This is a genomic window from Pseudomonas sp. 9.3L, assembly GCF_058536285.1.
Genome location: NZ_JBZUBK010000001.1, coordinates 4,028,276 through 4,142,085, shown reverse-complemented (window position 1 = coordinate 4,142,085; position 113,810 = coordinate 4,028,276). Strand labels below are relative to the sequence as shown.

Genomic DNA, 113,810 nt, shown 5'->3' with positions numbered 1-113,810 from the left:
AAGATTCTGATTGCGTCAGGCCTGCGCTACGACTTGGCGGTAGAGTCGCCGGAGTATGTGCGTGAATTGGTAACTCACCACGTGGGTGGTTACCTGAAGATTGCACCGGAGCACACCGAGGAAGGCCCGCTTAATCAGATGATGAAGCCGGGAATTGGCTCCTATGACCGCTTCAAGCGCATGTTCGAGAAGTACTCGAAAGAAGCCGGCAAAGAGCAGTACCTGATTCCGTACTTTATCGCCGCTCACCCTGGCACCACGGATGAGGACATGATGAACCTTGCGCTGTGGCTCAAGGGCAACGGGTTCCGCGCCGATCAGGTACAAGCCTTCTACCCGTCGCCGATGGCCTCGGCCACGGCCATGTACCACTCGGGTAAGAACCCGCTGCGTAAAGTGACGTATAAAAGCCCGGCAGTGAGTATCGTCAAGAGCGAGGCGCAGCGCCGGCTGCACAAAGCTTTCTTGCGCTACCACGACCCCAAGGGTTGGCCAATGCTGCGTGAAGCACTGGAGCGCATGGGGCGCAGCGATCTGATTGGCGCTGGCAAGCACCAGCTGATTCCAGCGCACCAGCCTGAGGTCGATACCTACACCAGTGCGCGGCGTAAAAACTCCACGCCGGCGGGCAGCCATAAGGTAGGCCGTGAGCAGCGTATTCTCACGCAGCATACGGGCCTGCCGCCGCGTGCCAGCGACGGTAGCAAACCGTGGGATAAACGCGAGGAAGCCAAGGCTGCCGCCCAGGCACGTCGTGATCAGACCACACGTGCCAGTAAAGGCGGCGCCAAGGTTAAGAAGAAGCCTAGCCGGCAGCCTGTGTTACCGCGTTAACTCACGTTCGCAGCTCCCGGCCCGGGCCCAGGCTGCGGGACGGTAGGCGTGGGCCGCGGCCACTCATAAACGTCGAAGCCTGCATCAGGGAATTTCTCGCGAAAGTGCTTAATCAGCGTGGTACAGCTGTCGCAGGTGGGGAAGCGTGTAAACAACACGGCCTTGTCAACTTCCTGCGGGTCTACCCCTGTCTTGGTGATGTAGGCCAAGATGTTGCGCTCGGAGTCTAAGCGGCGGTCGTTAATATTGCCGATGTTCAGGTTGCCGGGTTGGGACAGATCAGGAAGATGAACCAGCGTCTCGGTACTCAGCCTATCGCCTTCGCCGCGACAGTTAATGTAATGGGTACCATCCTCTGCATCCGTAGTGATGCTAGATTTTCTATCTGCCATTGCCTTGCCCAAGTTTACATCGGTTTTGCGTTTAGGCATGCCGGATACACTGAAGTACACTTCCGGAGCCCTTTTGTCTTTATAGTCGAGGACGAGAAAGGCTAGGTTTTTGCCCTTGGGAAGGGCGCTATCGATCGCTACCGAGTCCAGTACCCGCTCGGCATCAAATTTAATTGATGGTTCAGTCAGTCGATTCAAATGCGTAGCAATAGCGCTCCTGACATCAGCAGAAGTTTCACGGTTAATAGCGTAGGTGTAATCGCTGGCCAGCAACTCACGGGTTTGTTTACTGTAGCTGCGGCGAGAATACTTGGCGAACAGGGCTGCCTGAGCGGGAGTGGTGCTAAGTTTGAAGCGCTGAGACATGGTCGATCCAACATCAACGCCTTCGGATAGCGTCTTTTCGATAACTTCTAACTGAGCGTTGACCTTTTGCTCGCCCAGTGTTCGAAGTTGCAGGTTCGCATCCCAGCAACCGGTGTATATGAATTTAAGCTCTTCTTCAATAGTCATACCTTCACCACGAGGCGAGTTACCTTCTGGTATTTTGCGAAGTTTGAAGCTATCTGCGTTTGTTGGAATCTCCGCCTGGTAGAACACGCCTTCGTCCACGCACGTCACGATATGCTGCTTCCCGTTTTCCACGGAGGTCACCTGCACCGCCGAAAGTACCCGGCGGTCGTTAGCCTGCGTCACAACGCCAGTGGTTATTTCAACACGCTGGAATAGCTCATTTCCCGCAATTCGGCGCACACTGATTTCGTCTCGGTAATCTTCCCATTTCAATTCCTGCACAGATTCATCCTTGCCTTGCCTGGTACGCCATAGCTTGCGATTGTCAGCGAAGTGACCAGTGTTGGGATCTGGTATTACTTTACGGTGATCGAACCAGTTCACCGCACCTGTCGGCACCTCGGTATTAGGTGCAAGTTCAGTAAAGAGGCTCGTCATACGGTCCCCCGAAGGGCCACATATCAGAGGCAGCTGTATGGGGGTGCGTCGGACTCGGCAACCCCTCTGTTTGAGAGGGGGTCGTGCAAAGGGTGGGGGTGCTTGCTCAAGTACTTGAGGCCGGTCGAGTGTGTCCTTGCGCACCTTATAGAAGCGCCCAGAACACTCTAGCCAGGTGTCTTCTGCCCAGCGAATCCATGTGATAGACAGGGAGGGTGCAGGGTCCGGCAGGTAGTAGCGGCCTTCGATAGTAGTGACCGGCAAAGTTTTGGGTAACCGACCCAAGTTGCCTATGTCATCCACTATGTCAAGGGCGGGGCCATAAGGGAGATGCGTGTGATGATCTACAAGCCGCGGCCTGCTTAGCCCTGGTAAAGACTTACCGGTATTGATCACCAGCACACTGCTGTTGTCTCCGAATCGCTGAGTGAAGATGGCAGGACGGTGCGAGGGCGCAGCGGGTGGCACGCTCGGCAGACGCTGTTTATCTGCTGATTTATGCAACTGACGCGCTGCACGCGACACAAGCGCACCGTAACTGCGGCGAAGGGACAGGATCATGCCTAGGTCAGGATTACCTGACTGCAGATCAGCGCCTGTGGGAAGAAGCGCGTCAAGTACCTCTAAGACAGATTTACGCAAGCGTGGCCCAAGCGTTTTAATCGCTTGGCGGGCGCCTACTCGCGTGCCCAGAGCAACGAAGCGCAGGCTTAAGGCGCTTAACCTGGCGACGGCGCCGAAGCTCAACAGTTCCAGGCCAAAGCCCAGCAGGCCAAATGCAATCAACCAACCTTTTCCGCCTTCGAAGCCCTCTTTGAGGGTTTCATATGAGGACCAGAAGGGCACTAGGGCCTTAACTGCCTCCGGAAATTCTACGGGGTCTTCACCTTGCACCACGCCCCGAGCCAGCGGGTAAAGGGAGGCGCCGGTACCCTCTATCAGATACCTCAGGTGGTTACTAATTGACTCGCTGGTATTGAATACCTGGGAAGGGGGGGCAAGGGCAGGCTGGATGTAGGCAAATGGCTCTAGCCAACCACTGAACTGGGCATGAGGCACCGGCAAGCCACCATTGGCGAATGCTTCCCAATCGAAGGGCAACAGATGCTGTTCGCGGGGCTGAGAGAGCCTGCGTGGTGGCGTAATCTTGCGCTGTGGGTCAGCCACTACTTGGCACCAAGCTGCTGAAGGTAAGAGCGCGTAGAAGTAGGCGCCATCAGGGGTTTCTACGTAGGCAATCATGCCGTAACTCGACACCAGTATCGTGTCTTCGCCTGGCACCGGCCTTGCTAGCTTGCAGAGAGCGACAGGGTGATTTTCCAGGCGCAGGCGGTCTTCTAGAGGAAGGTCGCTTAATAGCCTTTGTGTCATAACACCAGCAGCGTGGGTAGCCTCTTGTTTCCAACGGGTGAAGGCCTCTTCGAAGCGCTCACTCATGTTTGGGAGGTCTCTGTTCTGGCTCCAAGGCTCATATAACTTGTCACCCACCTGTACCAACGCCTGGACGAACACCGGGTCATCGCCTGAAGCAAGACCGCTGGCCAGGGCCTGCACAGCGTTTATGCCACCGCTTCGCAGGAGGCTCTCCTCCCTACGTCGGGTGGCGTTTACAAAGCGGGCTTCTGGCGAAATACCTCGTGCTTTAAGCTCGTTATCGATCATCTGCAGGCGATCGGGCATAGGCGCATTTAAAGCACTGGCCGCAAGGTCTAAAGCCTCGACCTGCGTAAGGAGCGCTTGCGCCGCATGGGCTGGCGCCAAAGGCGTAGGTAGTCCGGCGATTTTTTGTGTTGCTCTATTCCAGTGGGCTAAGCCTGGGGCCAGGGCAGCGGCCAATGCCTCGGACATGCGTTCGTTATGGTCGCGCTGAGCTAGCCGAGCGGGAAGATCAAGCGCTTCGTTGAAGAAACACTCACCCGCGATGCCGGGCTTGCATACCTCAAGCGTGGTAACGCCATGAGACAGTTGCACCCACGCAAGGCTTGACGCCCAAGCCAGGCTGTCGGGTAGGCCTAATACGGTGAGTTCCGCTGGGCCATGGCCGCTTAGCAGGTAGCGGACCAGGCCAAAAGTGCTTGCAGGGCAGTCATTAAGTTTGGAGGTAACATGTGTTTTTAATTTATCCAGCAGTTCACCCACTGCAATACCAGCCTGTTGTTCATAGAAGTCAAAGCCTAGGAAATCTTCGTCAGGGTCCAGTGCCCACGGCAATACCAGCGTCAGCATCGCCAGGTCATGACCTGATAATGCTTCTCCTCTACTTGTGGGTGTTTGCCAGTCCAGTGCCTGCTCTATCGCATCGAGTAAGGCTTGAGCGGCATCGGTCCCAAGGGCGCGAGCCAGAAGGGTAGCTGGATATTCTTTGAGCGCCGAAGGGTGCTGATTATCGGTGGCCCCACGCAGAAACGCTGATACATGACTACTAGGGCCTGGCTGGAGGATAGGCAGGTTGCGAAGCGCGTTGATTTCCACAGGGTCTAGCAACTGAGTCAGGTCTGATCGTGCAGCGCGCACCATGGCGCGCAAGTACCGCTCCCGTTCAAAGCGTAAGGCGTTTAATAGTGTGCTTGTCTCAACGCTAAGCGCACTCGTCAAGCCGGTGTGCTTGGCCAATATTTCGGCTAACGACGTTTCGTGACGAATCGCTGCAGGGCGGCCCTCATCGTCTACGTAAAAGCGAAGCGTCGCGATTTGATGCGTCTCGATAGCTTCCGTACTGACCCGGGCTTTTCCTTTTAGGTGGGTGATTACCGCTTGTAGATCGTAGAGGCGTTGATCCTGCCAGTGGGCAAACAGATCAAGCAGCCGCATTGAGGATGTATTCATGGTCAGGCTCCAATGGTGGGAGCCCCCAGTTCAACCCGCCTTGCCCCGGTCGAGGTGCTACATAATGTTGGCGTTTTAGTCGGCAGGAGGGTATGACACGCCACTGGCGCCACAGGCATAGGCAACCAGCAGGTTACGAAAGAATGTGTTCAAGTACATGGCGAAGTTCCTCGGGTTAGGTTGAGAAGCATACGCCTGGCAGGCAAGATGGGACCGTTGAAAGTGTTCATGGGCCTGATAGACAATCTCAGGCCCTTATCTGGAGTATTTATGCTGCTCAAAGCCTTGTTTACGAGTGTCTTCGCCCTGATCGCGCTACCCGCATTCGCCGCCTCTTGCGAGGCAACCATCGACTCCACCGATCAGATGACCTTTGATAAAAAGGACATCCAGGTCAGCAAAAGCTGTAAGTCGTTCACGCTCACCCTTACCCACTCAGGCAACTTGCCAGTGCAGGTAATGGGGCATAACTGGGTATTGACCAAGGCAGACGACCTCAAGGGCGTGGCCAGCGATGGCATGTCTGCCGGGGTGGACGCAGGCTACCTCAAAGCTGACGACAAGCGAGTGATCGCGCATACCCGCTTGATCGGCGCCGGGGATAAGGACAGTGTGACGTTCGACGCGTCTGCCCTGGACCCTGCCACCTCGTATTTGTTTTTCTGCTCGTTCCCCGGTCATGTGGCAATGATGCAGGGAAAGGTCACGCTTGTGGACTAAACCGGGGCGCGTAGCGCCCTTGTTATGTGGGTTGGCTTACTTTGAACACATGCCGCAGGTAAGACACAAAGTTCGGGTCGCGGCACTGAGTCTTGGCGGCTTCGTCCGAGATCTTCGCGACCGGTTGCCCGTTGCAGCTGGACATCTTCAATACCATGCTCATGGGCTTCACGCCCTCGATGTCACACGTCAGGTTGGTACCAATCCCGAAACTGACATTGATACGGCCGCGCAATACGCGGTACAGGCTCAAGGCGCGTGGCAGGTCCAGGCTGTCTGAAAATACCAGGGTCTTGGTCATAGGGTCGATACCCAGCTTACGGTAGTGAGCAATGGCCTTTTCCGCCCAGATGACCGGGTCACCGGAGTCGTGCCGTAGACCATCGAACAGCTTGGCAAAGTACAAATCGAAGTCCCGCAGGAAGGCGTCCATGGTGATGGTGTCGGTTAGCGCGATGCCTAACAGGCCGCGGTACTCCCGTACCCATGCATCCAAGGCAGCGATCTGGCTATCGATCAAACGAGGGCCAAGCTGCTGGTGCGCCATTACCCACTCGTGGGCCATGGTGCCCAAGGGTTTTAGGTCATATTTACGGGCAAGGTGGACGTTGCTGGTGCCGACGAAGCGCGCCGGGAACTCAGCCTTGAGCAGGTGCACGATTTCATCTTGAACACCAAACGAAAAGCGCCGCCGGGTACCGAAGTCTGCCACTTGCAGCCCTGCTAGCTCATCCGCAGTGGCGTTGGCCACCAGCCAGTCGAACTTTCGATACAACTGCTCCCGGGCGCGCTGCAAAACCATGTCTGGATTAAGGTTACGGTTGCGTACTTCACTGACCATGGCCAACAGTGGTACTTCAAACAAAATCACATGAAGCCAAGGGCCGCGCAGGCGGATATACAACTCGTCGTTTTCGATGCCCAGTTGCACGTAGCGAAGGTTGAACCGGAACAACCCCAGAAAGCGCAGGAAATCGGGTTTCATGAAGTTGATGTTTTCAAGGAATACCGTTTCCTCACTGCTCAGGCCCAGCTCGCATAGCCGTTCCAGCTCGGTTTCCAACTCGCCAAGCCAGGGCCGCAGGTCTTCTCCGTTCCGGCACCTGAACTCCCACTCCACGTCCGTGTTGGGGTAATTGTGGAGCACCGCCTGCATCATCGACAGTTTGTAGAGGTCGGTGTCCAGCAGTGACTGGATAACGCGGGGGCCAAAGGGTGAGTCGATCATCAAAAGCTCCAGGGTGCCAAGCCCCTTGTGACAACAACGCAAAGAAAAAGTGAGGCCAGGCTTTGGATGATGCTGCCTTTGGCGCACGGCATTATCGCAGATGGTGCGCCACACCGTGAGGGCGCACTCCGATTGTGCAGTTCCGTTACGCAAAATGTTACGGCAAGGTTGCGCTGGCCCCTCACCAAGGGTTGCACTCGCTGCGCTGTACGGTTTCTCTTTTCTCAATCACAGGCGCAACTAATGACGCACTAGAAGGTTGCACGTGCTGTTTAAGCAACGCGGCGTCACACGTACCCTGTGAGTGAGCTACAACTTTAGGCGCAGTGAAAATTTGATGGCACGAGGCTTGCTCGTGCCTTGGGGCTAAGCCAGTACTAGCTGAAAGATCAAAACGCTGAAGTTGTAGTGCCAAACCAAAAAAAGCTCAGGAGCACCACTCATGTCGCAGACGTTTTACAAACACGGCTTTCTGGCCCTTGCGGTAGCTGCCGCGATGGGCGCTGCGTCTTATGCCCAGGCAGACGTCAAGATCGGCGTAGCCGGCCCCATGACCGGCGCCAACGCCTCATTTGGCGAGCAATACATGAAAGGCGCTCAGGCTGCAGCCGACGCTATCAACGCCGCAGGCGGTGTGAATGGGGAAAAAATCACGTTGGTTGCAGGGGATGATGCCTGTGAACCCAAGCAGGCTGTAGCGGTTGCCAACCGTCTTGTAGATCAGGACAAGGTTATCGGTGTAGTGGGCCATTTCTGCTCGTCGAATACTATTCCGGCCTCGGAAGTGTATGGAGACGCTGGCGTTATCGCGATCACTCCCGGCTCCACCAACCCTGCCGTGACCGACCGTGGCCTGCCTGCCATGTTCCGCATGTGCGGGCGGGATGATCAGCAGGGCATCGTCGCGGGCGACTATATCGTAGACATGCTCAAAGCCAAGAAAGTGGCCGTCATCAACGACAAGGACACCTACGGCAAGGGCCTGGCGGATGCCACCGCCGCCCAATTGAGAAAGCGCGGCGTAACGCCGGTGCTTGAGGAAGGCCTGACCCGGGGCGAAAAAGACTTCAGCGCCTTGGTAACCAAAATCCGCGGCGCCGGAGCCGAGGTCGTGTTCTTCGGCGGCCTGCACCCCGAAGCCGGGCCATTGGTACGGCAGATGCGTGAGCAGGGCCTGAAGGATGTGAAGTTCGTATCCGATGACGGCATTGTTACCGATGAATTGGTTACTACCGCCGGTGGCAAGCAATACGTTGATGGCGTGTACATGACCTTCGGTGCCGATCCACGCGTGTTGCCAGACTCCAAAGCGGTAGTGGAGCAATTCCGCAAGAGTGGTTATGAGCCAGAGGGCTATACCCTGTATGCCTATGCTTCCCTGCAAGCATTGGCCGCGGGCTTCAACGGCGCCAAGTCAAACAAGGGCGAAGATGCCGCCAAATGGCTCAAGTCGCACCCTGTGAAAACCGTAATGGGCGAGAAGTCCTGGGACAGCAAGGGCGACCTGAAAGTCTCGGATTATGTGGTGTACCAGTGGGGCTCTGACGGCAAGTACAAGCAGCTCGAACAACAAAAATAAGCGTTGCTTGCGGCTCGCGTGCCTCCATGGCAAGCGAGCCTGCCTAGCCACACCGCCAAGACTGTCGCCTAGCCTTTCGGCGGGGCAGGTGTTGGCGCCCTCACGGTTCACGAGAGCGCATGATGGACGGTATTTTCCTGCAGCAAATGGTCAACGGGCTGACTCTGGGGTCAGTCTATGGACTGATCGCCATTGGCTACACCATGGTCTACGGCATTATAGGCATGATCAACTTCGCCCATGGCGATGTGTATATGGTGTCGTGCTACCTCTCGGCCATAGGGCTCGCCGTACTATCCTATTTCGGCCTTGAGTCGTTCCCTTTCCTTATCCTGGGCACCTTGATCTTCAGCATCGTGGTAACAGGGGTCTACGGGTTTGTGATTGAGCGCGTGGCGTACAAGCCGTTGCGCAATTCAACGCGGCTGGCCCCCTTGATCAGTGCCATCGGGATTTCGCTGATCCTTCAAAACTACGTGCAAATCAGCCAGGGCTCCCGTCAGCAGGGCGTGCCCACCCTGCTTGAGGGAGGGTGGCGCTTTCACGTAGGCAGCGGCTTCGTGCAACTGAGCTATACCAAGGCCTTTATCATCATTGCCGCGTTCGCTGGCATGGCTGTACTGACCTACATCATCAAGTACACCAAGCTGGGGCGCATGTGCAGGGCAACGCAGCAGGACCGCAAGATGGCGTCGATCCTGGGCATCAACACCGACCGCGTCATTTCCTACGTGTTCGTGATCGGCGCTGCCATGGCGGCGTTGGCCGGGGTGCTGGTGACCATGAACTACGGCACCTTCGACTTCTATGCAGGCTTTATCATCGGTATCAAAGCCTTCACCGCAGCAGTGCTCGGGGGTATTGGCTCGCTGCCAGGCGCCATGCTCGGCGGTTTGATCCTGGGGGTGGCCGAGTCGCAGTTTTCGGGCCTGGTGAATTCTGACTATAAAGACGTGTTCAGCTTCGGCCTGCTGGTACTGATCCTGATTTTCCGTCCCCAAGGCCTGCTGGGTCGCCCACTCGTGGCGAAGGTGTGACCATGTCCTCTGCTATCCATACCCCTGTGAACCTAAAGAAAAGCCTGATCGATGCGATCATTGCCGGCCTGCTGGCCCTGATTGTATTCGGGCCGATCGTTGGCATCGTACTCGACGGCTATGGCTTCAACCTGCAACCTGAACGTACTGCCTGGCTGGTCGGCGCGGTCATGGCGGGGCGCTTCCTGCTCAGCCTGTTTTTGCAAACACCCCAGGGCTTACGCATTACGCAGGGCTTTGAAGGCAGTGGCGCGGGCGTTCATGTGCTGGCGCCGGACTACAAGTCGCGGCTGCGCTGGATCATTCCGCTGCTGATCGTGATTGCTGTGGTCTTTCCCGTGTTCGCTAATAAATACATGCTGACTGTGGTGATTCTGGGGCTGATCTACGTGCTCCTTGGCCTGGGCTTGAACATCGTAGTAGGCCTGGCAGGGCTACTTGACCTAGGGTACGTGGCTTTTTATGCCATCGGCGCCTATGGCCTCGCCCTGGGTTACCAGTACCTGGGCCTGGGGTTTTGGTCCGCACTGCCCCTGGCGGCCATTGCGGCGGCCTTGGCGGGGTGCATTTTGGGGTTCCCGGTGCTTCGAATGCACGGGGATTACCTGGCCATCGTAACGCTAGGGTTCGGGGAGATCATTCGGCTGGTGCTGAACAACTGGCTGGACTTCACCGGTGGCCCCAACGGGGTGCCCGTGCCGTCGCCTACCTTCTTTGGGTTGGAGTTTGGGCGCCGAGCAAAGGACGGCGGCGTACCGATCCATGAATACTTCGGTTTCACCTACAACCCGGATCTGAAGTTTTTGTTCATCTACGCGGTACTGTTCATCGTGGTGATGCTGGTGCTGTACATCAAGCACCGCCTTACCCGGATGCCCATAGGCCGCGCGTGGGAAGCGCTGCGAGAGGATGAGATCGCCTGCCGGGCCATGGGCCTCAACCATGTACTGGTCAAGCTGTCAGCGTTCACCCTTGGGGCGTCTACCGCAGGCTTGGCCGGCGTGTTCTTTGCCAGTTACCAGGGGTTCGTCAACCCTACCTCCTTCACCTTCTTCGAGTCCGCGCTGATCCTTGCCATCGTGGTGCTGGGCGGCATGGGCTCTACCGTGGGGGTAGTGATCGCCGCCTTCGTATTAACCGTTGCGCCAGAGCTGTTGCGCAGCTTCTCGGAATACCGTGTGCTGTTGTTTGGCGTGTTGATGGTGCTGATGATGATCTGGCGGCCACGTGGGCTGATCCGTATCAGCCGCACCGGGGTCACGCCACGCAAGGGAGTAGCGCCATGAGCGACGATATCATCCTGTCCGTCGAACACCTGATGATGCAGTTCGGCGGTATCAAGGCGCTGAGCGACGTTAACCTGCAAGTGCGGCGCAACTCGATCTTCGCACTGATTGGGCCCAATGGTGCAGGCAAGACCACAGTCTTCAATTGCCTCACCGGCTTTTACAAGGCCACTGGCGGGCGTATCCAGCTCAATGCCCGCAACGGCAGTGTGGAGGTCATCAGGTTGCTGGGGGAGTCGTTCAAGGCAAGCGACTTTGTAGCACCTGGGCGCTTCTTCAGCCGGCTGTACTACAAGATGTTCGGAGGCACGCACCTGGTCAACCGCGCGGGCCTGGCCCGGACGTTCCAGAACATTCGGCTATTCAAAGAAATGTCCGTGGTAGAAAACCTGCTAGTGGCCCAACACATGTGGGTCAATCGCAATATGCTCGCCGGTATCTTCAATACCCCGGGCTACCGTAAAGCTGAGGAGCAGGCCCTCGCCACTGCGTTCTACTGGCTTGAAGTCGTAGACCTGGTGGACTGCGCCAATCGCCTGGCCGGAGAGTTGTCGTATGGGCAGCAGCGCCGCCTGGAGATCGCACGGGCCATGTGTACACGGCCTCAGGTGATCTGCCTGGATGAGCCGGCTGCCGGGCTCAATCCTCAGGAAACCGAAGCCCTGAGTGGCATGATCCGCCACCTGCGTGACCACCACGATATGACTGTGGTGTTGATTGAACACGACATGGGCATGGTAATGAGTATTTCCGATGACATCGTGGTGCTGGACCACGGCAACGTGATTGCCGTGGGCAAGCCTGAGCAGATCCGTAACGACCCCAAGGTGATCGCTGCCTACTTGGGCGCAGACGAAGAGGAGCTGGTATGAACGGGCCTATTCTCGACCTGCGGGCCATCGACGTGTACTACGGGCCTATCCAGGCACTCAAGCAGGTGTCGCTGCATATAAACCCTGGCGAAACCGTAAGCCTGATTGGCTCCAACGGCGCAGGCAAGTCTACGTTGCTGATGTCCATCTTTGGGCAGCCACGGGTAGCCCGTGGGCAGATCCTTTACGAAGGCACGGACATTACACAGAAGTCTTCCCACTACATTGCATCCAATGGCATCGCGCAGTCCCCCGAGGGGCGGCGCGTATTCCCGGACATGTCCGTGGAAGAGAACCTGATGATGGGTACGATCCCAATTGGCGATAAATACGCCAGTGAGGACATGCAGCGCATGTTCGAGCTGTTCCCGCGGCTCAAGGAGCGCCGTAATCAGCGGGCTATGACCATGTCGGGGGGCGAGCAGCAAATGCTGGCCATTGCCCGTGCCCTGATGAGCCGCCCGAGGTTGCTGTTGCTGGATGAGCCGTCTCTGGGGTTAGCGCCTATCGTGGTGAAGCAGATTTTCACGACCCTGCGAGAGTTGGCTAAAGCCGGCATGACCATCTTCTTGGTAGAGCAGAATGCCAACCATGCCTTGAGGCTGTCCGACCGTGCGTATGTCATGGTCAATGGGCAGATCCGCCTGAGCGGAACCGGGCAAGAGTTGCTGGCAAACGATGAGGTACGCAATGCCTACCTGGGCGGCCACTGAAAACGCAACGTACAGGGCCGATCGAAAATGTGGAAAACATTTTCTGCCAGCCCTTGCAATGCGGTGAAAGGTCACCTAAAGGCGCTGCTTATCCCCAACGGTTATTAGCCCACAAATTAGGTGGGCGAGCCTGTGAATAAGCGGTTGGCAACAGGCTGCAGCCCTTGCGACGTAAGGGTTTTAGCCTGTTGCTCAATTATTGATCTACCCGTATCGATCTCACTCTCTAGCGGATTGTCAAGCCTTGACAGGTTCAGCGCAGGCATATAAGTAGCCTGTGGATAAGTCTGTGTGAAACCTTTGGAAAGGGGGCTCGCAAGGCCGCATTCGTTAGCCCTTTGTTAACAAGGTCTTCAACGCGTTTTTAGTGCCAAAAGGTCAGTCGGCAGTCTCACAGCACCCGCGATTGTGCCGGGTGAGCCCAGCAGGCATGCTGGTGCTCGATTAAACGCTCATACGGCAAGCGCCGCTCACTCAGGAGAAACCAATGCCTTCTACTGTATTTATCACGGGTGCCACGTCAGGCTTTGGCGAGGCCTGTGCCCGACGCTTCGCGGCCGCCGGCTGGTCGGTGATTATCACAGGCCGCCGTGAGGACAGACTCCACGCGCTGGCCAGTGAATTGGGGAAAGACGTTGACGTGCTACCGCTGGCAGTAGACGTACGTGACCGTCGCGCCATGGAAGCGGCCATCGAAGGTCTTCCAGAGCGGTTCGCAACCATCACCGCACTGGTGAACAACGCCGGTCTGGCCCTGGGCGCAGACCCTGCCCCCACATGCAGCCTGGATGATTGGGAAACCATGGTGGATACCAATATCAAAGGGCTGCTGTTCACCACGCGCTTGTTGTTGCCGCGATTGATCGCCCATGGCAAAGGCGCGGGCATTGTTAACCTGGGGTCGGTGGCGGGTAGTTATCCTTACCCGGGCAGCCACGTGTACGGCGGCACCAAAGCATTCGTCAAACAGTTTTCCCTGAGCCTGCGCTGTGACTTGCAAGGCACAGGCGTGCGGGTAACTGACCTGGAGCCGGGCATGTGCGAAAGTGAGTTTTCACTCGTTCGCTTTGGTGGGGACAGGGCACGCTATGACGCAACCTATGCCGGTGCCTACCCCATTCAGCCCCAAGACATCGCCGACACCATCTACTGGATATTGACCCAACCGGCCCACATCAACATCAACCGCCTTGAGCTGATGCCGATCACTCAATCCTGGGCAGGGTTTGCAGTGGAGCGCACACCAAAGGGCTAGCTGCCAAGGCTGCAAGGCAGGTGTAGAGGTGATAGGGCGTAGTGGAGGGCATGTCGTGCCGGTTCACTACGCCTGTCGCGTCACGGCACTCATACCAGCCCGCCGGGCGCAGAAATTGCACTTGGAACGTTTCCAGGGCATTGGCGAGGCTGGCTTCCCGCGCAGGCAACAGGCTCAATGCCCGCAGGTATTCGGCCTGGGCCCAGATACGTCGGGTGCCGTCAAGCAAGGTGCCTTGCGCAGTCAAGCCGGCACACACCGCGCCGTCTACCATTCCCTGCGCTTCGGAGCGTTCTAAGGCCTGCGCCATATCAGTGGCCAGGGGGTGGTTGGCCAGCCGTGGCGACGAGGCCAGTAGATAGAACCACTCGAACTGATGGCCTGGCTCATACCAGTTATCTGGGTGGCCGAGCGGCTTTTCCAGCAACACACGGTGAGCCGGATCAAAGAAGCGCGTATGCATACCGTCGCACAAGGCATGCAGAGCGGCCTCGGTGGGGGCGTTGGAGTAGGTGTCCAACGTGGCCAGGAAGGCTTCGGCCAAATGCATCAGGGGGTTTTGCAAGGCACCTTCATCGCCGCGCGCCCAGTCATTGTTCAGGCAGGCGGTGTAGAGCCCATCATCGATTGCAAAACGCTGGATGGCCGCCAGCGCCTGCGTGACACAACCTTGCGCTTCAGGCGCCAGGCGCAGGTAATGAGCACAGGCAAACAGCACGAAGGCATGGGTGTAGAGGTCTTTGCGGGTATCGAGCGGCGCGCCTTGGGCGTCGATGCTATAGAACCAGCCCCCTTGCACAGGGTCAGCAAAATGCTGATTAAGCGACTGGAACAGCGCGGCAGCGCGTGCTTTGGCGCCAGGGTGCTCACCCAATGAAGCGAATACGAATAACTGCCTGGCGCAGGCCATGGCCCGATAGCGTTGCGCGGGCAATGGTTGATGGGCGGCGTCTAGCGCTTCGTAAGGCAAGCCAAGGCTGGCGTTCCAGCCTGGGCCCTCCCAAAGCGGCACGATGCCGTCGATAAAATGCTGCCACACCGTGGAGAAGGTGTTGGCGACCTGAGGAGGGACAGAGGTAGGCATGGGCGGCTTTCAACGGGCTGCAAATGGGCGCCACTGTAGCAGCAAGCCCCGACAACGACCAAGGTTGGCGTAGGCAACCCAACAGGGCTTGTGGTTGACATAGTGCGCGCGGGTTGCCCACGTCAGCGGTATGCTTCGGGCGGCAAGGCGATGGCCTTTCATGGCAGGCCTTGACCTGGCATCGCCTCGATGGCCGAACCTGTGCCGTCTCGCTGTAGTCACACCCATGACCGCCCACCATGCGCCGCTGCCCTCGGATGGTCGCTGTAAGGAGAAACATCCATGTCACGCCCGCTTCGCATCCTTGCCTGGATCGCCGCCGTCATTGCGGTACTGGTCATTGCCCTCGTGGTGTTCATCGCCACGTTCAACTGGAATCGAGTAAAGCCCACCCTTAACGAAAAGGTGTCCGCTGCCTTGCACCGGCCCTTCGCTATCAATGGCGACCTGGCGATCCAGTGGGGGAGGGATGCAGACGAAGGTGGCTGGCGAGCGTGGGTGCCTTGGCCCCGGTTCATCGCCCAAGACATCAGCCTGGGTAACCCTGAATGGTCCAGTACGCCGCAAATGGCGGGGCTCAAGCGGATCGAGTTTCGCCTGTCACCGTTGCCGTTATTGGCCCAGCGAATCGTAATTCCTCGCATTGACCTCACCGAGCCAAGCGCGGATTTGCAGCGCCTCAAAGATGGCCGTGCCAACTGGGACTTTGACCTGGGGCCTAAGGATGACCAGGCAGAACCTTCCAATTGGGTCGTAGACATCGGTGCGGTCGGCTTTGATAAAGGCGAGGTCAAATTCGACGACGCTACCCTCAATACCCAGGTGCAGGTGATGATTGACCCTCTGGGTAAACCTATTCCGTTCAAAGCCCTGGCGGGTGACAGCGAGGCGGCTAAAAGCCTGGATAAAGAAGGCGGTAGTGCGCAGGACTACGCGTTCGGGTTCAAGGCCAAAGGGCGCTACAAAGGCCTACCGGTACAGGGCGAAGGCAAACTCGGCGGGTTGCTGGCGCTTAAAGATGCCAAGCAACCGTTCCCTGTGCAGGTAGAGGCCACGGCGGGTGATACACATGCAGCCGTGGTGGGTACCCTGACCGACCCGCGCAATCTGGGTGCCTTGGACCTTCACCTGAAACTCTCAGGCACCAGCCTGGGCAATCTCTATCCCATCACCGGAGTGACCCTGCCGGACTCACCGCCTTACAGCACGGACGGTCACCTGATTGCGCACCTGCATGATCCTGCAGGGGCTACCTTCCGCTACCAAGGCTTCAATGGACGTATTGGCGGCAGTGATATCCATGGTGACCTGGCGTTCGCCGCCAGCCAGCCACGCCCTAAGCTGACGGGCAAGCTTGTCTCCAATCAATTGCTGTTTGCTGACCTGGCACCATTGATCGGTGCGGACTCCAACACCGAACAAAAAGCCCGCGGCGCCGCTACCCAGCAACCTGCGGGCAAGGTACTGCCGGTGGAGCCCTTCCGCACCGACCGCTGGCGCGCCATGGATGCTGACGTGGAATTCGCGGGTAAACGTATTGTGAAAAGCGAGAGCCTGCCTATTACCGACCTCAACACGCACGTGGTGCTCGATGACGGCCGCCTGAGCCTGGAGCCGCTGCGTTTTGGTGTGGCAGGTGGGCAACTCAATGCTCAGATCCGCCTTAATGGTCAGAGTACGCCCCTGCAGGGGCAAGCTCGCCTGAGTGCACGAGGCTTCAGGCTCAAGCAGTTGTTCCCAACCTTCGAGCCCATGCGCACCAGTTTTGGCCAGCTTAACGGCGATGCGGAGTTTTCAGGCACCGGCAACTCGGTTGCAGCGTTGCTGGGCTCTGCAAATGGCGGGTTGAAAATGCTGGTCAATGACGGCGCTGTGAGTCGTGACCTTATGGAGATTGCCGGGCTTAACGTGGGCAACTACGTGATGGGCAAGATATTTGGCGACAAGGAAGTGAAGATCAATTGTGCAGCGGCAGACATTGGTATCAAGGATGGCCTGGCCAGTACCAACCTCTTTGTATTCGATGCCGAAAATGCCGTGATCTACATTGATGGCAACACCAACCTGAAGACCGAGCAAATGGACTTCAAGATCACACCTGAATCCAAAGGCTTCCGTTTGTTCTCGTTGCGCTCGCCCCTCTACGTGCGCGGCACCTTCGCCAATCCTAGCGCGGGCGTACAAAGCGTGCCGTTACTGTTGCGTGGTGCGGGGATGGTTGCATTAGGCGCCGTGGTTGCACCTGCGGCAGGTTTGCTGGCGTTGGTCGTGCCCAGCGGCGGTGATGAGTCGAATCAGTGCCGACCGTTGCTGGAGCAGATGCAACAGGGCAAGGTGCCGCGTACGGTGAAGTAAGTGTGCAAGTGCGACTGGCAGAGACGGGAGTTGAGGCGGGTCGCCAGCAAGCTGGGCTGCTACGGAGGATGTCTGGTAGCAGCGGCCGCTGGCTCCGCTGCTACGAGAGGGTGTTACAGGTCGGCGAGGATGTCGGCCATGTCGTCAGCGTGTTCTTCTTCCTGGGCCAGAATGTCTTCCAGGATGCGACGGGTCGTTGGGTCCTTGTCGCCGATGTATTGCACAACCTCACGGTACGAGTCGATAGCGATACGCTCGGCCACCAAGTCTTCGTAGACCATCTCTTTCAAGGTGTTGCCCGCTTTGTACTCGGCGTGCGACATCTTGGACAGCAGGTCGGGGTTAAATTCAGGCTCGCCACCCAACTGCACAATGCGCTCGGCCAAGCGGTCAGCGTGCTCGGCTTCTTGCTGAGCGTGCTCTAGGAATTCGTCAGCGGCGACACTGGCCTTTATGCCATTGGCCATGAAGTAATGGCGCTTGTAACGCAGAGTACACACCAACTCAGTGGCAAGGGCTTCGTTCAGCAGGCGAACGATTTCTTCACGATCGGCAGTATAGCCTTCGGTGACGGCACCGTTGTCTACGTTTTGACGCGCGCGTTCACGCAGCGTTGCTGTGTCGGTCAGTTGCAGGTTCAGCATGGTCTTCTCCAGGCGTATTCGCGGTATCTCGGCCTGCTCTGTTGAGCGCTTTGGCGCGTGGCAGGCTCGGGTGTAACTGTGAGTGGCGGTCTCGCCGAAGGTTTCACCCTTGGCGAAACGCACCACACCTGATCAATGCAGCCTGAGGTCGCCGCTTACTTGGCCATCTCGTTCTGTTTGCGTTGCTCGCAGCTCATAAAGCCTTTGGTGTCTACCAGGCCGGCACTGCTGAAGCTGACGTAATAGGCTTGCTGATGACCTTCGCGGTTAAGCACGTAGTTGTTGCACGTACCGTTAACGGTACCGGCAGTGCCTTCAACAACCGTGGAGGGCGGGCCAGCGATGGTGCGCACTTGCTCCATGGTCATGCCTTTTTCTACTTGCTTGACCAGTGGCTCGTTACGGTAGGTCACGAAGTCTACTGGGTTCTCTGGCGTGGTCTGGCAACCTGCGAGCACAGCGAGGGTGCACGCAGCGGTTAGCATCTGCTTGTACATGGGTATCACTCCTTGAAAGCCGGATTGGCTATGGTTTTTGGAGCTTCGTTTGTACGCAAGAGTTCGAACTTTCGAGCGTTTGCAGAGAGGTGGCACGCTTAGGCTAATCACAAGCCACGTCAGGCTCTGGTTAAGCGACAGGTTCGCTGGCAGACTGCCCATCCTCCCGGGTCGCTTGTTCGAGGCCGTATGCTCACGTTTTCACCGCGTCATATTTTGCTGGTCAGCTGGGCGCTGGCGGTCGCCGGGTTGCTGCTGGTCTTGCCGCTGCGCTTGCTACCCAGCTTATTGGCAGGGCTATTGGTGTTCGAACTCGTCAATATGCTCACGCCCCAGTTGCAGCGCCTTATTGCCGGCCCACGCGCGCGCTGGCTCGCAGTGGCGTTGCTGGGCACGCTGGTGGTCAGTGCCCTGGCGTTGATTTTCTTTGGCGCGTTCAGCCTGGTGCTTCACGAGGTGGAGAACCCTGGGGCGTCCCTGGACAAGTTCATGGTGGTGGTGGATCGAGCCCGCGGTCAGCTACCTCCGGCGCTCGATGCCTACCTTCCCGCCAGCGCAGCAGAATTTCGCGTGGCCATCGGTGCGTGGATGGGCAAGCATGTCAGCGATTTGCAACTGGTGGGCAAGGATGCGGTGCATACCTTCGTGACCTTGCTGATTGGCATGGTGCTGGGCGCGATCATCGCACTGCAGCGGGCGCCCGAGGATGCCCAGCGTCGCCCTCTGGCCGCTGCGCTGTATCAACGGCTACGGCTGTTAGTGCAGGCCTTCCGCAACATTGTGTTCGCCCAGATCAAAATCTCGTTACTCAACACCGCCTTTACCGGCATTTTCTTGATGGTGGTGCTTCCGCTGTTAGGCATCAAGCTACCGCTGACCAAGACGTTGGTAGTGATGACCTTCTTGTTAGGGTTGTTACCGGTGATTGGCAACCTGATGTCCAACACCTTGATCACGATCGTAGGGCTGTCGCTGTCCATCTGGGTGGCCATGGCGGCGCTGGGGTATCTGATCCTCATCCACAAAGTGGAGTACTTTCTCAACGCGCGCATTGTAGGGGGGCAGATCCAGGCCAAGTCGTGGGAGCTGCTATTGGCCATGCTGGTATTCGAGGCGGCCTTCGGATTGCCCGGCGTGGTCGCCGGGCCCATTTACTATGCCTACCTGAAAAGCGAGTTGCGTGAGGCCGGGCTGGTATAGGCCATCGCCCGACCTTTATCCGTAGCGCCGCCAGGCTTCGATGGCGAGGCCGCTGCCGATGCTACCAAAGCGATTGCCCTCCACATGGCGGGCCTCTGGCAGCATGGCTGCCACACTGTCACGCAGGGCAGGTATGCCGCTGGAACCGCCGGTGAAAAATACCGTATCTACCTGGTGCTCGCTGATGCCTGCTTGGGCCAGGGTATCGCGAACGCTGCCTCGCACTCGGGTTAGCAAGTTTTCGATAGCCGCTTCGAACAGCGTGCGGGTAAGGGTCGCGCTCAAGCCGGGTTCGACCCGGTCAAGCATAAGTAGCCGGCTGGGGGCCTCGGTCAGTTGGATCTTGCTTTCTTCTACTTCCATTGCCAGCCAGTGGCCGGCGCGCTGCTCGATCAGCTTGAACAGCCGGTCAATCCCTTGGGCGTCCTCGATGTCGTAACGCATATTGTTCAGCGCAATCTGGGACTTCTGCGAGTACACCGCGTTTATGGTGTGCCAGGTGGCCAAATTGAGGTGAAAGCTGGTCGGCATCAAGGCTTGGCTTTTCATTCGGCTGCCATACCCGAACAGCGGCATGACCCCTTGCAGGCTGAGCTGCTTGTCGAAGTCAGTACCACCAACGTGAACGCCACCCGTGGCCAGTATGTCCTGCTGGCGGTCACTGAGGGCTCGTCGCTCCGGAGCCAGGCGCACCAGGGAGAAGTCTGAGGTACCGCCGCCGATGTCCACGATCAACACCAGCTCCTCACGCTCGATGCCCGACTCGTAGTCGAAGGCGGCCGCGATAGGCTCGTACTGGAACGATACGTCTTTGAAGCCTATCTTGTGGGCAACGGCAGCCAAGGTGTCTTCAGCTTCCTGGTCGGCAACAGGGTCGTCATCCACGAAGTGCACCGGGCGGCCTAGCACCACTTGGTCGAATGCGCGGCCGCTGGCCTGCTCCGCTCGCTGCTTGAGCTGGGTGATGAACAGGCCCAGCAGGTCCTTGAAGGGCAAGGCGCTGCCTAGCACACTGGTGTCGTGCTTGATCAGGCGTGAGCCCAGCAGGCTCTTGAGCGAGCGCATCAAGCGACCCTCGTACCCTTCCAGGTATTCCTTGAGCGCAAGGCGGCCATACACAGGGCGGCGCTCTTCGGCATTGAAAAACACCACCGACGGCAGCGTGATTTTGCCGTCTTCCAGTGGCAGCAGGGTTTCCTGGCCGGGGCGGTACACGCCCACGGTGGAGTTGGACGTACCGAAATCGATGCCGCAGGCGCGAGCGAAGGGAGCGGTGGTCATAGAGCGGCCCTGGTGGAAAAACGGCCGCGCAGTGTATGCCAGCCTTGGCCGGAACCGAAGGGCAGCGGTCGTTATTTTTAGTGGCTGCGCGCCTTGAAAGGCGCTTGACGGCCCCAATCTAGAGGGCATTACCTTGCGCGAACATTTGCCTCAGGCAGCGTCTGATTCAGAGGCCCTTCGCGCTTTCCCCATTTCAGGTGGTTTCTACAGATGGATTTCAAAGACTACTACAAGATACTGGGCGTGGAGCCCACTGCGGATGAGAAGACCATCAAGGCCGCTTACCGCAAGCTGGCGCGTAAGTATCACCCTGACGTGAGCAAGGAGCCCAACGCCGAAGCGCAGTTCAAGGAGGCCTCCGAGGCCTACGATGCGCTGAGCAACGCCGAAAAACGCGCTGAATACGACGAGCTTCGCAAATACGGCGTGCACGGCCGGCCCTTCCAGGCGCCACCAGGGTATGGAGGTGGGCCTTTCGGGCAAAGTGACAACCCTGAATTCTCGGACTTCTTCAGCTCTATATTCGGTAACCAGAGCCGCGCGGGCAGTCCCTTCGGCAATGCAAGGGGTGGCTCGCGTAGCCCTCGTCGTCGCGGCAACGATGTAGACCTGGAGCTGCCCTTGTTTCTGGAAGAAACCCTCGCGGGCGAGTCCAAACAGGTCAGCTTCCGAGTGCCGCAGTACAACCCGGCAGGCCACCCCGCGGGCAGTGTCACTAAAACCTTGAACGTAAAAATTCCAGCCGGGGTCACCGACGGTGAGCGTATGCGCCTCAAAGGGCAGGGTGGCCCGGGCTATGCGGGCGGGGAGGCCGGGGATCTATACCTGACCATCCGTTACGCGCCTCACCCAGCGTTCACGGTAGAGGGTGCGGACTTGATCGCCGAGGTGCCGGTTGCCCCGTGGGAGCTTGCACTGGGCGCTAAGGTGCAAGTGAGCACCCTTACCGGGCGGGTGAACGTGACGGTGCGGCCAGACAGCCAAAATGGCCAGCGGCTGCGTGTAAAAGAGAACGGCCTGCCTGTGAAAGGAGGAGGCCGTGGCGACCTGCTAGTGCAACTGAAGGTGGTCATGCCGCCCCGCAACGATGCCACGCGGGAGCTATGGGACAAGCTGGCGCATAAGGCAGGCTTCGACCCACGGGCGTGAAGGCGCTCAGCCCCGAGGCGCTTGCAAAACCTTGTAGTAGAGGGAGGTTGGCCGGTAAACGCCGCTAGGCGAGCAGGCGTAATCGGGAATCTGGCCGGATAGCTGATAACCGAGGCTGCGGTAGAAGGGCTCTGCGCTCGACCCGGTCTCGGTGTCCAGGAACAGCAAGCCTCGCCCTTGAGCGCGTGCTTCGCTTTCGAGTGCCGTCATCAAGTGGGCGCCTAGCCCGTGGCGTTGGCTGTCGCTGCGCACAAGCAGTTTTTGTACTTCGCCGCGGTTGAGCCCATTGGCCTTTTGGCACAAGGACAGTTGCACAGTAGCCAGTACATGTTCATCCCTGACCACCACCCACAACACGCAGCGCTCTGCCGCCACCTCCTGGTGGACGCCATCAAAATAGGCAGCTACCTCTGCATCGCTCGGTGCCTCCAAGAAACCGATGGAGGCGCCACTGTTTACCGCATCGACCAGTAACGCGTGCAGGCCTGCACGGTAGTGCGCGAAGCTTTCGACGTTCACTCGGCGCAGTTGTGCAGAGTTCATGATGTTACTCCTGTGGCGCGGGCGCGCCTGGTGCAAGGGTGAGCTGCATGAAGGTAAGGTCTAGCCAGCGGCCGAATTTAACGCCCACTTGAGGCATGTTGCCCGTGGTGATGAAGCCCTGGCGCTCGTGAAGGCGGATCGACGCAGTATTGCTGCTCTCGATGGCCGCCACTACGACGTGTTTGCCACAAGCCCTCGCCCGGTCGAGCAGCGGCATCAGTAGCTTTGCACCGATCCCCAGCCCACGTTGGCCATCGCGCACGTACACGGAGTTTTCTACGGTATGGCGAAACCCTTCGAACGGGCGCCAGTCGCCGAACGAGGCATAACCTAGTATGTAGTCGCTGCCATCGGTTGCCACCAGGATGGGGTAGCCCTGTTGCTGGCGCAGCGCGTACCAGGCTTCACGGTTGGCCAAGTCTACCGGGTTGTCGTTCCATATGGCGGTGGTGTTGGTCACTGCATCGTTGTAAATGCTCAGCAAGCCAGGCAGGTCAGCTAGCGTTGCATCCCGAACATGAACAGTCATCAAGGCCCCTCGGTCAATGGCAAATTTGCAGGTACCCGGTACCCGGTAGCAGCGGTGAGTATACGTAGTCAATGCCCCACGGGAAGCCCTGTTCAGCCCTAATCTCAGGTAGCGGAACAGTCGTCAGGCAGCGTAGGCCTAGCGATTGTAGGGTTAGGCCAGGCTTACCAACTGCCATAGGGGATACCATAGCGCTTGATGTAGGCTTTCGAGGCCTCGCCCAGTGGGTAATAGTGCCCTCCGGACAACCCTCGGTAAGGGCCGCGCCTTACTACGGTGGCTTGTAGGCGAGCGACGGGTATGTCATCCAGGCATTGCCCTGAAATTGATACCTTGACAACGCCGCCAGGTGCCAGGCCGATGCCTATACCGTCCCGGTAGTCGGTGATCCATGTGGCATCGGCCTCACAGAAGGTTTTTTCCGGCCTGGCCATGGCCTTGCGCGTAGCCTCGTCTATGGGAATCCATATTTCGTAAGTCTGTGGCTCTACTAAAGACTGCCAGCGCACGTAGATCATGCGCGGCAAGGCAGCGCCTCGAATGTGCTTACCTGCACCCCAGCCTGCGAGATCATTCCAGCCTTTAGGGTTGGCTTTTAAGCTAGGGGAAGTGTTGATGGACGGCAAGCCACCCCCTGCGTTGACGAAAACGCGGCCTTGGCTATCAATGACCTGCGCAGTTTCTATCCATACTTCCATATAGGCAGGTGCCAGAAATCCCAAGTACCAAGCAGGATACGGCATCCCACCCGGCCCTTTGGCACAAGCGGTCAGGGATAAGGCTGCGCAGAGCAGTAGCGCCAACGCCCACTTACGCATTGGGATGCTCGACACGCCGCCCCCTGGGCCCTGGACGGTTGATATAGAACACCGCGACACCAGAGCGGTCATGGCCTGGCAGAGGGTTCCAGTGCGTGGACAGATGAATGTAGCAGCGTTTTAAAAGCTTCAGTTCACTGTCGTCCAAGGGGCTTCGAATGTAGCCCAAGGCATAGGCTTGTAGCTTCTCAGTGATAGGCACTAACTCTAACGGCAGCGCCAGATCCGGATCCAGGTCGTCGATCACCTTGAAAGGCACACCCGCTCGCACGCCCAGCTCGCGCATCACCCGCAGGTACACCAGCGATAATTCTCCGCGCACCTGCCGCTCACTGTAGGTGGCGGCATAGACGCGTTTGCGCTGGGGCGCGCCGCGCTCCGTTGGCAGGCGTTCGTGCCAGGTGTGCATGCGCAGCTGGCCTTCGAACGCGGCGTCGTAATAGGGGGTGCCTTGTTGGGCTTTCAGGCGTACCCGGCGATAGACGTCACTGTCTTCGTCGCGCAGGTGCAGCGGCGCTTCGCTGGTATCCGGTTGGGTAATGATGACCTTTTCCCGTAGGAGGGGCGCGTACCCGCCGCCGACATCGGAGTGGGCACCCGGCACGCGGATGTCGTTGCCGCTGAGCATCAGCGAGAAGTTATGGCGGTACTCGTGCTGGGCCACCAGTTGCACCACTTCGCGTGCGCAGCCTGGGGCGAGGCGCAGGTTGAGGCCGGGGTTATTCGCGTTGTGAGTGCTGAAATCCCCCAGCAGGGGATTGGCGATGCCGGGTACGGTGTCGAACAGGCCGATGAAATTGAGGATGAAGTCCGTGCCATGGCGCCAGCGGAAATTAGCACTGAGCAACGGCGAGCCAGCGGGTAATGCTTTCGCTAAGCCGCTTGTAGCGCCTTTAAGCAACTCATTGGCACAATGCCGAGCCGCAGCTGCCCCACGGCTAAACCCAATCAGATCGAATTCAATGCGATCAATAACTAGGCCAGGATTGTGGCTACGCAACTGCCGCAACCTACCCATGACAAGCCCCGGAGCCTGCTCAACCCGCGCAGCCACACCGGTATCGCCCACACCAAAGGCTTGCGCTAACAGTGAGTCGTCCTGGCCGCTGCGAGTGCCGATGCCTTCAAGGTAAACCCTGACCGACGCCTCGCGCCGACCCGATTCAAGCCTTGTATTAGAGTCGTCCTGATACAACTGATGCAGCCGTGCGACATTACTCACCGCATTGCCATAACTGTTCGCCGGCACACCCTCCGCGCCATCGAACCCATATTCGCGACAATGGGCGACCAGCTCCTGGCTCATCTGGTGGTCGAAGTCATACAGGCGCGTATGGCACTCGGCAGTGGCATCGGCATTGGCAAGGTTGTTACCGGTGCCGTCGAAGAACAGCCCAATGTGCAGAGTGATGCCTTCGCTGGGTACCTCTTCTTCCTCCTCTTCCTCTTCAAGTGCGGCTTTGGTAGGCGGTTGTTGCGGCCTACTGGTCGAATCACCCAACCCAGCGCCATACCCACCTACACCCGCGCCAAAATAGGCCGTTGGCACCGGTACCGAGGGCGCCTCGAACTCCTGAAACATCAGCGACTGGTTGGCGATCAGCGTGGGCGAAGGCGAGCAGGCGCACTGGCACAGGTCGCCTTCCAGCGCGCACTCACTGCCCGAGGCCAGGGCAGAGAGGCGCGGGCCGTGGCACACGATCACGCCTTGGGTGCCGCAGGCTGGGCAGTCCACTAGATCGCCTTCGCGGGCCAGTGGCTCGCCCATGAGTTCTACCGTGGCGCTGCCGGTGAGCACCGTGCCACCGGCGGTGGTCTTGGCGCCTCGGGTCAGGTTGTAGCGCCTCATGCCCACCCCCTTTCAGGCAGAAAGGAAGGCGGACAGTGGAGAGTGGGCGAGGGCATAAGGCAGCTTCAGAGGCATGTAAACACGTGGGAGCGGCGAGACTAGGGCAGGAGGGCAGGGCAATGATGCCGGGCAATTCTGAAAGAGTTGTGGGAAAAATCTGCAGAAATCCGGCGCTTTTAGCTAGCACCACGCGCGAATGGGTAAAAGGCCTTACACGCCTGTCATACGGGTGCTTGCACGTTACTCCGCGTCGGCCGGCGGATTGGCCAGTACCTGAACCTGTACTTCAAGGTCGCCCGCCTGCTGGAAGTGCAGGGTAAGCGGAAAGCGTTCGCCCTCCATCAAGTGACTGCGGTCGCTCAGGCCCATGAGCATCACATGATCGCCAAACGGCGCGAAGCGCACCTGCCCTGCGGCCGGAATGATCACGCCTTCTACAGGTTGCATTTTCATCATGCCGTCGTTGCTTTGGTGCTCATGCAGCTGTGCGTGGGCTGCCACTGGGGTATCGACGCCCAGTAAGCGGTCGTTGACGATGCCGGTATTGCGCACGGTAAAGTAGGCAGCGGCGGTAGGCGCCGAGGGTGGCAGTGCCTGCGACCAAGGCGCCAGCACCTGAAGCGAGCCCACGGTGTAATTCTCGGCGTGGGCTAAGCCAGCCACTGACGTCAGGCCAGCGATGCACAACCAATACAAGGGGCGCCGACGGGTCATGAGCGAGTCCGGGGTAGGGAGGGGTGCGGCGTATTTAGCCAGAACCGCCAAGGGAAGTAAAAAACACCTGGGGCGTTAAAGCGCCTTTAATACCTCGGCCAACGTGGTTGCGTCAGTGAACGCCCTGTCTACCGGCGGCAACAGTGGGCGCGCCAGCATCAGCACAGGTAGCCTCAGGGCTCGCGCCACCTGTAATTTAGGTTCGGTGGCCCCGCCTCCGCTGTTCTTGCTGACCAGCACGTCAAAGCGGCCACGGGTGAACACGTCACGCTCTGCTTCAAGCGTGAAGGGGCCGCGTGCGCCGATCACGGTGCAGCGTGCGTTGCCGGGGTAAGGGTCGAGACAGCGCAGCGTCCAGTAGTGGTTAGCTGGAATGCTGTCCAAGTGCGCCAAGGGTTCACGGCCTACTGTAAAAAACGGTCGCCTGAAGTCGCGTAGCGCACTCATCAGGCTGGCCCAGTCAGTGAAAGGGCGCCAGTCATCACCCGCTTGAGCCGCCCAGCCTGGGCGACGCAGCGCCCAGCACGGGATGCCAGCCTCAGCCGCCGCCATTACTGCGTTATGGCTCATGCGCGCCGCGTAAGGGTGTGTGGCGTCAACCAGCAGACCAATACCTTCAGCCCTGATGAACGCGGCCAGGCCCTCGGCCCCGCCATAGCCACCGACCTTCAACCCGCAGCACAGGTCGCCGGGTACGCGACCTATTCCGGCCAGGCTATAAAGGTGCTGCGGGCCAAGCTGCCTGGCAATGCGCAGGCTTTCGGTAACGCCTCCTAATAGCAGTATGCGGGTCACTGCGGGCACCTTGCGTGTTCATCGTAACCCTTGACCACATCAAGTAGCGTGATCGGCAGGGCCTGGCGCCAGGTTTGGAAATTACCCAGGGGTGCGGCGTGGGCCACGTGCAGCCGCACCAGTTCGCCACCGTGCCGGGATTGCCAACTGAACAGGGCCACTTCGCTTTCCAGGGTGACCGCATTGGCCACCAGCCGGCCGCCCGGTTTGAGCGCGGCCCAGCACTGTTCCAGCACGCCAGGAACGGTAACGCCCCCGCCTATGAATATGGCGTCAGGTGCAGGCAAGCCTTGCAGCGCAGCGGGGGCGCTGCCAGGTACTAGCTGCAGCCCAGGCACGCCGAGGGTGTCGCGGTTGTGCTCGATCAGCGCCTGCCGACCGTTGTGGGCTTCGATGGCAATGGCCTGGCAAAGCGGGTGCGCACGCATCCACTCGATGCCAATGGAGCCACACCCGGCGCCTACGTCCCACAATAACTGACCAGGGCGTGGCATCAGGCGCCCTAGGGTGAGGGCGCGTACGTCACGTTTTGTCAGTTGCCCATCGTGTCTGAACGCGCTATCCGGCAGGCCTGGTGCACCGCTCAACGCCTGCGCGTCAGCTCCAGCACTCATCTGTAGCGCTATCAGGTTAAGGGCCGCTACGGTTTGGCCTTGCCACTGCGCGGCAGTGCTGGCATGGCAACGCTCTCTAGGCCCACCCAAGTGCTCGAACACCTGCAGCCGGCTGGCATCGAACCCGCTTGCGCACAGCAGCGCCGCCACGGCCGCTGGGGTATGGCCATCATTGCTCAGAATCAGAATCCGCTGACCGTCGCTCATGTAACGGTTAATCAGTGCCGGTGAGCGAGCCACCAGCGAAACTACGGGCGTGTCCGCCAGCGCCCAACCCATTCGCGCCGCAGCCAGCGAGGCGGAGGAGGGCGCAGGCAGTACCCGGTATTCGTCAGAGGTAACCTGCCGTGCCAGGCTTACACCCACGCCGTGGAACATCGGGTCGCCACTGGCCAGCACGCACAGTGGCTGGCCGCGCCGCTCAAGCACAGGCGCCAACGAAAACGGGGTAGGCCACGCCAACCGTTGCGCCTTGAGGCACGGCGGCAGCAGGGCCAGTTGACGGGGTGCGCCAATAATCAAAGGGGCATCGAGCAAGGCTCGCCGAGCCTGCTTGCCGAGGCCCGGATAGCCCTCTTCGCCAATACCGACGATGGTCAGCCAGGGCAACATGAAGGATCCTCAGGTAATCCGACCGGCAGGATTTTCATGCCGTCGGTCAAAGCAGGCATAATACCGCGCACTTCTGCTCAGAAGTGCCTTTGTCACCTCATCCGGATGATCTTTTGAACCAGCCACTGCCGGCCTCGTCGCCCGTTACACCGCCTGCCAGCGCCTGCCCCGGCTTGCTGCGCATCGTGCCGGCCCGAGATGGGGGGCTGTGCCGGGTAAAGCTGCCCGGCGGTTCGCTGACACTGGCTGGGGCACGTGCCCTGGCCGAGGCGGCACGCCGTTACAGCGATGGCGCGGTATACCTGACCAATCGCGCCAACCTGCAGTTGCGGGGGATTGCCCCTGAGCACCAGCACGCCCTGATCGACCATGTCCTGGCTGCAGGGCTAGGGCCTGCGTCAGCGGGTGCCGATGACATCCGCAATGTCATGCTCAGCCCCATGGCCGGCCTGGACCCTGGCGCGGCATTGGATGTTCGGCCACTGGCTGTCGAATTGGTCGCGGCCCTGGAGCATGAGCCGCGCTTCCATCGTCTGTCGCCCAAGTTCTGCATCCAGATCGATGGCGGCGAAGCCCTGGCGGAGTTGTACCACCACCACGACCTTTGGCTGACACCACTCTGGCAGGAGGGGGCGTGGCAGCTGGGGCTTGGTTTGGCCAGCGGCATTGCCCAGGCCTCGCCCGTGGCCATGGTGCCGGTCGAGCACGGAGTGGCGTTGATACTGGCAGTGCTGGAGCGTTTTCTGGCCCTGGCCGGGCCCGAACCTGCTCGTCTACGCGACCTGCTGTCGGTGCACCCGGTCTCGGCCCTGCTCGACCACCTGCCCGTGACACTGCAACGCTCGGCGTTACCGCAGCGCCCGCCGCGTTCCCGACCCCCCGCACTTGGGCGACGGGCCCAAGCCCAGCGAGGCATGATGGCGATCGGGCTGGCGCCAGAGCTGGGGCGGTTGTCTGCCGATGACCTCGACCGCTTGGTAAGCCTGGTAGAAGCACACGGCGCCGGGCCGCTGATGCTCACGCCTTGGCAGGGCATACTGGTGCCCCATGTGCCCGAGGCTCATGCAGCGCAGGTGCAAGCCAGTGCGCGCGCATTGGGCTTATTGGTCGATGACAGCGCCCCGCTGGCTGCCACGGTGGCCTGTACCGGGGCGGCAGGATGTGCCCGGGGCCTGGCCGACACCAAGGCCGACGCCCGGTTGCTCGCTGGCCTGCTGGGGCATGCTGCCCCTGTTCACTTCACCGGATGCGCACGGTCCTGCGCTCGGCCCACGGTCGCGCCGGCTACCTTGCTGGCCGTCTCTCCCGGTCATTACGACCTCTTCTATCGTGACCCTTCCTTGCCAGGCTTTGGCCGGCAAGCGGGGCGCAACCTTAGTGTGCAAGACGCGGCGGCGCACCTCGCCGTCTGCTCTCGGAGCCTGTTTGATGATTGACTATATTCGCGATGGCCAGGCGATCTATCGCAATTCCTTCGCCACCATCCGCGCAGAAGCGGACCTCAGCCAGATTCCGCCCGACCTTGAGAAACTCGCCGTGCGGGTGATCCATGCGTGCGGGATGGTCGATGTGGTGCAAGACCTGCGCTTTTCCCCGGGGGCGGGCCTTGCCGGGCGCCGTGCATTGGCGGCGGGCGCGCCTATCTTGTGCGATGCGCACATGGTTGCCGAAGGCGTCACCCGGCCCCGCTTGCCCGCTAACAACCTTGTGATCTGTACTTTGAAAGACGAGCGCGTGCCTGAAATGGCCAAAGCGGCAGGCAATACCCGGTCTGCCATGGCGCTGGAGCTGTGGCGCCCGTTGCTGGAAGGCAGCGTGGTGGTGATCGGTAATGCACCTACGGCGCTCTTTTACCTGCTCGAAATGCTAGATGCGGGCGCACCCCGGCCGGCATTGATCCTGGGGTTCCCCGTAGGCTTTATCGGCGCCGCTGAATCCAAAGCCATGCTGGCCGCCGATAGCCGTGGCGTGCCTTACGTGGTGGTCAGTGGCAGACGCGGCGGCAGCGCCATGGCGGCAGCGGCGGTCAATGCCCTTGCCACGGAGGTGGAGTGATGCCCCAAGGTCGCCTGTTCGGCCTGGGCGTAGGGCCTGGCGACCCGGAGTTGATTACCGTCAAAGCGTTGCGCCTGCTGCGGGAGGCGCCTGTGGTGGCGTATTTCGTGGCCAAGGGTAAAAAAGGCAATGCATTCGGCATCATCGAAGCGCACTTGCAGCCGGCTCAGGTGCTACTGCCTTTGGTGTACCCGGTCACGACCGAAGCCCTGCCTGCGCCGTTGTGCTACGAGGACGTGATCGCGGCCTTCTACGACCAGGCGGGCACCGATGTGGCGGCGCACCTGGATGCAGGCCGTGATGTTGCCGTGATCTGCGAAGGCGATCCGATGTTCTATGGCTCTTACATGTACCTGCATGATCGCCTGGCCGAGCGCTACCCCACCCAGGTGATTCCTGGAGTGTGTTCGATGCTTGGGGGCACGGCGGTGCTGGGCGCGCCACTGGTGTATCGCAACCAGAGCCTGTCTGTGCTGTCCGGTGTACTGCCTGAGCCCGAACTCAAGCGGCGCCTGGCTGACGCCGAAGCGGCTGTCATCATGAAGCTGGGGCGCAACCTGCCTAAGGTACGTCAGGTATTGGCTGAGCTGGGCTTGGCCGACAGGGCGCTCTATGTAGAGCGCGCGACCATGTCGAATCAGAAAATCGTGCCCCTGGCGGAGGTAGACCCTTCCTCATCGCCCTACTTTTCGCTGGTGATCGTTCCCGGCGAACGGTGGCAAGGATGAAGGTGCCCGCCACTGCGGCCATCGTGGTATTGGGTGCCACGGCACTGCCTGTCGCGCGGCGTATTCAGGCGTGTTTCCCCGGCGCACAGGTGTTGGGGTTGGCCGGTCGCGCAGATGCGGCCGATGTCACGTATAGCCAGTTTGGAGAAACCCTGCGCGGCCTGTACCGCGCTAATACGGGAATCATCGCCCTGTGTGCAGCCGGTATCGTGATACGCGCCTTGGCCAGCGTACTGGATGAAAAGGGCAGTGAGCCGCCCGTGCTTGCGGTGGCCGAGGATGGCAGCGCAGTGGTGCCATTGCTAGGGGGGTTGGGCGGCGTCAACGAGATGGCCCGGCAACTGGCCTCTGCCCTGGAAGTAGCGCCAGCCATCACGACCAGCGGTGAGTTGCGCTTTGGAACCTGCCTGCTCAACCCGCCTGCCGGGTATGTATTGGCCGACCTTGAACAAGGTAAACACTTCGTGTCTGACCTGCTCGCCGGGCAGCGGGTACGCATAGAAGGCCACGCGCCCTGGCTTGAGGCTGCCAATGTACCTGTGGCGGCAGACGCGACCCTGGCCATCCGCGTAAGCGCAGAGCAGGGGCAGGGCGCTGACGAGTTACTGATCCACCCCCGCAGCGTTGCAGTGGGCGTAGAGGCGGATTCAGGTGACCTCGCCGCTGAGGTAGTCGCCGCCTTGAATGCCGCAGGCCTGGCGCCAGTGGCCCTGGCCTGCATCGTGGCGCCCAAGGTGTTGATGGGCTCGGCAGCGCTGGCCCAGGCAGCCTATGCCTTGAGCGCCGAGCTGCGCTTTGCCCCGGCGGGTACTGCAAGCCATTCGCTGCAAACGAGTTTGCCGCTGGCTCGGCAAGGGCAATGGGGTAGCGTATGGGTGGCAGTCAACCCTGAGCCGCTCGCTCCTGACGCGCTCGGCCAACGCCGTGGCCGTTTGGCCGTTGTGGGCTTGGGCCCAGGCGACCGTGCCTTTATGGTTCCGGCGGTGCACGCTGAGCTGGCCCGCGCCAACGATGTGCTGGGCTACGAAACCTATGTGAACATGGCCGGCCCCTTCCGCCCCGACCAAGTGCTTCACTGCACTGACAATCGCGAAGAGTTGCAACGCGCCCGCCATGCCCTGGCGCTGGCAGCCAGTGGCCGTGATGTGGTGGTGGTGTCCTCGGGAGACCCTGGAGTGTTTGCCATGGCTTCAGCCGTACTCGAAGCACTGGAAGCGGCAACAGATCCAGCCTGGCATGCGGTAACGCTGGAAATACTGCCTGGGGTATCGGCGTCCCTGGCCACCGCTGCCCTTGCAGGCGCACCACTGGGGCATGACTTCTGCGTCATTTCACTCTCGGACAACCTCAAGCCGTGGTCCGTTATCGAGCAGCGGCTCGACCTCGCAGGCAAGGCCGACATGGCCATGGCGTTCTATAACCCTATTTCAAAGGCACGGCCTTGGCAGCTGGGCCAGGCGCTGGACGTCGTGCGGCGCCACCGCAGCCCTGAAACCCCGGTCGTATTGGGCCGGGATGTGGCAAGGCCGGCCCAGCACCTCAGGGTTGTAAGGCTTGGGGCATTAACGCCCGATATGGTCGACATGCGCACCATGGTGCTCGTGGGGTCTTCCACCACGCGGGTCATATCCCGAGGTGACGACGCGCCGTGGGTCTATACACCCCGCTGGTACCCTGGGCCACCCGGGTAAAAAACCGCCATGCCGCCCGGAAGAGAGGCTGTTACGTAGGCTCGACTTCGTTCGGGCGGTCATCACGTTGGGCCACCCAGTGGTCGATCAACTCTCGCAGTTGAGACATCTCCACAGGCTTGGCCATGTGCCCATCCATGCCTGCAAGGCGTGCGCGTTCCTTGTGTTCGCTCAGGATGTGCGCGGTCAGCGCAACCACAGGCGTACGTAGGCGGCGCGTGCCCAACTCCCAGGCGCGCAGCTGTTGAGTGGCTGAGAACCCATCGAGTATGGGCATTTCACAGTCCATCAGTACCAGGTCATAGCGCTGGGCCTTCATGGCCCGCAGGGCCTCCTCGCCATTGCTGGCGGTGTCTGGCTGGAGATTGAGCTTTCCCAGCATGCCTCGGATCACCTTGGTCGAAATGCTGTTGTCCTCGGCTACCAGGATTTTAAAGTCCGGCGGTACCACAGGGCCTTCCTGGGCCCAGGCACCTGCCGCCGAGGGGTGGGCGGCTTCAGCCTTGGTGCGGTGGGACAGTTCATCGGCCAGGGTGGTGCGCAGGGTATAGCCTGCTACAGGCTTGGCCAGTATTCGTTTCACGCCAGCATTGCGAGCGATGACCTTGCTGGGCGCGTTGCTGATGCCTGTGAGCATCACAATGAGGATATCGTGGTTAAGGCTGGGGTCTTCCTTGATCTTGGTCGCCAGTTGCATCCCCGTCATGCCTGGCATGTTCTGGTCCAGCAGCACGACGTCAAAGTAGTCACGCAGGTGGGCCTTGGTACGAAGCAGCGCCAGCGCCTCCTTGCCCGAGCTGACGGCGCTGACGTTCAGGCCCCAGGCGGTGCATTGCTGCACCAGGACCTTGCGGCACGTGTCGTTGTCATCCACCACCAGTACACGTGCATCTTTGAGGCTGGCGTCCAGGTCTGGGAGCGAGTGCTCAAGGCGTTGGGGGTCCAATGGCAAGGTCAGCCAGAAGGTGCTGCCTTGGTGGGCACCGCTCTTGATGCCGAATTCCCCTCGCATCAAGCCAATGAGTTGGCGAGCGATCAATAGGCCCAGGTGGTGACTGCCCGGCTTGTGAGTGGCCAGTAAGTCCTGGCTGCGCAGCTCCGAGTGCAGAAGGGCGTCCCGCTCTTCTGGAGGCAAGGGCTCGCCGCTGTCCTGTACGGCAATGCGCAGGCGCGGTGGCCCGCTACGCTGGTCCAGGGCGGCCGCCAACAACACTTCCCCCCCGGTGGTTTTTTTCAAGGCGTTGTCCAGCATCGCCAGCAGCGCCTGGCGCAGCCGCATGGGGTCGCCTGTGATTACGCGCGGCACCTGAGGTTGAGTGAAGCTGATCAACTCTACGTTCTGTTGTTCTGCCCTGGCTCGATAGATGTTCAGGCACTCGTCGATCAAGGCGTTAAGGTCGAATTGCACATCATCGAGCTCAATCTGCCCGGATTCGATTTTTGAGATGTCCAGAATTTCATTGATCAGCGTTAGCAGCTCATTACCTGCGCTGTGAATGGTTTGCACGTAATCACGCTGCTTCACGGACAACGGCGTACCCAGTAACAGCTCTGTCATGCCCAGCACGCCGTTCATGGGCGTACGGATTTCATGGCTGAGCTTGGCGAGAAACTCGGCCTTGGCGTTTGTTTCTGCGGTAGTGGCTGCCAAATCGCGGCTGGCGCTGAAACGGTCCTCGCTGATGCGCAGCAGCCGCGTGGTTACGGCCAGGTTGAGCATGGCTCCACTGCAGACCGCGCAGGCGAGCATGCCGTAAATCATCCACTGCACCGGCGTGCGGGTGAGTATCAGCAGCGCGGGCAGTACCACCACAAATCCAAGGGTGCACAGCGCCATGGCCAGGGTGAAAAGCCGTGCAGGCAGGTAGCCCCGGTACCAGTGCCAGCCCGACACCACCAGCATGCACAGGCACGTAAGGGCAACGGCAGCGTAGGCCAGGACATTCAGGGGCAGGGTGTCCAGGAACAATAACAACAGGCCACACGCACCAATCAGTGCGATGAGCCCTAACACTAGCCGCTGCAAGCGGGGCGCTGGGCGAGCCGCGAAAAACCTTAGCGTGTAGATCAGGGCGCATTCGGCCGCTACTAGCATCAGGAAATAGGCCACAGGCGTACGTGCCGGCCCCCAACTGCTCATCCAGGGCGTGCCCAGGTTGACCAGGATCATTGCGCTTGCCAGCAACAGGGCTTGGCAGGCACCTAGCCAGAAGCTGCTCGCGGAGCGGCTGAGGGCATAGCGGGCCAGGTTGTGCAGAATGAGCATGGCCATGCAGCCGAGCAGCAGGCCAAACAACAAGGTATGGCCTTGGTGGGTAGCCACTTGCAGGGCCGGCTCAAGGCTGATTCGAGGACGAACCTGATGTTCGCTTACCAAGCGTAGATACAGGTCTACAGGCGCTTGGCTAATGGGGAGGGGCACCAATAAGTCGCCGCTGCGTGGGGGTGGCGCTGACCCCGTACTGCCAAGGCCCCTGCCGGTGTGCTGGAGCTGCTGGTCACCACCAAAGGCGTACACGTCCAGTTGGGCGAGGTCTGGCGCGAACAGGCGAATGACCTGCTCATGAGAAGAGGGCATAAGGCGATAACGCAACCAAAGCGCGCTGTGGGCCGGGGCTGCATCAAGCTGTGGCAATTCGATAGGTGCGAACTGGCTCTGGTAACGTTCGGAACGGACGTCACTTAGCTGAAGGCCTGCCTGATCGTCGACCAGCATGGACCAGCCGCTGCCTTGATCAGCCTGCGCCGGCAGCAGGCAGGGCAGTACGAGCGCGACCATTAAACACAAGGCAATCCTGAGCCAACGCACGGGGAAATCCCTATCCTGGATAAGCATGGGCTGGAGTATAACCGTGCCCAGGCCAGGGCGGTTGGCGCGGTGTCGGAATGCACCAAAACAAATGCCCCCGGCCAGGCCGAGGGCATTAGCGCGCGATGCGATGTGGCTTAACCCTCGCCACGCTCCCGAGCGATGGCGCGGTAGCCGATGTCGTGGCGGTAGAAGCTACCGTTCCAACGCACCTTGGCGGCCAGCGCATAGGCCTGCTGCTGGGCCGCCTGCACGGTATCGCCCAGGGCAGTGGCGCACAGCACGCGGCCGCCTGCAGTAGTAACGGCTCCGTCAGACAGGGCGGTGCCAGCGTGGAACACTTTGCCAGGCAAGGCCGCCGCAGCCTCCAGGCCTTCGATGACATCCCCCTTGGCGTAGTCCCCTGGATAGCCGCCTGCGGCTAGCACTACGCCCAGGCTCGGGCGAGGGTCCCATTGAGCTTCGATCTTGTTCAGGGCTTTGGCCAGTGCAGCCTCTACCAACAGGATAAGGCTGGACTGCAACCGCAGCATCACCGGTTGGGTTTCCGGATCACCGAACCGGCAATTGAACTCGATCACCTTGGGGTTGCCCTGGGCATCGATCATCAGCCCAGCGTATAGAAAGCCGGTATAGGTATTGCCTTCCTCAGCCATGCCCCGAACCGTGGGCCAAATGACCTGGTCCATTACGCGCTGGTGCACGTCGTCGGTCACCACAGGGGCCGGCGAGTACGCGCCCATGCCGCCGGTATTAGGGCCCGTATCGGCGTCACCCACGCGCTTATGGTCCTGGCTGGTCGCCATAGGCAGTACGTTGGTACCGTCGACCATGACGATAAAGCTGGCCTCCTCGCCGCCGAGAAACTCTTCGATGACCACCCGTGAGCCGGCATCGCCAAAGGCATTACCGGCCAGCATGTCACGCACGGCGGCTTCAGCCTCCTCCAGCGTAGTGGCAACGATCACGCCCTTGCCTGCGGCCAGGCCATCGGCCTTGATCACGATAGGCGCACCCTGCTCACGCAGGTAAGCCAATGCCGGCTCAACCTCAGTGAAGTTCTGGTATGCCGCAGTAGGAATCTGGTGGCGTGCCAGGAAATCTTTAGTGAAGGCTTTAGAGCCTTCGAGCTGAGCGGCGCCGGCGGTTGGGCCGAAACATTCCAGGCCACGCTGACGGAACAGGTCAACCACCCCGGCCACCAAGGGCGCCTCGGGGCCAACGATAGTCAGCTGCACGTTCTGCTCGGCGAAGTCCGCCAACTGCTCCAGCGCTAATACGTCGATAGGCACGTTCTCGCATTTGGCTTCAGTGGCCGTGCCAGCATTGCCGGGTGCTACGAACACGGTCTCGACGCGTGGGTCCTGTGCAACTTTCCAGGCCAGCGCGTGCTCACGCCCACCGCTGCCGATAATCAACACTTTCATTTTCAATTCCTGTTCGGCGCCGACGCCGCAGATGCCCGGGTCAGCGCGGCGGTTTTAATGTCTGAAATGGCGCATACCGGTGAACACCATCGCGATGTCTGCTTCATCGGCGGCGGCGATCACTTCTGCGTCGCGCATCGAGCCGCCTGGCTGGATCACCGCTCGGATACCTACCTTGGCAGCATTGTCGATGCCATCCCGGAAAGGGAAGAACGCATCAGAGGCCATGACCGCGCCCTCTACCGGCAGCCCGGCATGTTCAGCCTTGATGGCGGCGATACGGGCGGAATTGACACGGCTCATCTGGCCTGCGCCCACGCCGAGGGTCTGCCGATTGCGGGCATAGACGATGGCGTTGGATTTAACGAACTTGGCCACTTTCCAGGCGAAGATCAGGTCATGCACTTCCTGCTCTGTAGGCGCGCGGCGAGTGACCACTTTCAGGTCATCCGCGCCCACCATGCCGATGTCGCGGCTCTGCACCAGCAGGCCACCGCTGACGCGCTTGAAATCCCAGCCCGCTGCGCGGTCGGCAGGCCATTCACCACACGCCAGCAAGCGCACGTTGGCTTTGGCCGCGACCACGGCGCGTGCCTGCTCGCTGATGCTAGGGGCGATGATGACCTCGACGAACTGACGTTCGACGATGGCCTGCGCGGTGGCAGCGTCCAGCTCGCGGTTGAACGCAATGATGCCGCCGAAGGCGGATTCGCTATCAGTGGCGTAGGCCAATTCATACGCCTGGCGAATACCCCCTTCAGCCTCGGGGCACACCGCCACGCCACACGGGTTGGCGTGTTTGACGATGACGCATGCCGGCTTGGTGAAGCTCTTCACGCATTCGAGAGCGGCATCAGTATCGGCAACGTTGTTATAGGACAGTGCTTTGCCTTGGAGCTGGACCGCAGTGGCAATGCCTGCTTCAGCGGGCTTGGCCTCTACGTAAAACGCCGCGCTCTGGTGCGGGTTTTCGCCATAGCGCATGCCTTGGGCTTTGAAGAACTGGGTGTTGAAGGTGCGAGGAAACTCATCGCGGCCTTCAGTCGCCAGCGTGTCGGCTTGCTGGTCGATGGTGCCCAGGTAGTTGGCAATCATCCCATCGTAGGCGGCGGTATGCTCGAACGCTTTGAGCATCAGGTCAAAGCGCTGAGCGTAGGTCAGGCCACCGGCCTTGAGGCTGTCGATCACAAAGGTGTAGTCACCGGCATTGACCACAATGGCCACATGCTTATGGTTTTTAGCCGCAGACCGGACCATGGTCGGCCCGCCGATGTCGATGTTCTCGATAGCGGTAGGCAGGTCACAGCCTGGCTTGGCCACGGTCGCTTCGAACGGATAGAGATTCACTGCTACCAGGTCGATAGGGCGAATGGCGTGCTCAGCCATGACCGCATCGTCCACGCCGCGCCGCCCCAGGATCCCGCCATGGATTTTGGGGTGCAGGGTTTTTACCCGCCCGTCCATCATTTCCGGGAAGCCGGTGTAGTCCGCTACTTCGGTAGCGGCCACGCCGTTGTCACGCAGTAACTTGAAGGTGCCGCCGGTGGAGAGGATTTCTATCCCCAGGGCTTCCAGTTCGCGGGCAAACTCCAGAATGCCGGTTTTATCGGACACGCTGATCAGCGCGCGACGGATCGGCAGGCGGGTGGTCTGGTCGGTCATTTCGGTTTCCATTCAGAGCGGTTAGCAAAAAAGGCGAGCTGCATGCAGTCGCCTTTTCGGAGTGGTGAGCGCTTCAGAGCAAGTCGTACTGCTTGAGCTTCTTGCGCAAGGTACCTCGATTGAGGCCCAGCATTTCGCTGGCCTTGGTCTGGTTACCCTTCACGTAATTCATCACGGTTTCGAGCAGGGGGGCCTCGACCTCGGACAATACGAGGTTGTACACGTCAGTGACCGACGCGCCTTCAAGGTGGGCAAAATAGTTGCGCAGCGCCTTCTCGACACTCCCGCGTAGTGTCTGGCCCTCCTCGGAGGGTGTGTTCAGGTGCTGCTTGAGGTTGACGTTGTCGCTCACGGGCGTTGTTCCACTCACTAAAGTCTCAGTCATCATCGTCATGCGGCCACCCCTTCTCCGTCCTCTGTAACGAGGCTCTCGTATCGTTCGCGGAAGAAGCCGCGGACGCTGGCACATTGCGCTTCGGTTTCGTCCAAGCCATTGAAGCCGGCACGAAAGGCTTTTGCCCCCGGCAGTGTTGCCAAATACCAACCCACGTGTTTACGAGCAATGCGAACACCCATGACCTCCCCATAGAAGGCATGCAGGGCTGCCAGGTGCTCCAGCAGGATTCGTTCCACTTCTTCCAGTGTCGGCGCCGGTAAATAGTCGCCGGTGCGCAGGTAATGCTCGATCTCGCGAAAAATCCACGGGCGGCCTTGAGCGGCCCTGCCGATCAGCAGGCCGTCGGCACCGGTATGGTGCAACACCTGCCGCGCCTTGTCGGGCGAGGTTATGTCGCCATTGGCGAACACCGGTATGGCCACCGCCTGCTTGATCGAAGCGATGGTGTCGTACTCGGCGTCGCCGGTGTACAGGTCGGCACGCGTGCGCCCATGCACGGCAAGTGCGCTGATGCCAGCCTGCTCGGCAATCTTTGCCACGGTCAGCCCGTTGCGGTTGTCGCGGTCCCAGCCCGTACGGATCTTCAACGTAACAGGGACGCTCACGGCCGCTACCACGGCGTGGAGGATGTCTGCCACCAAGGCTTCATCCTTGAGCAGGGCAGACCCTGCTGCCTTGTTGCAGACCTTTTTCGCCGGGCAGCCCATGTTGATGTCAATGATCTGTGCCCCAGCCTCGACATTGGCCCGCGCGGCCGCCGCCAGCATCTGCGCATCCCCCCCGGCGATTTGCACCGAACGTGGCTCTTGATCGCCCGCATGTACCCTGCGCAGCCGAGATTTGCGGCTGTTCCAGAGGGACATGTCGGCCGTGACCATTTCAGAAACGACGAGCCCTGCGCCCAGGCGTCGGCACAACTGACGAAAAGGCTGATCCGTTACTCCTGCCATAGGCGCAAGGATAAGACCGTTGCCGAGTGTGTAGGGGCCGATACGTACCGCAGACATAGGTGTGTTACCTGTGATGACAGGCCGTTAAAAACAGCCTGCATTGCCGAGGCGCCGTTAAAAGCCACGGCCCTTGGGCGCCGAGTACTCATTCACGACCTGTAAACCCACGCGCGAGCCTGATGCGATCAATGGGCGCGGCCCGCTCCCCTCCTGGCCGGGTGTTAACCCACGCACACCCCGGCGGGCCGGCTTATCACTAAGCCTGGAGTTCGAAAAAGGGATCGCATGATACCCGCTCTCGATGACTGGATAAAGGTCAAGTTGGATAAAATCTGAGCAGTGGGCGTCTCTGCCAAAACGCCGCCGATATCCTGCTTCACTCTGGGGAGTGGAACGACAAACTGTAGTTTACGGCCCGCTTGCCGGGATCGAGGATGTCCAGGGCGATATGAATGGGCACCTGTGGTGGCATTTCGGTTTGGCCCGACAGGTCGCCGCTCAGGTATTCAGACGGTTTGAAACGACGGCTGGCAATCAGCTTGTTGTTTAGGTCGGCAAAGCGCAGCTCTAGGAGGGGGAACGGCTGGCTGAAGGGCGCGCGGTTGTAAATGATCGCATCCACGACCAAGGCCCCTGCAAAAGAGGGGTGGCTGCGCACAACCAGATTACTGCTGCGAATAAGCTGAATGTCTACCCTGGAAGGCACGCTGCACCCCACTGCGGGGCAGAGTGTGATGAACCAGGACCGATACGCTTCCTGGCGAGCCAGCTCGTCAAAGTGGAACACTACGTATTGCGCGAGCAGGGCAAGCGCGGCAACGACCGTCAACCCCGTCCATAGCAGCTGTTTGCCAGGGGAGCTGTGAGGCTTTTCCCACTGTAACTGCAGTGGGTCGTCCTGAAGCGTGAGCAGGTGCTCTTCACGTAACTCAGGCTCACTGCGTGCTTGGCGGGTGGTGGGCGCGGCCTCCACATATGCTTGAAGGCGTGCTGCGTCCTGGGGCTCCAGGCCGTATGTAGGCGGGGAAGGCAGTGAGCCGTCGCCAGTGCCCAGTCGAGGCTCCTGCCTGCCCTCTGCCGACATGTTCATCTCGGCCAGCGGCTCGGCGTCATCCTGGTGATTGCCAAACAGGTCATCGGGCCAATCTTCGGCCTGGTCCCGCTGGGCACTCAACTCGGAAGGAGGCTTACCGGTAGTGGTGGGGTGTGCAGGACGTCGTTCGAGGCGGGCCAGCTCATCGTCAAGGTCAAGGTGGTCAAGGTCTGGCTCTGCGCTTTGCCATGTGGGCTGGCCCGCCTGCAGATGAGCAGGGGCGGGCATCGGCGTCATAGGGGGCTCATTGGGTGCCTGACGCAGGTCGGCGCCGGTAGCCGCTGTGCTTTGCTCAAGCAACTGACGAGCAGCATTGAAGACCTGTTTGCACGCGCCGCAGCGCACGGCACCACGCGCCACGCTCAACTGATTGTGGTTTACCTTGAAACGGGTCTGGCAATGCGGGCATTGGGTAACGAAGCTGTCGGTCATGCGGGTGTCCGGTCTGAGCAGGCTTGCGTGTACGGCGTGGTGGCGGCGCAGCTCAGGGGCGGCGGCGCCCGCTGATTCTTACCCAGCCATCGCGCTCGGCGATAGGGTCCAGCTCGAAGGCATCGGCGTAGGCTGCCGCGACTTCTTCGCCTTGCTCGGCGAGAATCCCGGACAAGGCCAGCAAGCCACCTGGGCGCACGTGGCTGGCCAGTTGCGAGGCCAGGCTAACCAGCGGGCCTGCCAGAATGTTTGCCACCAGCACGTCGGCTTTCAAGGGAGGCAATGCTTCAGGCAAGTAAAGCTTCAAGCGATCTTCGGCGATGCCGTTGCGCCCGGCGTTATCGCGCGAAGCCTCCAGCGCTTGAACGTCGATGTCAGTGCCAACGGCCTGCTGCGCGCCCAGCAAGAGGGCAGCAATGGCCAGGATGCCCGAGCCACAGCCGAAGTCCAGCACGTGGGTGCCTCCCAGCGCCTGACCGTCTAGCCATTCCAGGCAGAGTGCCGTGGTAGGGTGCGTGCCGGTCCCGAAGGCCAGCCCAGGGTCGAGCAACAGATTTACCGCATCGGGTTCAGGTGCCTGGTGCCAGCTGGGAACGATCCACAACCGTTGCCCGAAGCGCATCGGCTGAAAATTGTCCATCCAACTGCGCTCCCAGTCCTGGTCCTCGATCACTTCGGCGTAGTGATCGGGCAGATCCCCTGTTAGCAGTCGCAGATGAGCGAAGACCGCCGTGGGGTCGGTGTCGGACTCAAATAATGCCAGCAGGTGAGTGTGGGCCCATAAGGGTGTGGTGTTGAGCTCCGGCTCAAAGATCGGCTGGTCTTCGGCATCCATGAAAGTCACCGAAACCGCGCCGATGTCGAGCAGCGCATCCTCGTAGGTTTCAGCGTGTTCTGGGCCTATGGCCAGGCGGACTTGAAGCCAGGGCATGTCGTGTTCCTTTGCGTGATAGAGCGCGTGACGCGCGGTGAATCAGGCGGGCAAGTGTACTTCACCCGGCTTGGCTTCGGTATCGCTTGCGTACCAGGTTATCTATCTACTGCGTGGGCGTGGCTTCGATGCGTGAGTATCGAGGCTTTCTATCAGGAGGTACACGGATGCAACCTTTGAAAGCGGCAATGCGCGATGCTCAAACAATGGAAATGGGCGTGATAGAGGGTATGTCGATCGCCCTGGAGCGGTATCGTCAGTGGGCTGAGATACTTAACGAGCGTGTTGCCACGGTCCCGACCTTTCAACGCGTAACCCGTACCCGGTTGATAGCGGCCTTACGCACTCATTACCCTGAAGGTACCCTGCGAGAAAACCTGTTGGACGCCTTGCTTCTGGCAGTAGTGCGTCAAGCGCTGAATATGGGGCCACACACCTTTCTGCTTGATGAAGGACCTAGCGGGTTGGAAGAAGCACCTCTACCTGAGGTCAACGACGAGCGTGACCGAGTCTTGAGGGAGGTCATCCAGCAAGTGGGGAGTACCTTGGGGCCGGCCTATACGACGGCAGTGCGAGATCACCTCCTCTCACCCATGGAGCAGGTGACCGATGGGGCGGCGTTGCTATCACGCATAGAGCCGGTGGTTGAGCGTTGGGCCTCCGAGTTGGATCAAGTGCTTTCACCTGTTGTGTCTTCGGCCCCGGTAGACGTATTGACAGCGGTCTCTGAGGCCCGCGAGCAACTGCTGGAGTCGCTGACGCTCAACGAACTGCTTTCGGAGGAGGAGGGAAAACGGCTTGGCGAAGTCCTGCGAAACAACATCCCTTACTGGCTGCGTCTTGCTTCCCAGGAGGATAAAACACAGTTGGAGCAACTGGCGCAGCGGGTTCAAGAGCTTGACGAAGCCTTGGTTCGCGCCAAAGAAGGCCTGGATAGCCTTGAGCGTTTCGTTGCGCTGGAAGTCGCCGAGCATATCGAGCATCACCATGGCGTGTTCGTGGACCCTGCCCAAGTGCAGGTGACCACGGCCCATAGCGATACTAGAAGCGAGGGGGCGATTACCGAGCCTCTGCATGACGTGCTGATCAAAGGGCCCTATCCAGCGGCCGGCACTGTATGGCGTTGGGTCAGCGAGATGCCTGAGGACATAAATGTCGACACCGTGGATTGGCACTACCTGTTTGAGCACTTCGATGTGCGGGCCCGCTATCTCAGTGCTTTGAAGCAGTTCTACCAAGCAGCTGATACCCGTACCTTATTGTTCGACGCCATGGATGCCGCCCTGCTTCATAGTGCGTTCGCCGCTAAAATGCACGGCCACCTTAGTCAGGTTAACCATGACTTGATAATAAGAACACAGGCCCTAGTGGCGTCGACGTCGGTAACACTTCTAGCCTTGCCGCAGGTCGGGCCATTGTCGCTGCTGTTGTTCCAGCACCCAGACGAGCATGCGGTGTGCCCTTTTGTCTTGTACGCCCCTGAAAAGTATGACGGGCAGGAGTGGGTGGAGCTGCCCAGTTTGCGGGCTGTCATGCAGGAAATCGGCGGCTGGGTGCAGGACGAGCGCGGGCGCCTATATTTGCTAGAGCAATTACCTCGCCAATATCGCGCTAAGGCTGAGCGTTACCTGGAAGAAGTGTTTCTTAAACCTGTGCATTGGCAAACCAACCTGGATCTGCGCATTGCGCCAGAGGACTACCGAGCGGCGCTTAACAGAATGGTGGCTCAGTACGAAGCCAACGAACTGGAGACGATGGAATGGGCCTGTGCGCCCAGATGGTACATACAACAGCCATTGGAAATTCGTCATCAGGTGAATGCACTAAATGAGCAATTGAACCTGCAACAGCGCCACCTTGAGCAATCGGGCTTGAATCCAGAGCCTTTCGTGGTCTTCGCTAAACGTACGGTGGCTGAAGCCATCGCCCCCTACTTGAGCGAATGCGGCGTCACTGAGCCTGTTGACCCCGATACGATTCTGTTTGAATTCCAGAAGGGGGCGGTAATAGAGATTCCATTTTTAGACAATCCAAACGAACAAACAGCCACCTTGATGGACCTGGCCGTCACTGGCTATGACGACAATGCAGGCCTTGATAATCCGAACATGCCTGTGCGTTCTTCCATTGGCCAGGACCTGAGTAAAGTACGGGCCTCAGAACTGGCTATTTATATCCGCAGCGCTTACTTGGGAGACAAATACACCCGCGCAGTTAACGCCGAATACTTGGGTGACAAGGCCTCATGGCGGCGCGAAGTGTTTGGGCGCTTCACTGCCTTGAAGCTACGCCGCGATGCGTTGGTCAGCCATCTTAAAGGCCAACTAAGCGATAGGCAGTATGCAGCGATACAAGAGGCCATTGACGACGCTAGCGTTCCAGGCGCGTCTACCGCTACTTGGTTGTTCAAAACCACAGTACATGATCAGATCATTTCGCAGGTTTATCTGGTGCGTTTGCCAGGTGAGCCTTCCGAACAAGCGCTGCTTTATACCCCTGAGGCTCCTGACGGTCTGGCTTTCCGCCCCTATGCCAGCGCCATGAACGAAGGCTTGTCGGTGGAGATGCAATTGTACGTTCAAGAGCGTGCCCAGATGGCCGCGCAGGAGAGTGTCAGAAAGCGGTTAGCAGACATCAGCTTAGGCAAAGCTTCAGCGGACGCGCCTGACTCGGGCGCCGCTGTGACGAGCCTTGGCGACGAATACACCGCCTTGGTGGAGCATATGCTCGCCGATGTGGACTGGATCACAACAAGCCGTCGAGAGTTCATCACCGAACAGGTACTTAAGGGGGTCGGATTCGCGGCCGTTCCACTAGGGGTGATCTTTCCTCCATTGGGGTTTGCACTGGACCTGGCATTCCTCGCAGTGGATGTAGGCCGAGGCTACCAGGCGTACCGGCAAGGAGACACCGCCGCAGCGGTGGTGTTCTTCACAACCGCTTATGTCTCGGGCTTATTCCTTCTACTGCCAGTGGGGTATCACTATTTCGAGGCGGCACGTTCGTCCCGTGCTCTAGCACGGCGCTCATCAGGGGTGTACCACGGTGCCCGCGGCCCACGTCCTCTCAACTCCAGGCATGGGTTACGTGAGGCAGCCGATGTCCTGGACATACGTCAAGCGCTGCCCGCCGCCCCTCAGGGCTTGGAGCAGGTCGCCGGCGAGGGGTTGACGGCAGGCCTTTATCGGTTACCTGACGATGGGCTAACACTACAGAGCCGGTATTGTATCCGGCAGAGCGGGCGCTACTTTGAAGTGAGCCTGGATGACCAGGCGGGTACTTTGCGTTTGGTTGACGCACGTAACCCCCGGGCACACTACAAGATGCCTATACACCGCACGGCCGAGGGCCATTGGGCGTTCAATCCATCTGTTGGCGTACGAGGAGGCAGGGCCCCCCTCTACGTGGGCGCACTGGATGACCTGAACGAGGTGTTGCCTCCAACTACGCAGTTTAAACCTGAGCGCGCCGCCCTGGCCGGGGAGGGCGTGATAGGCAGTTACAATCCTGCTCACGCAGAGAATTATCTGCTAGGCGTTGAAGTTCAGGGTTCGGTGGTAACCACATTGTTCAACCCAGGCACCGGCAAGGGCGCTGTGCTCAACATAGACCATGGTATCGCCACGCCGATTAAAGAGAGCCTTGACCGAGCCGTCAAGGCCCTAGGGCCGATCGACCCTATGAAACCTATTCAGGCAGCGACCGTGGGGGGCGACTGGCTAACCCTGCCAGGTGACGTTCTGCAGCAGGTAAACCACGCGCTTGGGCTGCAAAGTGTACTGACTCGGCCGGAACACTGGCTTCCAGGCAATGGGCTGGGCGGCGTTAAAGGCGTATTGTTGGACCTCAAGACAGGTGGGTCATTGGTGTGGCGATTCACCAGCCAGGGTCGGCGAGCCTTCTATGACCCCCTACGTCAGTACCCCGTGATTTGGGATGCAGACCTGCGCTCCAGGGCTCAGCGTTTTTGGCAGCGGCTTAAAGACGGGCGTTGGCAGGAAGCCGGCCCAGGGAAGTACGGCAATAGGGTAAGGGAAGTAGACGCAGAAGCGGGAAGGGAGAGTGCAGCCATTGTGCTACATGAGCTAGCAGAGTAAGCCGTTATCGCCGCATGCCGGGAATGCCTGGCATGCGACGATCGATATTACCGAGCTTTTTCTTCTGCCAGCTTGTGTTCCAGGTAGTGAATGTTGACACCCCCTTCACAGAAGCCCTCATCGCGGACCAGATCCCGGTGCAAGGGGATGTTGGTCTTGATGCCGTCTACGACGATTTCATCCAGCGCATTGCGCATGCGCGCCATGGCTTCGTCGCGGTCCTTGCCGTAGGTAATGAGCTTGCCGATCAGCGAGTCGTAGTTCGGTGGCACTGCATAACCGCTGTACAGGTGCGAATCTACCCGTACGCCATTGCCGCCAGGTGCATGGAAGTGCTTGACCGTACCTGGGCTCGGAATGAAGGTGCGCGGGTCTTCAGCATTGATCCGGCATTCCAGGGAGTGACCACGAATGACCACGTCTTCCTGGGTGAACGACAGCTTGTTGCCTGCCGCAATGCTAAGCATTTCCTTCACGATGTCGATACCGGTGACCATCTCGGATACCGGGTGTTCGACCTGTACGCGGGTGTTCATTTCAATGAAGTAGAAACGCCCATCCTCATAAAGGAATTCGAACGTTCCGGCGCCACGGTAGCCGATCTCGATGCACGCTTTTACGCAGCGGGCCAATACTTCTTCACGGGCCGCTTCGTCGATCCCAGGCGCAGGCGCTTCTTCCAGCACCTTCTGATGGCGGCGTTGCAGAGAACAGTCACGGTCACCCAGGTGAATGGCGCTGCCCTGACCATCGGAAAGCACCTGCACTTCCACGTGACGTGGGTTGGTGAGGAACTTTTCGAGATACACCATAGGGTTGCCGAACGCGGTACCCGCTTCGTTGCGGGTCAGCTTGGCCGACGCGATGAGGTCTTCTTCCTTGTGAACCACGCGCATACCACGGCCACCACCGCCACCAGCGGCCTTGATGATGACGGGATAACCCACTTCCCGGCCGATGCGTAGTGCTTCGGCTTCGTCTTCAGGCAGTGGGCCATCGGAGCCCGGCACGGTAGGCACGCCTGTACGCTTCATGGCGTCCTTGGCGGAGACCTTGTCACCCATCAGGCGTATGGTGTCGGCCTTGGGGCCGATGAAGGCAAAGCCGGATTTCTCGACCTGCTCAGCGAAGTCTGCGTTCTCGGCAAGGAAGCCATAGCCAGGGTGAATGGCAGTGGCGCCGGTCACTTCGGCTGCGGCGATAATGGCCGGGATATGCAGGTACGATTTCGCGGCAGGGCCAGGGCCTATGCAAACAGATTCATCGGCCAGGCCCAGGTGCATCAGCTCACGGTCGGCGGTGGAATACACCGCGACGGTCTTGATGCCCAGTTCCTTGCACGCGCGAAGGATACGAAGGGCGATCTCGCCGCGGTTGGCGATCAGAACTTTTTCCAACATCGCAGGCTCTCCGCGGGTCAAACGATGGTGAACAGCGGCTGGTCGAACTCAACCGGCTGCCCGTCTTCCACCAGGATGGACTCGATGACACCACTGACTTCGGCTTCGATGTGGTTCATCATTTTCATGGCTTCGACGATGCACAGGGTGTCGCCTTTTTTCACCGTTTGCCCCACTTCGGCAAAGTTAGGCGACGCAGGCGATGGCTTGCGGTAGAAGGTGCCCACCATCGGGGAGCGTGCCACGCTGCCATTGAGCTTTGGAGCAGCAGGAGCGGCATCGGCAGCCACTGGGGCAACCGGCGCGGCGGCAGGAGCCGGCGCAGGTGCAACCGGAGGCGCGGCATAGAATTGCTGCGCAGGCGCCTTGCTATGGCGGCTGATCCGTACGGATTCTTCGCCTTCTTTGATTTCCAGCTCATCGATGCCGGATTCTTCCAGCAGCTCGATCAGTTTCTTTACTTTACGAATATCCATGAACTTCAACTCCCGCATGGGTCAGGGGTTTAAAGGCAAAAGGGTTCAGGGTGTCCTGAATGGCCTGGCAGCCCGGTCGGTTGACATCGGCACTGTTGGCCGCAAGCCTCGGCATGCTTGACGCCGCCGGGGCTGATACGTATGTCCTTGAGCGCACATGGGTAAACAGCGCGTCAGGGTGTGGGATGCTCACCGCAGGCACCGCGTCACTTCACAACGCCCCGGCAGCACTACCTTTGGGTAAGCCATTGCAGAAGATGCAGGCAAAACCACCATCGTCGGACCCTTTCTAAGGTTCTTGTAATCAAATGCGGGGCCGACTATGCCCAAATAACAGCGAACTGTCCAGTTTGGCGAAGCTGCCCGCACAATTGGCGAGAATACCGACATTTATTTGACTGATACGAAGCGGATGGCGGTGGGTTGGGCTTGCTACCCAAAGGGAAGCGCTCGTGGTACCGCGCTACTCCTAAGGAAGTTTGGCAAGAAAGCCTGCAAGGTCGATTTCCCCTACGATACGCGAACTCTGGATTTCACCGCCGTTGGCAGCAAAGAACTGGATGATGGGCGGGCCGAACAGGCCGTAACGGTCAAGGAGTGCGCGCTGTGCCGCGGTGCTTGAGGTGATATCGAAGCGCAGCGTGCGGTACCCCTCAAGTTTGGCCACGGCCGCAGGTTGATTAAGCACCTCGCGCTCAATCACTTTGCAGCTGATGCACCAATCGGCATACCAATCCAGTATCACCGGAGTGCCTTGCGCAGACGCTTGCGCCAAGGCCTGCTCAAGCGCCGTGACGTCGGTGAGGGTTTGCCAGGCCTGCGCCTGAGCAGGGCCCGATTGCCCCGTCACCTGCGTGCGCTCCAAGGGCTGCACAGGATTACCGCCGCCGCTGAACGCACCTACCCAGCAGGCCAGGCCATAGGTTACGCAGAGCAACCCAGCCACTTGTCGAAGGCGCGCGGCAGCAGGCTTGCCGGGCGCAATGTCCAATGCACCGAGGAACACACCGATGCCTGTGGCCAGCAGGCCGACCAGTACCAGCACCGCAGGGCCAGGCAACACCCGGCTGAGCAGTGCAATAGCCAGGCCCAGCAGCAGTACGCCAATGGCATGCTTGACCGACTCCAGCCAGGGGCCGCTGCGGGGTAGCCACGCGGCGCCGCCGGTACCGATCAGCACCAGCGGCGCGCCCATGCCAAGGCCAAGTGCCAGGAGCTTGAGCCCGCCGCCCACCGCATCTCCGCTTGCGCTGATGTACAGCAACGCGCCAGCCAGCGGGGCCGATACGCAGGGGGACACCAGCAGGCTGGACAACACGCCTAGCGCGGCAGCGCCTAACAGTGAGCCCCCTTGCGTGCGCCCGGCCAGGCTATCGAGCCAGTCGTTCAGCCGGCGTGGAAGGCGAAGTTCGAAGGTGCCGAACATTGCAAGGGCGAACAGGCCGAAGAACAAGGCAAACGGAACCAGGACCCACATCGATTGCAGGCGCGATTGAAGGTTGAGGCTTGCCCCGAATAGCCCCATCAGGGCGCCCAATAGGGCGAAGCATGCGGCCATCGGCAGCACATAGGCCAACGAGAGGCTCAACCCTCGCAGGCCGCCGACCTGGCCTCGCAATACCACGCCCGACAGGATAGGCAGCATTGGCAATACGCACGGGGTGAAAGTAAGGCCCAGCCCCGCCAGGAAGAACAGCGCGAGGTCTTGCCAGCCCCAGCCGGAGGGTACCGAGAGCGTTGACGATGGCGTAGCGGGGGAGGAACCCTCGGCACTAGCGAGGGCCGGAACGGCCAGTCGCTCGGTTTCCGGTGGGTAACACAAGCCTTTATCCGCGCAGCCTTGATACGTCACGACTAGGGTGAAGGCCTGGCTCGCTTGCGAAGGGCGGGGGATCTGGACATCTACTACGTTGTGGTACACCTCCACATCACCAAAGTATTCGTCATGTTTTTTGTCACCGGCAGGCAGGCTGGGTGGGCCAAGATCTATGCCGGCAGGCTCGGTGGTGAATTGCAGGCGATGGCGGTACAGATAGTAGCCTTCGGCAGCCACAAAGCGCAGACCGATGGTGCCTTGCGAGTCGGCGACCTGGCTGAGCTGGAATGCTTCGCGAACGGGAAGAAAGCGCTCGCCGCCTACCGATGACGACCCAATTGCCGCGCTCGGACGGCTCCCCAGTAAATCAGCGGTAGCAGGAAGAGACATCAATAGCAGCAAGGCGAGTAACAAACGGTGCATAGGAGCCTCATCGGGATAGTCGGGGTGCATCATAACCAAGGCGAGAGGGTGGGCCGTACCGCGTATGTGACTAAAATCAACGCGGTGTGGCCATCCAGCGCCTGGACCACTCTGCAGCGTACCGATTAGCTCAGCATTAGAGGCGAGCTGGCCTCTGGCACGGCGTACCACCTGCTCCAAGCGTGCCAAGGGTATGGGTAGGCGGCCTGCCCAGCCTACTTTATAGTGCGGGCTACCATGAACAGTGGGGCCCGCCGCTATTCAGGCGGCACCCGTGGCACGTTGCACCATAGCGAACCGGCGCTGTCGAACCGAACACCCGCAAGCATGAAAGGACAATCCAATGCTCGACTGGAAGAAACGTACAGACACCCCTGATTCGCCTGGGGCGTCCCCGGCGAGCGGCAAGGCAACAACCTCTGCGAAAGGGCACTGGCGCAGCCTATTGCTCAGCCGTGCGTTGCTGACGGTAGTAGGGCTGTACCTGCTGGTCGTGATCGTGCTGGGGATCTACTGGAGCCGTGAGCCCGATCTGTTCTCGGTGCAGCAGAACGCTCAAGGGGCGATACAGCGCGAAGGCCGGCAGATGGTCGTAGGGTTCACGACCGCCGAAACCCTCAAGCAAGTGGCCAGCACCCTGTTGGATAAGCCCGGTGGCTACCTGTCCAACGATCGTCTGCCCCCCGGCGTGTGGCTGGATAACATGCCAAGCTGGGAGTATGGCGTGCTGGTCCAGGTGCGTGACCTGAGTCGTGCCTTGCGTAAGGACTTTGCCCGCTCCCAGTCCCAATCCACCGAGGATGGGGATTTGGCTCGCGCCGAGCCACGCTTCAACTTCGACAACAAGAGCTGGATGCTGCCCTCTAGCGAGTCTGAGTTCCGAGAAGGCCTGAAGTCGCTGAGCAACTACCAGCGTCGTCTTACCGACCCCAACCCTAACGCGTTCTTCTATGCCCGTGCCGACAACCTCAATAACTGGCTCGGGGACGTCTCTACGCGCCTAGGCTCGTTGTCGCAGCGATTGTCCGCCAGTGTTGGCCGGGTAAAGCTGGACACCACGGTGAAGGTAGAAAACTTCGCCCCAGGCAGCGCGCCGCAACTGGAAGAGCAATTCGTAGAAACGCCTTGGATGCAGATCGACAACGTGTTCTATGAAGCGCGGGGCGAGGCGTGGGCTCTGTCGCATCTGCTGCGTGCCATCGAGGTGGACTTCGCTGACGTATTGGCCAAGAAGAACGCGACCGTCAGCGTGCGGCAGATCATCCGCGAGCTTGAAGCCTCTCAGGCGCCGCTATGGAGCCCGGTGATACTCAACGGTAGCGGGTTTGGTGTGTTCGCTAACCATTCGCTGGTCATGGCCAACTATATTTCTCGCGCCAACGCGGCAGTGCTGGATTTGCGTCAGTTGCTGTCTCAGGGATGATGGAAAGCCCCCTGATTGGGGCTGCCGAGGCAGCCCATCGCGCGGCGTCCGACCGTGAGCTCATCGCGTGGGTGGACGATCAGGATCGGTTGCTGGGGGAAATGCCCAGGGCACAATTGCGTGCCCAAGGGTTGATCGGCCGGGGTACGTTCATCGTGCTGTTCGACGAACGAGGCAGGCTCTGCGCCCAACAGCGCACCCTGAGCAAGGCTGTGTATCCAGGTTATTGGGATGCGGCCGCAGGCGGCATGGTGCAGGCAGGCGAAACCTATGAGGCATCGGCGGCCCGTGAGTTGGCTGAGGAGTTGGGCGTGACAGGCATACCCCTGCGCGAGCACGGGCGGTTTCTGTTCGAAGCGCCCGGTAACCGGCTGTGGTGCGGTGTGTTTTCTACCGTGTGGGGTGGCCCTTTGCAGGTGCAGGCTGAAGAAATAAGCCAGGTGTGTTTTCTTGAGCCGCACGCATTGGCGACGCATGTGGCGCACGAACCCTGGTGCCCTGACTCGCTTGAAGCGTTGCGGCGCTACTTTCCTCACCTGCTTGGTTAATTGCCTGGGCGGCCAAACTGAATCAGGCGGCCCCACTTTCTCTAAATTGCAGTGGCGTGGGCCTTAGCACGGGCCCTTTTTGCCGTTAAACTGCGCGCCCCTTTCAATCCTACAGAGGATTGCCAATGGCTAAAAAAGCCTCTTCCTTTGCCTCGCTGGGTGGTCTGGTGTACTCCACCGATAGCGGCCGGCATTGCCCTGAGTGTGGCAAGCCCGTGGCCGATTGCCTGTGCGCTCAGGCAAAAGTGCCTGAAGGCGACGGCATTGCCCGCGTGCGCCGAGAGAGCAAGGGGCGCGGTGGCAAGACGGTAACGACTGTTACCGGGGTCCCGCTGGCACTTGAAGCGCTTAAAACCCTGGCCGCCGACCTCAAACGCCGGTGTGGTTCCGGGGGCGCGCTCAAGGACGGCGTCATTGAAATACAGGGCGACCACGTTGACCTGTTGCTGGCCGAACTGGCCCGACAGGGGTACAAGGCGAAGAAGTCCGGTGGTTGAACGCTTCTAAACTCGGCGCTGCGAGTGGGGTCTATCCGCCAAGCGCCTTTACCACTTTTTCCATTCGCCGACAGGCCAGCGTCTTGTTGGCTGGGCCTATTTACAGGGGACTTCGATGTCCGTACGACGCACGCGCAAAGACGATGGCAGCCAATGGACCGTTGCGGACAGCCGTAGCGTTTATGGAATCAGGCATTGGGGCGCAGGTTACTTCGCGATCAATGAGGCGGGGCGCGTGGAAGTCAGGCCCAATGGGCCCGACAGCGCGCCTATCGACCTGTTCGAGCAAGTGCAGCAGCTACGCAAGAGCGGCTTGTCGCTGCCGTTGCTGGTGCGTTTTCCGGATATTCTTCAACACCGCGTGCGGCAGCTGACCGGTGCGTTCGATGCCAATATCGAGCGGCTTGAATACCAGAACCGGTACACCGCCTTGTACCCGATCAAGGTCAACCAGCAGGAAGCGGTGGTGGAAAACATCATCGCCACCCAGGATGTGTCCATCGGCCTGGAAGCAGGTTCCAAGCCCGAACTCATGGCAGTGCTGGCCCTCGCGCCCAAGGGCGGTACCATCGTCTGCAACGGCTACAAGGACCGCGAGTTCATTCGCCTGGCGCTCATTGGGCAGAAGCTCGGTCACAACGTGTTCATCGTGATCGAGAAGGAGTCCGAAGTGCAGTTGGTGATCGAAGAAGCCGCTGAGCTGAAGGTCAAGCCTCAAGTGGGTTTGCGCGTTCGTTTGTCGTCCCTGGCGTCGAGCAAGTGGGCGGACACCGGCGGCGAAAAATCCAAGTTCGGGTTGTCTGCGGCGCAATTGATCTCCGTAGTGGCGCGCTTTACCGAAGCAGGGCTGGAGCAGGGCATCCGTTTGCTTCACTTCCATATGGGGTCGCAGATCGCCAACCTTGCCGATTACCAGCACGGCTTCAAGGAAGCGATCCGTTACTACGGGGAACTGCGCAACCTTGGGCTGCCGGTTGACCACATTGACGTGGGCGGCGGCCTGGGCGTGGACTACGACGGCACCCATTCGCGCAATGCAAGCTCCATCAACTACGACATGGACGACTACGCCGGCGTGGTGGTTGGCATGCTCAAAGAGTTCTGCAACGAGCAGGAGCTGCCCCACCCGCACATCTTCTCTGAAAGTGGCCGCTCCCTGACGGCTCACCACGCCGTGCTGGTGATGCAAGTCACGGACGTGGAGCGCCACAACGACGAAACCCCAGAGTTGCCAGCCCCCGAAACGCTGCCGGAAACGCTTCAATGGCTGGCAGACCTGTTGGGCCCTACCGACCCGGAGATGGTGACCGAGATCTACTGGCGCGCCACCCACTACATTGGCGACATTGCAGCGCAGTACGCCGATGGCAAGGTCACCTTGGCGCAAAAGGCCTTGGCCGAACAATGCTATTACGCGGTGTGCCGCAAGTTGCATAACCTGCTCAAGGCCCGCCAGCGCAGCCACCGCGCGATCCTGGACGAGCTCAACGACAAGCTCGCTGACAAGTACATCTGCAATTTCTCGGTATTCCAGAGCCTGCCCGACACCTGGGCCATTGGGCAGGTGCTGCCCATATTGCCCCTGCATCGCCTGGATGAAGAGCCCGTTCGCCGCGCTGTGCTGCAAGACTTGACGTGCGATTCGGACGGCAAGATCAAGCAGTACGTGGATGAGCAGAGCATTGAAACCAGCCTGCCCGTGCACCCTGTCAATAAAGACGAGGATTACATGCTGGGCGTGTTTCTGGTGGGTGCGTACCAGGAAATTCTGGGTGACATGCACAACCTGTTCGGTGACACCGATTCGGTGAATATCTACCAGAACGCTAACGGTAGCGTGTACCACGCCGGTATCGAGACCCACGACACCATTGAGGACATGCTGCGCTATGTACACCTGTCGCCTGAAGAGCTGATGACCCATTACCGTGACAAGGTCGCCAGCGCCAAGATCAGCGCGCGTGAGCGCACCACCTTCCTGGATGCCCTTCGTCTGGGCCTCACCCGTTCGTCCTACCTGTCGTCGTGAGCTAACCACTGACGCGTGCGTGCAAGTTTCAGGGCGATGGCACCCAATGTCATTGCCCTGGCAGCCATAAAGCCCAGGAAGCTCAGCCATACGCCGTGGTTTCCCCAGCCGCGCGTTGCCCAGGCCAAGGGAAGTGCCAGCAGCAGGCTCACAAGCATGCCGTTGCGCATTTCCCTGGCGCGAGTGGCACCAATGAACAACCCATCCAGCAAGTAACTCCATACCGCTATCAAGGGCAGCACTGCCAGGTACGGGAGTGCGCGCCCGGCTGTTTCCCGTACCTCGGGTATGTTGGTTTGGAGCTCGATAAACCAGTGCCCGAACGCGCTGAACAAGCCCACGAAGCCCAGACTGGCCAGCAACGACCAGCCTGCAGCGACGACCAGGGAACGACGCAGGGCCGAGCGGTCACCTGCACCTATCGCGTGGCCGCACAGGGCTTCCACGGCGTGGGCCAGGCCGTCCAGGGCGTGAGCGGTTAGCAGCAGACCGTTGAGTAGCAGCGCATTGGCGGCCACGGTAGCGTCACCCAGGCGAGCACCTTGTAAGGTAATCAGTAAGAACACGGCCTGCAGCGCCAGGCTGCGGATGAAGATATCGCGGTTTACACGCAACAACGGCGACCAACTGGGCCATTGTTTTAGCCGTTGCCAAGGGACACGGCCACCGTAAGCGTTGAGGGCCGGCCTTGCCAAGGCTAACCCCAGCCCCAGGCCAAACCATTCTGCGATGACCGAGGCCCAGGCCGAACCGGCCACTCCCCAACCCAGGCCAATCACGAAGCTCAGGTTAAGTACAACGTTCAGGCCATTGGTGGCCAGCAGCATGGCCAAGGGGGCCCGTGCGTTCTGGGTGCCGAGGAACCACCCTACCAGGGCAAAGCTGCCCAACGTGGCGGGTAATGCGAGCAAGCGCACATGGAAGAACGCCAATGTACTACTGACCAGTGCGGGTGAGGGGTGCATCCACGCCAGTGCGAGCTGGCTAAAGGGAATGGAAAGTACGCCCAGCAGTGCGGCGAACCCTAGCGCCAGCAACAGGCCCTGCGCCAATACCTGACGCAGGCTGTCACCGTCGCCACGCCCGGCGGCCTGAGCGGCGAAGCCGGTAGCGCCCATGCGCAAAAATCCGAAGGCCCACGCCAATAGGCTAAACAGGCTTGCGCCGATAGCCACTGCCCCTAACTGGTGGGCATGGGGCAGATGGCCAATCACGGAGCTGTCTACCAAGGCAACGAGCGGTACCGAGATATTGGACAACATCATCGGCGCTGCCAAAGCCCAGACCCTACGGTGAGTAGGGCGGTGGCGCCAGTCCTGCGCAAATAGGGTCATGCTCACACCCACGGAGGGCTCCTCGGGCAACGGGGCGCATTACCATAGCGCAAACCGCCGTGAGGTTAATGCATGATCCAGCTCAACAGCCAAAGCCCGAGCAGGGCCCAGATGATCCCCATCACGATGCTGGCTCGCATAAAGGCGCGCACCGCCGAGAACAGCAGAATCAGCCCCACGACCAGGGCGAGAATGCTGATGAGCGAGGTGTCCATGCCCAGCGTGCGTGACAGCCCTTCGACAAAATTGCCGCCAGCATGGGCGAGGCCGCCAAATATCCATTCCAGACCATCCACGATAAAGCGGATAACCGCGCCGAGCGCCTGGCCCAGCCATTCGAAAAAGCCTTCTACCTGCATGCTGTCGTTCCAGTTGCCGGCGGGCGCCGGGTGCGTGGCTTTGGTCACCCGACGCCGTGAGTGGTTCCCGAGCCGCTTGGTTTTCCTCTCGTCTTCGGCGCTTGGCGAGCCGAGGTGATTAACCGCCCGAACACCTATCAACACACATAGCCCGAAGCCCCTCTGAGCGAGACTTAGCGTGGAGGGTACTGCTGCAGCAGGGCGTTGACCGTCTGGCGCAACGTGGCCTCGCGCTCGGCAGGGCTGGCACGGTCGTCGGTTACGATCTGCGCCTGGCTGGCGCGCCATACCAGCTTGCCGTCTTGGCCGTCGAATACGTCCAGCTGCAGGGTAGCCACCTGGTAGTCAAGGCTGCGGGTTTCATTCCAGCCTTGGTTCATCCAGCCGCCGCCCCAACCTGGGCCCCAAGGGCCGCCGTACCGGGTAGTGACCTGTTGCTGGCGGTTATCTATGATCAGCCAGGCTTGCACCCTGATGTCAGGTGCGGCCTTGTCTGCCTGTCGCAGGCCACGCTGCTCCAGTTGATCGGCAACAGCCTGCCGCAACCGCTGCTCGGTCAGGTCGCTGTGGATGCGAGGGTCATCCGGTCGATATTGCAGCGCAGGCGCTTGCCATGACCATGTCCGGTAGCGAGCGAAATCCCGTGAGGTGTCATAGTCCCGGCTTACCGGGTCAACCTGGCAACCACTCAGGTTCAAGGCCAGGAGGCAGCACAGCCACAGCAGTCTACGCATTGGGAACCTCACGAACGTCAGTTGGGGGGATAACTGCCCAGGGCACGGTTGATCGCTGTACGCAATGCGTCCACCCGCTGGCCTTGGCTGCCCTGGGCAGCGGTATCGGCAGCCGCGCTCCAGATTTCTTGGCCGTTGGCGGCGTCGAACAGGTGAATGCCTACAACGGTTACGTACACTTCATACGTGCGTACGACGGACGGAGCACCATAACTGCCATATCCGCCGTAGGGGCGATAGCCTGGGCCGTAATAGCCGCCGTAGTCTTCTTGCACCTGCTGGAGCCGGCGTTCCTGTCGAAGTTCGACGGCCACTCTGATATCTGCCGCCTCGGCCCGAGCAGGGCGAAGGCCTCGTTGGTCCAGGCCTGCACTTACTGCTTCAGCGATTTGCTCCGGGGTGGCCCAGGTGCTGCCCGCAGGGACGCGGTCGTTTACCCATGCCCAGCGTTGGTAGCGCCCATAATCACGAGGCGCTGCGGGATAGGCGCTTGCATCGAAGGTATGAGCGGCCATGGCCGGGGCCGGCGGCAATGGCAACGAACTGGCGACGTAGGGATTGGGTGACTGACACGCTGCCAGGGCCAGGCAACTCAGTAGGGCGCAGAGGTGACGGCGCATGAGGCCTCCTCAGAGGTGTGCAATCGGGCGGCATAGCCAATGCAGGTAACGCCCCAAGCCCGCGAACGCGGGGTGACGGCGGTACTCAAGCTCCATGGCAATCAGGTCGGGTACGTTGGCCTTGGCCTGGAAATCCATAGGCATGTAGTCATGGAACACGCGAACCCCACTACGGTGTTCGACCCGCCAGGCGCCATTGAGTTGCGCTTCCAGCTGGCGCGGGTCCAGTGGCGTTTGAGGGGTAAGGCTCTGCTTCTCACCCGCCAGGCTTTCGCCCTTTAGCTTACGAAAGTGGCCCTTTAGCAGGTTCCGGTATACCAGGGCGTCACGGTTATAGAAGGCCAATGACAGCCACCCTTCGGGCGCTACCCAACGCGCCAGTGCGGGGAAGATGGCAGCTGGCTCCGCCAACCACTCCACGACCGCATGGCAAATCACCAGATCGTAGGCCTGCTCGTTTATATGGTCGCCCAAGCATTGCCACGGAGCGTGAATGAAGGTGGCTTCCAGGTTGGCATCGGCAAAGCGTTGCCGTGCAGCCTCAAGCATCGGCTCGGCAGGCTCGACCAAAGTCACCTGGTGGCCCTGGGCTGCAAGCCAGGCGCCCATGTGGCCTAGCCCGGCGCCTACATCCAATACACGCATCGGCCTGGAGGGGAGGACCTCGTTCAAGTCGGCCTGCAGCACGGCCAAGCGGATTTCTCCTTTGGCGCCACCGTAGATCTTGTTGGCAAAGCGTGTGGCCAGGGCATCGAAGTGGCGGTCTTTCATCGGGCGAACCGCCGCTCGTTGTCCGCCAGCTTGGCGCTCACCACGTCATTCATGTCCAGGCCCAGCTCGCTGCACAGCAACAACAGGTACAGCACCACGTCACCAATTTCCTGGCCCGCATGGGCAAGCTGATCTGGAGGGAGCGATTTGGATTGTGCTTCGGTAAGCCATTGGAAGATTTCGACCAGCTCGGCCATCTCCACACTGGCGGCCATGGCCAGATTTTTGGGGCTGTGGTAGCGCCGCCACTCGTTGGCATCGCGGATACGGTGCATGCGTGTGGTCAGTTCTTGCAGATTCATGGGCGTCTCCTAAAGGCGCTAGCTTCAGCGCCCACGCCTTGGGAATCAAGCCTGTAACAGCGCGGCTACGGATGAAATGACCAGAAGCACCGCCAGGCAGCGGTTCAGCATCTGTAGCTGGCCTGGGCGCTTGAGCCACCGCGTTGCACCCTGACCCAGCAACGCCCAAGCGCCCAGGCACGGCAGCGATACCACAAAGAACACCAGACACAGTGTGCTTAGTGATTGACCTTGAGCCGTGAACACGCCTATGACGGCCACGGCCATCAGCCACGACTTGGGATTGACCCACTGCAACAACGCGGCGCCGACCCACCCTATCGCTTTGGGCTGCGGCTGTGCCTGTGGGCTGATTGAAGGTGCAGGGGCGGTAAAGATTTGCCAGGCCAGCCATAGCATCCAGCCAAGGCCTATGGCATTGAGCCATGGATGAACGCCTGGCAGTAGCAATAGCCCACTGGCGCCAGTACCCGCGACCCAGACGAGCACTGCGGCGCCTGCGCCGGCACCGAGAATGACCGGCAGGCACGGCCTAAGCCCCCAGCGTGCGCTGGTGCTAAATAAAATAAGGTTAGTAGGGCCAGGGGTAATGGAAGCCACAAAGGCGAAGAGGATAAACGCAAGCATGTCACAGGCCTCAGAAGAGTGAAGGCCTACTCTGAAGGCTTCCGGATTGCAGGTCTTGAAGCTTTGTTCAGCGCTTGGTCTCGCGCTGGTAGGCCCCTGGAGTAATGCCATAGACGCGCATGAACCAGCGGCCCAAATGGCTCTGGTCGGCAAACCCGAGCCGGCTGGCCACCTCGGCGGGCTGCGCGCCTGCCGCCAGTAACTGCCGGCTTCGGCTCAGACGCAGTTGAATCAACCAGGCATGGGGTGCCAGCCCATAGGCGGCCTTGAACGCACGGGTCAGCCTGAAGCGATCGATACCGCAGGCCGCTGCCAAGCTGTGCAGGCTCACGTCCTGCTCATGGTGCGCAATCAGATAGTCACGGGCTCTGCGCGCTATGGCGGGTGCCCGCACTGCCTCGCCAAGCCCGGCCGGGCGGCGCACGTGGTTGGCCAGGCGCTCAAGCAAGCCGTCTAACGCGGCTTCTTTAACCAGGCGCACGTCTTTCTGGTGAAGGGTATTGAACGCGAACAAGGTAGCCTGGGCCAAGGCGGGGTCATTGTTAAGCACGCTGCCAATGCTGGGCAGCCCCGCCCGGATGTTATCCATGAATAACCCGCTCAGCGCCTGCTCTAGCCAGGCGGGCTGTAAGTACAGCATGCGGTAGGTGAAGCCCTCGGGGCTGGGAGCATCACCGTCGTGGATGTCCCCCGGCTCCAGCATGAATACCTGCCCGGGCAGGCTGTCATGGCGCGCCCTGCGGCTGTTGAATCGTTGCACCCCTTGCTCGGTGACACCAATGAGGTACGTGTCGTGCCAGTGCGGGTCATAGGCATGGGCATGCCCTGCAAAGTGGGCATGCAGGGTTTCTATGCCCGTTTCCTGGTCCCGGGCGAGGTTGATCCAATTGCTCATATAGACACCGTGGCGGCCTGTGGGCAGTTATCCATGGTGAGGCCCTGATGGCTAGAAGATTTGTGCGCCTCAGCCTATCGGGGCTGCCTCGCGGGTGCTCATCTGGGCCGCAGCCAGGGCCCGCTGATTATAGGTCTCTGCCATGATGGAACAGACGATCAACTGCAAGGGGTGGTAGATCATGATAGGCAGCAGAATCAGCCCGAGCGCGGGGTGCTGCCCGAAGATGAGGGCCGCCATGGGCGCGCCTGCGGCCAACGATTTCTTGCTGGCGCAAAATACCCCGGCTACGCGGTCACCGTGGCTGAAGCCCAGCCAGCCAGTCACGCGCGTGGTCATCAGAAGGATCACGGCCAGCAGCAACGCGCTGCCTACGAAAGCGCTCACGATAACGCCACTGCTTTGGTCTTCCCACAGGCCAGACAGCATGGAGTTGCAGAACGCTGAGTACACCAGCAGCAGAATCACGCACTTGTCCACGATGCTGGTATAGCGCTTGTAGCGCGCAAAAAAGGCGCCTAGCCAAGGGCGGGCGATTTGGCCCAAGAGGAATGGGGCCAGCAGCATCAGGCTGAGGTTGAGCAGGGTAGGCCCAAGGTCGATCCCCCCCTGGCCACTGCCTACGAACAGGCTCACCAGCCAGGGCGTGATGAAGATCCCGAGCACACTGGACAAGCTCGCATTGAGGATGGCGCCCGGCACGTTCCCTTTGGCGCTACCGGTGAGCGCAACGGATGAGGAAATCGTAGAGGGCAGGGCGCAAAGGTACAGGAAGCCCAGCATTAACATAGGGGGCAATGCCTTGCCGCCCAATTGGTTGGCTGCCAGCCACAGGAGGGGGAAGACGATAAACGTGAAGCCCTGCACCATGACATGCAGGCGCCAGTTGCGCAGGCCTCGGCCGATCTGCTCGCTGGAGAGGTTGACGCCATGCAGGAAGAACACCAGGAACACGCCCACGTTAATGACGCTGTCCAGGTGCAGCACGCCGCCTGTGCCGCCCACATGTGGGAACAACCAGGCCAGCACGGTGGCCAGGACCATGCCGCAGAGGAACCAATCGGTGACCAGTTTTTTGAGGTGCTTGAGAACAGGCATGGGATCATTACCAGTGACTTGATTACAGGGGCACGTTACCCTGTAAGGCCTTAGCCGTCTTGCGATAAAAAGCCAGTCTATGACGCCAAACGGACAGCCCACGACCGCTCGTAACATTCCTGCGCTCAATGCGTTGCCGCGGCCACTGTATGCCCGTGCAGAAAGCCTGGGGGCTGGCTCCTGGACGCCACAGCATCATCACCCCTGGGTGCAGTTTTCCTATGCGATCAGCGGCGTACTTGCGGTGCATACCCATCACGGCAGCTACTTTGCACCGCCCCAGTGGGGCGTGTGGATACCTGCCGGTGTAGCGCATTGGGTCAATACGTCTGGCCAGGCCGAAATGCGCAGCCTGTATGTTGACGGCACCGTTGCCGGCCCTCCTTCAGAGCGTTGCCGGGTATTGGAAGTGACGCCGTTAACCCGGGAGCTGATCAGGGCCTTTTCAACGCTGACGGCAGATTATCCGCTAGGCGATACGCCGCAGGCGCGCCTGGCAGCCGTATTGATCGACCAGTTGCAAGGGCTGAGCGAGGTAGCGTTTTCCGTGCCGCTGCCCCGGCATCCAGGCCTGCTTGGCCTCTGCGAGGCCTTGATTGCACGCCCCGACGCTGTGACCTCGCTGACCGCATGGGCGGCCCGCCTGAACGTGTCGGAAAAAACACTGGTACGGCTATTTCAGCGTGAAACGGGCCTGACGTTCAGAAGCTGGCGGCAACGCGTACGTCTGTTAGCCTCTTTGAGTGCGCTTCAAGCCGGCAGCAGCGTAACTCACGCCGCACTGGCGTCGGGATACGAATCCACCTCCGCGTTTATTGCAGCGTTCAAAGCCTTGTTTGGCTCGACCCCGGGTGAAGTGTTCCGAGGAATCAGCCTGTGAGATGCAGGTCTTTGGTGTCACGGCTTGCGTAAACGTGGCGAGGGGTTTGCATTCGTGTCGCTGCTGGGAGAGCATCCGCCACGGGGATGCACTTTCGCCCACCACCCTTTGTTGTACGGTTAAAAAGGACCCTTGAGCAACCGATGAAGACGCCAAAACGCCTTGAACCCTTGATCGAAGACGGCCTCATCGATGAGGTGGTGCGCCCGCTGATGAGTGGTAAGGAGGCAGCGGTGTACGTGGTGCGCTGCGGAACCTCGCTGCGTTGCGCCAAGGTATACAAAGAGGCCAATAAGCGCAGTTTCCGGCAGGCCGCCGAGTATCAAGAGGGCCGTAAAACCCGCAATAGCCGGCAAACGCGGGCGATGGCCAAGGGCACTCGCTATGGCCGCAAAGAGGCTGAAGAAGCATGGCAGAACGCAGAAGTCAGCGCGCTGTTCCGCTTGGCGGGCGCAGGCGTTCGGGTACCCAAGCCTTATGACTTTCTCGACGGCGTGCTGCTAATGGAAATGGTGACCGACGGTGCTGGCGATGCCGCCCCTCGGTTGAACGACGTAGACCTGACAGCTGAGCAGGCTCGCGAATACCACGCGTTCGTTATAGAGCAGATCGTGTTGATGCTGTGCGCCGGTTTGGTGCATGGCGATTTGTCAGAGTTCAACGTTCTGCTGGACCCTACTGGCCCTGTAATCATCGACCTTCCTCAGGCAGTGGACGCCGCAGCCAACAACCATGCCTTTACGATGTTGGAGCGGGACGTGGGGAACATGGCCCAGTATTTCGGCCGTTTTGCGCCAGAGCTGAAAACCACCCGTTACGCCAAGGAAATGTGGGCACTGTACAAAGCCGGCACGCTGGAGCCGGGCACTGCCCTTACCGGGACCTTCGCCGAGGCTGAAGTAAGCGCTGACGTGAACTCAGTAATGCGCGAAATCGAAACGGCCAAGCGTGATGAGGCTCGCCGCCAGGCGGCCCGTGCAGAACAGGACGCGCCGGCCGGAGGCGTAGCAGAAGAGCCTACGCCGCCGTGGATGCACTAAGGCTCCGAGGCCGCTGCCTCTCCGGTAGAAAGGCGGTCGAGGATTGCGCACTCAGGCGACGCGTTGCCCTGGCATTGCTTGGCCAGGCGGCTCAGGCTGCCTCTTAACACCGTCAGGCTCTCGATGCGCTGGTCCAGTACCGCGATATGGTGCTGGACCAGCGCCTGCACATCAGCGCTGGCACGACCAGGGTCGTGGCGCAATTGCAGCAACTGGTTCACGTCTTCCAGGCTGAAGCCCAGCGCCCTGGCGCCTTTGATGAATACCAGGGTATCAACGGCTTCAGGCCCATAAAGGCGATAGCCGCTGGCGCTTCGCACCGGTGAGGGCAGCAGGCCTGCCGCTTCGTAGTTACGGATCATTTTTGCACTGAGCCCGCTACGTGCTGCTGCCTGGCCAATGTTCAAGAGGCGAGAGGGCATGTCAATCTCCAGAGTCGAGGGTGGGAGTCCAAAGGTTGAGCAGCAAGGCATTGGTAACCACGCTGACGCTAGACAACGCCATGGCTGCACCCGCAAACACTGGGCTTAGCACGCCGCCCGCTGCCAATGGGATACCAATCAGGTTATAGGCAAAGGCCCAGAACAGGTTCTGATGAATCTTGCGCTTGATCTTCGCTGCGATGTCCAGGCTGGCAGGAACCAAGGCAAGGTTGGCCTGGGTCAGTACCACGCCGCCTGCCTGCGCGGCCACATCCGTACCACCGCCCATGGCGATACCGATAGCAGCCGCTGCCAGCGCAGGGCCGTCGTTGATGCCGTCACCCACCATGACCACCGGGCCCTCGGCAGAGAGCTCTGCCACACGTTCTGCTTTCTGAGCAGGCAATTGGCTGGCCCTCACCTGCGTGATACCTACTGCCTCTGCGACCCGGCTAGCGCTCCCCGGGTTGTCTCCAGTCAGCAGATGGCAAGTGATCCCTTGGCGCGTAAGCGCGGTAACCGTAGCGGCCGCCTGCTCGCGAGGCTGGTCGACGAACGCCATCAGCCCCACAACCTGTGCTGACGGCGCCTGTTGGAGTAGCCAGGACACGCTCATGCCCTGCGCTTCCCAAGCGGCGGCCTGTGCAGTTAGCGCGGGTGCGACGGCATAATGCCGGGCCTGCAGCAAACGCTCGCTGCCAAGGTACAGTTCACGCCCTGCTACCCACCCTGCAATGCCTTGGCCGGGAAAGGCCCGAGCGCCCTCCACAGTGCCAACTTGCAGGCCGCGTGCGTGGCACGCCTGTTGGACCGCCCGTGCCAGCGGGTGCTCGCTGCCCCATGCCAGGGCGCCGGCCAACGACAGCACCGACGCCTCGCCGGCCCCTTCATGGGCAACCCCAGCGAGCGTCGGAGCGCCCCACGTTAGGGTGCCGGTCTTATCGAATACTAGGTTGCGCACACGGCCAGCCACTTCGATCACTGCGATGTCTTTGATAAGAATGCCGTGGCGCGCGGCTACCCCAGTACCTGCCAGAATCGCGGCCGGTGTCGCCAGGCCCAGCGCACAGGGGCACGCGATGACCAATACGCTCACGGCAGTGACCAGTGCATGCTCGAATGAGCCTTGGGCCAGGTACCATCCGCTGAAGGTAACAACCGCTATTACCAAGATGACCGGTACGAATACCTGGCTGATGCGGTCAACCGTGCGCTGCACCGGTGCCTTGGCCGCTTGTGCAGTCTCTACCAAGGCAATGATCCCTTCGAGCAAGGTATCGCCACCTGCCGCAGTAACGTCCACGACCAGCAGGCCTTCCCCGTTCAAGGTGCCGCCGCTGACCTTGTCACCTATGGATTTGCCGACAGGCATGGCTTCGCCGGTAAGCAGCGCCTCGTCTACCTGACTTTGCCCTTCTACGACCAAACCGTCTGCCGCGAAGCGCTCGCCAGGGCGCACCCGTAACCGATCCCCCTGGCGAATGTTGGCAACCGGGAGGGTCTGCGCTACGCCTTGCACCAGGCGGGTAGCCGTAGCAGGCCTCAAGGCTTGCAAGGCACGGATGGCGCTCGTGGCGCGGCGTCTGGCTCGAGCTTCCAGCGCTTTGCCCAGTAGCACCAGTGCAATCACCATGGCCGCCGTTTCGAAATATAAATGAGGCGGGTGGCCCGGCTCGGCCCGTGCCCACAGAAACAGGCTCAGGCCATAGGCCGCTGTAGTGCCCAAGACAACCAGCACATCCATGTTGGCGCTTTTTGCACGCAGGGCGCCCCATGCCGACTGGTAGAAACGGGCCCCCGCTATCAGTTGAACGGGCGTTGCAAGGGCCCATTGCAGCCAGGCTGGCAGCATCAAGGCCAGGCCCAGCGGGGAGAGCACCATGGGCAGGATCAAGGGCAACGCCAAGGTGAAGGCCAGTATCAGACGCCAGCGCTCACGCCGTGCCCTGGCGTGGTGGGCGTGAGCGTCGCTGGGCCCATCCTGTGTAATTCGAGCGTGGTAGCCCGCGCGCGTTATCACCTCGATCAGCGTATGAGCGGGCACTGGCGTTTTCAGGTCGACCCGGGCGCGTTCGCTGGCGAGGTTGACGGTAGCACTGTGTACACCTTCGACTTTGCCTAAGGCGCGCTCGATACGCCCGGCGCAATTGGCGCACGTCATGCCTTCGATAGACAGCTCGAGCGTATCTGTGGCGCGGGTTGGGGCGCCTGTCAGGGCTTTTTTAGGTGCCATGCTTGATGCCTCCTAGAGGAAGCATCAAGCTTCAACCTTACCCCCTGGGTAAGGTCAAGGTGCGTAGTCGAGCGGGATAGCTTTTAGGTAAAAGCCCGTTGCGCTTGAAGCAATGCGGTATTTGAGGATCTCGCCCGCTTTTAACGTCAGCGTCATGGAGCGCCGCTCGCTTTCGATCCCAGGACGGCAGCCTGGCGCATTGCCAGGCAGTATTTGCAGGCGTATCACCGTCGGGCCAGGGGGCAGGTTGTAGGACAGCGTTTGTTCAGGGAACAGCCTTCCAACGAGCTGGTCTTCCATGTACAAGCCGATTTCGCAGGAGGTCCCTGTTTCGAGTCGCTCCCTGGAAATAATCAGCACGGCGTAGCCCTGAGCGTCTTGTGCAAGCGCAGGCGCGAGAGGTAATACCCCGAAAAAGGCGAGGGTGAGCAGAATAAGCCGGCGCATCGTGGAGGCTCCAAGGCAAAAACGACCCCTCAAGCTTGGCCGAGCCAGTGAGGGATTACTAGCCCGGCAGCGGGTAGAAAAACTTGACCTTGCCCCGACGGGAAGCTAAAGGCTGGTCGCACCATTAGAGGAGACCTTTTATGCAATATTTCACTGTTCAAGGCATGACCTGTCAGCACTGCGTAGCGGCGGTAAGCGAAGCAATCCAGGAGCAGGACAAAGACGCCACCGTCGAAGTGGACCTTGCGACTGCGCGTGTTGGCGTTCAGAGCGACTTACCCGTGGAGCGGCTGCTGCGCGCGATACAGGACAGCGGGTATCAGGCTCAGCCAGCAGGTGAGGTCGGTAACCGCTAGCTGGGTTTTCAGCCCCTCTGAGAAAGGGGGCACGCTACACTGACCGGCCACGCTTACTGTCGATGTTTCCATGAACCTTCGAATTATCTTGATTCTAGGCGCGCTCAGCGCCTGCGGTCCGCTGGCCACCGATTTCTACCTTCCTGGTTTCGCCGCCATGGCCATTGCATTTGGCACTGACGAGACCCGGATTCAGAGCACCCTGGCCGCTTACTTCCTCGGGTTATCACTGGGTCAGCTGATTTATGGCCCGGTGGCTGACCGGTTTGGCCGGCGTGTGCCGCTGCTGGTGGGCGTGGTGGTCTTTACCCTGGCCTCCCTAGGATGTGCGGTTGCGCCAACGCTGGATACGCTGGTGCTACTGCGGTTTCTCCAGGCACTGGGCGGGTGTGCAGGGATGGTGTTGGCCCGCGCCATCGTTACGGATAAGTGCGACACCTTGGGGTCAGCGAAGGTGTTTTCGCAATTGATGCTGGTCATGGGGGTGGCACCGATCCTGGCGCCGATTCTGGGCGGTTTTCTGGTCAACACTGCGGGGTGGCAGTCGATCTTCCTGGTACTCACGGTATTCAGCGGCTGCTGCGCGCTGGCAGTGTATCTGGGGCTTGCTGAAAGCATGCCTTTAGACCGCCTGCGCTTGCCCTTGCGCGGGGCACCGCGGCAGTACCTACGGCTGCTAGCCGACGCACCCTTCCTGGGGCATGCCCTGACAGGGGGCATTGCCATGGCGGGCATGTTTGCCTACATCGCTGGCGCTCCGTTCGTAATCATTACCTTATACGGGGTGCCCGCCGAGCATTTTGGCTGGGTCTTCGGTGTGAATGCCGCAGGCTTCATTTTAGTGGCTCAAATCAATGCGCGGTTGTTGACCCGCTTTGGCCCGCACTGGCTACTACGCAGGATGGTGTGGGTGTACTTGAGTGCAGCGTTTGCCCTGCTGGCGGTCACCATGGCTCGCCCTTCAGCGTTGTGGCCCCTGCTGTTGCCCTTGTTTTGTTGCATAGCAAGCATGGGGGCGATCATCCCTAATGCATCAGCGTGCGCGATGTCAGGGCAAGGTTCCAGGGCTGGTAGCGCGTCGGCATTGCTGGGCTTCCTACAGTTCGGCATCGCTGCCCTGTCTTCGAGTGCAGTGGGCTGGCTGGCAAATGGCACGGCAGTTCCGATGGCAATGGTGATCACCACCTGTGCCAGCCTGGCGGTTATCGTTTCGCTCCTGACCACCCGGAGTGTGCAGGCGCGGGCGCATCCATGAGCGGCTCTGCCTGTAGGCTTTGGTTACTAACCACGAAACGACCTACCGCGTAGGGAATTTTACTAACCGGTGTCAGCTCATTCTTACCTTGTATCGAGTAGTACAAGGTTGAACCCCCGGTATCGTTCGGCCGCTCCGCTGTCCACCTTACTTCACCCTATAGCGTGCAGTTGCAAGGTCTATCCAAGCGCTGCGTCTCTAGCCCATTTGCCTTCCCAAGGCTAATTTTCCCTTGGAAGTGCGCGCTTATAATGGGCTGGATCCGCCGGTAGCCGTGCAGTTGCCGGCCCTCATCCAGGGAGTGAAAGAACATGGAATACGTACCTCGCATTAGCCGAATCGCCACCTTGCTGGCCGACCCGAAGCGAAGCGCGATGCTATGGGCTTTGATCGACGGAGCTACCCGTGGCGCGGACGAACTGGCAAGCCTGGCTGGCCTTACTCCGTCCTCGGCCAGCGCTCATCTGTCCAAGTTGTCCGCTGCAGGGCTGCTCAAGCGCGAGGCCCGCGGGCGAAAGCGGTTCTTTCGCCTGGCGGCGCCGGAGGTCGGGATGGCAGTAGAAGCCTTGGCCTGCGTCCCTTCTTTGGAGCGGGTAGGCGAGCCGGCAAAGGCAGCGTCAAAGCCTGCGTTTGTTGGCAAATCCTGCAAGGCACGCGTCTGCAAGGATCACATGGGAGGCCAGTTGGCCTATGACCTGTACCAGCGGCTTCTGGATGCAGCCTGGCTCGATGCGAGCGAGGGAAGCATTACCTTGACGCCGCGGGGAGTACTGGGTTTGGCTGCCAGCGGTATCTATGTTCAAGCCTTTGCACAGCGCCGGTGCTTGAGCGTAACCACCTGCTGCGACTGGTGCGATGGTCAGCCGCATCTGGGTGGTGCGCTGGGGGCCAGCCTATTGCAACTGTTCCTGCAAAAAGGCTGGGTTCGCCGTCAGGATGACCTTCGAGAGTTACAGGTAACGCGGGCCGGCCACCGGGGGCTTTCACAGTTGGGTCAACCCGTGTTGCTGCCTGCTTAGGCACGCACCGCAGGGTTATACCAGGCGCGCATCCAGGCTGTTCTGGGCCAGGCGGCGAGCTTGGTCTTCAGTCATGCCCAAGTGGGTATGCAACGCATAGAAGTTTTCAGTGACGTAGCCGCCAAAATAAGCCGGGTCGTCGGAGTTCACCGTTACTTTCACGCCGCGCTCAAGCATGTCGAGAATGTTGTGCTGCGCCATGTCATCGAACACTCGCAACTTGGTGTTGGATAAAGGGCATACCGTCAAAGGGATCTGCTCGTCGATGATACGTTGCATCAGGCGCTCGTCTTCAATGGCGCGCACACCATGGTCGATACGCTTGATATGCAGCAGGTCCAAGGCTTCCCAAATATACTCGGGCGGCCCTTCTTCGCCCGCATGAGCCACAGCCTGGAAACCCTCTGCTCGTGCGCGATCGAACACGCGGCGGAATTTACTAGGCGGGTGACCTTTCTCGGAGCTGTCCAGCCCAACGGCCACAAAGGCTTCGCGGAAGGGCAGTGCCTGGTCGAGGGTGCGCTCGGCCTCTTCTTCGCTCAGGTGCCGCAGGAAGCTTAAGATCAGCCCGCTGGTAACGCCCAGGGTGCGCTCGCCTTCCTTGAGCGCAGCGGTAATGCCATTGAGCACTGCCTCAAAAGGGACGCCTCGATCGGTATGGGTTTGCGGGTCGAAGAAAGGCTCGGTATGCACCACATTCTGTGCCTTGCAACGTTCCAGATACGCCCACGTCAGGTCATAGAAGTCCTGTTCGGTGCGCAATACATCCGCGCCGCGGTAATAGAGGTCGAGAAACTCCTGCAAGTTATTAAACGCATACGCCGAGCGCACGGCGTCTACGTCGCTCCAAGGCAGCGCAATACCGTTTCGCTTGGCGAGTTTAAACATCAGCTCAGGCTCCAGCGAGCCCTCCAGGTGCAGGTGCAGTTCGGCCTTGGGAAGGGTATTGAGCCAGTCGTACATGGGGAATTCTCTGAAAAGTCATCAGTTGCCATGGTACGCCCGTCATTTGGGTAACGCACGGGGGCCATTGTCACGGGGAAACCATGGAGCACGACAGGAGTCACAGTAATCCTCAGACCGTCAGCGAAAGGATTGCCATGTTCAAGTACATCATTGAGGAGAAGTTTTTATTGCTAGCGCTGGTCGCGGCAGTGATTGCTTATCCACTTGAACCGGCCATGGTTCATAACGGCCATAGTGCCGCATTAATAAGTGCGGGTTTGTTGGTAGTGGCGATCATTTTTGCCTCGCTGCGTGTAGCTCACCACGCCGAGTTGCTGGCCGAGAAGGTGGGCGACCCGTACGGGACGATGATCCTGACGCTGGCTGCTGTGTTGGTGGAAGTCGTGATCCTCGCCATCATGATGAGCAACTCACCTTCGCCTACCCTGGTACGCGATACCATCTACTCGGCAGTCATGCTCGACATCAACGGTATTCTAGGTTTAGCTGCGTTGATGGGTGGGCTGAAGCACGGTGAACAAAGCTACAACGACGACTCGGCACGCACCTATAGCGTGATGATACTGACTGCCATGGGCGTATCGATGGTGGTGCCCGAGTTTATTCCTGAAGGACGCTGGGCGTTGTACTCAGGCTTTACCATCGGGGCCATGTTGGTGCTCTATAGCCTGTTCCTGCGCATGCAAGTAGGGCCGCACAGTTACTTCTTCAGTTATAACTACCCAGAAAAGAAACGCAAAAACCCATCCGGCGAGGCCCATGGCGCGCCTGTCAGCACTGGGTTGTCCGTTGCCATATTGATTTTTGGCGTGGTAGTGATCGGCGCTTTGGCTGAAGTGATGTCCAAGGCCATGGACGTGGGCCTGGAAGGCAGCGGTGCGCCACCGGTGCTGTCTGCGATCCTGGTAGCTGCCATTTCGGCGGCGCCGGAAATCCTCACGGCGCTTAGGGCCGCATTGGCCAACCGCATGCAGTCGGTGGTGAATATCGCACTGGGCGCCTCGCTGTCGACGGTGATCCTGACCGTGCCCGTGATGGAAGCCATGGCGCTTTACACCGGTCAACCTTTCCAAATGGCAATGACGCCTGTGCAAACGGTGATGTCTGTAATCACGTTACTGGTCTGCGCCATCAACCTCAATGATGGCGAGACCAATGCCATCGAAGGCATGACCCATTTCGTGCTGTTCGGCACCTTCGTCATGCTCTCGTTACTCGGCCTGTAACGTAGCGCAACAGGGAAGGGCTACCAAGGTAGGGTGCTGCCTTTGTAGTCCACGAAGTGCAGGCCCGCCTGGCCAGAGAGTACCTCGAGCTGACGAACCATTCCCGAGGTGCTGGTCGTTACATCGATATCGGCCTGAGGGCCACCCATGTCGGTCTGCACCCAACCAGGGTGCATGCACACCACTGTTGGCCGTGGCTCGGGCAGTTGGGTCAGGAAGGTATTAACCATCGAGTTGAGCGCTGCCTTGCTGGCTTTGTACAAGGCAGCATCGGGGGCGTCGGGAGAGGTCACGGTGCCCAACCCCGAGCTCATGAATGCCAACACGCCGGTGCCGGCCCGAAGGTTCCCCGCAAGTCTTGATGCCAGCCGGATAGGCGATAGCACGTTAGTGGTGAACAGCGTGGCCATTTCATCAAGTGCTACGTTATCCAAGGGTCCCGTAGGGCCCATTATCCCAGCATTCACGAAGATGACGTCGAAGGTCTGACCTGCTAGCCGCTGTGCCAAGGCGTTCTGACTGGCCGGGTCGTTCATCTCTAACGTTTCGACCGTTGCGCCAGTGGCAGACAATGTCGCCGGAGATTGGCCACGCACCGTTGCAGTCACCTCCCAACCTTGCTCGTTGAAGCGTTGCACCAAGCCTAAGCCTAGCCCCCTCGACGCGCCTATGATGAGCGCACGTTTCATGTCGGCCATGTGGAGTCTCCTGTAATGAGGTACCCAGCATACGCCATGGGCTGGATGAGACTAGAGGAACGGGTGGTCAAAAAACGCACACCTGGCTGGAGCGCTTACCGCCACTGGGCTGGACGCAATCACTAACGGGTTATCCACAGGCAGGCGCACAGCGATTGTGTACAAGCTAGGCAGGTCGTAGCTGTATTTGCCCTCGGCTAAGTTGAGAGAGTTGCAGGCCTAGCGCCGAAGCAGCGATGGGTGGAGCTTTGAGCAAGATGTCTACACCGCAAGCGTTGAAGATTTCTTCAAGCACTTCGCCCCCCGCGTCGGCGATCCGCAGCCGTACCAAGGTTAGCTCACTGAACGTACAGGCGCAGTTGAACACTGTCATAGGAATGACCGGTAACTTAGGCGCCTGCTGCAGGCATTTATTCGCACCGCCGCCATAGGCACGGGCAAGGCCCCCGGTGCCTAGCTGTATCCCGCCATACCAGCGTATGACCACTACCATCACCCGATCAAAGCCTTGCGCTTCGATCGCGGCAAGAATAGGGCGCCCGGCTGTGCCTCCTGGCTCGCCGTCATCACTGCTTCGGTACTGCGCTCCGTGCTTCCATGCCCAACAGTTGTGAGTGGCCTAAGCATCGGCGTGTGCGGCTAGAAATTCAGGTGCGTCTTCGGGGCGATCAAGGGGGCCGGCGACAGTGACAAAGCGACTCTTGCGAATCTCCTCTCGGTAAGTGGCCAGGCTCGCGAGGGTAAAGGTCATCACGCCGTAGTATTTCCTTGTGGTTGCGGCTGCTCAGTTTACCGGAGTGCAGTCAGGGCGTTTTGGCCAAGTGCGCAAGGAAGCTTTCTAGCACCAGATGGGGCCGCCGCCCTTTCCGAGTAACCCATGACAGGTTCAAGTCGTAACACCGCTGGCTGGCTTTTAACGCGCGTAAGCGGCCTTGCTGTACCCAGGCGTGTGCATAGTGATCCGGCAAATACCCAATGTAGCGGCCGGTGAGTATCAGGAAAGCCATTCCTTCACGGTCCGAAGCGCTAGCGGTACAGGTGAGCGCCTGATAATGCGCCTGTATGTCTCCGGGTAGACGGAAAGTCGGCGCGATAGCGTCCTGGCTGTTCAGCCGCTGATCATCAAGCAGGGTGTCGTCTACATAGAAAAGCGGGTGGCCCACCGCGCAGTACAATGATGAACGCTCGCTGTAGAGCGACTGGTATTCCAGGCCTGCAAGCGCACTGGCTTGCGGCACGACGCCTACATGCAGGCTTCCGTCCAGTACGCCTTGCTCCACCTGGCTGGGCGCGCTCATACGGATATTGATGCGCACATCCGGCCCTCGCTCTTTGAGTTGGGCCAAGGCATGGGTAACCCGCATGTGCGGGACGGTAACCAGGTTGTCGGTCAGCCCAATGTTCAGCTCCCCGCGCAGGTGTTGGTGCAAGCCGTTCACTTCCGTGCGAAAGTTTTCCAAGGCGCCCAGCAGTTGCAAGCACGACTGGTACACCTGGCGGCCTTCCTCGGTGAGGGAGAACCCTGCTCGGCCCCGCTGGCATAGCTTTAGCCCAAGGCGTTTCTCCAGGTCGCCCATTTGCTGGCTGATGGCGGAACGGCCAATGCCCAAGACATTTTCTGCCGCTGAAAAACCACCGCATTCGACGACGCTGCGAAAGATACGCAGCAACCTTATGTCGAAATCACTCACCTGGGCGAGGGGGTCACGTCTACTCATTGTTTAGTCAGGCCTGACCTGAAGGTATGAAGAATAAGGTTTTACCGACTGTATCCCCATGCGAACGTACGGGCAATTAGCATCACGCCGCTGTGCACAGGAGGGAGTCGGAATGAACATGCAGGAGAGCGCGCCAATAGGCTTGGCCAATCAGCTCAAGTTAGATGCGCACTGGATGCCTTATACGGCCAATCGCAGCTTTCAACGTGATCCAAGGCTAATTGTCGCGGCGCAGGGGCGGTACTTGACCGACGACCATGGCCGGCAAATCTATGACAGCCTTTCTGGGTTATGGACCTGTGGTGCCGGCCACTGCCGCAAAGAGATCCAGGAGGCGGTTACTCAACAATTAGGTGTGCTTGATTACTCACCGGCTTTTCAACATGGCCATCCACTGTCCTTCCAGTTGGCCGAGAAGATCGCAGACTTGGCCCCTGGGCATTTGAATCACGTGTTCTTCACCAATTCAGGGTCTGAGTGCGCAGACACGGCAGTAAAAATGGTGCGCGCCTATTGGCGGCTGAAAGGGCAGGGCACTAAAGCCAAGTTGATTGGCCGAGCCCGTGGCTACCATGGTGTGAATATCGCCGGCACCAGCCTGGGTGGCGTGAATGGCAACCGCAAGATGTTCGGCCAGCTATTGGATGTAGCGCACTTGCCTCATACCCTGCTGCCCAGCAATGTGTATTCCCGCGGCATGCCGGATGAGGGCGGAGTAGCCCTGGCGGATGATTTGCTGCGATTGATAGAACTGCATGATGCGTCGAACATCGGTGCCGTTATCGTGGAGCCCATGGCCGGCTCAGCGGGTGTATTGCCTCCGCCAAAGGGCTACTTGCCCCGGCTGCGAGAAATCTGCGACCAGCACAATATCCTGTTGATCTTCGACGAAGTCATCACTGGCTTCGGCCGCACGGGCACCTTGTTTGGGGCAACCACGTTTGGCGTAACGCCCGACCTGATGTGTATCGCCAAGCAGCTCACCAACGGCGCTATGCCTATGGGCGCAGTGATCGCCAGTAGCGAGATCTATCAGACCTTCATGGCACAGCCCACGCCGGACTATGCAGTTGAATTTCCTCACGGATATACCTATTCCGCGCACCCTGTGGCCTGCGCTGCGGGGATGGCTGCGCTGGATTTATTACTTAAAGAAAGCCTGGTTGAGCAAGCTGCTCATTTGGCGCCCTCGTTCGAAGGGTCACTGCACGGCCTCAAAGGCACTAAACACATTGTCGACCTGCGCAACTTCGGGTTGGCAGGTGCTATTCAGCTGGCGCCACGTAACGATGACGCCATCGTGCGGCCGTACGAGGCCGCCATGAAGCTGTGGCAAAAGGGCTTTTATGTCCGCTATGGCGGCGACACTCTGCAGTTTGGGCCTTGCTTCAATGCCACTGCGCAGGAAATGGACCGCGTGTTCGATGCTGTGGGCGAAGCCCTGAACCAGATTGACTGATAGCAGGAGCCCCAATGAATAGCATTCACCACTTGATTAATGGCGACTTGGTCTCTACAGGCGACCGTTTTGCCGAGGTCTTTAACCCGGCGACTGGCGCGGTAACTGGCCGTGTGCCTTTGGCTAATCAGGCAACCGTACAGTTGGCCATCGATGCAGCAGTGGCCGCGTTTCCTGCATGGCGGCGAACGCCGGCAGCGAAACGGGCGCAAGTCATGTTCCGCTTCAAGCAACTGCTGGAAGTCAACGAGACGACAATCGCAAGGCTTATCAGCGAAGAGCATGGCAAAACGCTGGAGGATGCCGCCGGTGAGTTGAAGCGCGGGATCGAGAACGTCGAGTTTGCGTGTGCGGCACCAGAGGTTTTGAAAGGCGAGTACAGCAGGAACGTAGGGCCTGACATCGACGCGTGGTCGGACTTCCAGCCCCTAGGCGTGGTTGCGGGCATTACTCCGTTCAACTTTCCAGCCATGGTGCCCTTGTGGATGTACCCCTTGGCCATTGCTTGCGGCAATTGCTTCATCCTTAAGCCTTCAGAGCGAGACCCTGGCGCTACCCTTTATATCGCGCAGTTGCTACAGAAAGCGGGCTTGCCAGCCGGTGTGATGAATGTGGTGCAGGGTGACAAGGTTGCCGTGGACGCGTTGCTCCACGCACCTGAAATCAAAGCCGTGAGCTTTGTGGGCTCTACACCCATCGCGGAGTACATCTATAAAGAAGGGGCTGCGCACGGTAAGCGTGTCCAAGCCTTGGGCGGTGCGAAGAACCATGCGGTATTGATGCCTGACGCGGATCTGGATAACGCGGTGAGCGCACTGATGGGCGCGGCCTATGGCTCCTGCGGTGAGCGCTGCATGGCGATCTCGGTCGCGGTGTGCGTAGGTGACCAGATAGCCGACGCGCTGATTGCCAAGCTAAGGCCACAGATCAAGGCGCTGAAAGTCGGGGCGGGCACAGAGTGCGGCTTGGACATGGGGCCGCTGGTCACTGCCCAGCACCGTGACAAGGTACGTGGTTATGTCGATGATGGCGTGCAAGCGGGCGCGGAACTTGTGGTCGATGGTCGCTCACTGCGCGTAGCAGGGCATGAAGACGGGTTTTTCCTGGGTGGTTGCCTGTTCGACCGAGTAACGCCTGACATGCGCATCTATAAAGAGGAGATCTTCGGTCCTGTGCTATGCATTGTACGGGTCGCCAGCCTCGAGGCCGCCATGGCATTGATCAACGCTCATGAGTACGGCAATGGCACCTGTATCTTCACCCGGGACGGGGAGGCGGCGTGGCTGTTCTGCGATGAGATCGAAGTAGGGATGGTAGGTGTGAATGTGCCTTTGCCCGTGCCAGTGGCCTACCATAGCTTTGGTGGATGGAAACGGTCCTTATTCGGCGACCTTCATGCTTACGGGCCTGACGGAGTACGCTTCTATACCCGGCGCAAGGCAATCACTCAACGGTGGCCCCAGCGAGCAAGCCATGAAGCGTCTCAATTCGCGTTTCCTAGCCTATAGTTAGGTTTCAAAGCAGCATTTAACCTAAATGAAACAAAAGGAGTTGACGCCCTTCCTAAACCCCTTATAATGCGCCCCAATTCCAGCGACAACGGAACGGCAAACTTCTTGGATATCAATGAGTTAGCGGTTTGGTAAGGCGGGAAGTGGCTTCGGTCTCCGGATCGAACGCGGTGAAAAAGGTGGTTGACAGCAGGTTGTAGTGCTGTAGAATTCGCCTCCCGCTTCGAGAGGTCCTGAAGCGGTCAAGTGGTTGAAGTTGAACGAGAAATTCTGAAACTTCAGAAATAAACGCTTGACAGGATGCAAGGTTAGCGTAGAATGCGCGCCTCGGTTGAAGCGAACAGCTCAACCACCGCTCTTTAACAAATGAATCAAGCAATTCGTGTGGGTGCTTGTGAGTTGGACTGATTGTCACAATGATTATCAGCATCACAAGTACTCAGACGAAGAAATTCGAATGAGTGGCTTCCTTCGGGAAGTCTTGCGATTGCTGAGCCAAGTTTAGGGTTTTCTCAAAACCCATGCAGTATTGAACTGAAGAGTTTGATCATGGCTCAGATTGAACGCTGGCGGCAGGCCTAACACATGCAAGTCGAGCGGCAGCACGGGAGCTTGCTCCTGGTGGCGAGCGGCGGACGGGTGAGTAATGCCTAGGAATCTGCCTGATAGTGGGGGATAACAACCGGAAACGGTTGCTAATACCGCATACGTCCTACGGGAGAAAGTGGGGGATCTTCGGACCTCACGCTATCAGATGAGCCTAGGTCGGATTAGCTAGTTGGTGGGGTAAAGGCCCACCAAGGCGACGATCCGTAACTGGTCTGAGAGGATGATCAGTCACACTGGAACTGAGACACGGTCCAGACTCCTACGGGAGGCAGCAGTGGGGAATATTGGACAATGGGCGAAAGCCTGATCCAGCCATGCCGCGTGTGTGAAGAAGGTCTTCGGATTGTAAAGCACTTTAAGTTGGGAGGAAGGGTCGTTACCTAATACGTAACGGTTTTGACGTTACCGACAGAATAAGCACCGGCTAACTCTGTGCCAGCAGCCGCGGTAATACAGAGGGTGCAAGCGTTAATCGGAATTACTGGGCGTAAAGCGCGCGTAGGTGGTTTGTCAAGTTGAATGTGAAATCCCCGGGCTCAACCTGGGAACTGCATCCAAAACTGGCAAGCTAGAGTATGGTAGAGGGTGGTGGAATTTCCTGTGTAGCGGTGAAATGCGTAGATATAGGAAGGAACATCAGTGGCGAAGGCGACCACCTGGACTGATACTGACACTGAGGTGCGAAAGCGTGGGGAGCAAACAGGATTAGATACCCTGGTAGTCCACGCCGTAAACGATGTCAACTAGCCGTTGGGCGCCTTGAGCGCTTAGTGGCGCAGCTAACGCATTAAGTTGACCGCCTGGGGAGTACGGCCGCAAGGTTAAAACTCAAATGAATTGACGGGGGCCCGCACAAGCGGTGGAGCATGTGGTTTAATTCGAAGCAACGCGAAGAACCTTACCAGGCCTTGACATCCAATGAACGCTTCAGAGATGAGGTGGTGCCTTCGGGAACATTGAGACAGGTGCTGCATGGCTGTCGTCAGCTCGTGTCGTGAGATGTTGGGTTAAGTCCCGTAACGAGCGCAACCCTTGTCCTTAGTTACCAGCACGTTAAGGTGGGCACTCTAAGGAGACTGCCGGTGACAAACCGGAGGAAGGTGGGGATGACGTCAAGTCATCATGGCCCTTACGGCCTGGGCTACACACGTGCTACAATGGTCGGTACAGAGGGTCGCCAAGTCGCGAGACGGAGCTAATCTCACAAAACCGATCGTAGTCCGGATCGCAGTCTGCAACTCGACTGCGTGAAGTCGGAATCGCTAGTAATCGCGAATCAGAACGTCGCGGTGAATACGTTCCCGGGCCTTGTACACACCGCCCGTCACACCATGGGAGTGGGTTGCACCAGAAGTAGCTAGTCTAACCTTCGGGAGGACGGTTACCACGGTGTGATTCATGACTGGGGTGAAGTCGTAACAAGGTAGCCGTAGGGGAACCTGCGGCTGGATCACCTCCTTAATCGACGACACAGCCGCCCATAAGCACCCACACGAATTGCTTGATTCACTGTAAAGACGATTAAGTGATGCATGCCCTGATATTGGGTCTGTAGCTCAGTTGGTTAGAGCGCACCCCTGATAAGGGTGAGGTCGGCAGTTCGAATCTGCCCAGACCCACCAGTTTTGGCTGGTCAGATGCAGAGCGCGCCCCATGCTCCTGGATAAAGAGCGGTGAGGTGGCTTTTCTGCAGTTCGAATCTGCCCAGACCCACCAGTTTTTTTGGTTGGCATTATTGCGGGGCCATAGCTCAGCTGGGAGAGCGCCTGCCTTGCACGCAGGAGGTCAGCGGTTCGATCCCGCTTGGCTCCACCACCTTCACTGTTTGAAAGCTTAGAAATGAGCATTCCCTCACGCACCTCAGGTGCCGGGGCCTGAATGTTGATTTCTGGTCTTTTCCAGAATCGTTCTTTAAAAATTTGGGTATGTGATAGAAAGATAGACTGTTCAGACCAGTTTCACTGCTGGTGTGATCAGGCTAAGGTAAAGCGAATGTTGTTCTTCACACCTGTACTCCCCAGATTGCTTGGGGTTATATGGTCAAGTGAATAAGCGCATACGGTGGATGCCTTGGCAGTCAGAGGCGATGAAAGACGTGGTAGCCTGCGATAAGCTTCGGGGAGTCGGCAAACAGACTTTGATCCGGAGATCTCTGAATGGGGGAACCCACCCAGCACAAGCTGGGTATCTTGTACTCAATACATAGGTGCAAGAGGCGAACCAGGGGAACTGAAACATCTAAGTACCCTGAGGAAAAGAAATCAACCGAGATTCCCTTAGTAGTGGCGAGCGAACGGGGACCAGCCCTTAAGTTGATTTGAGATTAGCGGAACGCTCTGGAAAGTGCGGCCATAGTGGGTGATAGCCCTGTACGCGAAAATCTCTTGTCAATGAAATCGAGTAGGACGGAGCACGAGAAACTTTGTCTGAATATGGGGGGACCATCCTCCAAGGCTAAATACTACTGACTGACCGATAGTGAACCAGTACCGTGAGGGAAAGGCGAAAAGAACCCCGGAGAGGGGAGTGAAATAGAACCTGAAACCGTATGCGTACAAGCAGTGGGAGCAGACTTGTTCTGTGACTGCGTACCTTTTGTATAATGGGTCAGCGACTTATTTTCAGTGGCAAGCTTAACCGAATAGGGGAGGCGTAGCGAAAGCGAGTCTTAATAGGGCGTCTAGTCGCTGGGAATAGACCCGAAACCGGGCGATCTATCCATGGGCAGGTTGAAGGTTGGGTAACACTAACTGGAGGACCGAACCGACTACCGTTGAAAAGTTAGCGGATGACCTGTGGATCGGAGTGAAAGGCTAATCAAGCTCGGAGATAGCTGGTTCTCCTCGAAAGCTATTTAGGTAGCGCCTCATGTATCACTGTAGGGGGTAGAGCACTGTTTCGGCTAGGGGGTCATCCCGACTTACCAAACCGATGCAAACTCCGAATACCTACAAGTGCCGAGCATGGGAGACACACGGCGGGTGCTAACGTCCGTCGTGAAAAGGGAAACAACCCAGACCGTCAGCTAAGGTCCCAAAATCTTGGTTAAGTGGGAAACGATGTGGGAAGGCTTAGACAGCTAGGAGGTTGGCTTAGAAGCAGCCACCCTTTAAAGAAAGCGTAATAGCTCACTAGTCGAGTCGGCCTGCGCGGAAGATGTAACGGGGCTCAAACCAGGTACCGAAGCTACGGGTGTCACGCAAGTGACGCGGTAGAGGAGCGTTCTGTAAGCCTGTGAAGGTCAGTTGAGAAGCTGGCTGGAGGTATCAGAAGTGCGAATGCTGACATGAGTAACGACAATGCGAGTGAAAAACTCGCACGCCGAAAAACCAAGGTTTCCTGCGCAACGTTAATCGACGCAGGGTTAGTCGGTCCCTAAGGCGAGGCTGAAAAGCGTAGTCGATGGAAAACAGGTTAATATTCCTGTACTTCTGGTTATTGCGATGGAGGGACGGAGAAGGCTAGGCCAGCTTGGCGTTGGTTGTCCAAGTTTAAGGTGGTAGGCTGAGATCTTAGGTAAATCCGGGATCTTAAGGCCGAGAGCTGATGACGAGTGTCTCAGGACACGAAGTGGTCGATGCCATGCTTCCAGGAAAAGCTTCTAAGCTTCAGGTAACCAGGAACCGTACCCCAAACCGACACAGGTGGTTGGGTAGAGAATACCAAGGCGCTTGAGAGAACTCGGGTGAAGGAACTAGGCAAAATGGCACCGTAACTTCGGGAGAAGGTGCGCCGGCGAAGGTGAAGGGTTTACCCCGTAAGCCTATGCCGGTCGAAGATACCAGGCCGCTGCGACTGTTTATTAAAAACACAGCACTCTGCAAACACGAAAGTGGACGTATAGGGTGTGACGCCTGCCCGGTGCCGGAAGGTTAATTGATGGGGTTAGCGCAAGCGAAGCTCTTGATCGAAGCCCCGGTAAACGGCGGCCGTAACTATAACGGTCCTAAGGTAGCGAAATTCCTTGTCGGGTAAGTTCCGACCTGCACGAATGGCGTAACGATGGCGGCGCTGTCTCCACCCGAGACTCAGTGAAATTGAAATCGCTGTGAAGATGCAGTGTATCCGCGGCTAGACGGAAAGACCCCGTGAACCTTTACTATAGCTTTGCACTGGACTTTGAGCTTGCTTGTGTAGGATAGGTGGGAGGCTTTGAAGCGTGGACGCCAGTCTGCGTGGAGCCAACCTTGAAATACCACCCTGGCAACCTTGAGGTTCTAACTCAGGTCCGTTATCCGGATCGAGGACAGTGTATGGTGGGTAGTTTGACTGGGGCGGTCTCCTCCCAAAGAGTAACGGAGGAGTACGAAGGTGCGCTCAGACCGGTCGGAAATCGGTCGTAGAGTATAAAGGCAAAAGCGCGCTTGACTGCGAGACAGACACGTCGAGCAGGTACGAAAGTAGGTCTTAGTGATCCGGTGGTTCTGTATGGAAGGGCCATCGCTCAACGGATAAAAGGTACTCCGGGGATAACAGGCTGATACCGCCCAAGAGTTCATATCGACGGCGGTGTTTGGCACCTCGATGTCGGCTCATCACATCCTGGGGCTGAAGCCGGTCCCAAGGGTATGGCTGTTCGCCATTTAAAGTGGTACGCGAGCTGGGTTTAGAACGTCGTGAGACAGTTCGGTCCCTATCTGCCGTGGACGTTTGAGATTTGAGAGGGGCTGCTCCTAGTACGAGAGGACCGGAGTGGACGAACCTCTGGTGTTCCGGTTGTCACGCCAGTGGCATTGCCGGGTAGCTATGTTCGGAAGAGATAACCGCTGAAAGCATCTAAGCGGGAAACTTGCCTCAAGATGAGATCTCACTGGAGCCTTGAGCTCCCTGAAGGGCCGTCGAAGACTACGACGTTGATAGGTGGGGTGTGTAAGCGCTGTGAGGCGTTGAGCTAACCCATACTAATTGCCCGTGAGGCTTGACCATATAACACCCAAGCAATCTGCCAATGGCAGCGCGCAGGGGTGAAGACACACCAGACGCTTGCACACTCACATACCCAGATTCGCCACGACGTGTACGCGCCGCGGCTACCGAATTTCTTGACGACCATAGAGCATTGGAACCACCTGATCCCTTCCCGAACTCAGCAGTGAAACGATGCATCGCCGATGGTAGTGTGGGGTTTCCCCATGTGAGAGTAGGTCATCGTCAAGATTCACACCCAAAACCCCTGATCGCACTGCGGTCAGGGGTTTTGTTTTTTACGGCTGAATAGATTGCTTGGCTTCCCCTGTATATCTGTCTCAAGTCAGATCCACGTTCTATGCAACCCCTAGTGCCGTCGTTATCATGCGGGCCTCATGTTAGGCGAGTAACCCAATGTCCAGGCTGTTAACCCTATTGCAAGATGGTCAGTTTCATTCCGGTGAAGATCTAGGGCGGGCGCTGGGAATAAGCCGTAGCGCAGTCTGGAAGCAACTCCAGCTGCTGGAAGACGATTTAGGCCTAGAGGTGCATAAAGTTCGCGGACGCGGTTACTGTTTAGCGGCCCCACTGTCCCTATTAGACCTTGAACAGCTGAACCCTCGCCTTGCAGCCTTAGGGTGGGCGGTCGAGCTGCACCACATATTGGACTCTACCAATGCGCAAGCATTGCGGGCAGTCTCGCAAGGCATAGCCCAGCCGTCGCTGATCCTGGCGGAGCGTCAGGATGCAGGCCGGGGTCGGCGAGGTAGAGCGTGGTTCAGCCCTTATGCCGCCAACCTTTATTACAGCTTGATCATCCCTGTACAGGGGGGGATTAGGCGGCTGGATGGATTAAGTCTCGTGGCCGGTATGGCTGTGGTCACATGCCTACGGTTGCATGGCGTACCCGATGCAATGCTGAAATGGCCAAACGATGTGGTGGTACGAGGTCAGAAGATTGCCGGCATTCTTTTAGAGCTGGTAGGCGATCCTGTCGAGCAATGCCATGTGGTACTTGGGATAGGTATCAATGCCAATATGCGTACAGCGGAAGGTATAGACCAGCCTTGGACATCGCTCTATCTGTTGACACACAAATTGGCAGACCGCACCGCATTAGCCATATCCCTCAGCCAGGCACTCGCTGAGTACTTGGCGCGGCTTGAAACACTAGGGTTTCCAGGGCTGCGTGATGAATGGGAGGCGTTACATGCATGGCAGGGGCAAGCCGTAGACTTGATATCAGGCACACAGGTGACGCAAGGAATCGTGTTAGGCGTCACGGAACAAGGTGCATTAAGGCTTGAAGTTGAAGGCGCTGAGCGACACTACAGTGGCGGAGAGCTGAGCCTGAGGTTGCATAATGATTCTTGAGCTCGATTGCGGTAACAGCTTCATAAAGTGGCGTATGGTTAGCGCCGAAGGCAGGGAAGTACGCGCTGGCGGTGTAGTGGGCTCGGACGAGGAACTGCTCGCTCAGTTAGCCGCATCGTCGGTGACAGGCTTGAAGCACTGCCGCCTGGTCAGTGTGCGATCCGAGGAAGAGACTCAACAGCTAACTCAGGCCCTAAAGCAAGCATTGGGATTAATGTGTCACCGCGCTCAACCAGCGAAGGCACAGGCAGGAGTTACCAACGGCTATGAAGACTTCGACCGATTGGGCCTCGATCGCTGGGTCGCGGTGCTGGGCGCATTCGAGTTAGCTAAACGCGCCTGCGTTGTGGTCGACCTTGGTACAGCCATAACCTCTGACTTCGTTAGTGCACAAGGGGAGCATTTGGGAGGGTTTATCTGCCCAGGGCTCGGCTTGATGCGCAATCAGCTGCGTACTCACACTCGCCGTATTCGGTACGATGATTATTCCGCCGGGCAGGCCATCGCTACATTACGCCCGGGCCGCTCTACCGTCGAGGCTGTGGAGCGAGGCTGTCTATTGATGTTGCGTGGTTTCGTTGCCACACAGCTTGAGCAGGCCTCGCTCTACTGGGGAGACGACTACGCCGCCTTCCTGACAGGTGGGGATGCATCACTTATAAGCGCTGCCTTCCCAGGCGTGAAGGTTGTGCCCGACCTGGTATTCAAGGGCTTGGCAATTGCCTGCCCACTGACGTGAGGTCTGATCCATGCGCTGGTTGTTTCTGCTCCTTCTGGTACTCAATGGCTGCTATCTCATATGGAACCTGCAAGATTCACCGGTAAGGGCAAAGGACATCACAGCCGCTGCCGCTGGGGCAAAGGGGAGTCATGACATCCAGCTGCTAAATGAGGCAGGTAACCCGCCAAATACCAGGGACGCGGCGCCATAGCCTAGCTGTAATGTCTATGGGTGAGTAAGGCATTCCTCGATATCCAGTGTTTAAAGATCTAACTAACAGTATCAATGACTTGAAGCTAAAATTAATCCGTACTCAGGCATTGCAACGGTTCAGCGCTTTGAATAGAATGGCGCCCGCTCAGCAAGGTTGGTGACTTAAAGAGCCCTGTCGGAACAGCTAACCTCAAGATTTTAATGAGAAAAGCTTGACAGGAAGGACGGCAGAGTAGAAAATGCCGCCCACGTTCAGGAGGGGTTCCCGAGCGGCCAAAGGGATCAGACTGTAAATCTGACGTCTACGACTTCGAAGGTTCGAATCCTTCCCCCTCCACCAGTTTTAGCGAGAGCTGCAAGCTCCGCGGGTATAGTTTAGTGGTAGAACCTCAGCCTTCCAAGCTGATGATGCGGGTTCGATTCCCGCTACCCGCTCCACGTTTGCTGCTATTGCACGGTTGTATGCTCTTGTAGCTCAGTTGGTAGAGCACACCCTTGGTAAGGGTGAGGTCAGCGGTTCAAATCCGCTCAAGAGCTCCATTTTAGAGGCAGATATGAAAATATCTGCCTTTGTTTTATAGATTGTTTGTCTAGCTAAATTCTTCTGCGGGGGGTGGTCAGATGGCGAAGGAAAAATTCGAACGTAACAAGCCGCACGTCAACGTTGGCACCATCGGTCACGTTGACCACGGTAAAACCACTCTGACTGCTGCTCTGACCCGTGTCTGCTCCGAAGTCTTCGGTTCGGCCAAGGTTGACTTCGACAAGATTGACAGCGCCCCGGAAGAGAAGGCTCGTGGTATCACCATCAACACCGCACACGTCGAGTACGACTCGGCTGTTCGTCACTACGCTCACGTTGACTGCCCAGGTCACGCTGACTATGTGAAGAACATGATCACCGGTGCTGCGCAGATGGATGGGGCGATCCTGGTATGCTCGGCCGCTGATGGTCCGATGCCTCAGACTCGTGAACACATCCTGTTGTCCCGTCAGGTAGGCGTTCCCTACATCGTCGTGTTCCTGAACAAGGCTGACATGGTAGATGACGCTGAGCTGCTGGAACTGGTTGAGATGGAAGTGCGTGACCTGCTCAGCACCTACGATTTTCCAGGCGATGACACCCCGATCATCATCGGTTCGGCGTTGATGGCCCTGAATGGCCAAGATGATAACGAGATGGGCACTACGGCTGTGAAGAAGCTGGTGGAGACCCTCGACAGCTACATTCCTGAGCCTGAGCGTGCTATCGACAAGCCGTTCCTGATGCCAATCGAAGACGTGTTCTCGATCTCTGGTCGCGGTACTGTTGTGACCGGCCGTGTTGAGCGTGGCATCGTCAAGATCCAGGAAGAAGTTGAGATTGTGGGCCTGCGTCCAACTCAGAAAACAACCTGCACTGGCGTTGAAATGTTCCGCAAGCTGCTGGATGAAGGTCGTGCAGGCGAGAACTGCGGCGTGCTGCTGCGCGGAACCAAGCGTGACGACGTTGAGCGTGGCCAAGTTCTGGTCAAGCCAGGCACCGTCAAGCCGCACACCAAGTTCACTGCTGAAGTGTACGTACTGTCCAAGGAAGAAGGGGGTCGTCACACGCCATTCTTCAAAGGCTACCGTCCACAGTTCTACTTCCGGACCACCGACGTGACCGGTAACTGCGAACTGCCGGAAGGCGTTGAAATGGTAATGCCAGGCGATAACATTCAGATGACTGTTACCCTGATCAAAACCATCGCAATGGAAGACGGTCTGCGCTTCGCAATTCGTGAAGGCGGTCGTACCGTTGGCGCTGGCGTTGTTGCCAAAGTCATCGAGTAAGTAGTTGTAATCTCTCCATCAGGCCGGCATAATGGTCGGCCTGATTCAGTTTTAGGTCAGTAGCTCAATTGGCAGAGCGACGGTCTCCAAAACCGTAGGTTGGGGGTTCGATTCCCTCCTGACCTGCCAGATTCACTTCGGTGTCTGGCTTTCTTTTAACAGGATTTCTCCAAAATGATGCCGAAGGCCGAAGCCTCTGACGCCCGTTTCGATCTCCTTAAGTGGTTGGTCGTTGTTGCATTGGTCGTAGTGGGGGTTGTCGGTAATCAGTATTACTCGGCGACTCCAGTCCTGTACCGTGTGCTTGCGCTGATCGTGTTGGCGGCCGTTGCCGCTTACGTCGCGCTTCAGACGGTCAAGGGCAAATCTTTTTTTGTCCTGGCAAAAGAAGCTCGCACCGAAATCCGTAAAGTCGTTTGGCCAACGCGCCAAGAGACTGCGCAGACAACCATGATTGTAGTGGCTGTCGTTCTGGTAATGGCCTTGCTGCTGTGGGGGCTTGATTCCCTCCTTGGCTGGCTTGTTTCCCTGATTGTAGGCTAAAGGTGTCTCGTGGCTAAGCGTTGGTACGTTGTGCATGCTTACTCGGGTTACGAGAAGCACGTCATGCGCTCTTTGACAGAGCGTGTCAAAAACGCCGAAATGGAAGAACAGTTTGGCGAGATTCTTGTTCCTACCGAAGAAGTGGTAGAAATGCGGAACGGCCAGAAGCGCAAAAGTGAGCGCAAGTTTTTCCCCGGTTATGTACTGGTCCAGATGGACATGAACGAAGGCACTTGGCATCTTGTCAAGGACACTCCTCGCGTTCTGGGCTTCATTGGTGGCACAGCAGACAAGCCTGCACCTATCACTGACAAAGAAGCTGAAGCTATCCTGCGTCGCGTCGCTGATGGCAGTGATAAGCCCAAACCTAAGACTCTGTTCGAGCCAGGTGAGGTCGTTCGCGTAACCGACGGTCCATTCGCTGATTTCAATGGCGCTGTCGAAGAAGTTAACTACGAGAAAAGCCGACTGCAGGTTGCGGTCCTTATTTTCGGCCGCTCTACCCCGGTGGAGCTGGAGTTCAGTCAGGTCGAAAAGGTCTGATTGAAGACGCGTCCCATACCCCGCAGGCGTAAGCTGCGGGGTTTTGTCGTCATCGGGATAAAACGTAAGCAGATGGGGAGCCGTAAGGCGCTTGTACCCAAATTGGAGTAGCTCATGGCTAAAAAAATCACGGCTTATATCAAGCTGCAAGTAAAGGCCGCACAGGCCAATCCAAGCCCGCCCGTTGGTCCAGCACTGGGTCAGCACGGCGTGAACATCATGGAATTCTGCAAAGCGTTCAACGCCCGTACTCAGGGCATGGAACCAGGTTTGCCGACGCCTGTGATCATCACGGTCTACAGTGACCGTAGCTTCACGTTCGAAACCAAAAGTACGCCAGCATCAGTGTTGCTGAAGAAAGCAGCAGGCCTTACCAGTGGTTCGGCACGTCCGAACACTGTCAAGGTAGGCACAGTGACTCGGGCACAGCTCGAAGACATCGCTAAAGCCAAGAATGCTGATCTGACCGCTGCCAGCCTCGATGCCGCCGTGCGTACCATCGCTGGCTCCGCTCGCAGCATGGGTCTGAATGTGGAGGGTGTGTAATGGCTAAGCAAACCAAGCGTCAAAAAGCAATGGCTTCGAAGATTGAAGCAGGCAAGGCGTATAGCTTTGAAGACGCAGCTAATCTGTTGGCTGAGCTGTCCACCGTGAAATTCAGCGAGTCAGTAGACGTCGCGGTTAACCTGGGCGTTGACCCACGTAAATCCGACCAGGTCGTGCGTAGCGCAACCGTCCTGCCTCACGGCACCGGTAAAACTGTGCGCGTTGCCGTATTTACTCAGGGTCCTGCCGCTGAGGCCGCATTGGCTGCCGGCGCAGACCGTGTAGGTATGGATGACCTGGCTGCCGAAATGAAAGGCGGCGACCTGAACTATGACGTAGTGATTGCATCCCCGGATGCCATGCGCGTAGTGGGTCAGTTGGGTCAGGTTCTTGGTCCGCGCGGCCTGATGCCTAACCCGAAAGTGGGTACCGTAACGCCAGACGTAGCTACTGCCGTGAAAAACGCCAAAGCTGGTCAGGTTCGTTATCGCACCGATAAAAACGGTATTATTCATACCTCCGTTGGCAAGGTTGGCTTTGAAGCCGTCAAGCTGAAGGAAAACGTCGAAGCCCTGATCGCTGACCTCAAGCGTATCAAGCCTGCTTCCTCAAAAGGTATCTACGTCAAGCGCGTTACCTTGAGCACCACCATGGGCCCAGGCCTGGTGATCGATCAGGGTTCGCTGGACGCGTAACACCACAGCGGGCATGCCTTGGCGTGCCTGTATGTAGAAAATTGGGGTCCCTGCCTGACGGGGGCTATCCAAGACCGTAGGCGGCATTTGTCTTAAACCACAAGCCTACGCAGATGGTGCTCCCGATTCCTTACCGAATCAGACACCAAAACGACATCTGATCTTGATCGGATGAAACGGTAAAAACCAGGAGTAAACCCGTGGCAATTAAACTCGAAGACAAGAAGGCCATCGTCGCTGAAGTCAACGAGGCTGCCAAAGCTGCTCTGTCCGCTGTCGTGGCTGATGCCCGTGGTGTGACTGTAAGCGCTATGACCGGACTCCGTAAAGAGGCCCGCGAAGCTGGCGTTTACGTGCGTGTCGTACGTAACACCCTGCTGCGCCGTGCTGTTGAAGGTACTGACTACAGTATTCTCAACGACGCGTTCAAAGGCCCGACCCTGATTGCATTCTCCACTGAGCACCCGGGCGCTGCTGCTCGTCTGTTCAAAGAGTTTTCCAAGGGTCAGGACAAGTTCGAAATCAAGGCAGCTGCGTTCGAGGGCAAGTACCTCGCAGCAAACCAGATCGACGTGTTGGCTTCGCTGCCAACCCGCGACGAGGCGATCTCTCAGCTGATGAGCGTGATTCAAGGCGCTACCAGCAAGTTGGCTCGTACTCTGGCGGCTATTCGCGACCAGAAAGAAGCAACCGCAGCCTAACCCTGCGCAAGCCCTTTCAAAATCATATGTTTAATTTGATGGCTGCGTAGGCTGTCACCCCAATACAGGAATTCATAGTCATGTCTCTGACTAACGAGCAAATCATCGAAGCAATCGGCCAGAAAACCGTTCTGGAAGTTGTTGAGCTGATCAAAGCAATGGAAGAAACCTTCGGTGTTACCGCTGCTGCCGCCTCTGCTGGCCCAGCTGCTGCCGCCGCTGTTGAAGAAGAGCAAACCGAATTCACCGTTAAACTGGTCGAAGCCGGCGAGAAGAAAGTAAACGTCATCAAGGCTGTACGTGAAGCCACCGGTCTGGGTCTGAAAGAAGCCAAGGCTGTCGTTGATGACCTGGGCGTTGTAAAAGAAAACGCTTCGAAAGAAGAAGCTGCTGCTCTGAAGAAGTCTCTGGAAGACGCTGGCGCCAAAGTCGAAGTCAAGTAACTTCGATTTTGCCTCCGCAGCCCGAGCGTCAAGCAGAAGGCTGATGGCTGGTGGCTTATGCCACCGGCCTTTTTCCGTTACTGGCTGTTGCTACAACGTCTGTAACACGCGGTACTCCACCCCGCCGGGGGTGTAGCAGACCAAGGGGTCTGCAAGATTTTCTGGCTACTCCCGCCGGGAGAGGCCAAACAAGCAGGTGACCAAGCTGGGGAACGCTGATGGCTTACTCATACACTGAGAAAAAACGTATCCGCAAGGACTTTAGCAAGTTGCCGGACGTCATGGATGTGCCTTACCTCCTGGCCATCCAGCTGGATTCCTATCGGGAATTCTTGCAGGCGGGAGTGACCAAGGATCAGTTCCGCGACGTCGGTCTGCATGCGGCCTTCAAATCGGTTTTCCCGATCATCAGCTACTCCGGCAACGCTGCCCTGGAGTACGTTGGTTATCGCCTGGGCGAGCCCGCGTTCGACGTGAAGGAGTGCGTGCTTCGTGGCGTGACCTTCGCAGTTCCATTGCGGGTCAAGGTGCGCCTGATCATCTTCGACAAAGAGTCCTCGAACAAAGCGATCAAAGACATCAAGGAACAAGAAGTCTACATGGGTGAAATCCCCCTGATGACTGAAAACGGTACCTTCGTCATCAACGGTACTGAGCGAGTAATCGTTTCCCAACTGCACCGTTCGCCTGGCGTCTTCTTTGACCACGACCGTGGCAAGACCCACAGCTCGGGCAAGCTGCTGTATTCGGCTCGCATCATTCCGTACCGCGGTTCCTGGTTGGACTTCGAGTTCGATCCGAAGGACTGCGTATTCGTCCGTATCGACCGCCGTCGCAAACTGCCGGCTTCAGTACTGCTACGCGCGCTTGGCTACACCACTGAAGAAGTGTTGAATGCGTTCTACACCACCAACATCTTCCATGTGAAGGGTGAGAACCTTAGCCTTGAGTTGGTGCCACAGCGCCTGCGCGGTGAAATTGCCTCCATGGATATCACCGACCAGGATGGCAAGGTGATTGTCGAGCAGGGTCGCCGTATCACCGCTCGCCATATCAATCAGATTGAAAAGGCAGGCATCAAGGATCTTGAAGTTCCTCTGGACTACATGATTGGCCGTACCACTGCCAAGGCAATTGTGCACCCGGCTACTGGTGAAATCATCGCTGAGTGCAATACCGAGCTAACCACGGAAATGCTTGTAAAGATTGCCAAGGCTCAGGTCGTTCGCATCGAAACGCTGTACACCAACGATATCGACTGCGGCCCGTTCATTTCCGATACCTTGAAGATCGACTCCACCAGCAATCAGCTGGAAGCCTTGGTAGAAATTTATCGGATGATGCGCCCAGGCGAGCCGCCTACCAAGGACGCTGCCGAAACATTGTTCAACAACCTGTTCTTCAGTGCTGAGCGTTACGACCTGTCTGCAGTCGGCCGCATGAAGTTCAACCGTCGTATCGGTCGTACCGAGATCGAAGGTTCAGGCGTGCTGAGCAAGGATGACATCGTTGCGGTCCTCAAGACCCTGGTCGACATCCGTAACGGTAAAGGGATCGTCGATGACATCGACCACCTGGGCAACCGTCGCGTACGTTGCGTAGGCGAAATGGCTGAAAACCAGTTCCGCGTGGGCTTGGTGCGGGTGGAGCGTGCCGTCAAGGAACGCCTGTCCATGGCTGAAAGCGAAGGCTTGATGCCTCAGGACCTTATCAACGCCAAGCCAGTGGCTGCGGCGGTGAAGGAGTTCTTCGGTTCCAGCCAGTTGTCTCAGTTCATGGACCAGAACAACCCGCTGTCGGAGATTACCCACAAGCGCCGTGTTTCCGCACTGGGCCCAGGCGGTCTTACGCGTGAGCGCGCAGGTTTCGAGGTACGTGACGTACACCCGACCCATTACGGCCGTGTATGCCCGATCGAAACGCCTGAAGGTCCGAACATCGGCTTGATCAACTCCTTGGCAGCGTACGCCCGTACCAACCAGTACGGCTTCCTTGAGAGCCCGTACCGTGTGGTTAAAGAGGGTGTGGTCACCGATGAGATCGTGTTCCTCTCCGCTATCGAAGAAGCCGACCATGTGATTGCGCAGGCTTCGGCAGCCATGAACGAGCAGAAGCAGTTGGTGGACGAGTTGGTGGCGGTCCGTCACTTGAACGAATTCACCGTGAAGGCGCCCGAAGACGTCACCCTGATGGACGTGTCGCCCAAGCAGGTTGTGTCGGTGGCCGCATCGCTGATTCCGTTCTTGGAACACGACGACGCCAACCGCGCGCTGATGGGTTCCAACATGCAGCGTCAGGCAGTACCAACGCTGCGTTCCGACAAGCCTCTGGTAGGCACCGGTATGGAACGTAACGTGGCGCGCGATTCCGGCGTTTGCGTTGTCGCACGCCGTGGCGGCGTGATCGATTCGGTAGATGCAAGCCGTATCGTGGTACGTGTTGCCAACGATGAGGTTGAAACCGGCGAAGCTGGTGTGGATATCTACAACCTGACCAAGTACACCCGCTCCAACCAAAACACTTGCATCAACCAGCGCCCGTTGGTTAATCGCGGTGACAAGGTTGAGCGCGGCGATATCATGGCGGATGGCCCGTCCACCGACATGGGTGAACTGGCGCTGGGTCAGAACATGCGCATCGCTTTCATGGCGTGGAACGGCTTCAACTTCGAAGATTCGATCTGCCTGTCTGAACGCGTGGTGCAGGAAGACCGTTTCACCACGATCCACATCCAGGAACTCACCTGTGTGGCACGTGACACCAAGCTTGGCCCAGAGGAAATCACCGCTGACATCCCGAACGTGGGAGAAGCAGCGCTGAACAAGCTGGACGAAGCCGGTATCGTGTACGTAGGTGCTGAAGTGGGCGCTGGCGACATCTTGGTCGGCAAGGTCACGCCAAAAGGCGAAACCCAGCTAACGCCGGAAGAAAAGCTGCTGCGTGCAATCTTCGGTGAGAAGGCTAGCGACGTTAAAGATACCTCCCTGCGCGTACCTACTGGTACCAAGGGTACTGTCATTGACGTTCAGGTCTTCACCCGTGATGGCGTTGAGCGTGATGCTCGTGCACTGTCCATCGAGAAGAGCCAGCTCGACCAGATCCGCAAGGATTTGAACGAAGAGTTTCGGATCGTCGAAGGTGCTACGTTCGAGCGTCTGCGTCATGCGCTGGTAGGGCAGGTGGTTGACGGCGGTGCTGGCCTGAAGAAAGGCGCTGAGTTGACTGACGAGGTACTGGACGGATTGGAGCATGGGCAGTGGTTCAAACTGCGCATGAACGAAGACGCGCTCAATGAACAGCTGGAGAAAGCCCAGCAGTACATCGTAGACCGTCGCCGTCTTCTGGATGACAAGTTCGAAGACAAGAAGCGCAAACTGCAGCAGGGCGATGACCTGGCGCCAGGCGTTCTGAAGATCGTGAAGGTGTACTTGGCAATCCGTCGTCGCATCCAGCCGGGCGACAAGATGGCCGGTCGTCACGGTAACAAGGGTGTTGTCTCGGTGATCATGCCGGTCGAAGACATGCCGCACGACGCCCACGGTACGCCAGTGGACGTGGTACTGAACCCGTTGGGTGTACCGTCGCGTATGAACGTCGGCCAGATCCTTGAAACCCACTTGGGCCTTGCAGCCAAAGGCTTGGGCGAGAAGATCAACCGCATGCTCGAAGAGCAGCGTAAGGTTGCAGACCTCCGCGGTTTTCTGAACGAGATCTATAATGAGATCGGCGGGCGCCACGAGAGCATCGACGAACTCTCGGATGAAGAAGTACTGGCTCTGGCCAAGAACCTGAAAGCCGGTGTTCCTATGGCTACTCCAGTATTCGATGGGGCCAAGGAAAGCGAAATCAAATCGATGCTCAAGCTTGCTGACATGCCCGAAAGCGGCCAGATGCAGCTGTTCGATGGTCGTACCGGTAACAAGTTCGAGCGCCCTGTGACGGTCGGTTACATGTACATGCTGAAGTTGAACCACTTGGTGGACGACAAGATGCATGCACGTTCCACCGGTTCTTACAGTCTGGTCACTCAGCAACCGTTGGGCGGTAAGGCTCAGTTCGGTGGCCAGCGTTTCGGGGAGATGGAGGTGTGGGCGCTGGAAGCGTATGGCGCGGCCTACACGCTGCAGGAAATGCTCACCGTGAAGTCGGACGACGTGAATGGCCGTACCAAGATGTACAAGAACATCGTGGACGGCGATCACCGTATGGAGCCGGGCATGCCCGAATCCTTCAACGTGTTGATCAAAGAAATTCGTTCGCTCGGTATCGATATCGATCTGGAAACCGAATAACACGCGACGTGAATGGGAGTGGGGGCTAACCCCCACTTCCTGCTCCGCCAGGAGGAAAGGCTTTGAAAGACCTGTTGAATCTGCTGAAAAACCAGGGTCAAGTCGAAGAATTCGACGCCATCCGTATCGGCCTTGCTTCGCCCGAAATGATCCGTTCATGGTCATTCGGTGAAGTCAAGAAGCCCGAAACCATCAACTACCGTACGTTCAAGCCTGAACGCGACGGTCTTTTCTGCGCCAAGATCTTTGGCCCGGTAAAGGACTACGAGTGCCTGTGCGGTAAGTACAAGCGCCTCAAGCACCGTGGCGTCATCTGCGAAAAGTGCGGCGTTGAGGTTGCACTGGCCAAGGTTCGTCGCGAGCGCATGGCGCACATCGAACTGGCCTCGCCTGTTGCTCACATCTGGTTCCTGAAGTCGCTGCCATCGCGTATCGGCTTGCTGATGGACATGACCCTGCGGGACATCGAACGCGTACTCTATTTCGAGAGCTACGTAGTGATCGATCCGGGCATGACCACGCTCGAAAAAGGCCAATTGCTGAACGACGAGCAGTACTTCGAAGCCCTCGAAGAGTTCGGTGACGATTTTGACGCCCGTATGGGTGCTGAAGCCGTCCGTGAGCTGCTGCACGCCATCGACCTGGAACACGAAATTGGCCGCCTGCGCGAAGAGATTCCGCAGACCAATTCCGAGACCAAGATCAAGAAGCTGTCGAAGCGCTTGAAGTTGATGGAAGCCTTCCAGGGCTCCGGCAACCTGCCTGAGTGGATGGTCCTGACCGTTCTGCCGGTGCTGCCGCCTGACTTGCGTCCGCTCGTTCCATTGGATGGTGGCCGCTTCGCCACATCCGACTTGAACGACCTGTACCGCCGGGTCATCAACCGTAACAACCGCCTTAAGCGTCTGCTGGATCTGTCTGCGCCCGATATCATCGTGCGCAACGAGAAGCGCATGCTTCAGGAAGCGGTTGACGCCCTGCTGGACAACGGCCGTCGTGGTCGTGCCATTACCGGTTCCAACAAGCGGCCTTTGAAGTCCTTGGCTGACATGATCAAGGGCAAGCAGGGTCGTTTCCGTCAGAACCTGCTCGGCAAGCGTGTGGACTACTCAGGTCGTTCGGTAATTACCGTAGGCCCAACCCTGCGCCTGCATCAGTGTGGTCTTCCCAAGAAGATGGCATTGGAGCTGTTCAAGCCGTTCATCTTCGGCAAACTTGAAGTGCGTGGCCTGGCCACTACCATCAAGGCAGCGAAGAAGATGGTCGAACGCGAGCTGCCCGAGGTTTGGGACGTTCTCGCTGAAGTCATCCGCGAACACCCCGTACTGCTCAACCGCGCGCCTACCCTGCACCGTCTGGGTATCCAAGCGTTCGAGCCGGTGTTGATCGAAGGCAAGGCCATCCAGCTGCACCCACTGGTCTGCGCGGCGTACAACGCCGACTTCGACGGTGACCAGATGGCCGTTCACGTTCCGCTGACGCTTGAAGCTCAGTTGGAAGCGCGCGCGCTGATGATGTCCACCAACAACATCCTCTCGCCCGCTAACGGCGAGCCGATCATCGTACCTTCGCAGGACGTGGTTCTGGGTCTGTACTACATGACCCGTGAAGCCATCAATGCCAAGGGCGAGGGGCGTATTTTTGCCGACTTGCAGGAAGTTGACCGTGTCTTCCGTGCTGGCGAAGCCGCCCTACATGCCAAGATCAAGGTGCGTATCACCGAAACGGTGAACGACCGTGACGGCGGCAGCGTGACCAGCACCCGTATCGTTGACACTACCGTTGGCCGCGCGTTGTTGTTCCAGGTGGTGCCTGCCGGTCTGCCTTACGAAGTCGTCAACCAGCCCATGAAGAAGAAGGCTATTTCCAAGCTGATCAACCATTGCTACCGCGTGGTGGGTTTGAAGGAAACTGTCATCTTCGCTGACCAGTTGATGTACACCGGTTTTGCATACTCGACCATTTCCGGCGTTTCGATCGGCGTTAACGATTTCGTTATCCCCGACGAAAAAGCACGCATCATCGGTACCGCTACCGAAGAAGTGAAGGAAATCGAAAGCCAGTACGCTTCTGGCCTGGTTACTCAGGGCGAGAAGTACAACAAGGTGATCGACCTCTGGTCGAAGGCGAACGACGAAGTGTCCAAAGCGATGATGGCCAACCTTTCGAAAGAAAAGGTCATCGATCGTGAAGGCAAGGAAGTCGATCAGGAGTCCTTCAACTCCATGTACATGATGGCGGACTCCGGTGCACGTGGTTCGGCTGCTCAGATCCGTCAATTGGCGGGTATGCGTGGCTTGATGGCCAAGCCGGACGGGTCGATCATCGAGACGCCGATCACTGCGAACTTCCGTGAAGGCTTGAGCGTACTCCAGTACTTCATTTCAACGCACGGTGCGCGGAAAGGCTTGGCGGATACCGCACTTAAGACTGCAAACTCCGGTTACCTAACCCGTCGTTTGGTAGACGTTGCCCAGGATCTGGTAGTAACCGAGATCGACTGTGGTACCGAGCACGGCCTGTTCATGACCCCGCACATCGAAGGCGGCGACGTGGTAGAGCCGTTGGGTGAACGCGTACTGGGTCGTGTCATTGCCCGTGACGTGTTTAAGCCTGGCACCGAGGACGTTATCGTTCCTGCCGGTACTCTGGTGGACGAAAAGTGGGTTGAGTTCATCGAGCTAAACAGCATCGACGAAGTGATCGTTCGCTCGCCGATCAGCTGCGAAACCCGCTTCGGCATCTGCTCCAAGTGCTACGGTCGTGACCTGGCTCGTGGTCACCTGGTTAACATCGGTGAAGCGGTCGGCGTTATCGCTGCCCAGTCCATCGGTGAGCCGGGTACCCAGCTGACTATGCGTACCTTCCACATCGGTGGTGCCGCAAGCCGGACCTCTGCTGCAGACAGCGTACAGGTGAAGAACGGCGGCATGGTGCGTCTGCACAACCTCAAGCACGTCGAGCGTGCGGACGGCAATCTGGTGGCGGTCTCTCGCTCCGGTGAGCTGGCCATCGCCGATGAGTTCGGTCGTGAGCGTGAGCGTTACAAGCTGCCGTATGGTGCGGTGATCTCAGTCAAGGAAGGCGACAAGGTAGACGCCGGGTCCATCGTGGCCAAGTGGGATCCGCACACCCACCCCATTGTGACCGAAATGAAGGGTACCGTGACCTACGTGGGCATGGAGGAAGGCATCACGATCAAGCGTCAGACCGATGAACTGACCGGCCTGACCAACATTGAAGTACTTGACGCCAAGGATCGTCCTGCCGCAGGCAAGGAAATCCGCCCAGCCGTGAAGATGGTAGGTGCTGATGGCAAGGATCTGCTGTTGCCAGGTACCGACGTACCGGCTCAGTACTTCCTGCCAGCTAACGCGCTGGTGGGCGTGGCGGACGGTGTTCAAGTGGGCGTGGGTGATGTAATCGCCCGTATCCCGCAAGAAACGTCGAAGACCCGTGACATTACCGGTGGTCTGCCACGCGTAGCCGACCTGTTCGAAGCGCGTCGTCCGAAAGAAGCTTCGATCCTGGCGGAAGTCAGCGGCACCATTGCGTTCGGTAAGGAAACCAAAGGCAAGCGTCGCTTGGTTATTACCCCGAACGACGGCAGCGATCCGTACGAGGAGCTGATTCCAAAGTGGCGTCACCTGAACGTGTTCGAAGGCGAACAGGTTAACCGCGGCGAAGTGATCTCCGACGGCCCAAGCGATCCGCACGATATCTTGCGCCTGTTAGGTGTGAGCGCCTTGGCCAAGTACATCGTCAACGAGATCCAGGACGTTTACCGGCTTCAGGGCGTGAAGATCAACGACAAGCACATCGAAACCATTTTGCGCCAGATGCTGCGCAAGGTAGAGATTGCCGAGTCGGGTGATTCCAGCTTCATCAAGGGCGACCAGATGGAACTCACGCAGGTGTTGGGCGAGAACGAACGCCTTGCAGCTGATGACAAGTTCATGTCCAAGTTCACCCGTGTGCTGCTGGGTATCACCAAGGCATCGCTGTCCACGGAATCCTTCATTTCCGCGGCCTCCTTCCAGGAAACCACTCGGGTACTCACCGAGGCAGCGGTTACCGGCAAGCGAGATTATCTGCGCGGTTTGAAAGAAAACGTGGTGGTGGGCCGTCTGATCCCTGCCGGTACGGGCCTGGCCTATCACAGCGAGCGTAAGCGTCGCCGTGAAGCCGACAAGCCGATGCGTGTAAGCGCGAGTGAAGTGGAAGCCGCATTGACGGAAGCCCTGAACTCGAGCGGCAACTGACAGGGCGGTGCGCCTACCTGCTAGCGTGCCTAGTGGGTAGACGTGCTTTGCCTTGACTGAGGGGCGAGGGATCTTTAGACTCTCGTACCCCTAAATTTGGCGGGGCTTTTGCCCTGCCATTTGTTTTTCCAAGTAGGGCAACAAAGCGTCGAAAGACATCAGTGGAGCTTAAAGATGGCAACGATTAACCAGCTGGTACGTCAGCCGCGCAAGCGTATCGTCGAGAAATCCGACGTACCTGCGCTGCAGAACTGCCCGCAGCGTCGTGGCGTGTGCACCCGCGTGTACACCACTACGCCGAAAAAACCTAACTCGGCACTTCGTAAAGTATGCCGTGTGCGCCTGACCAACGGTTTCGAGGTTTCCTCGTACATCGGCGGTGAAGGTCACAACCTGCAAGAGCACAGCGTCGTGCTGATCCGTGGCGGTCGTGTAAAAGACTTGCCAGGTGTGCGTTACCACACCGTACGCGGTTCCTTGGACACCTCAGGTGTCAAGGGTCGTAACCAGGGTCGTTCGAAATACGGTACCAAGCGTCCTAAGTAAGGATTGCTTGCTGTACCCAGCAGTCAACATTTTTATTGAGTCGATAAGAGTAAGGTCGGGCACAGTCCCGGGCTAACCTGAAGACCGTTTGAGGGCTTATCAATGCCAAGACGTCGTGTAGCAGCCAAGCGTGAAATTCTGGACGATCCGAAATACGGTAGCCAGATCCTCGCCAAATTCATGAACCACGTGATGGAAAGCGGCAAAAAAGCCGTTGCCGAGCGCATCGTTTACGGCGCTCTGGAAACGGTCAAGGCCCGCAAGAACAGCGATCCCCTGGAAATCTTCGAGAAAGCTCTCGACGCCATCGCTCCGCTGGTCGAAGTAAAGTCCCGTCGTGTAGGCGGTGCAACTTACCAGGTGCCGGTTGAAGTTCGTCCATCCCGTCGTAATGCTCTCGCCATGCGTTGGCTCGTAGACTACGCCCGCAAGCGCGGCGAGAAGTCCATGGCACTGCGTTTGGCTGGTGAGCTGCTTGATGCTGCTGAAGGTAAAGGCGCCGCGGTCAAGAAGCGTGAAGACGTGCACCGTATGGCCGAAGCCAACAAGGCCTTCTCGCACTACCGCTTCTAATATCAGCGTCACTCACTTTGCGAGGGCTTTATGGCTCGTACAACTCCGATTAACCGCTACCGTAACATCGGTATCGTTGCCCACGTGGATGCTGGTAAAACCACCACCACCGAGCGCGTGCTGTTTTACACCGGCGTGAACCACAAAATGGGCGAGGTGCATGATGGCGCCGCGACCATGGACTGGATGGTGCAGGAGCAGGAGCGTGGTATTACCATTACCTCCGCTGCGACTACCGCCTTCTGGGCAGGTTCGAACAAGCAGTTCGACAAGCACCGCTTCAACATCATCGACACCCCCGGTCACGTTGACTTCACCATCGAAGTAGAGCGCTCCTTGCGCGTACTCGACGGCGCTGTCGTTGTGTTCTGCGGCACGTCGGGTGTAGAGCCACAGTCCGAAACCGTATGGCGTCAAGCCAACAAGTACGGTGTTCCACGTCTTGTGTACGTGAACAAGATGGACCGTGCTGGCGCAAACTTCCTGCGCGTTATCGACCAGATCAAAAAGCGTCTGGGTCATACCCCTGTTCCTATTCAGCTGGCTATCGGCGCGGAAGACAACTTCCAAGGCCAGATCGACCTGCTGACTATGGAAGCGGTGTACTGGAACGACGACGACAAGGGCATGGCTGCACGCCGTGAGCCGATTCCTGCAGAACTGCAGGAACTGGCTGAAGAATGGCGTGCAAACATGATTGAAGCCGCCGCAGAAGCTAACGAAGAGTTCATGAACAAGTACCTAGAAGGTGAAGAACTCACCCTCGAGGAAATCAAAGCGGGTCTGCGCCAGCGGACTATCGCAGGTGAAATCGTTCTGGCTGTTTGTGGCTCTTCCTTCAAGAACAAGGGCGTTCCCCTGGTACTTGATGCGGTCATCGACTTCCTGCCTGCGCCTGTGGACATTCCAGCTATCAAGGGTTCCGACCCTGATGACGAGACTGTCGAAATGGAGCGTCATGCAGACGATAACGAGCCTTTCTCGGCCTTGGCATTCAAGATCGCGACTGACCCATTCGTGGGTACCTTGACCTTCGCTCGTGTTTATTCGGGTGTTCTGAACTCCGGCGACGGCGTGATCAACTCGGTTAAAGGCAAGAAAGAGCGCGTGGGTCGTATGGTGCAGATGCATGCCAACACCCGTGAAGAGATCAAGGAAGTACGCGCTGGCGACATCGCGGCCTTGATCGGCATGAAGGACGTCACCACCGGTGACACCCTTTGCGCAGCTGACAAGCCAATCATCCTTGTGCGCATGGACTTCCCGGAGCCGGTTATTTCGGTTGCCGTAGAGCCAAAGACCAAGGACGACCAGGAAAAGATGGGCATCGCACTGGGTAAGCTTGCCCAGGAAGACCCGTCTTTCCGCGTCAAGACCGACGAAGAAACCGGCCAAACCATTATTTCTGGTATGGGTGAGCTTCACTTGGACATCCTTGTCGACCGTATGCGTCGTGAGTTCAATGTCGAAGCTAACATCGGTAAGCCACAAGTGTCCTACCGTGAGCAGATCACCAAGGACAACGTTGAGATCGAAGGCAAGTTCGTCCGTCAGTCTGGTGGTCGTGGTCAATTCGGTCATTGCTGGGTTCGCTTCTCGAAGCCCGACATGGACGAAAACGGCAACATCACTGAAGGCCTGGTGTTCACCAACGAAGTGGTAGGTGGTGTTATTCCTAAGGAATACATTCCAGCCATTCAGAAGGGCATCGAAGAGCAGATGAAAAACGGCGTTGTTGCCGGTTATCCTCTGATCGGCTTGAAGGCAACGGTTTTCGACGGTTCGTACCACGACGTCGACTCCAACGAAATGGCGTTCAAAGTGGCCGCCTCGATGGCAACTAAGCAGCTAGCCCAGAAGGGCGGTGGCGAAGTGCTCGAGCCGATCATGAAAGTCGAAGTAGTAACCCCTGAAGACTACATGGGTGACGTGATGGGTGACCTGAACCGTCGTCGTGGTCTGATCCAGGGTATGGAAGACACCGTTTCGGGCAAGGTCATCCGTGCCGAAGTGCCGCTGGGCGAAATGTTCGGTTACGCAACCGACGTGCGCTCTATGTCCCAGGGCCGTGCCAGCTACTCCATGGAATTCTCCAAATACTCGCCAGCGCCTTCGAACATTGTCGAAACGCTGGTTAAAAAACAAGGTTAACTCCCTTTAGGCAAGAGGTTCACTGTCGTGGCTAAAGAAAAATTTGATCGTTCCCTACCGCACGTTAACGTTGGCACCATTGGCCACGTTGACCATGGTAAAACTACGCTAACTGCTGCTCTGACCCGCGTCTGCTCCGAAGTTTTCGGCTCGGCTCGTGTTGATTTCGACAAGATCGACAGCGCCCCGGAAGAAAAGGCTCGTGGTATCACAATCAACACCGCTCACGTTGAATACAACTCGAGCATTCGTCACTACGCTCACGTTGACTGCCCAGGTCACGCTGACTATGTGAAGAACATGATCACTGGTGCTGCGCAGATGGACGGCGCAATCCTGGTGTGCTCGGCCGCTGATGGTCCGATGCCTCAGACTCGTGAGCACATCCTGCTGTCCCGTCAGGTAGGCGTTCCCTACATCGTCGTGTTCCTGAACAAGGCCGACATGGTAGATGATGCTGAGCTGCTGGAACTGGTTGAAATGGAAGTGCGTGACCTGCTCAGCACCTACGATTTCCCAGGCGACGACACCCCGATCATCATCGGTTCAGCGTTGATGGCCCTGAACGGCCAGGACGACAACGAGATGGGCACTACGGCTGTGAAGAAGCTGGTCGAGACCCTCGATAGCTACATTCCTGAGCCTGTTCGTGTTATTGACAAGCCGTTCCTGATGCCAATCGAAGACGTGTTCTCGATCTCCGGTCGCGGTACTGTGGTAACTGGCCGTATCGAGCGCGGTATCGTCAAGGTCCAGGATCCTCTGGAAATCGTTGGTCTGCGTGATACCACTGTCACCACCTGCACCGGCGTTGAAATGTTCCGCAAGCTGCTGGACGAAGGTCGTGCCGGCGAAAACTGTGGCGTGCTGCTGCGCGGCACCAAGCGTGACGACGTTGAGCGTGGCCAGGTTCTGGTCAAGCCAGGCACTGTCAAGCCGCACACTACCTTCGAAGCCGAAGTGTACGTGTTGAGCAAGGAAGAAGGCGGTCGTCACACGCCGTTCTTCAAAGGCTACCGTCCACAGTTCTACTTCCGGACCACTGACGTGACCGGTAACTGCGAACTGCCGGAAGGCGTTGAAATGGTAATGCCAGGTGACAACGTTAAACTCGTTGTTACTCTGATCAAAACCATTGCAATGGAAGATGGCCTGCGCTTCGCAATTCGCGAAGGCGGTCGTACCGTTGGTGCTGGCGTTGTAGCCAAAATCATCGCGTAAGCTTCCTGCCTCGAAAGAAGCCTCCGCCTAGCGGGGGCTTTTTTATTGGGTTGACACCTGTTAGGGGCGTCTATAGAATCACGCCTCCTTTTAACGGGCGTGGTCCGTCTGTGGGGAATGAGTCTGGAGTCTGAAATCCAATGCAAAATCAGAAAATTCGAATCAGGTTGAAGGCATTCGACCATCGCCTGATCGACCAATCCACCCAGGAAATCGTGGAAACCGCGAAACGTACTGGGGCACAGGTGCGTGGTCCAATCCCACTGCCTACCCGTAAGGAGCGGTTCACTGTCCTGGTCTCTCCGCACGTCAACAAAGACGCGCGCGATCAGTACGAAATCCGTACTCATAAGCGTGTTTTGGACATCGTTCAACCAACGGACAAAACCGTTGATGCGCTGATGAAGCTCGACCTCGCGGCAGGCGTGGAAGTACAGATCAGCCTCGGCTAAGACCCGTGTCTTGGTCGTGTAACGCTCTGAAATGGGCGGCCATAGCGGGTGAAAGCCCCGTACACTCATGAGGTTACAACATGACTATTGGTGTAGTCGGTCGTAAGTGCGGTATGACCCGCATCTTCACCGAAGATGGTGTCTCTATTCCGGTTACGGTCATTGAGATCGAGCCGAATCGCGTCACTCAGTTTAAAACCGAAGAATCCGATGGCTATCGCGCAGTGCAAATCACTGTGGGCGAGCGCCGTGCTTCGCGCGTCACTGCTGCTCAAGCAGGTCACTTCGCCAAGGCGAACGTAGCTGCTGGCCGTGGCGTCTGGGAATTCCGTCTTGAAGAAGGCGATTACCAGGCAGGCGATCTGATCAACTCGGAACTGTTCGCAGCAGGCCAACTGGTAGACGTTACCGGTCAGTCCAAAGGTAAAGGCTTTGCCGGTACCATCAAGCGCTGGAACTTCCGTGGTCAGGACAATACCCACGGTAACTCCGTTTCCCACCGCGTTCCGGGCTCCATCGGCCAGTGCCAGACTCCTGGTCGTGTCTTCAAGGGCAAAAAGATGTCCGGTCACATGGGCGCCGAGCGCGTGACCGTCCAGTCCCTGGAAGTGGTCCGCGTAGACGCTGAACGTAACCTGCTGCTCGTCAAAGGCGCCGTTCCTGGTGCTACTGGCGGTGACGTAGTTGTACGTCCAGCTGTTAAGGCTCGCGGTTAAGGGGAAGCTGACATGCAATTAAATGTAAATGACGCGCAAGCGATCGAAGTTTCCGAACTGACCTTTGGTGCCGAATTCAACGAGACCCTGGTTCACCAGGCCGTTGTAGCCTATATGGCTGGTGGTCGTCAGGGCAGCAAGCAGCAAAAGACCCGTTCGGACGTATCCGGCGGCGGCAAGCGCCCATGGCGCCAGAAGGGCACAGGCCGTGCTCGTGCCGGTACTATCCGTAGCCCACTGTGGCGTGGTGGTGGTACTACTTTCGCAGCTCGCCCTCAGGACCACTCTCAGAAACTCAACAAGAAGATGTATCGCGCAGCATTGCGCTCCATCCTTGGTGAGCTGGTTCGTACCGAGCGCCTTGTAGTGGTTCAGGACTTCGCTGTCGAAGCACCGAAAACCAAAGAGCTGCTGGGCAAGCTGAATGGCTTGGGCCTGACCGACGTGCTGATCGTTTCCGAAGCTGTTGATCAGAACCTGTACCTGGCTGCTCGCAACCTGCCGCACGTCGACGTACGTGACGTTCAAGGTTCCGACCCGGTAAGTCTGATCGCTTACGACAAAGTGTTGATCACTGTGTCGGCCGTGAAGAAATTCGAGGAGCTGCTGGGATGAACCAGGAACGCGTATTTAAAGTTCTGCTTGGTCCGCACGTATCCGAGAAGGCCACCGGCCTGGCTGAAAAGAAAGGCCAGTTCGTCTTCAAGGTTGCGACTGACGCTACTAAGTTGGAAATCAAGAAAGCCGTTGAAACTCTGTTCGACGTTAAAGTGGAGCGCGTGACTACCCTGAACGTATTGGGTAAGACCAAGCGTACCGCTCGGGGTCTGGGCAAGCGTAATGACTGGAAGAAGGCGGTTGTCGCTCTTCAGCCAGGCCAAGATCTCGATTTCAGCAGCAGTGCTGAGTAAGGAAGGGGTGCATCATGGCAATCGTTAAATGCAAACCGACTTCCCCTGGCCGCCGTTTCGTGGTCAAGGTGGTCAACCAGGAGCTGCATAAAGGCGCTCCTTACGCTCCGCTGCTCGAGAAGAAATCGAAGTCTGGCGGTCGTAACAACAATGGCCGTATCACCACTCGCCACATTGGCGGTGGTCATAAGCAGCACTACCGTATGGTCGACTTCCGTCGCAATGACAAGGACGGCATCGCCGCTGTTGTCGAGCGTATCGAATACGATCCAAACCGTACTGCTCACCTGGCCCTGCTGCGTTATGCAGACGGCGAGCGTCGTTACATCATCGCGCCTAAGGGTGTGAGTGCTGGCGACCAGCTGATCTCTGGTGCCTTGGCGCCGATCAAGCCAGGCAACAGCCTGCAGCTGCGTAACATTCCGGTGGGTAGCACCATTCACGGTATCGAGCTCAAGCCAGGCAAAGGTGCGCAAATTGCGCGTTCCGCCGGTGCTTCCGCTCAGCTGGTTGCTCGTGAAGGCGTCTACGTGACCCTGCGCTTGCGTTCCGGTGAGATGCGCAAAGTGCTCTCCGAGTGCCGTGCGACCCTGGGTGAAGTCTCGAACTCCGAGCACAGCCTACGTTCGTTGGGTAAAGCTGGTGCCAAGCGCTGGCGTGGCGTTCGTCCAACCGTTCGTGGTGTTGCCATGAACCCGGTTGACCACCCGCATGGTGGTGGCGAGGGTCGTACCTCCGGTGGTCGTCATCCGGTATCGCCATGGGGCTTCCCAACCAAGGGTGCCAAAACCCGTGGTAATAAGCGTACCGACAACATGATCGTCCGTCGTCGCAAGTAATCTGAGGATACGACAGTGCCACGTTCTCTGAAAAAAGGTCCTTTTATCGATCTTCACCTGTTGAAGAAGATCGAAGTGGCGGCGGAAAAGAACGATCGCAAACCAGTTAAAACCTGGTCGCGCCGTTCGATGATTCTGCCGCAAATGGTAGGTTTGACTATTGCAGTTCACAACGGGCGTCAACACGTTCCGGTTCTCGTGAGCGAAGACATGGTTGGCCATAAACTGGGCGAGTTCGCCGGTACCCGCACTTATCGCGGGCACGTGGCTGACAAGAAAGCCAAGCGTTAAGGGGTAGGAAATGGAAGTAGCCGCTAAGTTGTCGGGCGCTCGCATCTCCGCCCAGAAAGCCCGCTTGGTCGCCGACCAGATTCGCGGGAAGAAGGTGGGCGAAGCGCTCAACCTGTTGGCCTTCAGCAGCAAAAAAGCCGCTGAAGTCATGAAGAAAGTCCTGGAGTCGGCCGTTGCCAACGCCGAACACAACGAGGGCGCAGACGTCGACGATTTGAAAGTGTCGACTGTTTTCGTCAACGAAGGGCGTTCGCTGAAGCGCATCATGCCGCGTGCCAAAGGCCGCGCTGATCGCATCGTCAAGCGGTCTTGCCATATCACTGTCAAGGTTGCGGACAAGTAACGGAGTCGATTACATGGGTCAGAAAGTACATCCCATTGGCATTCGCCTGGGAATCGTCAAGGAGCACACCTCCGTCTGGTACGCAGACGGTCGGACCTACGCAGACTATCTGCTGGCGGATCTGAAAACGCGTGAGTTCCTGCAAGACAAACTAAAAAGCGCGTCCGTAAGCCGTATCGATATCCATCGTCCGGCTCAGACTGCACGCATCACCATCCACACCGCTCGTCCCGGAATCGTGATCGGCAAGAAAGGTGAAGATGTTGAGAAGCTGCGTCAGGACCTGACCAAGCAAATGGGTGTGCCCGTGCACATCAACATCGAAGAAATCCGCAAGCCGGAGCTCGACGGCATGTTGGTTGCACAGAGCGTAGCTCAGCAGCTGGAACGCCGTGTAATGTTCCGTCGCGCCATGAAGCGCGCCGTACAGAACGCAATGCGTATTGGTGCCAAGGGCATCAAGATCCAGGTGAGCGGTCGTCTGGGCGGTGCTGAAATCGCACGTACTGAATGGTATCGCGAAGGTCGTGTGCCACTGCACACCTTGCGTGCCGACATCGACTACGCCACCTACGAAGCGCACACCACTTACGGTGTGATTGGTGTCAAGGTTTGGATCTTCAAAGGCGAAGTAATTGGTGGTCGCCAGGAAGAGCTGAAGCCTCAAGCACCTGCGCCTCGTAAAAAAGCTGCCAAGTAAGGGGTACGCCAAATGTTGCAACCAAAGCGTACAAAATTCCGCAAGCAGATGACCGGCCACAACCGTGGTCTGGCACTGCGCGGTAGCAAAGTTAGCTTCGGCGAATTCGCCTTGAAAGCTGTTGCTCGCGGCCGCCTCACCGCCCGCCAGATTGAATCGGCACGTCGTGCCCTGACTCGTCACGTAAAACGTGGCGGTAAAATCTGGATTCGCGTGTTCCCGGACAAGCCGGTTACCAAGAAGCCTCTCGAAGTGCGGATGGGTAAAGGTAAGGGTAGCGTCGAGTATTGGGTAGCCCAGATCCAGCCAGGCAAAGTCCTGTACGAGATCGAAGGTGTTTCCGAAGAGCTGGCGCGTGAGGCATTTGCCTTGGCAGCTGCGAAGCTGCCGCTCGCCACCTCCTTTGTTAAACGGACGGTGATGTGATGCAAGCGAAAGAACTTCGTGAGAAATCAGCACAGCAACTGAACGAGCAGCTGCTCGGCTTGCTGCGCGATCAGTTCAATCTGCGTATGCAGAAGGCGACTGGTCAGTTGGGGCAGTCTCACCTGCTCTCGCAAGTGAAGCGTGACATCGCTCGCGTGAAAACTGTGCTCAACCAGCAGGCAGGTAAGTAATCATGGCTGAAGCCGAAAAAACCGTCCGTACGCTGACTGGCCATGTCGTCAGCGACAAGATGGACAAAACCATCACCGTTCTGATCGAGCGTCGCGTAAAGCACCCGATCTACGGTAAGTACGTCAAGCGTTCGACTAAGCTGCACGCTCACGACGAGACCAATCAGTGCCACGTTGGTGACAAGGTCACCATCCGTGAAACCCGTCCGGTCGCTAAGACCAAGAACTGGGCCCTGGTTGAAATCGTTGAACGCGCTGTTGAAGTCTAAGGGCTAGGGGTCGGAGATATTTTATGATTCAGACTCAATCCATGCTCGATGTGGCCGATAACAGCGGCGCTCGTCGCGTAATGTGCATCAAGGTACTCGGCGGTTCTCACCGTCGTTACGCCGGCATTGGTGACATCATCAAAGTAACCGTGAAAGAAGCAATTCCTCGCGGCAAGGTCAAGAAAGGCCAGGTGATGACTGCTGTTGTCGTACGTACCCGTCACGGTGTGCGCCGGGCTGATGGTTCCATCATCCGCTTCGACGGCAACGCTGCTGTTCTTCTGAACAACAAGCAAGAGCCGATCGGCACCCGTATCTTTGGGCCAGTGACCCGTGAACTTCGCTCTGAGAAGTTCATGAAGATCGTCTCGCTCGCCCCAGAAGTGCTGTAAGGAGATCCGACATGCAAAAGATTCGTCGTGACGACGAGATCATCGTGATCGCCGGCAAAGACAAGGGCAAGCGCGGTAAGGTGCTGCAGGTACTCGCTAACGACCGTCTGGTCGTTGGTGGTGTAAACCTGGTGAAGCGTCATACCAAGCCGAATCCGATGGCTGGCATTCAAGGCGGTATCGTCGAGAAAGAAGCGCCTCTGCACGCTTCCAACGTTGCCATCTTCAATGGTGAAACCAACAAGGCGGACCGCGTTGGCTTCAAGGTAGAAGACGGCAAGAAAATTCGTGTCTTCAAGTCGACCCAAAAAGCGGTTGATGCTTGAACACTGCTAGGTAGAAGACAATGGCACGACTAAAAGAGATTTACCGGAAGGAAATCGCTCCCAAGCTTAAGGAAGAACTTAAGCTGGGCAACGTGATGGAAGTTCCGCGCGTTACCAAGATCACCTTGAACATGGGTCTGGGCGAAGCGATTGGCGACAAAAAAGTCATCGAGCATGCTGTAGCTGACCTGGAAAAGATCACTGGTCAGAAGCCTATCGTCACCTACGCTCGCAAATCCATTGCGGGCTTCAAGGTACGTGAAGGCTGGCCGATCGGTGTCAAGGTTACCCTGCGTCGCGACCGTATGTACGAATTCCTGGACCGTCTGCTCTCCATTTCCCTGCCTCGGGTTCGCGACTTCCGCGGCCTGAATGCCAAGTCCTTCGATGGTCGTGGCAACTACAGCATGGGCGTTAAAGAGCAGATCATCTTCCCGGAAATCGATTACGACAAGATCGATGCTCTTCGCGGTCTGGACATCACCCTGACCACTACCGCCCGTTCGGACGACGAAGGCCGCGCTCTGCTGCGTGCGTTCAAGTTCCCGTTCCGTAACTGATAGGAGTCGGACATGGCTAAGACGAGCATGAAGAACCGTGAGCTGAAGCGTCAGCAAACGGTAGCAAAGTTCGCTAAAAAGCGTGCTGAGCTGAAAGCAACCATCGTTAACTTGAACGCCACTCCAGAAGAGCGCTGGGCAGCCAGCGTTGCTCTGCAGAAGCAGCCACGTGACGCAAGCGCATCGCGCCTACGCAACCGTTGCCGCCTGACCGGTCGTCCTCACGGTGTATACCGTAAGTTCGGCCTGGCGCGTAACATGCTGCGTGCCGCTGCAATGCGTGGTGACGTACCAGGTCTGGTGAAAGCCAGCTGGTAAGTCGTAGACCTGGCAGATCGCTCCGCCGCTGGTCACGCAATACAATCAAGCCCCTTATGGGGCTTGATTCGTTTCTAGGGTATGTCTAGAATGGTCGGCTCGCCTGAGCCCGGGCTTTGCCTTGGGCGATATTCAGGCGATTTTTGCAGCCGTATGGCTCGTTTTTTATGTATCAGGAGCGTCTAGCCCATGAGTATGCAGGACCCGTTAGCGGACATGCTAACTCGCATCCGTAATGCCCAGATGGCTGAAAAGTCCGTCGTCAGCATGCCTTCTTCCACGTTGAAGGTTGCGGTAGCCAAAGTTCTGAAGGACGAAGGCTATATTGCGGGTTATCAGGTTACCGGTGAAGCCAAGCCTTCGCTGTCCATCGAGCTGAAGTATTTCGAAGGCCGTCCGGTCATCGAAGAAGTAAAGCGCGTCAGCCGCCCTGGCCTGCGTCAGTACAAATCCGTCGACGACCTTCCAAAGGTTCGTGGCGGCCTCGGCGTTTCGATTGTCTCCACCAACAAAGGTGTGATGACTGATCGTGCTGCGCGCGCTGCCGGTGTCGGCGGCGAAGTCCTTTGCACCGTGTTCTAAGGGGGGATAAGCATGTCTCGCGTCGCTAAGAACCCCGTCAGGCTGCCCGCTGGCGTAGAAGTTAAATTCGCTGGTCAGCAACTGTCGATCAAAGGTGCCAAGGGTACCCTCGAGCTGGACGTTCACGCGTCTGTTGAAGTCGTCGAAGAGGGTGGTGAACTGCGTTTTGCCGCTCGCAATGGCGATCAGCAGACTCGCGCAATGGCCGGTACTACCCGTGCACTGGTCAACAACATGGTGCAGGGCGTAAGCCAAGGCTTTGAGCGTAAGCTCCAGCTGGTTGGCGTTGGTTACAAGGCTCAGGCTAAGGGTGATGTTCTGTCCCTGGCACTCGGCTTCTCGCACCCGGTTGATTATCAGCTGCCGAAAGGCGTTACCGCTGAAACTCCAAGCCAGACCGATATCCTGATCAAAGGTATCGACAAGCAGCTCGTAGGCCAGGTTGCCGCGGAAATCCGCGACTTCCGTCGTCCAGAGCCGTACAAAGGCAAGGGTGTCCGTTACGCGGATGAAGTCGTCCGCCGTAAAGAAGCCAAGAAGAAGTAGGGCCTAGCAAATGACCGACAAAAAAGTTACTCGTCTGCGTCGCGCTCGCAAAGCACGCCTGAAAATGCACGAACTCGAAACCGTGCGTCTCTGCGTGTATCGCTCGTCGCAGCACATCTATGCCCAGGTCATTTCGGCCGACGGCAGCAAGGTTCTGGCAAGCGCTTCGACCTTGGACAAAGAACTGCGTGATGGCGCCACTGGCAACATCGACGCCGCCACTAAGGTTGGCCAGCTGGTCGCTGAGCGTGCGAAAGCCGCTGGCGTTTCCCAAGTGGCTTTCGACCGTTCTGGCTTCAAGTACCACGGCCGCGTCAAAGCGCTGGCTGATGCTGCTCGTGAAGGCGGGCTGGAGTTCTAAGTTATGGCAAATAACGATCAAAAGCGTGACGAAGGTTACATCGAGAAGCTGGTTCAGGTTAACCGCGTTGCCAAGACCGTTAAAGGCGGTCGTATCTTCACCTTCACTGCGTTGACCGTAGTAGGTGATGGCAAAGGCCGTGTAGGCTTTGGCCGTGGCAAATCGCGCGAAGTGCCTGCAGCCATCCAGAAAGCGATGGAAGCCGCTCGCCGCAACATGATTCAGGTTGACCTTAACGGCACCACGCTGCAGTACGCTACCAAAGCGGCTCATGGCGCTTCCAAGGTTTACATGCAGCCTGCTTCTGACGGTACCGGCATCATTGCTGGTGGTGCCATGCGTGCCGTGTTGGAAGTTGCTGGCGTTCAGAACGTTCTGGCCAAGTGCTACGGTTCGACCAATCCGGTCAACGTCGTACACGCTACTTTCAATGGTCTGAAAGCCATGCAGTCCCCTGATTCGATCGCCGCCAAGCGTGGTAAGAGCGTCGAGGAGATTCTGTAATGTCTGCTACCGTGAAAGTCACACTGATCAAGAGCACCGCCGGCCGCCTGCCTAACCACAAATTGTGTGTTAAAGGCCTGGGTCTGCGTCGCATCGGTCATACCGTGGAAGTCCTGGATACTCCCGAGAATCGCGGGATGATCAACAAGGCTTACTACATGCTGCGCGTCGAGGGTTAATCGATGAAACTCAATGATCTGAGTCCAGCGCCGGGTTCCCGTCGCGAAAAGCATCGTCCGGGCCGTGGTATCGGTAGTGGTTTGGGTAAGACTGGTGGCCGTGGCCACAAAGGTCAAACCTCCCGCTCCGGTGGCACCATCGCTCCTGGCTTTGAAGGCGGTCAACAGCCGCTGCACCGTCGTCTGCCGAAATTCGGCTTCGTCTCGCTGAAAGCCATGGACCGCGCCGAAGTGCGTACGTCCGAGCTGGCCAAGGTAGACGGCGACATCGTTAGCCTACAATCCCTCAAGGATGCAAACGTAATCAACCAGAACGTCCAGCGTGTGAAAATCATGCTGTCTGGTGAGGTTACTCGTGCAGTTACCCTGAAGGGGATCGCCGCCACCAAAGGTGCGCGCGCGGCTATCGAAGCAGCTGGCGGCAAGTTCGAGGAATAAATGGCTAAGCAAGGTGCTCTCTCATCGCTCGGCAAGAGTGGGGGTTTGTCTGAACTCTGGGCTCGTCTGCGTTTCCTTTTCCTGGCGATTATCGTCTACAGGATCGGTGCGCACATCCCGGTACCAGGCATAAATCCCGATCGGCTGGCGGAACTGTTCCGACAGAATGAGGGGACCATTCTTAGCCTTTTCAACATGTTTTCCGGCGGTGCGCTTGAGCGCATGAGCATCTTTGCATTGGGGATCATGCCGTACATTTCGGCATCGATCATCATGCAGTTGATGACAGCAATCAGCCCACAGCTGGAGCAGTTGAAGAAGGAAGGGGAAGCTGGCCGTCGAAAGATCAGCCAGTACACCCGCTATGGCACCGTGGTCCTGGCATTGGTCCAAGCTATTGGCATGTCCATTGGCTTAGCTAATCAGGGCGTCGCGTTATCTGTAGGTTTTGGCTTCTATTTCGTGGCAGTTTCCACCTTCGTGGCGGGCGCGCTGTTCATGATGTGGCTGGGCGAGCAGATCACCGAGCGCGGTGTCGGCAACGGTATCTCGATGCTGATTTTCTCGGGTATCGTAGCTGGTCTTCCGAAAGCGATTGGGCAGTCTTTCGAGTCTGCGCGCATGGGCGATATCAACATTTTCGCTTTGGTCGCTATCGGTTTGCTGGCAGTAGCGATCATCGGTTTCGTGGTGTTCATCGAACGTGGTCAGCGCCGGATTGCGGTGCACTACGCTAAGCGTCAGCAAGGCCGCAAGGTCTTTGCCGCGCAGACGAGCCACTTGCCGTTGAAGGTGAACATGGCGGGCGTTATTCCCGCCATTTTCGCGAGCAGCATTTTGCTGTTCCCGGCTTCGCTGGGTGCCTGGTTCGGTCAGTCCGAAGGTATGGGCTGGTTGCAGGACGTCTCACAGTCGATCGCGCCTGGTCAGCCATTGAACATTTTGCTGTTTACTGCAGGGATCATTTTCTTCTGCTTCTTCTACACAGCATTGATGTTCAATCCGAAAGACGTAGCGGAAAACCTGAAGAAGTCCGGTGCCTTTATTCCGGGCATCCGTCCAGGCGAACAGTCGGCACG

The 113,810-nt window shown here is 58.4% G+C and carries 103 protein-coding genes, 6 tRNA genes, 3 rRNA genes and 1 pseudogene (2 of these 113 running past the window's edge); 74 read left to right on the top strand and 39 right to left on the bottom strand.

Going from position 1 to position 113,810, the window contains the following annotated elements; all coding sequences use genetic code 11:
• Positions 1-834, top strand: the end of a protein-coding gene (locus AC4LE2_RS19185; protein WP_491827478.1) for a YgiQ family radical SAM protein. Its footprint begins 1,461 nt before the window's first position; only the last 834 of its 2,295 coding nucleotides appear in the window; the start codon falls outside the window, past its left edge; its stop codon occupies positions 832-834.
• Here AC4LE2_RS19185 and AC4LE2_RS19180 read toward each other — a convergent pair.
• On the bottom strand, positions 831-4,025 hold the full coding sequence (locus tag AC4LE2_RS19180) for a deaminase domain-containing protein (protein ID WP_491827476.1): 3,195 nt from the start codon (positions 4,023-4,025) through the stop codon (positions 831-833). The genes AC4LE2_RS19185 and AC4LE2_RS19180 overlap by 4 nt on opposite strands.
• Positions 4,026-5,273: 1,248 nt before the next feature.
• Here AC4LE2_RS19180 and azu point away from each other — a divergent pair.
• On the top strand, positions 5,274-5,723 hold the full coding sequence (azu, locus tag AC4LE2_RS19175; RefSeq protein WP_491827474.1) for an azurin: 450 nt from the start codon (positions 5,274-5,276) through the stop codon (positions 5,721-5,723).
• 22 nt (positions 5,724-5,745) lie between these two features.
• Here the strand turns inward: azu and pncB are convergent, their stop codons facing one another.
• A complete protein-coding gene (pncB, locus tag AC4LE2_RS19170) occupies positions 5,746-6,951 on the bottom strand; it encodes a nicotinate phosphoribosyltransferase (RefSeq protein WP_491827472.1) in 1,206 nt (401 codons plus the stop codon).
• A 442-nt stretch (positions 6,952-7,393) separates the two neighbouring features.
• Between pncB and AC4LE2_RS19165 the strand changes: the two genes are divergently transcribed.
• The 6 genes from AC4LE2_RS19165 to AC4LE2_RS19140 all read left to right on the top strand — a co-directional run bounded on the left by AC4LE2_RS19165 (position 7,394) and on the right by AC4LE2_RS19140 (position 13,693).
• On the top strand, positions 7,394-8,530 hold the full coding sequence (locus tag AC4LE2_RS19165; protein ID WP_491827470.1) for a branched-chain amino acid ABC transporter substrate-binding protein: 1,137 nt from the start codon (positions 7,394-7,396) through the stop codon (positions 8,528-8,530).
• Positions 8,531-8,652: 122 nt separating this feature from the next.
• Complete coding sequence (locus tag AC4LE2_RS19160) at positions 8,653-9,567, top strand: ABC transporter permease subunit (RefSeq protein ID WP_491828181.1); 915 nt, start codon at positions 8,653-8,655, stop codon at positions 9,565-9,567.
• 2 nt (positions 9,568-9,569) lie between these two features.
• Positions 9,570-10,853 carry a high-affinity branched-chain amino acid ABC transporter permease LivM gene (gene livM / locus AC4LE2_RS19155; protein WP_491827468.1) on the top strand — a complete coding sequence of 428 codons (1,284 nt, stop codon included), beginning with the start codon at positions 9,570-9,572 and terminating at the stop codon, positions 10,851-10,853.
• Positions 10,850-11,725, top strand: a complete 876-nt coding sequence (locus tag AC4LE2_RS19150) for an ABC transporter ATP-binding protein (protein WP_491827466.1) — start codon at positions 10,850-10,852, stop codon at positions 11,723-11,725. Before livM ends, AC4LE2_RS19150 begins: the two co-directional genes overlap by 4 nt.
• The gene (locus AC4LE2_RS19145; protein WP_491827465.1) at positions 11,722-12,438 is read left to right on the top strand and encodes an ABC transporter ATP-binding protein; all 717 of its coding nucleotides are present in this window, start codon (positions 11,722-11,724) and stop codon (positions 12,436-12,438) included. Before AC4LE2_RS19150 ends, AC4LE2_RS19145 begins: the two co-directional genes overlap by 4 nt.
• A 487-nt stretch (positions 12,439-12,925) precedes the next feature.
• Positions 12,926-13,693, top strand: a complete 768-nt coding sequence (locus AC4LE2_RS19140; RefSeq protein ID WP_491827463.1) for an SDR family oxidoreductase — start codon at positions 12,926-12,928, stop codon at positions 13,691-13,693.
• Here AC4LE2_RS19140 and AC4LE2_RS19135 read toward each other — a convergent pair.
• Positions 13,644-14,777: an AGE family epimerase/isomerase gene (locus tag AC4LE2_RS19135; RefSeq protein ID WP_491827462.1), complete on the bottom strand. Its 1,134-nt coding sequence runs from the start codon at positions 14,775-14,777 to the stop codon at positions 13,644-13,646. The genes AC4LE2_RS19140 and AC4LE2_RS19135 overlap by 50 nt on opposite strands.
• Positions 14,778-15,059: 282 nt before the next feature.
• Between AC4LE2_RS19135 and AC4LE2_RS19130 the strand changes: the two genes are divergently transcribed.
• Positions 15,060-17,132 (top strand): AsmA family protein, encoded by a 2,073-nt coding sequence (locus tag AC4LE2_RS19130; protein WP_491827461.1) that lies wholly within the window; start codon positions 15,060-15,062, stop codon positions 17,130-17,132.
• Between the two features lie 113 nt (positions 17,133-17,245).
• On the opposite strand, the gene AC4LE2_RS19125 is transcribed toward AC4LE2_RS19130, so the two are convergent.
• The gene (locus AC4LE2_RS19125; protein WP_491827460.1) at positions 17,246-17,776 is read right to left on the bottom strand and encodes a ferritin-like domain-containing protein; all 531 of its coding nucleotides are present in this window, start codon (positions 17,774-17,776) and stop codon (positions 17,246-17,248) included.
• Between the two features lie 155 nt (positions 17,777-17,931).
• Positions 17,932-18,273, bottom strand: coding sequence for an osmotically-inducible lipoprotein OsmE (osmE, locus tag AC4LE2_RS19120; protein ID WP_491827458.1), 342 nt, complete (start codon positions 18,271-18,273; stop codon positions 17,932-17,934).
• Between the two features lie 189 nt (positions 18,274-18,462).
• Here osmE and AC4LE2_RS19115 point away from each other — a divergent pair, with 189 nt between their 5' ends.
• Complete coding sequence (locus tag AC4LE2_RS19115; RefSeq protein ID WP_491827456.1) at positions 18,463-19,473, top strand: AI-2E family transporter; 1,011 nt, start codon at positions 18,463-18,465, stop codon at positions 19,471-19,473.
• Between the two features lie 15 nt (positions 19,474-19,488).
• Here AC4LE2_RS19115 and AC4LE2_RS19110 read toward each other — a convergent pair whose 3' ends face one another.
• Positions 19,489-20,754, bottom strand: a complete 1,266-nt coding sequence (locus AC4LE2_RS19110) for an Hsp70 family protein (RefSeq protein WP_491827454.1) — start codon at positions 20,752-20,754, stop codon at positions 19,489-19,491.
• A 210-nt stretch (positions 20,755-20,964) separates the two neighbouring features.
• Between AC4LE2_RS19110 and AC4LE2_RS19105 the strand changes: the two genes are divergently transcribed.
• Positions 20,965-21,903 (top strand): DnaJ C-terminal domain-containing protein, encoded by a 939-nt coding sequence (locus AC4LE2_RS19105; protein ID WP_491827452.1) that lies wholly within the window; start codon positions 20,965-20,967, stop codon positions 21,901-21,903.
• A gap of 6 nt (positions 21,904-21,909) precedes the next feature.
• Here the strand turns inward: AC4LE2_RS19105 and AC4LE2_RS19100 are convergent, their stop codons facing one another.
• From AC4LE2_RS19100 to cbiE, 7 genes are all read right to left on the bottom strand, one after another.
• Entirely contained in the window at positions 21,910-22,446 is a 537-nt protein-coding gene (locus AC4LE2_RS19100; protein ID WP_491827450.1) for a GNAT family N-acetyltransferase, read from the bottom strand.
• Positions 22,447-22,450: 4 nt separating this feature from the next.
• Entirely contained in the window at positions 22,451-22,975 is a 525-nt protein-coding gene (locus tag AC4LE2_RS19095; protein ID WP_491827448.1) for a GNAT family N-acetyltransferase, read from the bottom strand.
• A 164-nt stretch (positions 22,976-23,139) separates the two neighbouring features.
• Positions 23,140-23,718, bottom strand: coding sequence for a DUF2931 family protein (locus tag AC4LE2_RS19090; protein WP_491827446.1), 579 nt, complete (start codon positions 23,716-23,718; stop codon positions 23,140-23,142).
• Positions 23,719-23,785: 67 nt separating this feature from the next.
• Entirely contained in the window at positions 23,786-25,642 is a 1,857-nt protein-coding gene (locus AC4LE2_RS19085; RefSeq protein WP_491827444.1) for a type VI secretion system family protein, read from the bottom strand.
• A gap of 240 nt (positions 25,643-25,882) precedes the next feature.
• Positions 25,883-26,356 carry a copper chaperone PCu(A)C gene (locus tag AC4LE2_RS19080; protein WP_491827442.1) on the bottom strand — a complete coding sequence of 158 codons (474 nt, stop codon included), beginning with the start codon at positions 26,354-26,356 and terminating at the stop codon, positions 25,883-25,885.
• Between the two features lie 75 nt (positions 26,357-26,431).
• Entirely contained in the window at positions 26,432-27,151 is a 720-nt protein-coding gene (locus AC4LE2_RS19075; RefSeq protein ID WP_491827440.1) for a cobalt-precorrin-6A reductase, read from the bottom strand.
• The gene (gene cbiE, locus AC4LE2_RS19070) at positions 27,148-28,377 is read right to left on the bottom strand and encodes a precorrin-6y C5,15-methyltransferase (decarboxylating) subunit CbiE (RefSeq protein WP_491827438.1); all 1,230 of its coding nucleotides are present in this window, start codon (positions 28,375-28,377) and stop codon (positions 27,148-27,150) included. Before cbiE ends, AC4LE2_RS19075 begins: the two co-directional genes overlap by 4 nt.
• A 113-nt stretch (positions 28,378-28,490) precedes the next feature.
• On the opposite strand from cbiE, the gene cobG reads away from it, so the two are divergent.
• From cobG to cobJ, 4 genes are read left to right on the top strand one after another with little or no spacing between them, the layout of a single operon-like run.
• Positions 28,491-29,813, top strand: a complete 1,323-nt coding sequence (cobG, locus tag AC4LE2_RS19065) for a precorrin-3B synthase (RefSeq protein ID WP_491827437.1) — start codon at positions 28,491-28,493, stop codon at positions 29,811-29,813.
• Positions 29,806-30,432, top strand: coding sequence for a precorrin-8X methylmutase (locus AC4LE2_RS19060; RefSeq protein WP_491827435.1), 627 nt, complete (start codon positions 29,806-29,808; stop codon positions 30,430-30,432). The genes cobG and AC4LE2_RS19060 overlap by 8 nt, the downstream gene beginning before the upstream one ends.
• The gene (locus AC4LE2_RS19055) at positions 30,432-31,160 is read left to right on the top strand and encodes a precorrin-2 C(20)-methyltransferase (protein ID WP_491827433.1); all 729 of its coding nucleotides are present in this window, start codon (positions 30,432-30,434) and stop codon (positions 31,158-31,160) included. Before AC4LE2_RS19060 ends, AC4LE2_RS19055 begins: the two co-directional genes overlap by 1 nt.
• The gene (gene cobJ, locus AC4LE2_RS19050) at positions 31,157-32,851 is read left to right on the top strand and encodes a precorrin-3B C(17)-methyltransferase (protein ID WP_491827432.1); all 1,695 of its coding nucleotides are present in this window, start codon (positions 31,157-31,159) and stop codon (positions 32,849-32,851) included. The genes AC4LE2_RS19055 and cobJ overlap by 4 nt, the downstream gene beginning before the upstream one ends.
• Positions 32,852-32,882: 31 nt before the next feature.
• Here cobJ and AC4LE2_RS19045 read toward each other — a convergent pair whose 3' ends face one another.
• The 7 genes from AC4LE2_RS19045 to prmA all read right to left on the bottom strand — a co-directional run bounded on the left by AC4LE2_RS19045 (position 32,883) and on the right by prmA (position 42,552).
• A complete protein-coding gene (locus AC4LE2_RS19045; protein WP_491827431.1) occupies positions 32,883-35,660 on the bottom strand; it encodes a hybrid sensor histidine kinase/response regulator in 2,778 nt (925 codons plus the stop codon).
• Positions 35,661-35,797: 137 nt separating this feature from the next.
• Complete coding sequence (purD, locus tag AC4LE2_RS19040; RefSeq protein ID WP_491827429.1) at positions 35,798-37,087, bottom strand: phosphoribosylamine--glycine ligase; 1,290 nt, start codon at positions 37,085-37,087, stop codon at positions 35,798-35,800.
• 54 nt (positions 37,088-37,141) lie between these two features.
• Positions 37,142-38,749 (bottom strand): bifunctional phosphoribosylaminoimidazolecarboxamide formyltransferase/IMP cyclohydrolase, encoded by a 1,608-nt coding sequence (purH, locus tag AC4LE2_RS19035; RefSeq protein WP_491827427.1) that lies wholly within the window; start codon positions 38,747-38,749, stop codon positions 37,142-37,144.
• 73 nt (positions 38,750-38,822) lie between these two features.
• On the bottom strand, positions 38,823-39,143 hold the full coding sequence (gene fis, locus AC4LE2_RS19030) for a DNA-binding transcriptional regulator Fis (protein WP_491827425.1): 321 nt from the start codon (positions 39,141-39,143) through the stop codon (positions 38,823-38,825).
• Positions 39,140-40,153 carry a tRNA dihydrouridine synthase DusB gene (dusB, locus tag AC4LE2_RS19025; RefSeq protein ID WP_491827423.1) on the bottom strand — a complete coding sequence of 338 codons (1,014 nt, stop codon included), beginning with the start codon at positions 40,151-40,153 and terminating at the stop codon, positions 39,140-39,142. The genes fis and dusB overlap by 4 nt, the downstream gene beginning before the upstream one ends.
• Positions 40,154-40,472: 319 nt before the next feature.
• Complete coding sequence (locus tag AC4LE2_RS19020; RefSeq protein ID WP_491827421.1) at positions 40,473-41,621, bottom strand: DUF3426 domain-containing protein; 1,149 nt, start codon at positions 41,619-41,621, stop codon at positions 40,473-40,475.
• A gap of 52 nt (positions 41,622-41,673) precedes the next feature.
• Entirely contained in the window at positions 41,674-42,552 is an 879-nt protein-coding gene (gene prmA / locus AC4LE2_RS19015) for a 50S ribosomal protein L11 methyltransferase (protein WP_491827419.1), read from the bottom strand.
• Between the two features lie 167 nt (positions 42,553-42,719).
• Between prmA and AC4LE2_RS19010 the strand changes: the two genes are divergently transcribed.
• Positions 42,720-46,649: a dermonecrotic toxin domain-containing protein gene (locus AC4LE2_RS19010; protein WP_491827417.1), complete on the top strand. Its 3,930-nt coding sequence runs from the start codon at positions 42,720-42,722 to the stop codon at positions 46,647-46,649.
• 47 nt (positions 46,650-46,696) lie between these two features.
• Here the strand turns inward: AC4LE2_RS19010 and accC are convergent, their stop codons facing one another.
• The 3 genes from accC to dsbD form a co-directional block, all read right to left on the bottom strand.
• Positions 46,697-48,049, bottom strand: a complete 1,353-nt coding sequence (accC, locus tag AC4LE2_RS19005; RefSeq protein ID WP_491827416.1) for an acetyl-CoA carboxylase biotin carboxylase subunit — start codon at positions 48,047-48,049, stop codon at positions 46,697-46,699.
• 17 nt (positions 48,050-48,066) lie between these two features.
• Positions 48,067-48,525 carry an acetyl-CoA carboxylase biotin carboxyl carrier protein gene (accB, locus tag AC4LE2_RS19000; RefSeq protein WP_491827414.1) on the bottom strand — a complete coding sequence of 153 codons (459 nt, stop codon included), beginning with the start codon at positions 48,523-48,525 and terminating at the stop codon, positions 48,067-48,069.
• Between the two features lie 469 nt (positions 48,526-48,994).
• Positions 48,995-50,764, bottom strand: coding sequence for a protein-disulfide reductase DsbD (dsbD, locus tag AC4LE2_RS18995; protein WP_491827412.1), 1,770 nt, complete (start codon positions 50,762-50,764; stop codon positions 48,995-48,997).
• Between the two features lie 343 nt (positions 50,765-51,107).
• Here dsbD and AC4LE2_RS18990 point away from each other — a divergent pair, with 343 nt between their 5' ends.
• From AC4LE2_RS18990 to speA, 4 genes are all read left to right on the top strand, one after another.
• The gene (locus tag AC4LE2_RS18990; RefSeq protein ID WP_491827410.1) at positions 51,108-52,187 is read left to right on the top strand and encodes a DUF2333 family protein; all 1,080 of its coding nucleotides are present in this window, start codon (positions 51,108-51,110) and stop codon (positions 52,185-52,187) included.
• The gene (locus AC4LE2_RS18985; RefSeq protein WP_491827408.1) at positions 52,184-52,735 is read left to right on the top strand and encodes an NUDIX hydrolase; all 552 of its coding nucleotides are present in this window, start codon (positions 52,184-52,186) and stop codon (positions 52,733-52,735) included. The genes AC4LE2_RS18990 and AC4LE2_RS18985 overlap by 4 nt, the downstream gene beginning before the upstream one ends.
• A 125-nt stretch (positions 52,736-52,860) precedes the next feature.
• Complete coding sequence (locus AC4LE2_RS18980) at positions 52,861-53,232, top strand: translation initiation factor Sui1 (RefSeq protein ID WP_491827407.1); 372 nt, start codon at positions 52,861-52,863, stop codon at positions 53,230-53,232.
• Between the two features lie 115 nt (positions 53,233-53,347).
• Complete coding sequence (gene speA, locus AC4LE2_RS18975) at positions 53,348-55,261, top strand: arginine decarboxylase (RefSeq protein WP_491827405.1); 1,914 nt, start codon at positions 53,348-53,350, stop codon at positions 55,259-55,261.
• Here speA and AC4LE2_RS18970 read toward each other — a convergent pair.
• The 9 genes from AC4LE2_RS18970 to AC4LE2_RS18930 all read right to left on the bottom strand — a co-directional run bounded on the left by AC4LE2_RS18970 (position 55,246) and on the right by AC4LE2_RS18930 (position 62,001).
• Positions 55,246-56,595 carry an MATE family efflux transporter gene (locus AC4LE2_RS18970; RefSeq protein ID WP_491827403.1) on the bottom strand — a complete coding sequence of 450 codons (1,350 nt, stop codon included), beginning with the start codon at positions 56,593-56,595 and terminating at the stop codon, positions 55,246-55,248. The genes speA and AC4LE2_RS18970 overlap by 16 nt on opposite strands.
• A gap of 65 nt (positions 56,596-56,660) precedes the next feature.
• Positions 56,661-56,954, bottom strand: a complete 294-nt coding sequence (locus AC4LE2_RS18965; RefSeq protein WP_491828180.1) for a hypothetical protein — start codon at positions 56,952-56,954, stop codon at positions 56,661-56,663.
• Between the two features lie 173 nt (positions 56,955-57,127).
• A complete protein-coding gene (locus AC4LE2_RS18960) occupies positions 57,128-57,688 on the bottom strand; it encodes a DUF4136 domain-containing protein (RefSeq protein WP_491827401.1) in 561 nt (186 codons plus the stop codon).
• 17 nt (positions 57,689-57,705) lie between these two features.
• Complete coding sequence (locus tag AC4LE2_RS18955) at positions 57,706-58,308, bottom strand: DUF4136 domain-containing protein (RefSeq protein WP_491827400.1); 603 nt, start codon at positions 58,306-58,308, stop codon at positions 57,706-57,708.
• 9 nt (positions 58,309-58,317) lie between these two features.
• A complete protein-coding gene (locus AC4LE2_RS18950; protein ID WP_491827398.1) occupies positions 58,318-59,079 on the bottom strand; it encodes a methyltransferase domain-containing protein in 762 nt (253 codons plus the stop codon).
• Complete coding sequence (locus AC4LE2_RS18945) at positions 59,076-59,381, bottom strand: MazG-like family protein (protein ID WP_491827396.1); 306 nt, start codon at positions 59,379-59,381, stop codon at positions 59,076-59,078. The genes AC4LE2_RS18950 and AC4LE2_RS18945 overlap by 4 nt, the downstream gene beginning before the upstream one ends.
• A gap of 45 nt (positions 59,382-59,426) precedes the next feature.
• Positions 59,427-60,008, bottom strand: a complete 582-nt coding sequence (locus tag AC4LE2_RS18940) for a LysE family translocator (protein WP_491827394.1) — start codon at positions 60,006-60,008, stop codon at positions 59,427-59,429.
• Positions 60,009-60,075: 67 nt separating this feature from the next.
• Entirely contained in the window at positions 60,076-60,903 is an 828-nt protein-coding gene (locus tag AC4LE2_RS18935) for an AraC family transcriptional regulator (RefSeq protein WP_491827392.1), read from the bottom strand.
• Between the two features lie 69 nt (positions 60,904-60,972).
• Entirely contained in the window at positions 60,973-62,001 is a 1,029-nt protein-coding gene (locus tag AC4LE2_RS18930; RefSeq protein ID WP_491827390.1) for a bile acid:sodium symporter family protein, read from the bottom strand.
• Between the two features lie 79 nt (positions 62,002-62,080).
• Here AC4LE2_RS18930 and AC4LE2_RS18925 point away from each other — a divergent pair, with 79 nt between their 5' ends.
• Positions 62,081-62,881 (top strand): AraC family transcriptional regulator, encoded by an 801-nt coding sequence (locus tag AC4LE2_RS18925; protein ID WP_491827388.1) that lies wholly within the window; start codon positions 62,081-62,083, stop codon positions 62,879-62,881.
• Positions 62,882-63,024: 143 nt separating this feature from the next.
• Positions 63,025-63,921, top strand: a complete 897-nt coding sequence (locus AC4LE2_RS18920; RefSeq protein WP_491827387.1) for a PA4780 family RIO1-like protein kinase — start codon at positions 63,025-63,027, stop codon at positions 63,919-63,921.
• Here AC4LE2_RS18920 and AC4LE2_RS18915 read toward each other — a convergent pair.
• The 3 genes from AC4LE2_RS18915 to AC4LE2_RS18905 are packed head-to-tail and all read right to left on the bottom strand — an operon-like array spanning position 63,918 to position 67,023.
• Positions 63,918-64,328, bottom strand: a complete 411-nt coding sequence (locus AC4LE2_RS18915) for a MerR family DNA-binding protein (RefSeq protein ID WP_491828179.1) — start codon at positions 64,326-64,328, stop codon at positions 63,918-63,920. The two genes, AC4LE2_RS18920 and AC4LE2_RS18915, sit on opposite strands and share 4 nt — an antisense overlap.
• Before the next feature lie 16 nt (positions 64,329-64,344).
• Positions 64,345-66,576, bottom strand: a complete 2,232-nt coding sequence (locus AC4LE2_RS18910) for a heavy metal translocating P-type ATPase (protein WP_491827385.1) — start codon at positions 66,574-66,576, stop codon at positions 64,345-64,347.
• Between the two features lie 54 nt (positions 66,577-66,630).
• Entirely contained in the window at positions 66,631-67,023 is a 393-nt protein-coding gene (locus AC4LE2_RS18905) for a hypothetical protein (protein WP_491827383.1), read from the bottom strand.
• A gap of 140 nt (positions 67,024-67,163) precedes the next feature.
• On the opposite strand from AC4LE2_RS18905, the gene AC4LE2_RS18900 reads away from it, so the two are divergent.
• From AC4LE2_RS18900 to AC4LE2_RS18890, 3 genes are all read left to right on the top strand, one after another.
• A complete protein-coding gene (locus AC4LE2_RS18900; RefSeq protein ID WP_491827382.1) occupies positions 67,164-67,379 on the top strand; it encodes a heavy-metal-associated domain-containing protein in 216 nt (71 codons plus the stop codon).
• Positions 67,380-67,449: 70 nt separating this feature from the next.
• Complete coding sequence (locus tag AC4LE2_RS18895; protein WP_491827380.1) at positions 67,450-68,634, top strand: multidrug effflux MFS transporter; 1,185 nt, start codon at positions 67,450-67,452, stop codon at positions 68,632-68,634.
• Positions 68,635-68,945: 311 nt separating this feature from the next.
• Entirely contained in the window at positions 68,946-69,653 is a 708-nt protein-coding gene (locus AC4LE2_RS18890; protein ID WP_491827378.1) for an ArsR/SmtB family transcription factor, read from the top strand.
• A 15-nt stretch (positions 69,654-69,668) separates the two neighbouring features.
• On the opposite strand, the gene AC4LE2_RS18885 is transcribed toward AC4LE2_RS18890, so the two are convergent.
• Positions 69,669-70,616 carry an adenosine deaminase gene (locus AC4LE2_RS18885; RefSeq protein WP_491827377.1) on the bottom strand — a complete coding sequence of 316 codons (948 nt, stop codon included), beginning with the start codon at positions 70,614-70,616 and terminating at the stop codon, positions 69,669-69,671.
• 137 nt (positions 70,617-70,753) lie between these two features.
• Between AC4LE2_RS18885 and AC4LE2_RS18880 the strand changes: the two genes are divergently transcribed.
• The gene (locus AC4LE2_RS18880; protein WP_491827375.1) at positions 70,754-71,845 is read left to right on the top strand and encodes a calcium:cation antiporter; all 1,092 of its coding nucleotides are present in this window, start codon (positions 70,754-70,756) and stop codon (positions 71,843-71,845) included.
• Between the two features lie 20 nt (positions 71,846-71,865).
• On the opposite strand, the gene AC4LE2_RS18875 is transcribed toward AC4LE2_RS18880, so the two are convergent.
• From AC4LE2_RS18875 to AC4LE2_RS18865, 3 genes and pseudogenes are all read right to left on the bottom strand, one after another.
• Entirely contained in the window at positions 71,866-72,543 is a 678-nt protein-coding gene (locus AC4LE2_RS18875) for an SDR family oxidoreductase (RefSeq protein WP_491827373.1), read from the bottom strand.
• Between the two features lie 166 nt (positions 72,544-72,709).
• Positions 72,710-73,294: pseudogene (locus AC4LE2_RS18870) on the bottom strand (IMPACT family protein).
• Positions 73,295-73,346: 52 nt separating this feature from the next.
• Positions 73,347-74,261 (bottom strand): LysR family transcriptional regulator, encoded by a 915-nt coding sequence (locus tag AC4LE2_RS18865; RefSeq protein WP_491827371.1) that lies wholly within the window; start codon positions 74,259-74,261, stop codon positions 73,347-73,349.
• A 112-nt stretch (positions 74,262-74,373) separates the two neighbouring features.
• On the opposite strand from AC4LE2_RS18865, the gene aptA reads away from it, so the two are divergent.
• The 48 genes from aptA to secY all read left to right on the top strand — a co-directional run.
• Positions 74,374-75,720, top strand: coding sequence for an omega-aminotransferase AptA (aptA, locus tag AC4LE2_RS18860; RefSeq protein WP_491827369.1), 1,347 nt, complete (start codon positions 74,374-74,376; stop codon positions 75,718-75,720).
• A gap of 14 nt (positions 75,721-75,734) precedes the next feature.
• Positions 75,735-77,228: a CoA-acylating methylmalonate-semialdehyde dehydrogenase gene (locus tag AC4LE2_RS18855; RefSeq protein WP_491827367.1), complete on the top strand. Its 1,494-nt coding sequence runs from the start codon at positions 75,735-75,737 to the stop codon at positions 77,226-77,228.
• 534 nt (positions 77,229-77,762) lie between these two features.
• Positions 77,763-79,301: ribosomal RNA gene (locus tag AC4LE2_RS18850) — 16S ribosomal RNA — on the top strand.
• 84 nt (positions 79,302-79,385) lie between these two features.
• Positions 79,386-79,462 (top strand) — tRNA-Ile (locus tag AC4LE2_RS18845).
• Between the two features lie 117 nt (positions 79,463-79,579).
• Positions 79,580-79,655, top strand: a tRNA-Ala gene (locus tag AC4LE2_RS18840).
• 223 nt (positions 79,656-79,878) lie between these two features.
• Positions 79,879-82,766, top strand: a 23S ribosomal RNA gene (locus AC4LE2_RS18835).
• 115 nt (positions 82,767-82,881) lie between these two features.
• Positions 82,882-82,997, top strand: a 5S ribosomal RNA gene (gene rrf / locus AC4LE2_RS18830).
• The 16S, 23S and 5S rRNA genes sit together here with 2 tRNA genes alongside, the layout of an rRNA operon.
• A gap of 165 nt (positions 82,998-83,162) precedes the next feature.
• Positions 83,163-84,122: a bifunctional biotin--[acetyl-CoA-carboxylase] ligase/biotin operon repressor BirA gene (gene birA / locus AC4LE2_RS18825; RefSeq protein ID WP_491827365.1), complete on the top strand. Its 960-nt coding sequence runs from the start codon at positions 83,163-83,165 to the stop codon at positions 84,120-84,122.
• A complete protein-coding gene (locus AC4LE2_RS18820; RefSeq protein WP_491827363.1) occupies positions 84,112-84,861 on the top strand; it encodes a pantothenate kinase in 750 nt (249 codons plus the stop codon). Before birA ends, AC4LE2_RS18820 begins: the two co-directional genes overlap by 11 nt.
• 450 nt (positions 84,862-85,311) lie before the next feature.
• Positions 85,312-85,396, top strand: a tRNA-Tyr gene (locus AC4LE2_RS18815).
• 24 nt (positions 85,397-85,420) lie between these two features.
• Positions 85,421-85,494: transfer RNA gene (locus AC4LE2_RS18810), tRNA-Gly, on the top strand.
• Between the two features lie 26 nt (positions 85,495-85,520).
• A tRNA-Thr gene (locus AC4LE2_RS18805) sits at positions 85,521-85,596 on the top strand.
• A gap of 81 nt (positions 85,597-85,677) precedes the next feature.
• A complete protein-coding gene (gene tuf / locus AC4LE2_RS18800; RefSeq protein ID WP_483830545.1) occupies positions 85,678-86,871 on the top strand; it encodes an elongation factor Tu in 1,194 nt (397 codons plus the stop codon).
• A 53-nt stretch (positions 86,872-86,924) separates the two neighbouring features.
• Positions 86,925-87,000, top strand: a tRNA-Trp gene (locus AC4LE2_RS18795).
• A gap of 45 nt (positions 87,001-87,045) precedes the next feature.
• Positions 87,046-87,414 carry a preprotein translocase subunit SecE gene (gene secE / locus AC4LE2_RS18790; protein ID WP_491827361.1) on the top strand — a complete coding sequence of 123 codons (369 nt, stop codon included), beginning with the start codon at positions 87,046-87,048 and terminating at the stop codon, positions 87,412-87,414.
• A gap of 9 nt (positions 87,415-87,423) precedes the next feature.
• The gene (gene nusG / locus AC4LE2_RS18785) at positions 87,424-87,957 is read left to right on the top strand and encodes a transcription termination/antitermination protein NusG (protein WP_491827359.1); all 534 of its coding nucleotides are present in this window, start codon (positions 87,424-87,426) and stop codon (positions 87,955-87,957) included.
• 114 nt (positions 87,958-88,071) lie between these two features.
• On the top strand, positions 88,072-88,503 hold the full coding sequence (gene rplK / locus AC4LE2_RS18780; protein WP_225776110.1) for a 50S ribosomal protein L11: 432 nt from the start codon (positions 88,072-88,074) through the stop codon (positions 88,501-88,503).
• Positions 88,503-89,198 carry a 50S ribosomal protein L1 gene (gene rplA / locus AC4LE2_RS18775; RefSeq protein WP_491827357.1) on the top strand — a complete coding sequence of 232 codons (696 nt, stop codon included), beginning with the start codon at positions 88,503-88,505 and terminating at the stop codon, positions 89,196-89,198. The genes rplK and rplA overlap by 1 nt, the downstream gene beginning before the upstream one ends.
• 200 nt (positions 89,199-89,398) lie before the next feature.
• The gene (rplJ, locus tag AC4LE2_RS18770) at positions 89,399-89,899 is read left to right on the top strand and encodes a 50S ribosomal protein L10 (protein WP_491827355.1); all 501 of its coding nucleotides are present in this window, start codon (positions 89,399-89,401) and stop codon (positions 89,897-89,899) included.
• Positions 89,900-89,979: 80 nt separating this feature from the next.
• Positions 89,980-90,342, top strand: coding sequence for a 50S ribosomal protein L7/L12 (gene rplL, locus AC4LE2_RS18765; RefSeq protein WP_491827353.1), 363 nt, complete (start codon positions 89,980-89,982; stop codon positions 90,340-90,342).
• Positions 90,343-90,560: 218 nt separating this feature from the next.
• Positions 90,561-94,634, top strand: coding sequence for a DNA-directed RNA polymerase subunit beta (gene rpoB / locus AC4LE2_RS18760; protein ID WP_491827351.1), 4,074 nt, complete (start codon positions 90,561-90,563; stop codon positions 94,632-94,634).
• A 62-nt stretch (positions 94,635-94,696) separates the two neighbouring features.
• A complete protein-coding gene (rpoC, locus tag AC4LE2_RS18755; RefSeq protein WP_491827349.1) occupies positions 94,697-98,896 on the top strand; it encodes a DNA-directed RNA polymerase subunit beta' in 4,200 nt (1,399 codons plus the stop codon).
• A 174-nt stretch (positions 98,897-99,070) separates the two neighbouring features.
• A complete protein-coding gene (gene rpsL, locus AC4LE2_RS18750) occupies positions 99,071-99,442 on the top strand; it encodes a 30S ribosomal protein S12 (protein ID WP_003186084.1) in 372 nt (123 codons plus the stop codon).
• A gap of 102 nt (positions 99,443-99,544) precedes the next feature.
• The gene (rpsG, locus tag AC4LE2_RS18745) at positions 99,545-100,015 is read left to right on the top strand and encodes a 30S ribosomal protein S7 (RefSeq protein WP_040261491.1); all 471 of its coding nucleotides are present in this window, start codon (positions 99,545-99,547) and stop codon (positions 100,013-100,015) included.
• Between the two features lie 30 nt (positions 100,016-100,045).
• Entirely contained in the window at positions 100,046-102,166 is a 2,121-nt protein-coding gene (fusA, locus tag AC4LE2_RS18740) for an elongation factor G (protein WP_491827345.1), read from the top strand.
• A gap of 27 nt (positions 102,167-102,193) precedes the next feature.
• Positions 102,194-103,387: an elongation factor Tu gene (gene tuf, locus AC4LE2_RS18735; RefSeq protein WP_491827344.1), complete on the top strand. Its 1,194-nt coding sequence runs from the start codon at positions 102,194-102,196 to the stop codon at positions 103,385-103,387.
• A 140-nt stretch (positions 103,388-103,527) separates the two neighbouring features.
• Positions 103,528-103,839 (top strand): 30S ribosomal protein S10, encoded by a 312-nt coding sequence (gene rpsJ / locus AC4LE2_RS18730; protein WP_003232414.1) that lies wholly within the window; start codon positions 103,528-103,530, stop codon positions 103,837-103,839.
• Positions 103,840-103,919: 80 nt separating this feature from the next.
• Complete coding sequence (gene rplC / locus AC4LE2_RS18725; protein WP_491827343.1) at positions 103,920-104,555, top strand: 50S ribosomal protein L3; 636 nt, start codon at positions 103,920-103,922, stop codon at positions 104,553-104,555.
• A 12-nt stretch (positions 104,556-104,567) separates the two neighbouring features.
• A complete protein-coding gene (rplD, locus tag AC4LE2_RS18720) occupies positions 104,568-105,170 on the top strand; it encodes a 50S ribosomal protein L4 (RefSeq protein WP_491827341.1) in 603 nt (200 codons plus the stop codon).
• A complete protein-coding gene (gene rplW / locus AC4LE2_RS18715; protein WP_168085197.1) occupies positions 105,167-105,466 on the top strand; it encodes a 50S ribosomal protein L23 in 300 nt (99 codons plus the stop codon). The genes rplD and rplW overlap by 4 nt, the downstream gene beginning before the upstream one ends.
• Before the next feature lie 14 nt (positions 105,467-105,480).
• Entirely contained in the window at positions 105,481-106,305 is an 825-nt protein-coding gene (gene rplB, locus AC4LE2_RS18710; protein ID WP_483830542.1) for a 50S ribosomal protein L2, read from the top strand.
• A 15-nt stretch (positions 106,306-106,320) separates the two neighbouring features.
• Positions 106,321-106,596: a 30S ribosomal protein S19 gene (gene rpsS, locus AC4LE2_RS18705; protein ID WP_004883670.1), complete on the top strand. Its 276-nt coding sequence runs from the start codon at positions 106,321-106,323 to the stop codon at positions 106,594-106,596.
• A 10-nt stretch (positions 106,597-106,606) separates the two neighbouring features.
• The gene (rplV, locus tag AC4LE2_RS18700; RefSeq protein WP_168085195.1) at positions 106,607-106,939 is read left to right on the top strand and encodes a 50S ribosomal protein L22; all 333 of its coding nucleotides are present in this window, start codon (positions 106,607-106,609) and stop codon (positions 106,937-106,939) included.
• A 13-nt stretch (positions 106,940-106,952) separates the two neighbouring features.
• Positions 106,953-107,639 (top strand): 30S ribosomal protein S3, encoded by a 687-nt coding sequence (gene rpsC, locus AC4LE2_RS18695; RefSeq protein ID WP_491827338.1) that lies wholly within the window; start codon positions 106,953-106,955, stop codon positions 107,637-107,639.
• A gap of 12 nt (positions 107,640-107,651) precedes the next feature.
• Positions 107,652-108,065 (top strand): 50S ribosomal protein L16, encoded by a 414-nt coding sequence (gene rplP / locus AC4LE2_RS18690; RefSeq protein ID WP_009397508.1) that lies wholly within the window; start codon positions 107,652-107,654, stop codon positions 108,063-108,065.
• Positions 108,065-108,256: a 50S ribosomal protein L29 gene (rpmC, locus tag AC4LE2_RS18685; RefSeq protein ID WP_040261502.1), complete on the top strand. Its 192-nt coding sequence runs from the start codon at positions 108,065-108,067 to the stop codon at positions 108,254-108,256. Before rplP ends, rpmC begins: the two co-directional genes overlap by 1 nt.
• A 2-nt stretch (positions 108,257-108,258) precedes the next feature.
• Positions 108,259-108,525 (top strand): 30S ribosomal protein S17, encoded by a 267-nt coding sequence (rpsQ, locus tag AC4LE2_RS18680; RefSeq protein ID WP_491827335.1) that lies wholly within the window; start codon positions 108,259-108,261, stop codon positions 108,523-108,525.
• A gap of 23 nt (positions 108,526-108,548) precedes the next feature.
• Positions 108,549-108,917, top strand: a complete 369-nt coding sequence (rplN, locus tag AC4LE2_RS18675) for a 50S ribosomal protein L14 (RefSeq protein WP_003243907.1) — start codon at positions 108,549-108,551, stop codon at positions 108,915-108,917.
• A gap of 11 nt (positions 108,918-108,928) precedes the next feature.
• Positions 108,929-109,243 carry a 50S ribosomal protein L24 gene (rplX, locus tag AC4LE2_RS18670; protein WP_483830539.1) on the top strand — a complete coding sequence of 105 codons (315 nt, stop codon included), beginning with the start codon at positions 108,929-108,931 and terminating at the stop codon, positions 109,241-109,243.
• A 20-nt stretch (positions 109,244-109,263) separates the two neighbouring features.
• Positions 109,264-109,803: a 50S ribosomal protein L5 gene (gene rplE / locus AC4LE2_RS18665; protein ID WP_491827332.1), complete on the top strand. Its 540-nt coding sequence runs from the start codon at positions 109,264-109,266 to the stop codon at positions 109,801-109,803.
• Positions 109,804-109,815: 12 nt separating this feature from the next.
• The gene (rpsN, locus tag AC4LE2_RS18660; protein WP_491827330.1) at positions 109,816-110,121 is read left to right on the top strand and encodes a 30S ribosomal protein S14; all 306 of its coding nucleotides are present in this window, start codon (positions 109,816-109,818) and stop codon (positions 110,119-110,121) included.
• A gap of 189 nt (positions 110,122-110,310) precedes the next feature.
• Positions 110,311-110,703 carry a 30S ribosomal protein S8 gene (gene rpsH / locus AC4LE2_RS18655; protein WP_181117535.1) on the top strand — a complete coding sequence of 131 codons (393 nt, stop codon included), beginning with the start codon at positions 110,311-110,313 and terminating at the stop codon, positions 110,701-110,703.
• A gap of 12 nt (positions 110,704-110,715) precedes the next feature.
• A complete protein-coding gene (gene rplF, locus AC4LE2_RS18650; RefSeq protein ID WP_491827327.1) occupies positions 110,716-111,249 on the top strand; it encodes a 50S ribosomal protein L6 in 534 nt (177 codons plus the stop codon).
• Between the two features lie 10 nt (positions 111,250-111,259).
• On the top strand, positions 111,260-111,610 hold the full coding sequence (gene rplR, locus AC4LE2_RS18645) for a 50S ribosomal protein L18 (RefSeq protein WP_168085187.1): 351 nt from the start codon (positions 111,260-111,262) through the stop codon (positions 111,608-111,610).
• Positions 111,611-111,613: 3 nt separating this feature from the next.
• Positions 111,614-112,114 (top strand): 30S ribosomal protein S5, encoded by a 501-nt coding sequence (rpsE, locus tag AC4LE2_RS18640; RefSeq protein ID WP_491827325.1) that lies wholly within the window; start codon positions 111,614-111,616, stop codon positions 112,112-112,114.
• Entirely contained in the window at positions 112,114-112,293 is a 180-nt protein-coding gene (gene rpmD, locus AC4LE2_RS18635) for a 50S ribosomal protein L30 (protein ID WP_491827323.1), read from the top strand. The genes rpsE and rpmD overlap by 1 nt, the downstream gene beginning before the upstream one ends.
• Positions 112,294-112,296: 3 nt before the next feature.
• Complete coding sequence (rplO, locus tag AC4LE2_RS18630) at positions 112,297-112,731, top strand: 50S ribosomal protein L15 (protein WP_491827322.1); 435 nt, start codon at positions 112,297-112,299, stop codon at positions 112,729-112,731.
• Positions 112,732-113,810 carry the 5' portion of a preprotein translocase subunit SecY gene (gene secY, locus AC4LE2_RS18625; protein WP_491827320.1) on the top strand. It continues 256 nt past the right edge of the window, so the window shows 1,079 of its 1,335 coding nt (coding positions 1-1,079); the start codon lies at positions 112,732-112,734; its stop codon lies beyond the right edge, outside the window.

Excerpts from the sequence above, each read along its gene's own strand:
- AC4LE2_RS19140 (WP_491827463.1), top strand. The coding sequence starts at position 12,926 with ATGCCTTCTACTGTATTTATCACGGGTGCCACGTCAGGCTTTGGCGAG.
- AC4LE2_RS18855 (WP_491827367.1), top strand. The coding sequence starts at position 75,735 with ATGAATAGCATTCACCACTTGATTAATGGCGACTTGGTCTCTACAGGC.
- rpsC (WP_491827338.1), top strand. The coding sequence starts at position 106,953 with ATGGGTCAGAAAGTACATCCCATTGGCATTCGCCTGGGAATCGTCAAG.
- rplL (WP_491827353.1), top strand. The coding sequence starts at position 89,980 with ATGTCTCTGACTAACGAGCAAATCATCGAAGCAATCGGCCAGAAAACC.
- AC4LE2_RS18970 (WP_491827403.1), bottom strand. The coding sequence starts at position 56,595 with ATGACCCTATTTGCGCAGGACTGGCGCCACCGCCCTACTCACCGTAGG.
- AC4LE2_RS19145 (WP_491827465.1), top strand. The coding sequence starts at position 11,722 with ATGAACGGGCCTATTCTCGACCTGCGGGCCATCGACGTGTACTACGGG.
- fusA (WP_491827345.1), top strand. The coding sequence starts at position 100,046 with ATGGCTCGTACAACTCCGATTAACCGCTACCGTAACATCGGTATCGTT.
- AC4LE2_RS18990 (WP_491827410.1), top strand. The coding sequence starts at position 51,108 with ATGCTCGACTGGAAGAAACGTACAGACACCCCTGATTCGCCTGGGGCG.
- rpsG (WP_040261491.1), top strand. The coding sequence starts at position 99,545 with ATGCCAAGACGTCGTGTAGCAGCCAAGCGTGAAATTCTGGACGATCCG.
- rplR (WP_168085187.1), top strand. The coding sequence starts at position 111,260 with ATGACCGACAAAAAAGTTACTCGTCTGCGTCGCGCTCGCAAAGCACGC.
- fis (WP_491827425.1), bottom strand. The coding sequence starts at position 39,143 with ATGACGATGATGACTGAGACTTTAGTGAGTGGAACAACGCCCGTGAGC.
- rplA (WP_491827357.1), top strand. The coding sequence starts at position 88,503 with ATGGCTAAGCAAACCAAGCGTCAAAAAGCAATGGCTTCGAAGATTGAA.
- rplC (WP_491827343.1), top strand. The coding sequence starts at position 103,920 with ATGACTATTGGTGTAGTCGGTCGTAAGTGCGGTATGACCCGCATCTTC.
- AC4LE2_RS18930 (WP_491827390.1), bottom strand. The coding sequence starts at position 62,001 with ATGCCTGTTCTCAAGCACCTCAAAAAACTGGTCACCGATTGGTTCCTC.
- rplK (WP_225776110.1), top strand. The coding sequence starts at position 88,072 with ATGGCTAAAAAAATCACGGCTTATATCAAGCTGCAAGTAAAGGCCGCA.
- dsbD (WP_491827412.1), bottom strand. The coding sequence starts at position 50,764 with ATGCACCGTTTGTTACTCGCCTTGCTGCTATTGATGTCTCTTCCTGCT.
- AC4LE2_RS18890 (WP_491827378.1), top strand. The coding sequence starts at position 68,946 with ATGGAATACGTACCTCGCATTAGCCGAATCGCCACCTTGCTGGCCGAC.
- rpsJ (WP_003232414.1), top strand. The coding sequence starts at position 103,528 with ATGCAAAATCAGAAAATTCGAATCAGGTTGAAGGCATTCGACCATCGC.
- AC4LE2_RS19060 (WP_491827435.1), top strand. The coding sequence starts at position 29,806 with ATGATTGACTATATTCGCGATGGCCAGGCGATCTATCGCAATTCCTTC.
- AC4LE2_RS19165 (WP_491827470.1), top strand. The coding sequence starts at position 7,394 with ATGTCGCAGACGTTTTACAAACACGGCTTTCTGGCCCTTGCGGTAGCT.
- AC4LE2_RS18955 (WP_491827400.1), bottom strand. The coding sequence starts at position 58,308 with ATGCGCCGTCACCTCTGCGCCCTACTGAGTTGCCTGGCCCTGGCAGCG.
- rplN (WP_003243907.1), top strand. The coding sequence starts at position 108,549 with ATGATTCAGACTCAATCCATGCTCGATGTGGCCGATAACAGCGGCGCT.
- AC4LE2_RS18885 (WP_491827377.1), bottom strand. The coding sequence starts at position 70,616 with ATGTACGACTGGCTCAATACCCTTCCCAAGGCCGAACTGCACCTGCAC.
- rplD (WP_491827341.1), top strand. The coding sequence starts at position 104,568 with ATGCAATTAAATGTAAATGACGCGCAAGCGATCGAAGTTTCCGAACTG.
- AC4LE2_RS18960 (WP_491827401.1), bottom strand. The coding sequence starts at position 57,688 with ATGCGTAGACTGCTGTGGCTGTGCTGCCTCCTGGCCTTGAACCTGAGT.
- rpsH (WP_181117535.1), top strand. The coding sequence starts at position 110,311 with ATGAGTATGCAGGACCCGTTAGCGGACATGCTAACTCGCATCCGTAAT.
- AC4LE2_RS18880 (WP_491827375.1), top strand. The coding sequence starts at position 70,754 with ATGTTCAAGTACATCATTGAGGAGAAGTTTTTATTGCTAGCGCTGGTC.
- rplV (WP_168085195.1), top strand. The coding sequence starts at position 106,607 with ATGGAAGTAGCCGCTAAGTTGTCGGGCGCTCGCATCTCCGCCCAGAAA.
- AC4LE2_RS19095 (WP_491827448.1), bottom strand. The coding sequence starts at position 22,975 with ATGACTGTTCATGTTCGGGATGCAACGCTAGCTGACCTGCCTGGCTTG.
- AC4LE2_RS18945 (WP_491827396.1), bottom strand. The coding sequence starts at position 59,381 with ATGAATCTGCAAGAACTGACCACACGCATGCACCGTATCCGCGATGCC.
- rplE (WP_491827332.1), top strand. The coding sequence starts at position 109,264 with ATGGCACGACTAAAAGAGATTTACCGGAAGGAAATCGCTCCCAAGCTT.
- AC4LE2_RS19105 (WP_491827452.1), top strand. The coding sequence starts at position 20,965 with ATGGATTTCAAAGACTACTACAAGATACTGGGCGTGGAGCCCACTGCG.
- AC4LE2_RS19080 (WP_491827442.1), bottom strand. The coding sequence starts at position 26,356 with ATGACCCGTCGGCGCCCCTTGTATTGGTTGTGCATCGCTGGCCTGACG.
- rplO (WP_491827322.1), top strand. The coding sequence starts at position 112,297 with ATGAAACTCAATGATCTGAGTCCAGCGCCGGGTTCCCGTCGCGAAAAG.
- rpoB (WP_491827351.1), top strand. The coding sequence starts at position 90,561 with ATGGCTTACTCATACACTGAGAAAAAACGTATCCGCAAGGACTTTAGC.
- AC4LE2_RS18965 (WP_491828180.1), bottom strand. The coding sequence starts at position 56,954 with ATGCAGGTAGAAGGCTTTTTCGAATGGCTGGGCCAGGCGCTCGGCGCG.
- AC4LE2_RS18920 (WP_491827387.1), top strand. The coding sequence starts at position 63,025 with ATGAAGACGCCAAAACGCCTTGAACCCTTGATCGAAGACGGCCTCATC.
- dusB (WP_491827423.1), bottom strand. The coding sequence starts at position 40,153 with ATGTCTGCGGTACGTATCGGCCCCTACACACTCGGCAACGGTCTTATC.
- AC4LE2_RS18900 (WP_491827382.1), top strand. The coding sequence starts at position 67,164 with ATGCAATATTTCACTGTTCAAGGCATGACCTGTCAGCACTGCGTAGCG.
- AC4LE2_RS19115 (WP_491827456.1), top strand. The coding sequence starts at position 18,463 with ATGCTCACGTTTTCACCGCGTCATATTTTGCTGGTCAGCTGGGCGCTG.
- AC4LE2_RS19010 (WP_491827417.1), top strand. The coding sequence starts at position 42,720 with ATGCAACCTTTGAAAGCGGCAATGCGCGATGCTCAAACAATGGAAATG.
- AC4LE2_RS18895 (WP_491827380.1), top strand. The coding sequence starts at position 67,450 with ATGAACCTTCGAATTATCTTGATTCTAGGCGCGCTCAGCGCCTGCGGT.
- rplW (WP_168085197.1), top strand. The coding sequence starts at position 105,167 with ATGAACCAGGAACGCGTATTTAAAGTTCTGCTTGGTCCGCACGTATCC.
- birA (WP_491827365.1), top strand. The coding sequence starts at position 83,163 with ATGTCCAGGCTGTTAACCCTATTGCAAGATGGTCAGTTTCATTCCGGT.
- AC4LE2_RS19085 (WP_491827444.1), bottom strand. The coding sequence starts at position 25,642 with ATGAGGCGCTACAACCTGACCCGAGGCGCCAAGACCACCGCCGGTGGC.
- rpmD (WP_491827323.1), top strand. The coding sequence starts at position 112,114 with ATGTCTGCTACCGTGAAAGTCACACTGATCAAGAGCACCGCCGGCCGC.
- rpsQ (WP_491827335.1), top strand. The coding sequence starts at position 108,259 with ATGGCTGAAGCCGAAAAAACCGTCCGTACGCTGACTGGCCATGTCGTC.
- rpsN (WP_491827330.1), top strand. The coding sequence starts at position 109,816 with ATGGCTAAGACGAGCATGAAGAACCGTGAGCTGAAGCGTCAGCAAACG.
- AC4LE2_RS19180 (WP_491827476.1), bottom strand. The coding sequence starts at position 4,025 with ATGTCCGAGGCATTGGCCGCTGCCCTGGCCCCAGGCTTAGCCCACTGG.
- AC4LE2_RS18940 (WP_491827394.1), bottom strand. The coding sequence starts at position 60,008 with ATGCTTGCGTTTATCCTCTTCGCCTTTGTGGCTTCCATTACCCCTGGC.
- tuf (WP_483830545.1), top strand. The coding sequence starts at position 85,678 with ATGGCGAAGGAAAAATTCGAACGTAACAAGCCGCACGTCAACGTTGGC.
- rplF (WP_491827327.1), top strand. The coding sequence starts at position 110,716 with ATGTCTCGCGTCGCTAAGAACCCCGTCAGGCTGCCCGCTGGCGTAGAA.
- prmA (WP_491827419.1), bottom strand. The coding sequence starts at position 42,552 with ATGCCCTGGCTTCAAGTCCGCCTGGCCATAGGCCCAGAACACGCTGAA.
- AC4LE2_RS19110 (WP_491827454.1), bottom strand. The coding sequence starts at position 20,754 with ATGACCACCGCTCCCTTCGCTCGCGCCTGCGGCATCGATTTCGGTACG.
- cbiE (WP_491827438.1), bottom strand. The coding sequence starts at position 28,377 with ATGTTGCCCTGGCTGACCATCGTCGGTATTGGCGAAGAGGGCTATCCG.
- AC4LE2_RS19160 (WP_491828181.1), top strand. The coding sequence starts at position 8,653 with ATGGACGGTATTTTCCTGCAGCAAATGGTCAACGGGCTGACTCTGGGG.
- pncB (WP_491827472.1), bottom strand. The coding sequence starts at position 6,951 with ATGATCGACTCACCCTTTGGCCCCCGCGTTATCCAGTCACTGCTGGAC.
- AC4LE2_RS19125 (WP_491827460.1), bottom strand. The coding sequence starts at position 17,776 with ATGCTGAACCTGCAACTGACCGACACAGCAACGCTGCGTGAACGCGCG.
- AC4LE2_RS18935 (WP_491827392.1), bottom strand. The coding sequence starts at position 60,903 with ATGAGCAATTGGATCAACCTCGCCCGGGACCAGGAAACGGGCATAGAA.
- rplB (WP_483830542.1), top strand. The coding sequence starts at position 105,481 with ATGGCAATCGTTAAATGCAAACCGACTTCCCCTGGCCGCCGTTTCGTG.
- rpsL (WP_003186084.1), top strand. The coding sequence starts at position 99,071 with ATGGCAACGATTAACCAGCTGGTACGTCAGCCGCGCAAGCGTATCGTC.
- aptA (WP_491827369.1), top strand. The coding sequence starts at position 74,374 with ATGAACATGCAGGAGAGCGCGCCAATAGGCTTGGCCAATCAGCTCAAG.
- AC4LE2_RS18980 (WP_491827407.1), top strand. The coding sequence starts at position 52,861 with ATGGCTAAAAAAGCCTCTTCCTTTGCCTCGCTGGGTGGTCTGGTGTAC.
- AC4LE2_RS18950 (WP_491827398.1), bottom strand. The coding sequence starts at position 59,079 with ATGAAAGACCGCCACTTCGATGCCCTGGCCACACGCTTTGCCAACAAG.
- accB (WP_491827414.1), bottom strand. The coding sequence starts at position 48,525 with ATGGATATTCGTAAAGTAAAGAAACTGATCGAGCTGCTGGAAGAATCC.
- livM (WP_491827468.1), top strand. The coding sequence starts at position 9,570 with ATGTCCTCTGCTATCCATACCCCTGTGAACCTAAAGAAAAGCCTGATC.
- cobJ (WP_491827432.1), top strand. The coding sequence starts at position 31,157 with ATGAAGGTGCCCGCCACTGCGGCCATCGTGGTATTGGGTGCCACGGCA.
- AC4LE2_RS18905 (WP_491827383.1), bottom strand. The coding sequence starts at position 67,023 with ATGCGCCGGCTTATTCTGCTCACCCTCGCCTTTTTCGGGGTATTACCT.
- azu (WP_491827474.1), top strand. The coding sequence starts at position 5,274 with ATGCTGCTCAAAGCCTTGTTTACGAGTGTCTTCGCCCTGATCGCGCTA.
- AC4LE2_RS19150 (WP_491827466.1), top strand. The coding sequence starts at position 10,850 with ATGAGCGACGATATCATCCTGTCCGTCGAACACCTGATGATGCAGTTC.
- AC4LE2_RS19135 (WP_491827462.1), bottom strand. The coding sequence starts at position 14,777 with ATGCCTACCTCTGTCCCTCCTCAGGTCGCCAACACCTTCTCCACGGTG.
- AC4LE2_RS19130 (WP_491827461.1), top strand. The coding sequence starts at position 15,060 with ATGTCACGCCCGCTTCGCATCCTTGCCTGGATCGCCGCCGTCATTGCG.
- AC4LE2_RS18865 (WP_491827371.1), bottom strand. The coding sequence starts at position 74,261 with ATGAGTAGACGTGACCCCCTCGCCCAGGTGAGTGATTTCGACATAAGG.
- purH (WP_491827427.1), bottom strand. The coding sequence starts at position 38,749 with ATGACCGACCAGACCACCCGCCTGCCGATCCGTCGCGCGCTGATCAGC.
- rplP (WP_009397508.1), top strand. The coding sequence starts at position 107,652 with ATGTTGCAACCAAAGCGTACAAAATTCCGCAAGCAGATGACCGGCCAC.
- AC4LE2_RS18875 (WP_491827373.1), bottom strand. The coding sequence starts at position 72,543 with ATGGCCGACATGAAACGTGCGCTCATCATAGGCGCGTCGAGGGGGCTA.
- AC4LE2_RS18925 (WP_491827388.1), top strand. The coding sequence starts at position 62,081 with ATGACGCCAAACGGACAGCCCACGACCGCTCGTAACATTCCTGCGCTC.
- AC4LE2_RS18910 (WP_491827385.1), bottom strand. The coding sequence starts at position 66,576 with ATGGCACCTAAAAAAGCCCTGACAGGCGCCCCAACCCGCGCCACAGAT.
- rpmC (WP_040261502.1), top strand. The coding sequence starts at position 108,065 with ATGCAAGCGAAAGAACTTCGTGAGAAATCAGCACAGCAACTGAACGAG.
- AC4LE2_RS19090 (WP_491827446.1), bottom strand. The coding sequence starts at position 23,718 with ATGCCGTATCCTGCTTGGTACTTGGGATTTCTGGCACCTGCCTATATG.
- secE (WP_491827361.1), top strand. The coding sequence starts at position 87,046 with ATGATGCCGAAGGCCGAAGCCTCTGACGCCCGTTTCGATCTCCTTAAG.
- AC4LE2_RS18985 (WP_491827408.1), top strand. The coding sequence starts at position 52,184 with ATGATGGAAAGCCCCCTGATTGGGGCTGCCGAGGCAGCCCATCGCGCG.
- AC4LE2_RS19020 (WP_491827421.1), bottom strand. The coding sequence starts at position 41,621 with ATGACCGACAGCTTCGTTACCCAATGCCCGCATTGCCAGACCCGTTTC.
- rplX (WP_483830539.1), top strand. The coding sequence starts at position 108,929 with ATGCAAAAGATTCGTCGTGACGACGAGATCATCGTGATCGCCGGCAAA.
- AC4LE2_RS19100 (WP_491827450.1), bottom strand. The coding sequence starts at position 22,446 with ATGAACTCTGCACAACTGCGCCGAGTGAACGTCGAAAGCTTCGCGCAC.
- rpsE (WP_491827325.1), top strand. The coding sequence starts at position 111,614 with ATGGCAAATAACGATCAAAAGCGTGACGAAGGTTACATCGAGAAGCTG.
- purD (WP_491827429.1), bottom strand. The coding sequence starts at position 37,087 with ATGAAAGTGTTGATTATCGGCAGCGGTGGGCGTGAGCACGCGCTGGCC.
- AC4LE2_RS18820 (WP_491827363.1), top strand. The coding sequence starts at position 84,112 with ATGATTCTTGAGCTCGATTGCGGTAACAGCTTCATAAAGTGGCGTATG.
- accC (WP_491827416.1), bottom strand. The coding sequence starts at position 48,049 with ATGTTGGAAAAAGTTCTGATCGCCAACCGCGGCGAGATCGCCCTTCGT.
- osmE (WP_491827458.1), bottom strand. The coding sequence starts at position 18,273 with ATGTACAAGCAGATGCTAACCGCTGCGTGCACCCTCGCTGTGCTCGCA.
- AC4LE2_RS19055 (WP_491827433.1), top strand. The coding sequence starts at position 30,432 with ATGCCCCAAGGTCGCCTGTTCGGCCTGGGCGTAGGGCCTGGCGACCCG.
- speA (WP_491827405.1), top strand. The coding sequence starts at position 53,348 with ATGTCCGTACGACGCACGCGCAAAGACGATGGCAGCCAATGGACCGTT.